The sequence below is a fragment of the Mesorhizobium sp. M9A.F.Ca.ET.002.03.1.2 genome (genome assembly GCF_003952365.1).
Taxonomy (GTDB): Bacteria; Pseudomonadota; Alphaproteobacteria; order Rhizobiales; family Rhizobiaceae; genus Mesorhizobium.
This window is the reverse complement of record NZ_CP034443.1, coordinates 3,681,647-3,796,159: the sequence shown is the minus strand read 5'-3', so window position 1 is coordinate 3,796,159 and position 114,513 is coordinate 3,681,647. Positions and strand designations below refer to the sequence as shown.

104 protein-coding genes, 5 pseudogenes and 1 riboswitch (2 of these 110 only partly in view) are annotated in these 114,513 nt (G+C 61.8%); of the genes and pseudogenes, 75 read left to right on the top strand and 34 right to left on the bottom strand.

The features are described 5' to 3' along the window. The 5 genes from ccoG to EJ066_RS18150 all read left to right on the top strand — a co-directional run. Positions 1-1,163 carry the 3' portion of a cytochrome c oxidase accessory protein CcoG gene (gene ccoG / locus EJ066_RS18170; RefSeq protein WP_189644301.1) on the top strand. The gene continues 397 nt to the left of window position 1, outside the view, so the window shows 1,163 of its 1,560 coding nt (coding positions 398-1,560); the start codon falls outside the window, past its left edge; its stop codon occupies positions 1,161-1,163. Further along, complete coding sequence (locus EJ066_RS18165; protein ID WP_126040269.1) at positions 1,160-1,657, top strand: FixH family protein; 498 nt, start codon at positions 1,160-1,162, stop codon at positions 1,655-1,657. The genes ccoG and EJ066_RS18165 overlap by 4 nt, the downstream gene beginning before the upstream one ends. Next, entirely contained in the window at positions 1,654-3,936 is a 2,283-nt protein-coding gene (locus EJ066_RS18160; protein ID WP_126040267.1) for a cation-translocating P-type ATPase, read from the top strand. Before EJ066_RS18165 ends, EJ066_RS18160 begins: the two co-directional genes overlap by 4 nt. Next, the gene (ccoS, locus tag EJ066_RS18155; RefSeq protein WP_126040265.1) at positions 3,933-4,085 is read left to right on the top strand and encodes a cbb3-type cytochrome oxidase assembly protein CcoS; all 153 of its coding nucleotides are present in this window, start codon (positions 3,933-3,935) and stop codon (positions 4,083-4,085) included. Before EJ066_RS18160 ends, ccoS begins: the two co-directional genes overlap by 4 nt. 134 nt (positions 4,086-4,219) lie before the next feature. Continuing rightward, a complete protein-coding gene (locus EJ066_RS18150; RefSeq protein ID WP_126043950.1) occupies positions 4,220-4,918 on the top strand; it encodes a CBS domain-containing protein in 699 nt (232 codons plus the stop codon). Positions 4,919-4,970: 52 nt separating this feature from the next. Here the strand turns inward: EJ066_RS18150 and EJ066_RS18145 are convergent, their stop codons facing one another. Together EJ066_RS18145 and EJ066_RS18140 are read right to left on the bottom strand one after the other, a co-directional pair. After that, positions 4,971-5,426, bottom strand: a complete 456-nt coding sequence (locus EJ066_RS18145; RefSeq protein ID WP_126040263.1) for an NUDIX domain-containing protein — start codon at positions 5,424-5,426, stop codon at positions 4,971-4,973. Between the two features lie 104 nt (positions 5,427-5,530). Beyond that, positions 5,531-6,343, bottom strand: coding sequence for a universal stress protein (locus EJ066_RS18140; RefSeq protein WP_126040261.1), 813 nt, complete (start codon positions 6,341-6,343; stop codon positions 5,531-5,533). 271 nt (positions 6,344-6,614) lie between these two features. Here EJ066_RS18140 and EJ066_RS18135 point away from each other — a divergent pair. Beyond that, positions 6,615-8,101, top strand: a pseudogene (locus tag EJ066_RS18135) (PAS domain S-box protein). Continuing rightward, positions 8,091-8,702, top strand: a complete 612-nt coding sequence (fixJ, locus tag EJ066_RS18130; RefSeq protein ID WP_126043949.1) for a response regulator FixJ — start codon at positions 8,091-8,093, stop codon at positions 8,700-8,702. Before EJ066_RS18135 ends, fixJ begins: the two are co-directional and overlap by 11 nt. Here the strand turns inward: fixJ and EJ066_RS18125 are convergent. Further along, entirely contained in the window at positions 8,699-8,971 is a 273-nt protein-coding gene (locus tag EJ066_RS18125; RefSeq protein ID WP_348629259.1) for a hypothetical protein, read from the bottom strand. The genes fixJ and EJ066_RS18125 overlap by 4 nt on opposite strands. Before the next feature lie 77 nt (positions 8,972-9,048). Here EJ066_RS18125 and EJ066_RS18120 point away from each other — a divergent pair, with 77 nt between their 5' ends. Together EJ066_RS18120 and EJ066_RS18115 are read left to right on the top strand one after the other, a co-directional pair. After that, positions 9,049-9,360: a lipoyl domain-containing protein gene (locus tag EJ066_RS18120; protein WP_245455218.1), complete on the top strand. Its 312-nt coding sequence runs from the start codon at positions 9,049-9,051 to the stop codon at positions 9,358-9,360. Positions 9,361-9,426: 66 nt separating this feature from the next. Continuing rightward, entirely contained in the window at positions 9,427-9,813 is a 387-nt protein-coding gene (locus EJ066_RS18115; RefSeq protein ID WP_126040259.1) for a translational machinery protein, read from the top strand. A 131-nt stretch (positions 9,814-9,944) separates the two neighbouring features. Here EJ066_RS18115 and EJ066_RS18110 read toward each other — a convergent pair whose 3' ends face one another. Next, on the bottom strand, positions 9,945-10,295 hold the full coding sequence (locus EJ066_RS18110) for a cytochrome c (RefSeq protein WP_126040257.1): 351 nt from the start codon (positions 10,293-10,295) through the stop codon (positions 9,945-9,947). Between the two features lie 46 nt (positions 10,296-10,341). After that, on the bottom strand, positions 10,342-10,776 hold the full coding sequence (locus tag EJ066_RS18105) for a phasin family protein (RefSeq protein WP_245454936.1): 435 nt from the start codon (positions 10,774-10,776) through the stop codon (positions 10,342-10,344). A 170-nt stretch (positions 10,777-10,946) separates the two neighbouring features. On the opposite strand from EJ066_RS18105, the gene EJ066_RS18100 reads away from it, so the two are divergent. Genes EJ066_RS18100 through EJ066_RS18090 form a run of 3 tightly spaced genes read left to right on the top strand, consistent with a single transcriptional unit; the run spans position 10,947 to position 12,367 of the window. Then, positions 10,947-11,132, top strand: a complete 186-nt coding sequence (locus tag EJ066_RS18100; RefSeq protein WP_126040255.1) for a hypothetical protein — start codon at positions 10,947-10,949, stop codon at positions 11,130-11,132. 54 nt (positions 11,133-11,186) lie between these two features. Next, entirely contained in the window at positions 11,187-11,927 is a 741-nt protein-coding gene (locus tag EJ066_RS18095; protein ID WP_126040253.1) for a phosphoribosyltransferase, read from the top strand. Then, positions 11,921-12,367 carry a pyridoxamine 5'-phosphate oxidase family protein gene (locus EJ066_RS18090; protein ID WP_126040251.1) on the top strand — a complete coding sequence of 149 codons (447 nt, stop codon included), beginning with the start codon at positions 11,921-11,923 and terminating at the stop codon, positions 12,365-12,367. Before EJ066_RS18095 ends, EJ066_RS18090 begins: the two co-directional genes overlap by 7 nt. Before the next feature lie 102 nt (positions 12,368-12,469). Here EJ066_RS18090 and EJ066_RS18085 read toward each other — a convergent pair whose 3' ends face one another. Beyond that, a complete protein-coding gene (locus EJ066_RS18085) occupies positions 12,470-13,309 on the bottom strand; it encodes a universal stress protein (RefSeq protein ID WP_126040249.1) in 840 nt (279 codons plus the stop codon). A gap of 174 nt (positions 13,310-13,483) precedes the next feature. Between EJ066_RS18085 and EJ066_RS18080 the strand changes: the two genes are divergently transcribed. Then, positions 13,484-13,882, top strand: coding sequence for a cytochrome c (locus EJ066_RS18080; RefSeq protein WP_126040247.1), 399 nt, complete (start codon positions 13,484-13,486; stop codon positions 13,880-13,882). 65 nt (positions 13,883-13,947) lie between these two features. Next, the gene (locus tag EJ066_RS18075; protein ID WP_126040245.1) at positions 13,948-15,516 is read left to right on the top strand and encodes a bifunctional aminoglycoside phosphotransferase/ATP-binding protein; all 1,569 of its coding nucleotides are present in this window, start codon (positions 13,948-13,950) and stop codon (positions 15,514-15,516) included. 82 nt (positions 15,517-15,598) lie between these two features. Here the strand turns inward: EJ066_RS18075 and EJ066_RS18070 are convergent, their stop codons facing one another. Next, a complete protein-coding gene (locus tag EJ066_RS18070) occupies positions 15,599-18,280 on the bottom strand; it encodes a bifunctional acetate--CoA ligase family protein/GNAT family N-acetyltransferase (RefSeq protein WP_126040244.1) in 2,682 nt (893 codons plus the stop codon). Between the two features lie 169 nt (positions 18,281-18,449). On the opposite strand from EJ066_RS18070, the gene EJ066_RS18065 reads away from it, so the two are divergent. The 5 genes and pseudogenes from EJ066_RS18065 to EJ066_RS18045 all read left to right on the top strand — a co-directional run bounded on the left by EJ066_RS18065 (position 18,450) and on the right by EJ066_RS18045 (position 23,134). Beyond that, entirely contained in the window at positions 18,450-20,303 is a 1,854-nt protein-coding gene (locus tag EJ066_RS18065; RefSeq protein ID WP_126043945.1) for a heavy metal translocating P-type ATPase, read from the top strand. A gap of 26 nt (positions 20,304-20,329) precedes the next feature. Beyond that, entirely contained in the window at positions 20,330-20,779 is a 450-nt protein-coding gene (trxC, locus tag EJ066_RS18060; protein WP_189644538.1) for a thioredoxin TrxC, read from the top strand. A 12-nt stretch (positions 20,780-20,791) separates the two neighbouring features. Next, a pseudogene (locus EJ066_RS18055) lies at positions 20,792-22,044 on the top strand (MgtC/SapB family protein). A gap of 82 nt (positions 22,045-22,126) precedes the next feature. Continuing rightward, a complete protein-coding gene (locus EJ066_RS18050; protein ID WP_126040242.1) occupies positions 22,127-22,513 on the top strand; it encodes a hypothetical protein in 387 nt (128 codons plus the stop codon). 30 nt (positions 22,514-22,543) lie between these two features. Next, positions 22,544-23,134 (top strand): NAD(P)H-dependent oxidoreductase, encoded by a 591-nt coding sequence (locus tag EJ066_RS18045; protein WP_126040240.1) that lies wholly within the window; start codon positions 22,544-22,546, stop codon positions 23,132-23,134. A 25-nt stretch (positions 23,135-23,159) separates the two neighbouring features. On the opposite strand, the pseudogene EJ066_RS32130 reads toward EJ066_RS18045, so the two are convergent. The 3 genes and pseudogenes from EJ066_RS32130 to EJ066_RS18030 all read right to left on the bottom strand — a co-directional run. Further along, positions 23,160-23,264 (bottom strand): annotated as a pseudogene (locus EJ066_RS32130) (alcohol dehydrogenase); the annotation flags it as partial. A gap of 43 nt (positions 23,265-23,307) precedes the next feature. After that, positions 23,308-23,664 (bottom strand): hypothetical protein, encoded by a 357-nt coding sequence (locus EJ066_RS18035; RefSeq protein ID WP_126040238.1) that lies wholly within the window; start codon positions 23,662-23,664, stop codon positions 23,308-23,310. Continuing rightward, positions 23,661-24,230 (bottom strand): hypothetical protein, encoded by a 570-nt coding sequence (locus EJ066_RS18030; RefSeq protein ID WP_126040236.1) that lies wholly within the window; start codon positions 24,228-24,230, stop codon positions 23,661-23,663. Before EJ066_RS18030 ends, EJ066_RS18035 begins: the two co-directional genes overlap by 4 nt. 185 nt (positions 24,231-24,415) lie before the next feature. On the opposite strand from EJ066_RS18030, the gene arcD reads away from it, so the two are divergent. The 4 genes from arcD to arcC are packed head-to-tail and all read left to right on the top strand — an operon-like array spanning position 24,416 to position 29,088. Then, positions 24,416-25,882 (top strand): arginine-ornithine antiporter, encoded by a 1,467-nt coding sequence (gene arcD / locus EJ066_RS18025; RefSeq protein ID WP_126040234.1) that lies wholly within the window; start codon positions 24,416-24,418, stop codon positions 25,880-25,882. Next, positions 25,879-27,111 (top strand): arginine deiminase, encoded by a 1,233-nt coding sequence (locus EJ066_RS18020; RefSeq protein WP_126040232.1) that lies wholly within the window; start codon positions 25,879-25,881, stop codon positions 27,109-27,111. The genes arcD and EJ066_RS18020 overlap by 4 nt, the downstream gene beginning before the upstream one ends. Positions 27,112-27,128: 17 nt before the next feature. Then, positions 27,129-28,130: an ornithine carbamoyltransferase gene (gene argF, locus EJ066_RS18015; RefSeq protein ID WP_126040230.1), complete on the top strand. Its 1,002-nt coding sequence runs from the start codon at positions 27,129-27,131 to the stop codon at positions 28,128-28,130. A gap of 1 nt (position 28,131) precedes the next feature. After that, positions 28,132-29,088 (top strand): carbamate kinase, encoded by a 957-nt coding sequence (arcC, locus tag EJ066_RS18010; protein WP_126040228.1) that lies wholly within the window; start codon positions 28,132-28,134, stop codon positions 29,086-29,088. Here the strand turns inward: arcC and EJ066_RS18005 are convergent. Further along, positions 29,043-29,555 carry an SRPBCC family protein gene (locus EJ066_RS18005; protein ID WP_126040226.1) on the bottom strand — a complete coding sequence of 171 codons (513 nt, stop codon included), beginning with the start codon at positions 29,553-29,555 and terminating at the stop codon, positions 29,043-29,045. The genes arcC and EJ066_RS18005 overlap by 46 nt on opposite strands. Positions 29,556-29,710: 155 nt before the next feature. On the opposite strand from EJ066_RS18005, the gene EJ066_RS18000 reads away from it, so the two are divergent. From EJ066_RS18000 to EJ066_RS17985, 4 genes are all read left to right on the top strand, one after another. Then, complete coding sequence (locus EJ066_RS18000) at positions 29,711-30,112, top strand: hypothetical protein (protein ID WP_126040224.1); 402 nt, start codon at positions 29,711-29,713, stop codon at positions 30,110-30,112. A 108-nt stretch (positions 30,113-30,220) separates the two neighbouring features. Continuing rightward, on the top strand, positions 30,221-30,574 hold the full coding sequence (locus EJ066_RS17995; protein WP_126040221.1) for a DUF2933 domain-containing protein: 354 nt from the start codon (positions 30,221-30,223) through the stop codon (positions 30,572-30,574). A gap of 2 nt (positions 30,575-30,576) precedes the next feature. Continuing rightward, a complete protein-coding gene (locus EJ066_RS17990; RefSeq protein WP_126040219.1) occupies positions 30,577-31,245 on the top strand; it encodes an isoprenylcysteine carboxylmethyltransferase family protein in 669 nt (222 codons plus the stop codon). A 36-nt stretch (positions 31,246-31,281) separates the two neighbouring features. After that, positions 31,282-33,699 carry a heavy metal translocating P-type ATPase gene (locus EJ066_RS17985; RefSeq protein ID WP_126040216.1) on the top strand — a complete coding sequence of 806 codons (2,418 nt, stop codon included), beginning with the start codon at positions 31,282-31,284 and terminating at the stop codon, positions 33,697-33,699. 215 nt (positions 33,700-33,914) lie between these two features. On the opposite strand, the gene EJ066_RS17980 is transcribed toward EJ066_RS17985, so the two are convergent. From EJ066_RS17980 to EJ066_RS17965, 4 genes are all read right to left on the bottom strand, one after another. After that, a complete protein-coding gene (locus EJ066_RS17980) occupies positions 33,915-37,112 on the bottom strand; it encodes an efflux RND transporter permease subunit (RefSeq protein ID WP_126040214.1) in 3,198 nt (1,065 codons plus the stop codon). After that, positions 37,109-38,071 carry an efflux RND transporter periplasmic adaptor subunit gene (locus EJ066_RS17975; protein ID WP_126040211.1) on the bottom strand — a complete coding sequence of 321 codons (963 nt, stop codon included), beginning with the start codon at positions 38,069-38,071 and terminating at the stop codon, positions 37,109-37,111. Before EJ066_RS17975 ends, EJ066_RS17980 begins: the two co-directional genes overlap by 4 nt. A gap of 10 nt (positions 38,072-38,081) precedes the next feature. Beyond that, positions 38,082-38,282: a DUF2892 domain-containing protein gene (locus EJ066_RS17970; RefSeq protein ID WP_126040209.1), complete on the bottom strand. Its 201-nt coding sequence runs from the start codon at positions 38,280-38,282 to the stop codon at positions 38,082-38,084. A 151-nt stretch (positions 38,283-38,433) separates the two neighbouring features. Then, positions 38,434-39,741, bottom strand: coding sequence for an FAD/NAD(P)-binding oxidoreductase (locus EJ066_RS17965; protein WP_126040207.1), 1,308 nt, complete (start codon positions 39,739-39,741; stop codon positions 38,434-38,436). Between the two features lie 234 nt (positions 39,742-39,975). Between EJ066_RS17965 and EJ066_RS17960 the strand changes: the two genes are divergently transcribed. After that, on the top strand, positions 39,976-40,311 hold the full coding sequence (locus tag EJ066_RS17960) for a metalloregulator ArsR/SmtB family transcription factor (protein WP_126040205.1): 336 nt from the start codon (positions 39,976-39,978) through the stop codon (positions 40,309-40,311). 42 nt (positions 40,312-40,353) lie between these two features. On the opposite strand, the gene EJ066_RS17955 is transcribed toward EJ066_RS17960, so the two are convergent. Beyond that, on the bottom strand, positions 40,354-41,349 hold the full coding sequence (locus EJ066_RS17955; protein ID WP_126040203.1) for a zinc-dependent alcohol dehydrogenase family protein: 996 nt from the start codon (positions 41,347-41,349) through the stop codon (positions 40,354-40,356). Between the two features lie 386 nt (positions 41,350-41,735). Between EJ066_RS17955 and EJ066_RS17950 the strand changes: the two genes are divergently transcribed. After that, positions 41,736-42,383, top strand: a complete 648-nt coding sequence (locus EJ066_RS17950; RefSeq protein WP_126040201.1) for a helix-turn-helix domain-containing protein — start codon at positions 41,736-41,738, stop codon at positions 42,381-42,383. Between the two features lie 301 nt (positions 42,384-42,684). Here EJ066_RS17950 and EJ066_RS17945 read toward each other — a convergent pair. Both EJ066_RS17945 and EJ066_RS17940 read right to left on the bottom strand, forming a co-directional pair. Further along, a pseudogene (locus tag EJ066_RS17945) lies at positions 42,685-42,959 on the bottom strand (ribonuclease activity regulator RraA); the annotation flags it as partial. A 177-nt stretch (positions 42,960-43,136) separates the two neighbouring features. Further along, positions 43,137-44,669, bottom strand: a complete 1,533-nt coding sequence (locus tag EJ066_RS17940) for an FAD-dependent oxidoreductase (protein WP_126040199.1) — start codon at positions 44,667-44,669, stop codon at positions 43,137-43,139. 415 nt (positions 44,670-45,084) lie between these two features. On the opposite strand from EJ066_RS17940, the gene EJ066_RS17935 reads away from it, so the two are divergent. The 4 genes from EJ066_RS17935 (at position 45,085) to EJ066_RS17920 (ending at position 48,534) form a co-directional block, all read left to right on the top strand. Beyond that, on the top strand, positions 45,085-46,056 hold the full coding sequence (locus EJ066_RS17935; protein ID WP_126040197.1) for an SDR family oxidoreductase: 972 nt from the start codon (positions 45,085-45,087) through the stop codon (positions 46,054-46,056). A gap of 76 nt (positions 46,057-46,132) precedes the next feature. Further along, positions 46,133-46,549, top strand: a complete 417-nt coding sequence (locus EJ066_RS17930) for an HD domain-containing protein (RefSeq protein WP_126040195.1) — start codon at positions 46,133-46,135, stop codon at positions 46,547-46,549. A 180-nt stretch (positions 46,550-46,729) separates the two neighbouring features. Further along, positions 46,730-47,167 carry a CBS domain-containing protein gene (locus EJ066_RS17925; RefSeq protein ID WP_126043943.1) on the top strand — a complete coding sequence of 146 codons (438 nt, stop codon included), beginning with the start codon at positions 46,730-46,732 and terminating at the stop codon, positions 47,165-47,167. A gap of 236 nt (positions 47,168-47,403) precedes the next feature. Continuing rightward, positions 47,404-48,534, top strand: a complete 1,131-nt coding sequence (locus tag EJ066_RS17920) for a site-2 protease family protein (protein WP_126040193.1) — start codon at positions 47,404-47,406, stop codon at positions 48,532-48,534. A gap of 92 nt (positions 48,535-48,626) precedes the next feature. Here EJ066_RS17920 and EJ066_RS17915 read toward each other — a convergent pair whose 3' ends face one another. Then, positions 48,627-49,283, bottom strand: a complete 657-nt coding sequence (locus EJ066_RS17915; protein ID WP_126040191.1) for a TerC family protein — start codon at positions 49,281-49,283, stop codon at positions 48,627-48,629. Positions 49,284-49,627: 344 nt separating this feature from the next. Beyond that, positions 49,628-49,744: riboswitch (TPP riboswitch) on the top strand. A 100-nt stretch (positions 49,745-49,844) separates the two neighbouring features. On the opposite strand from EJ066_RS17915, the gene thiC reads away from it, so the two are divergent. Genes thiC through EJ066_RS17885 form a run of 6 tightly spaced genes read left to right on the top strand, consistent with a single transcriptional unit; the run spans position 49,845 to position 54,970 of the window. Then, positions 49,845-51,674, top strand: a complete 1,830-nt coding sequence (gene thiC, locus EJ066_RS17910; protein ID WP_126040189.1) for a phosphomethylpyrimidine synthase ThiC — start codon at positions 49,845-49,847, stop codon at positions 51,672-51,674. After that, positions 51,671-52,672 (top strand): glycine oxidase ThiO, encoded by a 1,002-nt coding sequence (thiO, locus tag EJ066_RS17905; protein ID WP_126040187.1) that lies wholly within the window; start codon positions 51,671-51,673, stop codon positions 52,670-52,672. The genes thiC and thiO overlap by 4 nt, the downstream gene beginning before the upstream one ends. After that, positions 52,641-52,838, top strand: a complete 198-nt coding sequence (thiS, locus tag EJ066_RS17900; protein WP_126040185.1) for a sulfur carrier protein ThiS — start codon at positions 52,641-52,643, stop codon at positions 52,836-52,838. The genes thiO and thiS overlap by 32 nt, the downstream gene beginning before the upstream one ends. 4 nt (positions 52,839-52,842) lie before the next feature. After that, complete coding sequence (locus tag EJ066_RS17895; protein ID WP_126040183.1) at positions 52,843-53,616, top strand: thiazole synthase; 774 nt, start codon at positions 52,843-52,845, stop codon at positions 53,614-53,616. After that, a complete protein-coding gene (locus EJ066_RS17890) occupies positions 53,613-54,218 on the top strand; it encodes a thiamine phosphate synthase (RefSeq protein ID WP_126040180.1) in 606 nt (201 codons plus the stop codon). Before EJ066_RS17895 ends, EJ066_RS17890 begins: the two co-directional genes overlap by 4 nt. Then, the gene (locus tag EJ066_RS17885) at positions 54,209-54,970 is read left to right on the top strand and encodes a hydroxymethylpyrimidine/phosphomethylpyrimidine kinase (protein ID WP_126040177.1); all 762 of its coding nucleotides are present in this window, start codon (positions 54,209-54,211) and stop codon (positions 54,968-54,970) included. The genes EJ066_RS17890 and EJ066_RS17885 overlap by 10 nt, the downstream gene beginning before the upstream one ends. Before the next feature lie 77 nt (positions 54,971-55,047). Here EJ066_RS17885 and EJ066_RS17880 read toward each other — a convergent pair whose 3' ends face one another. Next, the gene (locus EJ066_RS17880; protein ID WP_126040175.1) at positions 55,048-55,476 is read right to left on the bottom strand and encodes a type II toxin-antitoxin system VapC family toxin; all 429 of its coding nucleotides are present in this window, start codon (positions 55,474-55,476) and stop codon (positions 55,048-55,050) included. After that, positions 55,476-55,721 carry a type II toxin-antitoxin system VapB family antitoxin gene (locus tag EJ066_RS17875; protein WP_126040173.1) on the bottom strand — a complete coding sequence of 82 codons (246 nt, stop codon included), beginning with the start codon at positions 55,719-55,721 and terminating at the stop codon, positions 55,476-55,478. The genes EJ066_RS17880 and EJ066_RS17875 overlap by 1 nt, the downstream gene beginning before the upstream one ends. Positions 55,722-56,020: 299 nt before the next feature. Here EJ066_RS17875 and EJ066_RS17870 point away from each other — a divergent pair, with 299 nt between their 5' ends. Then, the gene (locus EJ066_RS17870; RefSeq protein ID WP_126043942.1) at positions 56,021-56,695 is read left to right on the top strand and encodes a protein-L-isoaspartate(D-aspartate) O-methyltransferase; all 675 of its coding nucleotides are present in this window, start codon (positions 56,021-56,023) and stop codon (positions 56,693-56,695) included. Between the two features lie 184 nt (positions 56,696-56,879). Here EJ066_RS17870 and EJ066_RS17865 read toward each other — a convergent pair whose 3' ends face one another. The 5 genes from EJ066_RS17865 to EJ066_RS17845 all read right to left on the bottom strand — a co-directional run bounded on the left by EJ066_RS17865 (position 56,880) and on the right by EJ066_RS17845 (position 60,906). Continuing rightward, positions 56,880-58,028, bottom strand: a complete 1,149-nt coding sequence (locus EJ066_RS17865; protein ID WP_245454935.1) for a DUF1501 domain-containing protein — start codon at positions 58,026-58,028, stop codon at positions 56,880-56,882. 21 nt (positions 58,029-58,049) lie between these two features. Beyond that, entirely contained in the window at positions 58,050-59,420 is a 1,371-nt protein-coding gene (locus EJ066_RS17860; protein WP_245454934.1) for a DUF1800 domain-containing protein, read from the bottom strand. 72 nt (positions 59,421-59,492) lie between these two features. After that, positions 59,493-59,960 carry a periplasmic heavy metal sensor gene (locus tag EJ066_RS17855; RefSeq protein ID WP_126040167.1) on the bottom strand — a complete coding sequence of 156 codons (468 nt, stop codon included), beginning with the start codon at positions 59,958-59,960 and terminating at the stop codon, positions 59,493-59,495. Further along, the gene (locus EJ066_RS17850) at positions 59,957-60,361 is read right to left on the bottom strand and encodes a hypothetical protein (protein ID WP_126040165.1); all 405 of its coding nucleotides are present in this window, start codon (positions 60,359-60,361) and stop codon (positions 59,957-59,959) included. Before EJ066_RS17850 ends, EJ066_RS17855 begins: the two co-directional genes overlap by 4 nt. Further along, entirely contained in the window at positions 60,358-60,906 is a 549-nt protein-coding gene (locus EJ066_RS17845) for an RNA polymerase sigma factor (protein WP_126040163.1), read from the bottom strand. Before EJ066_RS17845 ends, EJ066_RS17850 begins: the two co-directional genes overlap by 4 nt. 290 nt (positions 60,907-61,196) lie before the next feature. On the opposite strand from EJ066_RS17845, the gene EJ066_RS17840 reads away from it, so the two are divergent. The 6 genes from EJ066_RS17840 to EJ066_RS17815 all read left to right on the top strand — a co-directional run bounded on the left by EJ066_RS17840 (position 61,197) and on the right by EJ066_RS17815 (position 65,280). Further along, complete coding sequence (locus tag EJ066_RS17840) at positions 61,197-61,967, top strand: TIGR01458 family HAD-type hydrolase (protein WP_126040161.1); 771 nt, start codon at positions 61,197-61,199, stop codon at positions 61,965-61,967. Between the two features lie 155 nt (positions 61,968-62,122). Next, the gene (locus EJ066_RS32125) at positions 62,123-62,575 is read left to right on the top strand and encodes a cupin domain-containing protein (protein ID WP_245454933.1); all 453 of its coding nucleotides are present in this window, start codon (positions 62,123-62,125) and stop codon (positions 62,573-62,575) included. Positions 62,576-62,587: 12 nt separating this feature from the next. Then, positions 62,588-63,016, top strand: a complete 429-nt coding sequence (locus EJ066_RS17830; protein WP_126040159.1) for an antitoxin Xre-like helix-turn-helix domain-containing protein — start codon at positions 62,588-62,590, stop codon at positions 63,014-63,016. Further along, on the top strand, positions 63,017-63,709 hold the full coding sequence (locus tag EJ066_RS17825) for an RES family NAD+ phosphorylase (RefSeq protein WP_126040157.1): 693 nt from the start codon (positions 63,017-63,019) through the stop codon (positions 63,707-63,709). 132 nt (positions 63,710-63,841) lie between these two features. Further along, entirely contained in the window at positions 63,842-63,961 is a 120-nt protein-coding gene (locus EJ066_RS32120; protein ID WP_245454932.1) for an aldehyde dehydrogenase family protein, read from the top strand. 299 nt (positions 63,962-64,260) lie between these two features. Continuing rightward, a complete protein-coding gene (locus tag EJ066_RS17815; RefSeq protein WP_126040155.1) occupies positions 64,261-65,280 on the top strand; it encodes an LLM class flavin-dependent oxidoreductase in 1,020 nt (339 codons plus the stop codon). A gap of 115 nt (positions 65,281-65,395) precedes the next feature. Here the strand turns inward: EJ066_RS17815 and EJ066_RS31445 are convergent, their stop codons facing one another. Continuing rightward, positions 65,396-65,821 (bottom strand): nuclear transport factor 2 family protein, encoded by a 426-nt coding sequence (locus EJ066_RS31445; protein ID WP_189644300.1) that lies wholly within the window; start codon positions 65,819-65,821, stop codon positions 65,396-65,398. A gap of 193 nt (positions 65,822-66,014) precedes the next feature. After that, positions 66,015-66,575, bottom strand: coding sequence for a GNAT family N-acetyltransferase (locus tag EJ066_RS17805; RefSeq protein WP_126040151.1), 561 nt, complete (start codon positions 66,573-66,575; stop codon positions 66,015-66,017). A 485-nt stretch (positions 66,576-67,060) separates the two neighbouring features. Here EJ066_RS17805 and EJ066_RS17800 point away from each other — a divergent pair, with 485 nt between their 5' ends. Together EJ066_RS17800 and EJ066_RS17795 are read left to right on the top strand one after the other, a co-directional pair. Then, the gene (locus EJ066_RS17800; RefSeq protein WP_126040149.1) at positions 67,061-68,350 is read left to right on the top strand and encodes an MFS transporter; all 1,290 of its coding nucleotides are present in this window, start codon (positions 67,061-67,063) and stop codon (positions 68,348-68,350) included. Between the two features lie 181 nt (positions 68,351-68,531). Further along, the gene (locus EJ066_RS17795) at positions 68,532-69,626 is read left to right on the top strand and encodes an acyltransferase (protein ID WP_126040147.1); all 1,095 of its coding nucleotides are present in this window, start codon (positions 68,532-68,534) and stop codon (positions 69,624-69,626) included. Between the two features lie 271 nt (positions 69,627-69,897). On the opposite strand, the gene EJ066_RS17790 is transcribed toward EJ066_RS17795, so the two are convergent. Both EJ066_RS17790 and EJ066_RS17785 read right to left on the bottom strand, forming a co-directional pair. Then, entirely contained in the window at positions 69,898-71,187 is a 1,290-nt protein-coding gene (locus EJ066_RS17790; RefSeq protein ID WP_126040145.1) for a glycosyltransferase family 4 protein, read from the bottom strand. A 23-nt stretch (positions 71,188-71,210) separates the two neighbouring features. Continuing rightward, a complete protein-coding gene (locus EJ066_RS17785) occupies positions 71,211-72,173 on the bottom strand; it encodes an NAD-dependent epimerase/dehydratase family protein (protein ID WP_189644299.1) in 963 nt (320 codons plus the stop codon). A 299-nt stretch (positions 72,174-72,472) separates the two neighbouring features. Here EJ066_RS17785 and EJ066_RS17780 point away from each other — a divergent pair, with 299 nt between their 5' ends. After that, positions 72,473-73,813, top strand: a complete 1,341-nt coding sequence (locus EJ066_RS17780) for a nucleotide sugar dehydrogenase (protein ID WP_126040143.1) — start codon at positions 72,473-72,475, stop codon at positions 73,811-73,813. Positions 73,814-74,009: 196 nt separating this feature from the next. Here the strand turns inward: EJ066_RS17780 and EJ066_RS17775 are convergent, their stop codons facing one another. Beyond that, positions 74,010-77,099 (bottom strand): FG-GAP-like repeat-containing protein, encoded by a 3,090-nt coding sequence (locus EJ066_RS17775; protein WP_245454931.1) that lies wholly within the window; start codon positions 77,097-77,099, stop codon positions 74,010-74,012. 1,058 nt (positions 77,100-78,157) lie between these two features. On the opposite strand from EJ066_RS17775, the gene EJ066_RS17760 reads away from it, so the two are divergent. Next, a complete protein-coding gene (locus tag EJ066_RS17760) occupies positions 78,158-79,603 on the top strand; it encodes a lipopolysaccharide biosynthesis protein (protein ID WP_126040141.1) in 1,446 nt (481 codons plus the stop codon). Positions 79,604-79,925: 322 nt separating this feature from the next. Here the strand turns inward: EJ066_RS17760 and tssH are convergent, their stop codons facing one another. Beyond that, a complete protein-coding gene (gene tssH / locus EJ066_RS17755) occupies positions 79,926-82,721 on the bottom strand; it encodes a type VI secretion system ATPase TssH (RefSeq protein ID WP_126040139.1) in 2,796 nt (931 codons plus the stop codon). A gap of 333 nt (positions 82,722-83,054) precedes the next feature. Between tssH and tssA the strand changes: the two genes are divergently transcribed. From tssA to EJ066_RS17650, 21 genes are all read left to right on the top strand, one after another. Continuing rightward, on the top strand, positions 83,055-84,224 hold the full coding sequence (tssA, locus tag EJ066_RS17750; RefSeq protein ID WP_126040136.1) for a type VI secretion system protein TssA: 1,170 nt from the start codon (positions 83,055-83,057) through the stop codon (positions 84,222-84,224). Positions 84,225-84,230: 6 nt separating this feature from the next. Then, positions 84,231-84,770: a type VI secretion system contractile sheath small subunit gene (gene tssB / locus EJ066_RS17745; RefSeq protein ID WP_123149512.1), complete on the top strand. Its 540-nt coding sequence runs from the start codon at positions 84,231-84,233 to the stop codon at positions 84,768-84,770. Between the two features lie 3 nt (positions 84,771-84,773). Next, positions 84,774-86,279: a type VI secretion system contractile sheath large subunit gene (gene tssC / locus EJ066_RS17740; protein ID WP_126040134.1), complete on the top strand. Its 1,506-nt coding sequence runs from the start codon at positions 84,774-84,776 to the stop codon at positions 86,277-86,279. A gap of 48 nt (positions 86,280-86,327) precedes the next feature. After that, positions 86,328-86,783, top strand: a complete 456-nt coding sequence (gene tssD, locus EJ066_RS17735) for a type VI secretion system tube protein TssD (RefSeq protein ID WP_126040132.1) — start codon at positions 86,328-86,330, stop codon at positions 86,781-86,783. Beyond that, positions 86,770-87,522 carry a type VI secretion system baseplate subunit TssE gene (gene tssE, locus EJ066_RS17730; protein WP_126043940.1) on the top strand — a complete coding sequence of 251 codons (753 nt, stop codon included), beginning with the start codon at positions 86,770-86,772 and terminating at the stop codon, positions 87,520-87,522. Before tssD ends, tssE begins: the two co-directional genes overlap by 14 nt. A gap of 1 nt (position 87,523) precedes the next feature. Further along, positions 87,524-89,398, top strand: coding sequence for a type VI secretion system baseplate subunit TssF (gene tssF, locus EJ066_RS17725; protein WP_126040130.1), 1,875 nt, complete (start codon positions 87,524-87,526; stop codon positions 89,396-89,398). Beyond that, entirely contained in the window at positions 89,362-90,447 is a 1,086-nt protein-coding gene (tssG, locus tag EJ066_RS17720) for a type VI secretion system baseplate subunit TssG (RefSeq protein WP_126040128.1), read from the top strand. The genes tssF and tssG overlap by 37 nt, the downstream gene beginning before the upstream one ends. Next, a complete protein-coding gene (tagH, locus tag EJ066_RS17715) occupies positions 90,444-91,904 on the top strand; it encodes a type VI secretion system-associated FHA domain protein TagH (RefSeq protein ID WP_126040126.1) in 1,461 nt (486 codons plus the stop codon). The genes tssG and tagH (EJ066_RS17715) overlap by 4 nt, the downstream gene beginning before the upstream one ends. A 3-nt stretch (positions 91,905-91,907) precedes the next feature. Next, positions 91,908-92,360 (top strand): type VI secretion system lipoprotein TssJ, encoded by a 453-nt coding sequence (gene tssJ / locus EJ066_RS17710; protein ID WP_126040124.1) that lies wholly within the window; start codon positions 91,908-91,910, stop codon positions 92,358-92,360. A gap of 39 nt (positions 92,361-92,399) precedes the next feature. Next, entirely contained in the window at positions 92,400-93,734 is a 1,335-nt protein-coding gene (gene tssK, locus EJ066_RS17705) for a type VI secretion system baseplate subunit TssK (RefSeq protein WP_126040122.1), read from the top strand. A 4-nt stretch (positions 93,735-93,738) separates the two neighbouring features. Beyond that, entirely contained in the window at positions 93,739-95,061 is a 1,323-nt protein-coding gene (icmH, locus tag EJ066_RS17700) for a type IVB secretion system protein IcmH/DotU (protein ID WP_126040120.1), read from the top strand. A 1-nt stretch (position 95,062) separates the two neighbouring features. After that, a complete protein-coding gene (gene tssM / locus EJ066_RS17695) occupies positions 95,063-98,599 on the top strand; it encodes a type VI secretion system membrane subunit TssM (protein WP_126040118.1) in 3,537 nt (1,178 codons plus the stop codon). Then, on the top strand, positions 98,596-99,123 hold the full coding sequence (gene tagF / locus EJ066_RS17690) for a type VI secretion system-associated protein TagF (protein WP_126040116.1): 528 nt from the start codon (positions 98,596-98,598) through the stop codon (positions 99,121-99,123). Before tssM (EJ066_RS17695) ends, tagF begins: the two co-directional genes overlap by 4 nt. Positions 99,124-99,158: 35 nt before the next feature. Beyond that, complete coding sequence (locus EJ066_RS17685; protein ID WP_189644298.1) at positions 99,159-100,142, top strand: DUF2169 domain-containing protein; 984 nt, start codon at positions 99,159-99,161, stop codon at positions 100,140-100,142. Between the two features lie 205 nt (positions 100,143-100,347). Continuing rightward, the gene (locus tag EJ066_RS17680; RefSeq protein ID WP_189644297.1) at positions 100,348-101,253 is read left to right on the top strand and encodes a beta-ketoacyl synthase N-terminal-like domain-containing protein; all 906 of its coding nucleotides are present in this window, start codon (positions 100,348-100,350) and stop codon (positions 101,251-101,253) included. After that, positions 101,250-101,642, top strand: a complete 393-nt coding sequence (locus tag EJ066_RS17675; protein ID WP_126040110.1) for a PAAR-like domain-containing protein — start codon at positions 101,250-101,252, stop codon at positions 101,640-101,642. The genes EJ066_RS17680 and EJ066_RS17675 overlap by 4 nt, the downstream gene beginning before the upstream one ends. A 247-nt stretch (positions 101,643-101,889) precedes the next feature. Next, the gene (locus tag EJ066_RS17670) at positions 101,890-102,144 is read left to right on the top strand and encodes a hypothetical protein (protein ID WP_126040108.1); all 255 of its coding nucleotides are present in this window, start codon (positions 101,890-101,892) and stop codon (positions 102,142-102,144) included. A gap of 29 nt (positions 102,145-102,173) precedes the next feature. After that, positions 102,174-102,608 (top strand): hypothetical protein, encoded by a 435-nt coding sequence (locus EJ066_RS17665; RefSeq protein WP_126040106.1) that lies wholly within the window; start codon positions 102,174-102,176, stop codon positions 102,606-102,608. 20 nt (positions 102,609-102,628) lie between these two features. After that, positions 102,629-103,603 (top strand): hypothetical protein, encoded by a 975-nt coding sequence (locus tag EJ066_RS17660; protein ID WP_126040104.1) that lies wholly within the window; start codon positions 102,629-102,631, stop codon positions 103,601-103,603. A gap of 74 nt (positions 103,604-103,677) precedes the next feature. Beyond that, the gene (locus EJ066_RS17655; protein WP_210211031.1) at positions 103,678-104,130 is read left to right on the top strand and encodes a DUF6484 domain-containing protein; all 453 of its coding nucleotides are present in this window, start codon (positions 103,678-103,680) and stop codon (positions 104,128-104,130) included. Positions 104,131-104,139: 9 nt separating this feature from the next. Next, on the top strand, positions 104,140-105,345 hold the full coding sequence (locus EJ066_RS17650; protein ID WP_126040102.1) for a TIGR02270 family protein: 1,206 nt from the start codon (positions 104,140-104,142) through the stop codon (positions 105,343-105,345). Between the two features lie 72 nt (positions 105,346-105,417). On the opposite strand, the gene EJ066_RS17645 is transcribed toward EJ066_RS17650, so the two are convergent. Next, positions 105,418-106,458 (bottom strand): HEAT repeat domain-containing protein, encoded by a 1,041-nt coding sequence (locus EJ066_RS17645; protein ID WP_126040100.1) that lies wholly within the window; start codon positions 106,456-106,458, stop codon positions 105,418-105,420. A gap of 59 nt (positions 106,459-106,517) precedes the next feature. Continuing rightward, a complete protein-coding gene (gene tssI, locus EJ066_RS17640) occupies positions 106,518-108,845 on the bottom strand; it encodes a type VI secretion system tip protein VgrG (RefSeq protein WP_126040098.1) in 2,328 nt (775 codons plus the stop codon). Between the two features lie 203 nt (positions 108,846-109,048). Between tssI and EJ066_RS32605 the strand changes: the two are divergent. The 4 genes and pseudogenes from EJ066_RS32605 to tssM (EJ066_RS17625) form a co-directional block, all read left to right on the top strand. After that, positions 109,049-109,270 (top strand): annotated as a pseudogene (locus EJ066_RS32605) (FHA domain-containing protein); the annotation flags it as partial. Positions 109,271-109,318: 48 nt separating this feature from the next. Then, the gene (gene tagH / locus EJ066_RS17635) at positions 109,319-110,104 is read left to right on the top strand and encodes a type VI secretion system-associated FHA domain protein TagH (RefSeq protein WP_348629328.1); all 786 of its coding nucleotides are present in this window, start codon (positions 109,319-109,321) and stop codon (positions 110,102-110,104) included. 409 nt (positions 110,105-110,513) lie between these two features. Next, positions 110,514-112,022 (top strand): type VI secretion system protein TssL, long form, encoded by a 1,509-nt coding sequence (tssL, locus tag EJ066_RS17630; protein WP_126043938.1) that lies wholly within the window; start codon positions 110,514-110,516, stop codon positions 112,020-112,022. A gap of 4 nt (positions 112,023-112,026) precedes the next feature. Beyond that, positions 112,027-114,513 carry the 5' portion of a type VI secretion system membrane subunit TssM gene (gene tssM / locus EJ066_RS17625; protein ID WP_126040093.1) on the top strand. It continues 1,077 nt past the right edge of the window, so only the first 2,487 of its 3,564 coding nucleotides appear in the window; the start codon lies at positions 112,027-112,029; its stop codon lies off the right edge, out of view.

Below are 114,513 nucleotides of genomic sequence, written 5' to 3'. Positions count from 1 at the left end.
TGTTTCTGGTTGTGGAGCGCGCGATCGAGGGGGATCGTAACGCCCGCATGAAGCTCGACGCCGGACCGTGGACCGCGCGCAAGCTTGCGCTGCGTGTATCGAAACACACCATCTGGCTGATCATAGCGGTAGCGACCGGTGGCGCCTGGATCTTCTATTTCGCCGATGCGCCAACGCTGATTGGCGAGGTCTTCACCGGCACCGCCGCGCCCGTGGCCTACTTCACCATCGCCGTGCTGACGGCGACCACCTACACATTCGGCGGACTGATGCGCGAGCAGGTCTGCACCTACATGTGCCCATGGCCGCGCATCCAGGCGGCCATGCTCGACGAAAATTCGCTTACTGTGACCTACAACGACTGGCGCGGCGAACCTCGGTCGCGTCACGCCAAGAAGGTCCAGGCCGCGGGGCAGTTGGTCGGAGACTGCGTCGATTGCAATGCCTGTGTCGCCGTCTGCCCGATGGGGATCGACATTCGCGACGGCCAGCAGCTCGAATGCATCACTTGCGCGCTCTGTATCGATGCCTGCGACGGCGTCATGGACAAACTCGGCAAGGAGCGCGGCCTGATCTCCTACGCAACGCTGTCCGATTACAATGCCAACATGGCGGTGGCGACCGCAGGCGGCTCTTGCTCGGTGAACCCGTCGCTCGTCCGGACCGATGGCGGCGCTTTCTCCGACAAACTAGCCCATTTCCATATCCGCAAGATATTTCGGCTGCGCACCTTCATCTACATGGGCGCATGGTCGGCGGTCGGCCTTGCGCTGCTCTATTCGCTGCTGACCCGCGACCGGCTCGAGGTCAACGTTCTGCACGACCGCAATCCGCAATTCGTTACGCTGTCAGACGGTTCGATCCGCAACGGCTATACCGTCAAGCTGCTCAACATGATCCCCGAGCCAAGGACGATCGTCGTCACGATGCAGGGCCTGCATGGAGCCGAAATGAGCGTCGTTGGTGTCGACCTTCCCGCAGACCGGTCCTTCGCCGTCGCGGTCGAACCCGACCGGCTGAAGACGCTGAAGGTTTTCGTGCGCCAGCCGGCGGACCAGGCCGGAAGCGCAACGCAAACGTTCAAATTCCGCGTCGAGGACAAGGCGAGTTTCGAAACGGACGAATACACAGCCACTTTCAACGCGCCGGAGACCGCCAGATGAGCGCCAACACGCAAAAATCCCGCGAATTCACCGGCAGGCACATGTTGGTCACCATTCTCGCTTTTTTCGGCGTGATCATCGCGGTCAATCTGACGATGGCGACACTCGCCAGCACGAGCTGGACCGGCCTGGTCGTCGAGAACACCTATGTGGCCAGCCAGCAATTCAACCGAAAGGCCGAGGAAGGGCGCGCGCAGGCGGCGCTCGGCTGGACCGGCAAATTGACGATCGCTTCGGGCGAGGTCCGCTACAGCTTGAGCGATGCCACCGGCAAGCCGGTTCCCTTGCATGGCGTGAAGATACTGTTTCGTCATCCCGCCTACGAGGCCGGGGACAGGGCCGTCACTCTCGCCCTCGCCTCGGACCAGGAATTTGCCGCGCAGCACTTGCCAAGGGATGGCGTCTGGATCGTCGAAGTCGACGCCGATGCCGGTCTGACGGAGCCCTATCGCGACGTTCGCCGGATCATGATTTCGCAAGGAGCGCTGCAATGAGCTGCTGTGCGCCGGGCGCTGAAATAGCGCTGGATCTGAACGGGATTACATCCGCCCTGCCGTCGAGCCAGGAGATCAGGCTGGCAAGCCGCTCGCTTGGCGGCGACCTTCGCCAGACCGATCTGTCAGTACCGACGGTTCACTGCGCAGCTTGCATCCAGACGATCGAGACGGCTCTCGGAAAGCTCGATCGCGTCGAGGGCGCTCGTGTCAACCTGTCGACGAAACGGGTATCGATCCGGTGGCGTGGAGATGAGGTTCCGCCATTCGTCGCCGCACTTGGACGGATGGGCTACCCGGCGCATCTGTTCGACCCCGAGATTGGCGAGAAGGATAAAACGCTTTCGGAGCTGATCCGGGCCGTGGCGGTCGCCGGCTTTGCGGCGGGCAACATCATGCTGCTTTCGGTCTCGGTCTGGTCCGGCGCCGAAGGCGCGACCCGAGACCTGTTCCATTGGGTCTCGGCGCTGATCGCCATCCCGGCGCTCGCCTTCGCCGGTGGCATCTATTTCCGCTCGGCTTGGAATGCGTTGCGTCACGGCCGCATGAACATGGACGTGCCGATTGCGGTTGGAGTCTCGCTTGCCTACGCGATGAGCCTCTACGAGACCATCAACCATGGCGACCACGCTTATTTCGACGCGTCGGTATCGCTGCTGTTCTTCCTGTTGATCGGCCGCACACTGGATCACGTGATGCGGGAGCGTGCGCGGACCGCGGTCAACGGCCTGTCACGGCTGGCAGCGCGTGGCGCCATGGTGCTGCGCGGCGACGGTTCGCGCGATTATCTGCCGGTTGACGAGATCGAACCAGGCATGCATCTGCTGATCGCGGCCGGCGAAAGGATTCCCGTCGACGGCAAGGTCATTCAAGGCACTTCGGACCTCGACTGTTCCCTGGTCTCCGGTGAGAGCACACCCAGAACCGTGACGTCGGGGGAAGCCGCGCAGGCCGGCACGCTCAATATCACCGGCCCGCTGACCATCGAGGCCACAGCCGCCGCGAAGGATTCCTTCCTGGCCGAAATGGTTCGGCTCATGGAAGCCGCCGAGGGCGGTCGCGCGCATTATCGCCGTATCGCCGACCGCGTTTCAGCGCTCTATGCTCCGGTCGTCCATCTGACCGCCTTCGTGACGTTCCTTGGCTGGATGGCGGCCACCGGCGACTGGCACCGGGCAATGACGATCGCCATCGCCGTTCTCATCATAACATGCCCATGTGCGCTCGGCCTCGCCGTGCCGATCGTGCAGGTGGTCGCGGCGCGGCGTCTGTTCGAAAGCGGCGTCATGGTCAAGGACGGTTCGGCCATGGAGCGCCTGGCGGCAATCGATACGGCGGTGTTCGACAAGACGGGAACGCTTACGCTCGGACAGCCCCGGCTCGTCAACGCGACGTCCATCGATCCGGCCATGCTGGCAATCGCGGCTGCGATGGCCGCGCATTCCCGCCACCCGTTTTCAAGGGCCATAGCCGGCACTGCGGGCTTTGCCGGTCAGCCGAACCTCGAATCCGTCAGCGAGCACCCCGGCTTTGGGGTCGAAGCCACCGCCGCGGGCAGCACCTGGCGGCTTGGCCGGCGCGGCTGGGCCGGGTGGAAGGCTCGAACCGGTGGCGAAAGCGGGCATGGCGGAACAGTCCTGGCGAAAGACGGGATCATTGTCGCGTCCTTCGTTTTCGAGGATGCGCTGCGTGCCGATGCCGGGGCCGCCCTAGCGCAGTTGAACGAAGCTCAAGTGTCGGTGGAAATGCTGTCGGGCGACACTGCGGCCGCCTGTGGCGAAGTCGCCGGAATGTTGGGTATCGACCGCTTTGTTCCAGCGCTGCTTCCCTCCGGCAAGGTCGAACGCATCGAAGCGCTGGCGCGAGCCGGCCACAAGGTTCTGATGGTTGGCGACGGGCTCAACGATACGCCCGCGCTGGGCGCAGCACATGTCTCGATCGCTCCAGCCACCGCCGCCGACATTGGCCGCAACGCCGCGGATTTCGTGTTCCTACGCGTAAGTCTCCTGGCAATACCCCTTGCCGTGGACGTCTCGCGCAAGGCCGGAGGGCTGATCCGCCAGAACATCGCCATCGCGATCGTCTACAACGCTGTTGCCGTGCCGATCGCCATTCTGGGGCATGTCACGCCGTTGATCGCCGCGATCGCGATGTCCGCCTCGTCGCTGCTGGTCATCGGAAATGCGCTGCGCCTGCAAGGCTTTGCGCCAAGCGCACCGGAAAGGATTGCGCCGCAGGACAGATATTCCAACGTCAGCTCATTGGCACAATCCTCATGACGACGCTCGTCTATCTCATACCGGTGGCTCTGTTTCTCGGCGCGCTTGGGCTGTTTGGCTTCCTGTGGGCCTTGAGGAGTGGTCAATACGAGGATCTCGACGGAGCCGCCGAGCGGATCCTCATCGATCCGGATGACAGGCCGAGCTAAGGAGCGAGGCTATCCTGCGAGAACGGCTTACGCTCGTCTGGTTGTGTCGTCGGCCGATCCCTGAAATGACTCAGATCAAGGCACGTAGCGCACAAGACCTCGATAAACAGGGAAAGGCATCTGTGGAGGTTGGCGTGCAAGCCGAAGCCATAATGACAACACCGGTTATCGGGATCAAACCGTCGGCGTCGGTCGCCGATGCGGCAGCGCTGATGCTCTCGAAAAAGATCAGCGGCCTTCCCGTCATTCGCGATGACGGCGCGCTGGTGGGGATTGTCAGCGAAGGCGATTTCCTGCGCCGGGGAGAACTCGACACGCAAGCCAAGCGCTCGCGCTGGCTGGAGTTTTTCGTCAGTCCGGGAAGAGCTGCCGATGAGTATGTCCACGCCAATGGGCGGCGAGTCGATGAGGTGATGTCAGACGACGTCGTCACCGCATCCCCCAGCGCGTCGCTCGGAGAGATCGTCGAGCTGATGACGCGCCATCACGTCAAACGCGTCCCGGTCGTCGACGGCGGGAAAGTTGTCGGCATTATTGCCCGCTCCGATCTTCTCCGTGCCTTGCTTCGCGCCCAACCGAGCACGGCCTCGACGGCCATGGGCGACGAACAGATCCGCCAGAACATCATTGCCGAACTGGCGGCTCACAAATGGGCCAGTACCGAGATGATCAGCGTCACTGTGGACAAAGGTGTCGTGGAGCTGAGCGGCGCCATCTTCGACGAACGCGAGCGCCATGCAGCCATTGTCGCGGCCGAAAACGTCGCCGGCGTCAAAGCCGTGAAAGACAATCTCTTCTGTGCCGGGCCGGTGTCCGTCATTTTGGTTTCTTAGGCATTGCGATCAAGCACGACCAAGCTGACGGGAGGAGTCGGCCTTGGGGCTTCTAGACGGACACCACAAGCCGGTCGAGAAAGGGCCGCTGGCCGACAAGCATCTTTTCCCGAGCCACATCGAGGCCGTACCACTCTGCGCGATCGATCTCCGGAAAGAACCGCATGCGGCCGCTGCGCGGCGGCCATTCCATCTCGAACATATTGCTTCGCAAAGTGCCGGTGTCGAAATCGTCTTCGACGCCGAAGGCCGTAATGAGCTTGCCTCCGCGCTGGCGCAGCTCTCCCAGGGGGAGCAGCGCTCCCTCGAGCTTCCAGCCGGTTTCCTCCACAAATTCGCGACGCGCCGCGGCTTCAGGCTGTTCGTCGTCGCCATACTCGCCCTTGGCAATGGACCAGGCCCCGAGATCGCGGTTTTGCCAGAACGGGCCGCCCGGGTGGACAAGCAAAACCTGCAACCCGTTCGTTGACTTGCGGTAAGGCAGGATGCCCGCACTTTTCTTCGCCATCGCCTCACGCCTCCGTCATGCAGCATATCATCGGAGGCAGGCTGAACGGGACATGTTCCGTCTGTCGATGCCCCGCCCTCTGTCGAGCGACCGGCTACACCCCATCAAAACGACATGAAGCGATTGATGCCGCTCTGTGCGATCAGCGTACGGGTTACGCCGCCGAACGCCCATTCCCGCAGACGGCTATGACCATAGGCACCGGAGACGATCAGGTCCGCCTGAATCGAGCGCGCGAGTGTCAACAGCCGGTCGCCATCGGCCTCGCCGGCAATCATTTCGGTTCGCGCCTTGATGCCGTGGCGTTCAAGAAAGACCGCGACATCGGCGAGGCTATCACGAATGCTTCCGTCGCGGTCGGTATCTATCGTGGCGACGACGACCTCGTTGGCCCTGGTCAGAAAAGGCAGTGCATCCGCCATCGCCCGTCGCGCCTCCCTGGTGTCTTTCCAGGCAACAAGCACGGTTCTTGCCGGAACGTGTTCGATGTTGTTCGCCGCGACCAAGACCGGCCGGCCGGCGCCGAGAGCAAGGCTGCCGATATCCACAGCGCGATAGACATTTTCTCCATCCCCGCTGCCGGTAACGATGAGGTCGGCTGCCCGGGCGGAAACGCTGAGGAGGCGGGTCGGGCTGCAGACGGCCTGCCTCCATTCGCTCGTGATCGAAGCCGGAACCAGCCTCTCGAATTCAGCACGCAGTTCGGCAAGCCGCTTTTCGATCTCGGTTCGCTGGATCTGCATGATCTCGCCTTCATAGACCATGCCGTCGCCGGTCGCGACCAGCGGTGGGACATCCGCTGCCGCCAGGCCCATAAGATGGGCTCCAAACCGTTCCGCAAGCTCGACCCCGACCTTCACCATGGCCGCGGGAGGTGCATCCACGGCGAGGTTCACGATGATCGACTTGTAGGACATTGCGGACACCTTTCGATGGAGCGGTTGAATGCAATGATGAAATGCATCGGCTGGCGCTCGGCGCCTTGATGCGTGTCAAAAAACTACCTGCTTACTCAATTGCGACTCCCTGCCTTGATCGGTTTTGCATTGCGGGAAGAGAGATCAGTGATAATTAGACGCGGGTTCCCCGATCAAAGGATTTCATTTGGACAACAAACGAACACCTGACTTGTCGACCGGCGTTCGCGACGAAGAGCGGGCCGCGGCCGAGCGCGACCGGCTGGCCCTGATGTTCGAGCGGGCCCCGGGTTTCATGACGCTGTTGCGTGAGCCGGGTCACGTCTTCGAGTTGACCAATGCTGCCTATCAGCGGCTGATCGGCCACCGGCAAGTAGTTGGAAAGTCGGTGCGCGAGGCCCTGCCCGAGCTTGAAGGCCAAGGCTTTTATGAGTTGCTCGACCAGGTGTACGAAACCGGCGAGCCCTACAGGGGTCAGGGTATCAAGATCGCCCTCCGCAACACGGACGAGGGACCGACCGAAGAGCGCATCCTCGATTTCGTCTATCAGCCCATCAAGGCCGACGATGGCCGCGTCACGGCTATTTTCGTCGAAGGCACTGATGTCAGCGAGCTTTCCTTTGCAAATGCTGCCCTTCAATTGCGCGAAGATCATCTGCGCTCGATCCTGGCGACGGTGCCCGATGCAATGGTCGTCATCGACGAACAAGGTTGCATTCAATCCTTCAGCACGGCTGCCGAAACGCTGTTCGGTTACCAGTCGGGCGAAGTCATCGGCCGCAATGTCAAAATGCTCATGCCGCCCCCTATCGCGACGAGCATGACGCCTATCTGCACCGCTATCTGACGACCGGGGAGCGCCGGATCATCGGGCTCGGCCGCACGGTCACCGGAATGCGTAAGGATGGCTCGACCTTTCCTATGGAGCTTTCCGTCGGCGAGATGCATCCTGGCACCGGCCGCTTCTTTACCGGCTTCTGCCGCGACTTGACCGAACGCCACAGGGCGGAAGCCAGAATACAGGAGCAGCAGTTGGAGCTTCTCCACATGGCGCGGTTTACCGCGCTCGGCGAAATGGCTTCGACATTGGCGCATGAGATCAACCAGCCGCTCACGGCCATTACGAATTACCTCAAAGGCAGCCGACGGCTTCTCGAAAAAAGCACGGATGATAATGCACCGATGCTGCGCGAGGCCGTTGAAAAGGCGGCCGACCAAGCCTTGCGGGCCGGAGACGTCATTCGCCACCTTCGGGACTTCGTCGCAAGAGGCGAGAGCGAGCGTCAGGTCGAACGCCTGCCGTCAGTGATCGAAGAGGCCGCGTCCCTGGCCCTGGTCGGGGCAAGAGAAATAGATGTGCGCGTCAGCTACAGGCTTGATCCCGCCGCCGAACTGGTCTTGACCGACCGCATCCAGATTCAGCAGGTTCTGCTCAACCTGATGCGCAACGCCGTGGAAGCCATGCACGAAGCGCCTCGCCGCGAGCTGCACGTCACGACTGTTGCCAGGGATGATGGCATGGCGGAGGTGAGTGTGATCGACACCGGCACCGGCCTCGCGCCTGAAGTCTCGGCCCAGCTGTTTCAACCATTTGTCACAACAAAGAAGCAGGGTATGGGTGTAGGCCTTTCCATTTGCCGTACTATCATCGAATCGCATGGCGGCCATATCTGGGCCGAAGCAATGCCGACAGGAGGAACCGCTTTCCGATTCACCTTGCGCATCGTTGAAAAAGAAGAGGTCGCCGATGGCCGATAATCTTGTGCACGTGGTCGACGACGACGTGGACGTTCGCAAGTCGCTTGGTTTTCTCCTGGCGACGGCTGATTTCGCTGTGCGCCTGTACGAATCGGCGACAGCTTTTCTGGCTACGGCGACAGGCAATCTCGATGGGTGCATCGTGACCGATGTGCGTATGCCCGGCATCGACGGCATCGAGTTCCTGCGGCAGCTCAGAACCCGTGGACATACGCTTCCGGTCATTGTCATGACGGGTCACGCCGATGTCGCGCTCGCCGTTCAGGCGATGAAGGAGGGTGCTGCCGATTTCATCGAAAAGCCGTTTGACGACGAGTTGCTGATCGATGCGATTCGCTCCGCATTGGACAACCGCAACCCGGTGCATGCGGTTCACCCTCAATCCGCGGAGATCAACGGCCGTCTGTCGACGCTGTCGGAGCGGGAGCGACAGGTGCTGGATGGCCTTGTGTCAGGCTTGGCTAACAAGACGATCGCCTATGACCTGGGCATCAGCCCGCGCACTGTCGAGATCCACCGCGCCAATGTGATGAGCAAAATGGGCGCGAGCAGCCTGTCGCATCTCGTGCGCATGGCATTGGTCGTGGAATCCAAATATTAGGGAAATTCGCCGAGGGACTTGTCGGCGTTTGCCGGCACCTTCTCCGACGTCCAGTCGCGCCAGTGGGTCGGGTGGATGTCTACCCGCGCGCCGGTCGCGGCGTTCTTCCAACCCTCCCGTCCCCTTATGCAGGGAAATACAAGCGCGTGTTCGCCGTCTTCATTGAGGACGGCGAGTTCGAGATCCCGATCGAACGGAGCGCTTAGAATTGGTTTCCACATTGTCGCATAATGCGTAGAGGCGGCAGGTCCCGCCTTGATTTGAATCATTTCCGAAATTGCTTAGCCGAGATCGACCTGCAGCTATGCGTGTCGCCGCCTGGGAATGCCGAACCGATACCTTGATCGTGATCAATGACCGCCTCGGCGGGTGGGATATGGTCCCGGTTCAAAGGAGAACCGCTATGCAGGATATCAAGATCGATGAAGCACTATGGGCATCAAGCATGCTGCCGGAGGGCATCGTGGAGCGGTGGTTCATCGCCAGCGGTGCTGCGATCAAGGCTGGCGAGCGCATAGCGGAAGTTCGAATTGAGGATGCGCTGCACGAGATCGTCGCGCCGGCAACCGGACGCGCGACGATCGTCGCCACCGTGAATGCCATTATCGAGCCTGGCTCGGTTCTGGCAACATTGGACGACAGGCCGCGGCCGGGCTGAGGGCGCTCGACGTCTGACAGCTCAGGACCATGCCTTATCTCAACAGCAATCCAAGGACGTATCAACATGCAGACTCGACATGCCGTCGCGTGGCTGGACCATCGCGAAGCCAAGGTATTCTTCTTCGATCGCGAGACCGCCGAAAGCCTGAGGCTTGCAACCACGCTGACGCATCACCAAACCCACAACAAGGCGGGAACCATCGATGGAAAGCGCGCGCCGGAAAACCAGTCTTTTTACCATGATATCGTCAGCGCCCTGCAACCGGCAAAGGAGTGGCTGATCGTAGGACCGGGATCGGCAAAGGACGAACTGGTCAAACATGTTCGCAGCCATCATCCACATATGAAGGGTCGCATTGTCGGCGTCGAAACGGCGGACCATCCCACGGAAGCGCAGATCGTGGCGCACGCACGGACATTCTTCCGGGCCGCCGACCGTATGTTGCCATAGCCCAACGCTTGCGGCTGTGCTGTTGGCGCCGCAAACAGCCGCAGGTCGATCACGCATCCCGGGGCGGGTGTTTCTGCAAAGTATCGACCAGAACGGCCCCGCCCTATCCGCTTGCTCTGCCTAGGCAGCGGTCACGGTTGCTGCAGGCTCCCGATATAGGCGACGATTGCCTCAATCTGATCGGGGCTAGCAACCCATTCGGGCATGTCGGGATGGCCGGTCGAAATGCCTTCGGCGAATGCCTCCTCCAGATCGGTGAGCGGATAGCGCTGCGAGAGCGTACGAAATGCCGGTGCGTCGGGATGGCTGCTCTTGTCTGTTTTTCCAATCGCATGGCATCGAGCGCAATTGACTTCAAGCAACGCTTTTCCGCGCGATATAGGATCGGCGTTCGCCCACGCGGTAAGCAGCCCAAACGCTGCAGTAAGGATTGCCGAACGCGCAGCGTACGCCGGAACAGAGGTCGGGAATCTAAGCTTCATCGAGAACGCCTGCCCGGCTGGCTATCGACGGCTTGATCTCCATCGGTCAGCCCACCGTGCTTGCGGCCAAATCCTCAATCGTGGTCTCTGCTCCCCTACGAACGTGCCTGGCTGTTTCCGAGGCAAGTTTGGAGCCGATTGAGGCGACCTTGCCGGCCTCGATCACATAGTCCGAGGTGGCGTTCTGAAAGAAGGCGCTGAGCACATCAAAGGCGTCGTTGAATTCGTTGCCAGCGACGAGATCGTCCGCCAGTTTGACGTTCTGCTCGCAGCGATGTTTCAAGAAGGAATGCGTCTCGATCTGGTAGCGCATCACTGCCTTGAAAGCCTGAGCCTGAAGATCCACTGCGGCAAGAAGGAACCGGTGGCCATTGCTCGTCGGCGAGGGCTGCAGGGCGAATTGCGACCGCTCGGGTTGAGTCTGCATGATTGTCGCTCCGTTGTGGTCCGTGGCTACGGGACGTGGCTGTTTGCCCGACAACACTAACGCCAGCCCGCGACGCGTCGTTGATCAAGGTCAACATGCACCGACCTTTGCCAAAGGCACTGAACAATCAGCACCACCCTGATCTCTTGCCCTTTTGACACGCATCAAGGCCGTTGATCCTTTTTCGTGGCGTTCTCGTGCCAGATGCAGAAGGGGCCAGGGCGATGTCTTTCAAGACGATTATGGTTCAGCTGGATGTGGACGCCATCGCCGCACCGTGTATCTCGTTCGCTTGGGATCTGGCCCAAAGGCATGAGGCCGACGAAGTCGATTTCAACGTCGCGAGCAACGACGCGGTGTTCAAGCGCCTGGGCCGCCATATATCTGTATCCCGTGGCGAGATCGTGTAGGTAAAACACGCTATGAAGACGTCGTTTCGTCAACTCTGGCCGGCGGACTGATCGATGTTCCGCGACAGGCAGGAAGCCGGGGATAAGCTCGGCACCGAACTGGGCAAGCTTCAACTGCGCCAGCCCGTGGTGCTGGCGCTGCCGCGAGGCGGCGTTCCTGTCGCCGTGGAAGTGGCCAAAGCCCTGGGGGCGCCTCTCGACCTGCTCATCGTCCGCAAGGTTGGCGCACCGGGCAATCCGGAACTGGCTGTCGCAGCGATCGTGGACGGCGATCCACCCGACATAGTGCTCAACCGGGAGATTGTTGAGGCCTACTCGCTGGACAATGCCGATCTTGATGCACTGATCGCCGTTGAACGCCCTGAACTCGAACGCCGTCGCACTGCATATCGGGGCAAATGCAGACGCTTGTCGGTCGCCGGAAAGACCGCGATCATCGTGGATGACGGGGCCGCGACCGGCACGACGATGAAGGTCGCGATCCGCGCGCTCAAGCGCCGGTCACCTCGGGAAATCATCGTAGCGGTTCCTGTTTCGCCGCGGGACACGGTGGCTGAGCTCGCTCGGGAGGCCGACCGTGTTGTTTGCCTCAGTCAGCCTGGGCAGTTCCGCGCGCTTGGCTACCATTATCTGTATTTCCCTCAGCTTTCCGACGACGAGGTCATCGCCGCGGTGGACGAGGCCGTCCAGTCGCGAAAAGCCGGCCAGCACCGAAATCAGAAGCGCGCCTCAGGCACGGTCAGAGAAACAACGACACGGATAGCCGAGAAAAATAGGAGATCGCAACGATGCTGATCCGCACACTTTCTGCCTTGGAATGCACGAAATTGCTGGCGGCCAATCGTGTCGGCCACTTGGCATGCGCGAAGGACGGGCAACCCTACGTCGTGTGCGTCAACTACGCCCACGCGGACAATCATCTCTATGCGTTTTCCATGCCGGGCAAGAAGGTCGACTGGATGCGGGCCAATCCGTTGGTATGCGTCCAGGTCGAGGAGCACGGCCAAGGGCGCGGCTGGAGAAGCGTGGTTGTCGATGGCCGGTACGAAGAGCTGCCGGATCGGATCGGCCATAAGGTTCAGTGCGATCATGCATGGTCGGTGTTGAGCAAGCACGCGGACTGGTGGGAGCCTGGCGCCCTCAAGCCGGTTACACCCCCGGTTTCGGACAGCATGCCGCCCGTTTTCTACCGGATCCACATCGAGCAGGTGTCGGGCCGGGAAGCAATCGAGTAGCTGTTTTCCAGTTCGAGGCCGCAGAACAGCACGTGACGAATCCTCCAAAAACAAGGGCCGGCAGCAGATCGCGCCAGCCCAGCCGTTTTCAGTCCTCGATCGTCACCGCGCCATAAGGATCGGCATCGACGGATCTTCAAGCATCGAGTTGGTGACGCCGCCGAAGATGCGCTGGCGCAACCGGGAATGACCATAGGCGCCCATGACCATCAGGTCGGCGGCGATGTCGACGGCGTGCCGACGAAGCACGTCGGCTACTGAATGATTCAAGCTCGGCAGCCGGTCGACAATGACTTTCACGCCATGCCGCGCGAGATAGGCAGCGGCATCGGCTCCGGGTTCCGCCCCATGGTGGTATTGGTCCTCCACCGGATCGACCATGACCAGGTGCACCTCATCGGCGCCTATCAGCACGTCGAGAGATTCGCGGACGGCACGCGATGACTCCAGACGGGCGTCCCAGGCGATCAGCACGCGTTTCGGCTTCAGCGTCGGGCGCGCGCCCTGCGGGATGAGCAGCAAAGGCTTTCCCGAAGAAAACAATGCGCCTTCGATCGTTTTGCTTTTCAGCGTTTCGCCGGCAAGCAACTCCGGCCCAACCACCGTAACGTCGGCGTAGCGAGCACGGCGGCCGATTGTTTCGTCGGCCCAGCCGGCTTCCGGATATTCGCTGGAGACATCGGCCGAAAGCCCCCGGCCGGCGAGAAGAGCCGACACGGCAGCGGCTCGCTTCTTCAACAGATCCTCGTCGGCCTGACGCTCCTCGAGCCAAGCTTGCGAAACGACCGCGGCATACTCTCCGACTGGTGGCGGCGCAGCAATGGCAACGACGAGAACAGCAAGATGGGCGCCGATTTCGTTGCACAGATCGGCGGCGAGTTTGAGATCACCGTCACCCTGGCTCGGTCCCGTAACCGCAAGTATCGTTTTTTTGAAAGCCATGGTGGCTGCTCCCGTTTTCGCATCAAGATCCAATCGCAATTGCAACAGTAACGAGACGGCTCGGTGGGGTCATTGCGCTGAGTCAAAGAACGTCGCAGCGCATCATTTGATCCGTATCAACGTGACCAGGTGCCGACACTATAGGCTTCAGCCCATCAACCGGTGGACACGCAGATGAAACTCCTGATCGCGGCAGCTCTCGCAACCTTGGCTTGCCAGGCGTCCACGGCACAGGAAATGAGCTATGGCGAGGCGGAGTATCTGAACTCCTGCGCGGTCTGCCACGGTCCCGAGGGCAAAGGCGACGGCCCCTTGGGCGATGAGTTGCTGAAGCGTCCAGCCGACCTGACACAGCTCTCCAAACAAAATCGCGGCGAATTCCCCTATTGGCGCGTTTTTGCGGTGATCGATGGCCGTTACGTCCTACCTGAGCATGGCCAGCGCGACATGCCGGTTTGGGGCCGCCAATTTCTCCCCGGGGACGCCAAGAAATATGGGCCAAACGCCGGAGAAATCGTCACCACGGAACGGATCCACGAACTGGCCGGTTATGTCCAGAGACTGCAGCGATAGGCACAGGCGGAGCTTCTTCCGATATCGCCTTTGGCCGGCGGCCGCACGCCAACAGGAGACAGACAATGATCGTTGACGACCAAAAGGCCACGATCGCGTTTCTGCTCGATCCCGCCGCATATGGCGAGACCGGGCCTGTCGAGACGATCGAAACCCATATTTCGCGTATCTTCCTGATTGGCCGGCGCGCCTACAAGATCAAGCGAGCCGTCGAGCTTCCCTATGTCGACTTCTCGACCCCGGCCCTGCGGCTCGCCGCTTGCGAGAAGGAGGTGGAGCTCAACGCCAAGACCGCGCCCGGCCTCTATCTGGGTGTGCGGCGCGTCACGCGAGAGGCCGGCGGCAAGCTCGCCTTCGACGGAAGCGGCGAAGTGGTCGATGCGGCGATCGAAATGGTTCGCTTCGATCAGTCGAAGCTCCTCGACCGAATGGCAGCCGGCGGCGAACTGACGCCTGCGCTGATGACGGCGGTCGCGCGCATGATCGTGCGCTATCATCGCGGTGCGCCGGTGATCCACAGCGGCAGCGGATCCTCGAACCTGGCAGGCGTGCTCGACATCAACGAAGCTGGCTTTGCCACCAGCCATGTTTTCGATAGAGCCGAAATCAAGGCTTTCACAGGGGCCTTCCGTACTGCCCTCGCCCGTCATTCCGAGCTGCTCGACCGGCGGGAGGCAGCAGGCAAGATCCGGCGATGTCACGGCGATCTGCATCTGCGCAACATCTGCCTCTTCGATGGAGAACCCCGCCTCTTCGATTGCATCGAATTCAATGACCAGATCGCCAGCATCGACATGCTTTACGATCTGGCCTTCCTGCTGATGGACCTTTGGCATCGCGGCTTTCCGGAACTCGCCAACCTGGTGATGAACCGCTACCTCGACGAAGCAGACGACGAGGACGGCTTCATCCTGCTGCCCTTTTTCATGGCAGTGCGGGCCGCGGTGCGCGCGCACGTCATCGCAACCCAGATAGAGGAAGGCAGTGCTGTTTCCGGCGGGCTGACTGCCGAGGCCAGATCCTATTTCGAGCTCGCCCGAACGCTTCTCCAGGCAAAGTCACCCCGGGTGATCGCCATCGGAGGCTTGAGCGGCTCCGGCAAGACGAGCGTCGCCGAGGCACTCGCCGCACATATCGGCTCGCCGCCCGGTGCGCGCATTGTCGAGAGCGACCGCATCCGCAAAGCCATGCATGGGGTCCCTGCAGAAACGAAACTGCCGGACAGGGCTTACCGACCGGAGGTGTCCGATCGCGTCTACGGCGAAATGGCATGGCGCGCCGGCCTGATCCTTTCCGAGGGTGGTTCGGTGGTCGCCGACGCCGTATTCGACAGGCCGGCAGATCGTAACCGAATCGAGAAGGCGGCCAGCGACAGGGCCGTCGCTTTCGCCGGATTCTGGCTGGAGGCCGATCCGCTCGTTCTTTGGCGACGGGTCAGCGAGCGCAGTGGCGGTCCTTCCGACGCAACCGTCGATATCCTGTCGCGGCAATTGCAACGAAATGCGGCCCCATCCGCCTGGCGCAAGGTCGACGCCGATCGAAAACTCGCCGACATCGCGGCGGAGTTGGCGGACTTTTCGGACGCGGCCGCTTCTGCTTCCGCACGGGGCGATCCAATCAAGACAGCATCCTGACGGCGATAATGCGTGCCGCCCAAAAGCCTGCCCTCGGGCCTGACCCCGAGGGTGCGCAACGGTCCGCTATGCACTTCAGGCTTCAACCGATGTCCAGCGTCGCCAGCGACAGGCCTGACTGGCTGGCATGATGCGCGATCGAAAACCCGAATTCGCGGCACATGGCCAGCATCCTGATGTTTTCGCTGAGCACCATGCCTTCGATCCGACCGATCCCGTCCGCCTTTGCATAATCGACGATCTGGCTGAGCAACTCCCAGCCAAGACCATGGCCTTGCAGGTCCGTGCGCACGAGCAGGGCGTATTCGGCGACGGTGCGGTCCGGATTGCAGGAGAGGCGACTGACACCCGCCAGCGCGCCGCTGCTCGCTTCCAGCGCGACGAACGCCATGTCGCGATCATAGTCGAGTTGGGTGAGCCGTTTCAGCATCTGGTCCGAAAAATTCTTGCGCGGCGACAGGAAACGCAGGCGCAGATCGTTCGGCGATATGCTGGCGAGGAATTGCGGATAGAGCGCAATATCGGCCGGCTTGATCGGCCGGATGTAATAGTGGCCACCGTCCGCCGAAAACGCCCTTTCCCAACCTGACGGGTAGGGCCTGATCGCGAGCGCGGGGTTAGGCCCCTGCTCCTCCACGCGCTCCGGCTCGATCTCGATGCGGGCATCGAGCGCGATGACGCCGTCGGCGTCGGCCAGCAATGGATTGATGTCCAACGAGACGACGCACGGAAAGTCGACAATCATCTGCGACACCCCATTGAGCGCCGTGACGATTGCCCCACGATCCGCCGGCTTGCGATCGCGGAACCCGGCAAGCAAGCGGCCGATCCGCGTCTGCTCGATCAAGTCGCCCGCAAGCACATCGTCGAGTGGCGGCAACGCCATCGTCGTATCGTCCATCACCTCGACCGCGACGCCGCCTGCACCGAACAGGATGGCCGGACCGAAGATCGGATCGTGACTCACGCCCAGGATGAGCTCCTGCGCCTGTTTTCGCGCGATCATGGGTTGGACGGCATAGCCTTCGATAGTGGCTTGCGGAGCTTGCTTGCGCACGCGCGCCTCGATCGATCGGGCGGCCTCGCCGACTGCGGCGGCGGTCGCGAGGTTGAGCACCACGCCGCCGATGTCGGACTTGTGCGAGATCGCCTTCGACAGCAGCTTGACGACGACCTGATCCGACTCCTTCAAAAGCCGGCCTGCAGCCTTTTCCGCTTCGTCAGCGGTTTTGACGACAACGGTCTCGGGAACCGGAATGCCATAGGCGGAGATCACCGCCTTGGCTTCGGGCTCGGTCAGCATTCGTCGGCCCTCCGTGGCAACCTGCCTGAATATGGCAAGCACGGCTTTACGATCGCTGATCGTGTCCTCGCTGCGGCTCGACGGCGTGCGCATCAGCGACCGCTGGGCCCGCGACCAATCGCTCAGGTAGGAGATCGCGGTTGACGCGTCGGCAGGCGTCTCGAAACTGGCCACGCCGGCATCCTGCAGGATTCGTCGTCCGTCGCGTGCCGTGCTTTCCCCAAGCCAGCAGGTCATGACCGGTTTCCCGCCGATTTTGCCCTCCCCGGTGAGTTCGGCGACCGCCCTCGCCGCGGCCAGCGGTGAGCCGAGCCCCGTTGGGCAGTTCATCACGAGAACGACGTCGGTTCCCGGATCGGCCGCGACGGCTTCAACCGCGGCCTTGTAGCGCTCGGGCGGGGCATCGCCAATGATGTCAGCCGGATTGGCATGCGACCAGGTCGGCGGCAGCACGGCGTCCAGACATGCCATCGTTCCCGGTGAAAACGCGGCCAGTTCGCCCTTGCAGTCGATGAGCCGATCGACGGCGAGCACGCCGGCACCGCCGCCATTGGTCACAATGCCGACGCGGGCTCGTTCGAGCGGAGCAAAACGGGCGGTCGTTTCAGCGGCATCGAACAACTCGGCCAGTCCCTTGACGCGCAAGATGCCGGCGCGCTGCAGTGCTGCCTCGATGACCCGGTCGGCGCCCGACAGCGCGCCTGTGTGGGTCGCCGCGGCTTTCGCGGACTGCTCGTGCCGGCCCGACTTGATCGCGATGACCGGCTTGATGCGCGCCGCCGCCCGTGCCGCTGACATAAATTTGCGCGGATTGGTTATGGTTTCGAGATACATTACGATGGCCCGCGTCCGCGCATCACCCGCCAGCATGTCGAGGCAGTCTCCCACATCGACATCGGCCATGTCGCCCAGCGAGACGATCTGGGAGAAGCCGACATTGTTGTCCGCCGCCCAATCGATCAGCGATGTGGCGATGGCGCCGGATTGCGACAGCAGCGCGATGTTGCCGGGCCTGGCTGCCATGTGCGCGAACCCGGCGTTGAGCTTTACAGGCGGGATCATCAGTCCGAGCGTATTGGGACCGATGACGCGCAAAAGAGTGGGCTTGGCAGCGTCGAGCATCGCCTGGCGCAATCCGTTCTCGCGCGTCAGGCCGGCGGTGATGACGACCGCCGCCCGTGTGCCCTTTTCACCGAGTTCGCGCACGATGCCGGGAACCGTCTCCGGCGGCGTCACGATGACGCCGAGGTCGGGAATTCCTGGCAGGTCGGCGGCCGTCGCGTAGCAGGGCCGACCAGCCACTTGCGAGTATTTCGGATTGACCGGCCAGATCTCGCCTTCGAAGCCGCCATTGACGATGTTGTCGAAAACGACACGGCCAACGGAACCGTCACGCACGGACGCGCCAAAGACGGCAACCGACTTCGGGCCGACCGCATATTCGAGATTTCGGATGGTCACCCTCTGGTCTCCCGTTCATGGTAATAATCGCCAAACGATCTTGCCCGTTCATTGCGTTGGATCAAAGCCTCTTCCGGCGATCTCGACTAGCGGTTGCGCAAGCTCGAGGCCACGTGCGCTCGCAAATTCGGATCTCAGGCAGGCACCGATCAGAATCGAAAGGTATCGTATGAACGAGTCGGCCCTGCGGCGCGCGTTGCTGGCCATCGCCTTGCTGGGCCTGGCCATTGGAATCGGCGTCTGGCGAACCGGCTATGGCTCCATTCAGGCCAGCACTATCTGGACGACGGCTACCTTGCCCGTGGTGGTGGCGCTCGCCATTTCCATATTGCGCGACTTCTGGATCGGGCGCTTCGGCGTCGATGCGATTGCGCTGGTGTCGATGTCCGCGGCACTGCTGCTCGACCAGCCGCTGGCCGCGGTCGTGGTGGCGATCATGTATGCCGGCGGCACGGTGCTCGAGGATTTTGCCCGTGGCCGGGCGGAGCGGAATCTCAAGGCATTGACCGACCGGTCGCCGCGTGTCGCGCACCGCAAATCGACACAGGGAACAGACACGATTTCCGTGGACCAGGTTGCTGTCGGCGACGAACTTCTGGTGCGCGCCGGCGAACTGCTGCCTGTCGATGGGATCCTGCTCGATGCTTTGGCCTCTCTCGACGAGTCAGCGGTAACTGGCGAGCCGCTGACGGAACGGCGGCGCGCGGGCGATATGCTGCGCAGCGGCACCCTCAATGCCGGAGAATCCTTCAGCATGCGCGCTTCGGCCTTGGCCGAACAAAGCACCTATGCTGCGATCGTGCGCATGGTCGCTGCGGCGCAGACCGCGAAAGCACCGTTCATCCGCATGGCCGACCGCTTTGCCTTGTTCCTGCTGCCAGCCACTTTGTTGGTTGCCGGCACCGCCTGGTACGTCTCCGGCGATCCGATCCGAGCGCTGGCCGTGCTGGTGGTCGCGACACCCTGCCCGCTTATCCTCGCGGCTCCCGTTGCCTTCATCGGCGGGGTGTCGCGCGCCGCGCGGGCCGGCATCCTGATGAAAGGCAGCGCGGCTCTGGAGGCCCTCGCGCAAGTTCGGACCGCGATTTTCGACAAGACGGGCACCTTGACCGTTGGCGGCGCCGAGCTCATCGAAATCGATGCTGCACCGGGCGGTGACGCCAACACCCTATTGCAGCTTTTGGCATCGCTGGAACAGGCCTCGCACCATGTGCTCGCCGACTCGATCATTCGGGCGGCCCGTGGCCGAAATCTGGTGTTGTCGCATCCATGCAGTGTTCACGAGTATCGCGGTGCCGGCCTGAAAGGCCGGGTCGACAAGGTATCGATCGCGGTGGGATCGAGAGCACTCGTGCTGGCCGACAAACCGCTGCCTCGTTGGGCGGAAAGCGGTGAAAAGCGATACCGGGACGAGCCAGTGCTCAGGGTTTTTGTAGCGCTCGATGGGCAACTTGCCAGTATATTCACTTTCGGGGACGCTCTACGCGTGGATGCCCATGATGCACTCCGCAACCTGCGCTCGGCCGGCATCACACGTATGGTCATGCTTACAGGCGACGATAGCGTGGCGGCGAAGCGCGTTTCCGCCCTGCTCGCCCTCGATACCATCGTCGCAGATGCGATGCCTGCCGAGAAAGTGGCGGCGGTCGAGGCCGAGAAAGCGTTGGCACCAACGATGATGGTCGGCGACGGCATAAACGACGCCCCCGCGCTAGCGGCCGCAACGGTCGGTGTCGCCATGGGGGCGCGCGGTGCCAGCGCATCCTCGGAGGCCGCGGACGTCATCGTACTGACCGACAGGCTGCAGCCGGTCGCCGATGCGGTCCGGATTGCGCAGCGCACCCGTATGATCGCCCTGCAGAGCATCATAGCCGGGCTGGCACTCTCAGCCGCGGCCATGGCCGCGGCAGCCATGGGGCAGATCACGCCTGTGGCGGGAGCATTGCTTCAGGAGGGCATCGACATAGCGGTGATCCTCAACGCGTTGCGCGCTCTTGGCGATGGGCGTCCCGAACGCGCATAATTGATGATACGAATGGGTGAATGGCCATGGTGCAGGAAAATCTGGTGGTTTGCAGCAAATGCGGCGGGGTTAATCGCCTGCCGCCAGCGCGCAATGCCGGGGACGCGAAATGCGGAAAGTGCGGCGTCAAGCTGTTCTCGGGTCAGCCCGAAGACGTCGACGCACAGACCTTCGATCGCCAGGTCAAGCGAAGCAGCCTCCCCGTTGTCGTCGACGTCTGGGCACCGTGGTGCGGCCCTTGCAAGATGATGGCGCCGGCATATGAGGCGGCAGCAAACGAACTGGAGCCGCATGTCCGCCTGATCAAGCTCAATTCCGACAACGAGCAGGCTATAGCATCCAGGCTCGGCATTCGCGGCATCCCGACCATGATCCTCTTCCATGGCGGACGCGAGCTTGCGCGCACATCCGGCGCAATGACGGCGGGGCAGATCGTCAGGTGGATTCGCGATCACATGCCGACAGCCGCGACCTGAAGGCCCAATACCATGGATTCGCTTATCGCTCGGCTCGGACTGGCGCTGGCAATAGGCCTCCTCGTCGGGTTGGAGCGCGGCTGGCGCGAGCGGGACGAACCCGCTCACAGCCGGACGGCCGGAATTCGAACGTTCGGCATATCCGGCCTGCTCGGCGGCATCCTCGCAGCGCTGGCCGAGGCGCTTGACTCAGTTTCCGTGCTGGTCGGCGGCTTCATCGCCTTCGCGGCGATCTTTGCCTGGTACAAGGCGCGCGAGGCTGCTCATGACGAGGATTTCAGCGTTACGGCCGTGATAGCGGGCCTTGGCGTGTTCGCGCTCGGTGCGCTCTCCGTCGCCGGCGATTACCGAGCCGCGGCTGCCGGAGGGGCAGCACTCGCCGCAGTGCTTGCCAGTCGAGAGATCCTGCACGGCCTCTTGAAGCGACTGACCTGGATCGAACTTCGTTCGGCGCTGATCCTGGCAGTGATGACCGCGATCGTTTTGCCCTTGCTGCCAAACCGGACGATGGATCCGTGGGGCGGTTTCAATCCGCGGGAGGTCTGGTTCCTCACGGTGCTGATGGCGTCGATATCGTTCGCGGGCTACGTTGCGGTTCGCGTCCTGGGAACCACGCGCGGTCTGCTCGTCAGCTCGCTTGCAGGTGCCATTGTCTCGTCCACCGCCGTGACCATGGCGCTTGCCCGCAACGCCACCTCCGCGAGCAATCCACTGCCGCTTGCCGGCGCTGCTTCGCTGGCTGCCATGGTCTCGGTGCTGCGCGTTTGCGCTGTCGTGCTGATCGTCGAGCCAAGCGTGTTCGCTGGGGTCGGCATTCCAGCGATTGCTGCGTCGCTTGTCTTCGCAGCCTGCGGAGCATTCCTGTTGGCCCGCACCGGCGGGGATCCCAAAGGTGGCGCACTGCACGCAATCCGTTCGAATTGGGCCCGTTGCTGCTGTTTGCCCTGCTCTTTGCGATTGTCGCCACCGCGAGCGCTGCATTGGCAGTTCAGTTCGGCGGGCGAGGCCTGCTGGCGAGTTCGATGCTTGCAGGCACGTTCGATGTCGATGTCTCGGTGCTCAGCGCGTTGCGCCTGGTCAAGCAATCGATCCCGATCGAGACCGTCGGCCAGGCGGTGCTCGCGGCGCTGGCGGCAAACGCGATCGGCCGCCTGTCGCTGGCGGTATTTGTCGGCCCGGTCAGATTTTGGTTGCCGCTGGCCGGCGCAACCCTGATCGCCGCAGTGGCCGGCTACGGCGCGATGTTGCTGCCGTCGATCCTCTGACAACGCCATCGCAGCCTCCTTTGATGCGGATCAAGGCCAAGTCTGGTCGCCGCGCTAAGAAGCTCCGTAAAAGGAGTTCGCCATGACCAATCTGAACGATCTTACCCCGAAATTCCGGCATGTCCGGCTGCTGCTTGCCCGCGAGAAGGACCACCCGGGCGGGGATCGCGAAGAGGGCTATGACGTGCTCGCTCCGTTGAAGAGCGACGGACGGATCGATGCGGAAGAATGGAAATCGCACCGGGCTTCCTGCCGCGTTCGCCGTTTTCGCACTGGAGAAGAAGACCTGGTGGGCCGGCTGCGGCGCAAGCCCGGCGGACAGTGGTACTTCGACTATGCCGAAGGCGACCGCGACGACGAAATCGGTTTCCATTTCGGCGACGAACGCTTCGTGACCGGTGAATACGTCTCGATCGAACGCAACGGCGCCATGCACACCTATCAGGTGGCACGGGTCGAACGGCCTTAGCGCCTCGAGTCGAACGCCTCGGGAGCGCCCATGCCGCGACGCATCCTAATTGTGGTTGGGCATCCCGACCCTTCTGCGGACCGGCTCTGCCGCGGCCTTGCGAAGGCCTATGCCGAGGGCGCGGAACAGGCTGGGCATGCCGTCCACCAAATCGATCTGGCAGCGCTCGATTTTCCGATGCTGCGCACGATGCAGGAGTTCGAGCACGGCGCGATCCCCGACAGCTTGAAGGACGCCGCCGAAGCGATCGTTTGGGCGGAGCATATCGTCTTTGTCTTCCCGCTCTGGCAGGGAACCATGCCGGCCTTGCTCAAGGCTTTTCTGGAACAGGTCATGCGGCCGGGAACTGCCTTCGCCTATCCAGATAAGGGTGGCGGCTTCCCCAAGGCACTGCTTCGCGGCCGCTCCGCCCGTTTGGTGGTAACGATGGGCATGCCCTCCGTTTTTTACCGGCTTTGGTTCCTCAGCCACGGCATTGCTGGCATGCGGCGGAGCATTCTGCGCTTTGCCGGCATCAGTCCGGTGCGCGAGACCTTGTTCGGCATGGTCGCGGATGCCAGCAATGCGACGCGCGCGAAATGGCTAGGACAAATGCGTGGGCTGGGTGAACGAGCCCGATAGTCCGGTTGAGTCGATTACGGCACCACGCGGCACCGCCCAGCCTCCCGGCGCGCAGATCGTCCAACGCCTGGTTTGCCCGTTCCAGCTGATGGACCTTTGTACGCGTGCGAACCTGCGCCCTCATCGCAATGACGGGCAAGCTCAGTGATGGATTCGGCGCCAAACCTCTTGGCTTAGACGAAAAGGTACCAGAACGGCGGGAAGGTTAGTAGGAATCCTAGCCCGAGCAAGACGAGCGCTGCGATGTTGACGGCGCGCATATTCACCGTTTCGTTTCGCCAAATCCGTGACAGCCCGTACCAGGCAACCAGCCAAACGATGATCGTTACGGTCGTCTTACCGGAGAGCGGGCCGACAGGATTGTAGAAATTCAATAGACCCCGCAGTCCGGGGGACAGCTCGGACGCGAAGCCTAGAACGCCGATGGCAGCACAACCGACGCCCGCAGCCAAGATGGCCGCAGCTCCGGGGCCATTCGGGATCGTCTCAGACGTTTTTCCAATCTCGACCGTATTTCGCAACGTGTTCATGGCCCTTCCCCCTGCATCAGAATGATCACATCGCCACCCCGAATCGGAGCGTATTTGTTCAGGAATGCACCGAACGCTCCGGCGATTCCCGTGGCAACGAAGGCAGCCACGGCGAAGGCCAGTACGGAGATTCGCATATTCCGGTGTTGAATGATTGCTCGTCCGTATTTCATGGTGACGTAGGCCACCATGGTCATGGCGATCGGCGCCAGCCAGGCTGCATGCTCTTTCCATTCCATGCCGACATTATGCCACTCGGACGTCTTCCCGCTCGACAGCAGCAATCGCCGCGGATAGTCCGCGAGATCGGTCACGCCTTCTGCCGGGACGGCTCGATACCAAGGATAGATGACGTAGGTGCCAGAGAACACAGTAAGCCACGCAAGTATCACCATCACCACGAGGTAAAGACCAAGCAGTGTTTGGCCCGCGCTCGTCGCCGACGATGTCCCGGGCGCGGAAATTCGGTAAAGTTCGACCAGTGCGCCGGAGAACGCCAGCATGAATAGGGCTCCAAACCCCATTCCGTGCAGCACAGTCATGAAGTCGTGCGTTGTAATTTCCATAACACACCCCTTTCATGCCTAGCTAATTTAGTGATTATGCATGCAATGCCTTTGATCTATATCAAAATCTCCTACTTACGGGCGTTACAATCCGAGTGCGCAACTGTTTGACCCGCGTCAAAGTTGCCCGCCGCTTTTTCCTGTTCATTGCCTCCCATCGAGATCTTCAAACTCAGGAGAGCATCATGACGACGGCCGGGGTAAATATCCCTATCGGGAAAGTGACGACCGCAGCTGCGACGAAGCTTCGATTAGGTTCCCTCACGGCACTGGTGATCGGCTCGATGGTCGGCTCCGGCGTGTTCAGCCTGCCGCAGAATATGGCGGCCGGCGCCGGTCCCCTTGCCATCCTGATCGGCTGGGCCATCACCGCGGTCGGCATGCTGGCGCTCGTCTTCGTCTATCAGTCGCTTGCAACCCGCAAGCCCGAACTCGACGCGGGTCCCTACGCCTACGCCAAGGCCGGCTTCGGTCCCTTCATCGGCTTCAACAGCGCCTGGGGCTACTGGATCAGCGCATGGGTCGGCAACGTTTCCTACGCGGTGATCGTGTTCAGCGCCCTGTCCTATTTCTTCCCGGCCTTCGGCGACGGAAACACCTGGCAGGCCGTGCTCGATGCATCGATCCTGCTGTGGCTGATCCACGCCCTGATTCTCGCAGGCATCCGGCAGGCTGCGGTAGTGAACCTGATCGTCACCGTGGCAAAGATCGCTCCGATCGTCTTGTTCGTCGGGATCGTCGCAGTCGCTTTCAAGCTGGATGTCTGGTCCCTTGACTTCAACGGGCTTGGCAACGCCGATCTCGGCTCGATCACCGCACAGGTGAAGAGCACGATGATGGTGACCCTTTGGGTGTTTATCGGCATTGAGGGCGCCAGCGTATTCTCCGGCCGCGCCGAGCGCCGCAAGGACATCGCCATGGCGACTGTCCTAGGCTTCTTCACTTGCCTTGCGCTCTACGCTCTTGTCTCGCTGCTGTCGCTCGGCATCCTGAGCCAGCCTGAGCTCGCCGCGCTGAAGAACCCCTCCATGGCCGGCGTCCTGGAAGCGGTTGTCGGCCCCTGGGGCGCCATCCTCATCAACACCGCGCTTGTCGTGTCGGTGATCGGCGCCTTCCTGAGCTGGACGCTGCTTGCCGCGGAAATTCCGCATGTCGCCGCCAAGGACGGGACGATGCCGAAATTCTTCGGCCAAGAGAGCGAGCGCGGCGTGCCGTCGACCTCGCTGTTGATCACCAACCTGCTCGTCCAGGCGTTCCTGGTGATCACGCTCTTCGCGCAAAGCACCTACCAGGCGTTGTTCTACATCGCATCGGCGGCGATCCTGGTGCCTTACATCTTTTCCGGAGCCTATGCGGCCAAGCTCGCGCTGACCGGAGAGAGTTATAAGGGCGGCGAGCAGCGTACCGGTCCTCTTTTCGCCGGGCTGCTGGCGACGGTCTACGGACTGTGGCTGGTCTACGCGGCGGGGCCCGCCTACCTGTTCATGTGCGCGATCCTGTATGCGCCGGGCATCATCTTCTACGTCTGGGCACGTCGCGAAAACAACCAGCGCATCTTCCACCCTGCAGAAGCAGCGGTCGCCGCAGCACTTGTCGCCGCCGGTGTCGCCGCCGCCTATCTCATCTGGAACGGGAGCATCAGCCCGCTATGAACGCCCCTATCACCACGACCCGGCTCGGCACCTTTTCTGAAGTCGGCCGTCTGCGCGAGGTGCTGGTGCACCGCCCCGATCTCAGCCTGCAAAGGCTGACACCGGACAATTGCAAGGCGTTGCTGTTCGATGACGTGCTCTGGGTGAAGAAGGCACGTCAAGAGCATGACGTCTTCGTCGACGCACTGCGCGAACGCGGGGTGCTGGTGCATTCGTTCGGGGAACTTCTGGCCGAGACCATGGGTCTCACCAAGGCCCGCGACTGGCTTCTCGACCGCCGGATTCATTCCGGCGTCGTCGGGCTCGACATGGTCGACGAGATGCGGGGATCGCTCAACGAGATGTCCTCGCAGCAGCTGGCGGCCTATCTTATCGGCGGAATTGCTCGCGCGGAGCTGCCCTTCGAACCCCGGGGACTGACCGGAAGGACGCTTGCGCCTGAGGATTTCGTGCTTCCGCCGCTGCCGAACCAGCTTTTCACCCGCGACAGTTCCTGCTGGATCTACAGCTCGGTCTCGGTCAACGCCATGTACTGGCCAGCGAGGCGCCCGGAAGCGGCCAATGTCGAAGCCGTGTACCGTTTCCATCCCCGTTTTCGCGACAGCGGCGTCCCCTTCGTTTCGCCGGACCCGGGAACAGGCATCAGCCTGGAAGGCGGAGACGTCATGCCGATCGGCGGCGGGACGGTTCTTGTCGGCATGGGAGAACGCACCACGCCGCAAGCCGTGGGCGGCCTAGCCCGCAGCCTGTTCGCGGCCGGTGAGGCGACCCGCGTGATCGCGGCGCTGATGCCGCGGGACCGCAGTTTCATGCATCTCGACACCGTCTTCACCTTCTGCGACCGCGACCTGGTCACCCTATACCCGCCGGTGGTCGACCGCCTGCGGACCTTCTCGCTGCGGCCAGGTGATGGAGCGGCATCCGTCGAGATAACGGAGGAGACGGAGCCGTTTACGGCAGTGGTTGCCACAGCGCTCGGATTGAAATCGCTGCGGATCATCGCCACTGGCGGCGACCGTTACGAGGCGGAGCGCGAGCAATGGGATGACGGCAACAACGTCGTTGCGGTCGAGCCCGGCGTGGTCATCGGCTACGACCGCAATGTCTACACCAACACGCTTCTACGCCGTGCCGGTGTTGAAGTGATCACGGTCGAGGGCGCCGAACTCAGCCGCGGCCGCGGCGGCGGGCATTGCATGACCTGCCCGATTGCCCGCGACCCGATTTGACCTGAAAGGAAATCCCCATGTCGATCAATCTTCACGGCCGCTCCGTCCTGACCCTGGACGATCTCACGGCCAACGAAATCCGATTTCTTCTGAAGCTGGCCGCCGACCTCAAGGCCGCCAAGCTCGCCGGGCACGAGATACCGCGTCTCGCCCGGAAAAATATCGCGCTGATCTTCGAGAAGGATTCGACCCGCACACGGACAGGATTCGAGGTGGCGGCCTATGACCAAGGCGCCCATGTCACCTATTTCGGCCCCAGCGGCAGCCATATCGGCCACAAGGAATCCATGAAGGACACCGCCCGCGTGCTCGGCCGGATGTACGACGCGATCGAGTATCGCGGCTTTGCCCAGCATCAGGCCGAACTGCTTGCCGCGCATGCCGGCGTGCCCGTTTACAACGGTCTCACCGACGAGGCGCATCCGACGCAGATCCTCGCCGATTTCATGACCATGCGCGAGTATACGCACAAGCATCTTTCCGACATGACCGTCACCTTCGTCGGCGAGGGTCGCGACAATGTCGCGCTGTCGCTGGCGCTCGGGGCGGCCAAGGTCGGCATCGACATGCGCATCGCCTCACCCAAGGAACTTTGGCCGGATGAGGAGTTCTGTGCCCATATCAGGGAACTGGCGGAACACAGCGGCGGCCGCTTCAGGCTGGACGAAGACGTTAAGGGCTGCGTCCAGGACGCCGACTTCGTCTACACCGACGTCTGGATGTCGATGGGCGAGGATAAATCCGGCTGGGCCGAGCGCATTCGCCTGTTGACGCCCTACCGGGTCACCAGCGAAGTGATGGCTGCCGCCGGCAACCCTCACGTCAAGTTCATGCATTGCCTGCCGGCGTTCCACGATACCGATACAGAGGTCGGCGCCTTCGTCGCGCGGGAATACGGCATCGACTGCATGGAGGTCACCGACGAGGTATTCGAATCGGATGCCTCGATCGTCTTCGACCAGGCCGAAAACCGCATGCATACGATCAAGGCCCTGCTCGTCGCCACGATCGGCAACTGAGATGCGTATCATCGTTGCGCTCGGCGGAAACGCGTTGCTGCGTCGTGGAGAACCGATGACGGCCGAGAACCAGCGCGCCAACATCGTGCGTGCCGCGGCTGTATTGGCGGATCTGGTTGGCGAAGGGCACTCGATCGTGATCACGCACGGCAACGGCCCGCAGGTTGGCCTGCTCGCGCTGCAGGCGGCCTCGGACGGTGGAGCGTTTCCACTCGACGTGCTCGGCGCCGAAAGCGCCGGCATGATCGGTTATGTGATCGAGCAGGAGCTCAACAATCTCCTCAAGCAGAGGCTGTTTGCCACTTTGCTGACGCAAGTGAAGGTGGACCCTCGCGATCCGGCTTTCGCCCATCCGACGAAGCCGATCGGCCCGGTCTACGACGAGGCAACCGCCCGCCGGCTTGCCGTGGAACGCGGCTGGCACATCGCGCCCGACGGCGACAAATGGCGCCGCGTCGTGCCGTCACCCAGGCCGCTGGAGATCATGGAAGCATCTGTCATCTCGTTCCTTGTCGAACGTGGCGTCATCGTCATTTGCACGGGCGGCGGCGGGGTCCCGGTGATCGCGCGGGATGACGGCAGTCTTTGCGGTGTGGAGGCCGTCATCGACAAGGACCTGGCAAGTTCGCTTCTGGCGCGCCAATTGAAGGCCGACATGCTGCTGATGCTGACCGACGTCGACGCAGTCTATGTCGACTACGGAACCGCCGCCGCCCGCCCACTCCGGCGGGTCACCTCGACGGAGATATCAGGGCGGAATTTTCCGGCCGGCTCCATGGGGCCAAAGGTAGGCGCCGCAATCGAGTTCGCTGAAGCGACAGGCAAGCCTGCCGCGATCGGCAAGCTCGATCACGCCGTCGAAATTGTCAGAGGCGAAAGCGGCACATGGTTGGAAGCAGAGGCTCGCGTCGATCAGCCTGTCGACGGGATTGCCTGCGCCCCGGTCTTCCCGAAATAACCGGCTGCGTCTTTCGCCATCCGGCCAGTGCACCAGCGCGCGTATACGTCGGCAGAGATCAGGCCGAGCCAACGGGCCGGCGCCGTCTCCGGAAGGTCGTAGTCGATGAATACCCGAAGCTGGTAGGATCCCACCTCAGGGACGATCTCGAAACCCATACGATAGCGGCCGATCACCCACAGGTTTGGCGCGCCGATGGTTTGCCAAACCTTCAATCTGGGCGGCACCCGGATTACGATCGCCTGTTCCGCAGACAGCGCAATGCCGAGTATCTTGCCATGGAATCCGAACTTGGAGCCGACCGAACGCGCTTCGCCTGCATCGAACTCGTAGTCCATTTTCGAGCCGAGCATCATCCATGACGAGGCACTCATATGAGCCCCCAGATGCCTGTGGTCGTCGAGGTAGGCGAACACAGTTTCGGCCGCGGATTCTATCTTGACGGCAGTCTCGGTGGAACGCGGCATTGCCGGCATCACCTCATCTCCGGTTCATCCAGGTTTCGGGCCTGGGAAACCATCCGATCCGTGTCGGATGAGACCCGGCAATCTAAGCGCTCCCCAGGAGCCGTGGCTTTGATTTGCGTCAAAGTGGCGATGCGCGGCTATGTCACACTAGGAAAATGGAAATTGGACTGACCCAGCTTCGCGCTTTGCTTTCCATGCTCGTTCTGATCGCGGGCAGCGTCATCATGGGCGCTGGTCTTACCGGCCAGAGTACGGGTCTGGGCGCCGATATCGGCGCCATTGCCGAGTTTGCAGGTCTCCCCATAAGCGGCTTGAGCCAGGTGACAGACGATGTCACGGCAACGGGCCAGAATCACAACTATGGCTGTTGCGAGCACAGCGCCGACTGCGCGTACACGGCTGCGTCGGGCTGTTGTGCTGCAAGCATTTCCGCCTCAGGCGAATGTGGGGTCGTCAATTGCCCGCCACGTTCCGTCCGCTTCATCGCGGGCAAGGCGTTCCTGGCAACGGGCATCGACCCCGAGGCCCTCCTGCAACCTCCCCAGATCCCAGCCTGATATCGCGCCGTCTGGGCGCTCAGCATCGCCCTTTACTGCTTCGAAAGCCGCGCCTCGAACGCCGTGGCCGGCAATGACAATCGCTGACAATCAAAAGGAATCCAACCCATGAACTCCAATACGCACCGCTTGTCCGATCCCCCGACCGGCTCCAAACCAGAACAGGAGACCGAGGCGGGTGCGCGCGGATTCTGGACGTCGAAGACCGGCCTGGTCACGATCGCCTTCCTGCTGATCGCCGCGTTCTTCCTGCTTTCCGAGCACCGGGCACATACCCTCGGTGCCCTTCCCTTTCTGCTGCTGCTCGCCTGTCCTCTGCTTCACATGGTCATGCATGGTGGCCACCACGATCACGGCGGGCATTCCAGGCACACGGAACAGGCCGGGCGCGAGGAACAGGCCGGGCACAGGGAAACCGAGCCGGGCGCGCAAGACGGCCCCACACACCACAAAGGAGCATGACCATGGTCGAGCAATCTTCCGCCTACGGGCTCTGGGGCCTGGCTATAATCAACTCGGCGATTTTCATCCTGTTCGCCTTCAGCTTCTTCAAGCCGCGAACCGGCCGTGACTGGCGCTCCTTCGGTGCATTCAGCGCCTTCCTGGTGGCGCTGTTTGCCGAGATGTACGGGTTCCCGCTGACGATCTACCTGTTCTCGGGGTGGCTGCAGAGCCAATACCCCGGCATCGACTGGCTCTCGCATGATGCCGGTCATCTCCTGGAGATGATGTTCGGCTGGCGGCTCAATCCGCATTTCGGCCCCTTCCACGTTCTCAGCTTCTTCCTGATCGGCGGCGGCTTCGTGCTGATCGCAACCGCGTGGCGCGTGCTTTACGAAGCGCAGCGCCACAACCGCCTCGCAACAGGCGGCCCATATGCCTGCGTCCGGCATCCGCAATATGTCGGCTTCATTCTCGTCATGGCGGGCTTCTTCGTGCAGTGGCCGACGCTGCTGACGCTGGCGATGTTCCCCATTCTGGTCGGCATGTATGTGCGGCTTTCCTTCATTGAGGAGCGTGAAGCGAGACAGGAGTTCGGCGACGCCTATGATCGCTACGCCGCCCGCGTACCCGCCTTTTTTCCGCATGTGGCCAGGCTGTTCGGTTCCGCCGGCGCGCGCCGTGCGCCCTGAGAGCGAGTGGCGTTTGTGCGTCGATGGAGAATGATGATGAAGAAGATCAATCTGGAAGTGCGCGACCTTGTCGGCATGATGGATTTCGCGGCGGTCGAAAAACGTCTGGCGGCTTTGCCGGGCGTTGCCAGTGTTACCATGAACGCGGCATCGACCACCGCAACCATCGAATTCGACGAGAAGCGGACGAGCCCGCAGGCCCTTGCCCGGGAAATCGAGGCTTGCGGCTTCCATTGCCGCGGCGAGGTCGTGCCGCGGCATCTGTGCACTCCCGACGGAACGACGATTTCGCCGGGCCATCCGCGCGCGACCTCCGGACACGCCGGGCATGGTCACGCCGCCATCATCGAGCCGGCTCCAGCGGGCCAGGGCAAGGTTGCCGCCAAGCCGCAGCACGACGCCATGGCTCATGAGATGGGGCACGGCGCCGGCATGGACATGCAAGGCATGGTCAAGGACATGCGCAACCGGTTCCTTGTGAGCCTGGTCTTCACGCTGCCGGTCTTTGCCATGGAGCCGATGGGACTGGGCGAGCCCTGGCTGCGCCCGCCTTTCGGACTGAGCGAAGATGTCGCGATGTTTTTCCTCGCCAGCGCCGCGATCCTCTATCCGGTCTGGCCGTTCCTGGTCGCCGCCTGGCGGGCCTTGCACAACGGCGTCCTCAACATGGCGGTGCTGGTGGTGCTGAGTGTCGGAACCGGCTACCTGTTCAGCGTCGGCGCGACCTTCTTTTTCGAAGGACAGCAGTTCTACGAGGCGGCGAGCGTGCTGCTCGTCTTCATCCTGCTCGGCCATTGGCTGGAGATGCGCGCCCGCGCCGGGGCTTCGGCCGCGATCAGGGCCCTGCTCGACCTCGCCCCACCCAGGGCCACCGTCTTGCGCGATGGCAAGGAGGTCGAGGTTGCGACTGCGGACGTCGTGCTCGGCGACATCGTGGTCCTGCGGCCCGGCAACAAGCTTCCTGTCGATGGCGAGGTGATCGAAGGCACGTCGACCATCGATGAATCGATGCTGACCGGCGAGTCGATGCCAGTGACCAAGAAGGTTGGCGACAGGGTCATCGGGGCGACGATCAACAAGAGCGGGACGCTGCGCTATCGTTCCACTAAAGTGGGCGCCGACACGGCTCTTGCCCAGATCGTCAAGCTGGTCCAGGAAGCCCAGAATTCGAAGGCGCCGGCGCAGCTGCTCGCCGATCGTGCCTCGCAATGGCTGGTGCTCGCTGCGATCGTCATCGGGCTTGCGACCTTCGCCGTCTGGTTCTGGTGGCTCGGCCAGCCCCTGCTGTTCGCGATGACCCTGACCATCACGGTCTTCGTCATCGCCTGTCCCGATGCGCTCGGCCTCGCCACGCCGATGGCCGTCATGGTCGGCACCGGCCTTGGCGCCGCAAACGGGATCCTGTTCAAGAATGCCGCCGCTCTCGAGGAGGCGACCAGGCTCAATGTGATCGTCTTCGACAAGACCGGCACGCTGACCATGGGGCAGCCCAAGGTCGTCGAAATCGTCCCGGCTGTCGGCGTCTCACCCGACGAGGTTCTACAGGTCGCGGCCGCCGTGGATCAGGGTTCGGACCACCCGCTGGCCGTCGCCATCGTCGAGCGGGCCAAGGACCTGAAGCTTCCCAAGGTTTCGGGTTTTCTGAACATCGAAGGCAAGGGCGCCAGCGCCGCCATCGGCGGAAGTCCGGTTTTCCTCGGCAACCGGCGCCTCATGGACGAGCAGAAGATCGATCTTCTGGCGCTCGGTGAGAGGGCCGAGACGCTCAAGGGCGAAGGCCGCACCGTCATCCATGTCGCACGCTCCGGCAAGCTGCTCGGGCTGATCGCGATTGCCGACACGCCGCGCCCGACGGCCATCGCGACGATTGCCAAACTGCACGAGCAAGGTGTGCGCGTGGCCATGCTGACGGGCGACAATGCCGGCACCGCCAAGCGCATCGCGGACATGCTCGGCATCGACATCGTCCTGGCCGACGTGCTGCCGGGACAGAAGGCCGAAAAGATCAAGGAACTGCAGGGACAGGGGCTGAAGGTCGGCATGGTCGGCGACGGCGTCAACGACGCGCCGGCCCTGACGCAAGCCGATGTCGGGTTCGCCATCGGTGCGGGCACCGATGTCGCCATTGAAAGCGCCGACATCGTGCTGATGAAGAGCGATCCCTACGACGTGGTCGGTGCGATGATGCTCTCGCGCGCCACGCTGCGCAAGATGCACCAGAACCTGTGGTGGGCGGTCGGATACAATGTCATCGCCTTCCCGATCGCGGCCGGCGTGTTCTACCCGCTCCTGCTGAGCCCCGAGATTGCGGCGCTGGCAATGTCGGGCAGCTCGGCCCTCGTGGCCGTCAATGCGCTTTTGCTCAAGCGAACCAGGTTCGAGGGCATCCGTCCTGCCGCCGGGCCGGCGGCCGGAAGCCCGGCGCACAGGCACCCGCGCGATGCCCACGCATGAGCGTATCGCACACGCGTGCCTCGCGGTTGGACCTGGACGGACATGGAGACCGTCGTCGCGAATCCAGGGCTCCATCGGTGGGCCATACGCGACGCTTTCTCTTCCTTCTGGCTATCCCGCTTTATGAAGCGGTCGAGTGGCTCTTTACTCGCCTTGACCTGGCATCGAATTTCAACGGCAACTCAAGGGGTCGCTTCCGGCAGACGCGCTCGCCGTCACGTCCTCAGAACCCGATAGATGGCCGGGATGACCAGCACCGTCAGCAAGGTCGAGGACGCGAGGCCGAACAGCAGCGAGATCGCCAGGCCCTGGAAGATCGGATCGGTCAGGATCACCGCCGCGCCGATCATGGCGGCAAGTGCTGTCAGCAGGATCGGCTTGAACCTTATGGCACCGGCCTCGATCAGAACCTCGCCCAGCGGCCTGTCCGGCGAGGCGGCATGCCGGATGAAATCGACCAGCAGGATCGAATTGCGCACGATGATGCCCGCCAGCGCGATAAACCCTATCATCGAGGTGGCAGAGAACGGCGCGCCGAACAGCCAATGTCCGCCGAGGATGCCGATGAAGGTCAGCGGGATCGGCGTCAGGATCACCAGCGGCACCTTGAACGAACCGAACTGGGCGACGACCAGGATATAGATGCCGAGCAGCGCGACGCCGAATGCCGCGCCCATGTCGCGGAAAGTCACCCAGGTGACTTCCCATTCGCCATCCCACAGCAGCGTCGGCTTGCTTTCGTCCTCCGGCTGGCCATGCAGCGCGATCGAAGGTTTTTGCAGCCCCGTCCAGTCCTGTGCGTCGATTGCCTGGCTGACGGCGAGCATCCCGTAGAGCGGCGCCTCGAAGCTGCCGGCAAGTTCGGCCGTCACCATTTCGGCGGCGCGGCCATTGTGCCGGAACACCAGAAAGGAGGCGCGTTCGTCAGCGACCCGCACGACGTCCCCCAGTTCGACCACGCCGCGATCGCCGGGGAGCACATTTGCCGGAATGGGCGTGGTCAGGAAACGCTCGTCCAGCGTCCTCTCGCCCTTCGGTCGCTCGATGCGGATCGGTATCGGCTGGCGGCCGCCGCCGCGATGCGAATAGCCGACGGTCTCGCCGCCGTTGAGGATGGCGATCGTGTCGAACACGTCGCTTTCCTCGACATGGAAGAACTCGGCATCGTCGGTGGAGATCGTGGTGCGCAGCCGGCGTGCCGGCTGTCCGTAGGAATTGTCGACATCGACGATGAACGGAACGGAGCGGAACGCCGCTTCGACCTTTGCGGCAACCTTGCGTCGCGTCTCGCCATCGGGTCCATAGATCTCGGCCAGCAGTGTCGCCATCACGGGCGGGCCGGGAGGCGGCTCGACGACCTTCAGGCTGGTGCCGGCGGGAACGGCGATTGATGCGATGCGCCGGCGAATGTCCAGCGCGATATCGTGGCTCGAACGGATGCGCTCCGATTTCGGCGAAAGATTGAGCGCAACATCGCCCTGCTGCGGCTCGCTGCGCAGAAAGGAGTGTCGCACAAGCCCATTGAAGTTGAAGGGCGCCGCGGTTCCGGCATGCGTCTGGGCCGATCGCACCTCGGTCAGTTCGAGAACCTTGCTGGCGACCGCCTGCGCCACCGCGTCAGTCGCCTCGACGGAGGATCCTTCCGGCAGGTCGATCGTCACCGCGAGTTCGGACTTGTTGTCGAAGGGCAGCAGTTTGACCGTGACATCCTTGGTATAGAACAGGGCCAGAGAGCCAAGCGTGAGCACGCCGATCGCCAGCAGAAATGCCCAGCTCGCCGTCTTCGACGACAGTATGGGCCGGGCGACGGCAGTGTAGATGCGGCCCAACATGCCGCCGCCGGCCTGGTCCGTATGGGCATGCACGGGCGCCCGTCCGGCAAACTTCAGCATCAGCCACGGCGTCACCATCACCGCGACGAAGAAGGAGAAGATCATCGCCGCCGACGCATTGGCGGGGATCGGGCTCATATAGGGGCCCATCATTCCCGAGACGAACAGCATCGGCAGCAGCGCGGCGACCACGGTCAAGGTGGCGACGATCGTCGGGTTGCCGACTTCCGCCACCGCCTCGATCGCCGCTTGCCGCCGATCGCGTCCGCCGCCCATTGCCCAGTGCCGGGAGATGTTCTCGATCACCACGATCGCATCGTCGACGAGGATGCCGATGGAAAAGATCAGCGCAAACAGCGAAACGCGGTTCAACGTATAGCCCATGACGCGCGAGGCAAACAGCGTGAGCAGGATGGTGACGGGAATGACGATGGCCACCACCATGGCCTCGCGCCGGCCGATGGCGATCCAGACCAGCACAATGATCGAGATCGTCGCCAGCCCGAGATGATAGAGAAGCTCGTTGGCCTTCTCGTTCGCCGTCTCGCCGTAGTCGCGCGTGACCTCGACCGACAGGTCGGCGGGGATCAGGCTGCCTTTCAGCATCTCGACCCGGTGCAGGATCGCCTCGGCGACCGACACCGCGTTGGAACCGGCGCGCTTGGCGACGGCGACGGTCACTGACGGCACGCGCGTCACGCCCGTCGCGGATCCTGTGAGCGTCGAGACAAGCACGTCGCCGGTATCGGTCGCGAAGGCGACATCGGCCACGTCGCGGACATAGACGGGGCGGTTGTCGCGCGAGGTCAGCAGCAGGTTGCCGATCTGGTCCGGCGAACCCAATGTCTCGCCCGCCACGATGTCGATCTGCTCGCCCGTATTGCGCACGCGTCCCGTCGGAAAGGCCTTGTTCGCACCGGAGACCTTTGCTGCAAGCTGTTGCAGCGTCACGCCGTGGAGAGCGAGCTTTTCCGGGTCCGGCGCGACGCGGATGATCTCTCCGGTGTCGCCAACCAGATAGGTCAGCCCGACATTGTCGATCTTGGCGATCTCGGTGCGCAACTCGCGCGCGATACGGGTCAGATCGTTTGCCGTCAGGCGGTCAGCTGTCTCCGGTTTTGGCGACAGCGTCAGCGTGACAATCGCGACATCGTCGATGCCGCGTCCGACGATGAGCGGCTCGGGCACGCCGACGGGAATGCGGTCCATATTGGCGCGGACCTTGTCGTGGACGCGCAGCACTGCGGCGTCCGACGACGTGCCGACGACGAAGCGCGCGGTGACCATCACCTGGTCGTCGCGGCTTTGCGAATAGACGTGCTCGACACCGTCTATGCCCTTGACGATCGTCTCCAGCGGTTCGGTGACCAGCTTGACGGCATCCTCGGCCCTCAGGCCGTCGGCTCGGACGAAGATGTCGACCATCGGCACCGATATCTGCGGCTCTTCCTCGCGCGGCAGCGTGAGCAGGGCCACCAGCCCGAAGGCGAAGGCGGCAAGCAGAAACAGCGGCGTGAGCGGCGAAGCGATGAACGCCCGGGTCAGCCCGCCCGCAATACCGAAACCAGCAGGACCTTTCATGGCGTGACCACGACATCGCCGGGCGCAAGACCGGTCATGATCTCGATATAGTCGCCGTCGGCGCGCGCCATCCGCTCGCCAGTGACCACTGCCCGTTCGACTTCAACGCCGGCGGCAGCAACGCGCACGAAATCGATCCCCGAACGGGTCTCGATCGCCGCTGCAGGCACCAGCAGTGCCGAACGTTCACCCACCGGCAATTGGACCAGCACCCGGGCGTCGATGAAATCTGTTTCGAGATCGTCGACCTCGACGTCGGCGATGACGCGGCCATTGTCGATCTGCGGATAGATCTTGGCGAGGCGGCCGGCAGACACCTTGCCGCTTGCATTGATGCGGATGGCGGCGCCCTGCTTCAGTGTCGCCGCATACCGCTCCGGGACGGCCAGCCGCAGGAACACGCCGCCACCGCCGATGGTCGCCACCACCTCACCGGCCATGACCACGGCGCCGCGCGTGACCGGCACGGTCAGCACGCGTCCGCCGCCGGGCGCGAACACATCTCCTTCGGCTCCTTGCTGCACGATCACCGAACGCTGCGCCTCGGTCGCGGCAAGCTGGTTGCGTGCGACGTCGACTTCGGTCCTGAGCTGATCGAGCCGCTGCACGGTCACGACTCCCCTGCCGACCAGGGTCTGGCCGCGGGCCAGTTCGGACTGCGCCGTTGCCAGTTGCGCCTGCAGGGCGCGAAGCTGAGCGTCCAGCGCCGCGACCTGAAAGGCGATCTTGTCGTCCTGGACGGTCGCGACCTTCTCGCCCGCTTTGACCAGATCGCCTTCGGTGACGGCCAGATCAACGATGAGGCCGCCGATCCGCGCGCGCGCCGGAATGGTGTTGCGCGCCTCGACCCGGCCATAGACCGCCTTCCATTCGGTCACCGTCGTCGGTGCGAGCGTGAGCGTGCCGGCCAAGGCCGGTGAGCACGCCAGCAGCGCGCCGAGGAAAAGGAACGTGCGCATTCTGCTGCTCCTAGAATGCGCATCCCGGCTTGATGCCGAGCTTGCGGAAGATCATCGCCGCCGGGCAGAAGCCGGTAAACGCCGACTGCAGCATGTTGAGCCCGACGAAGACCGTCAACCAGACAAACAGCGGCGAAACCCAGACGGTGAGCACGACGGATAGCAGCACCATGAAGCCTGCGAACGCAAGAACGGAACGGTCAAGTGACATTGTCATCTCCATTTGTATATGATCATATCTAAATATAATAATGCTTCCGCTCGCCGCAAGAGGCAATGTCGATTTTGTCGTTCGCGCTGCAGGCCGTTATGCCCCGCCCGTCGCCGTTAAGCGAAAAGCTGGCTGCGCTTGCTGGGTTCGATCAGGCGCCGGGTACGCCCACATCCGCCTCGATCTTGATTTCCTTGAGCTTGTCGATGCCGAGCACCTGCAGCGCCAGGCGCTCATAGAAGGGCTCGGACTTTCCTGACCTGATCTTGTGGAGGAAATACTTCTCGAAACCGACCTTGGCGGTGTGCACCCATTTGCCGGAGGATGACCAGTTGACGTTGCGCGGCGGAATTTGCGGCTGCGCCACGAAGGCGACGCCGGAATCGCCGAAATCGGCGAGGCAGACCGCGTTCCATGTACCCTGCGCGTCGGGTTCCATCCCCTTCGCCAGCCGGCCAATGTTGCGGGCCGTCGCGGTGACCATGGATTCGATCATGAAGCCGGTCTTCGGGACGCCCACCGGAACCGGCGTCTTGCCGACCGGCGGAATGGCGACACAGACGCCAACCGCGAATATCTCGGGGAAGGCAGGATTGCGCTGATGCTTGTCGACGAGGATGAAGCCGCGCGGATTGGTGAGGCCTTCGATGCCGCGCACCGCCTCCACGCCGCGAAATGCCGGCAGCATCATCGCATAGACTTGCGGCAGCTCGTGCGCCTGCTTGATGGAACCGTCTTCGGCGATCTCCGATACGAACATCTTGCCCGGCTCGACCTTGTCGACCTTGGCGTTGCAGATCCACTTGATGTGGTGCTGGCGCATCTCGCTCTCGAGCAGGCCCTTGGTATCGCCGACCCCATCGAGGCCGAGATGCCCGATATAGGGTTCCGAGGTGACGAAGGTCATGGGAACGCGATCGCGCACCTTGGCGTCACGCAGCGCCTTGTCGAGGATGAAGGTGAATTCATAGGCCGGTCCGAAGCAGGATGCGCCCTGGACCGCGCCGATGACGACCGGACCCGGCTTGGCAACGAGTGCGTCGAAGGCCGCCCTCGCCTTGAGGGCGTGATCGATATGGCAGACCGATTGCGTGTTGTGCTCCGGGCCGAGGCCGTCGATCTCGTCGAAGGCGAGTTCGGGGCCTGTCGCGATCACCAGATAGTCGTATGACACCCTGCCCCCGTCATTGAGTTCGATGGCGCGCTCGCCTGGATGAATGCGCCTTGCCCCTTGCGGATGAAACGCAATGCCGCGGCGTGCCAAGACGGGAGCGAGGTCGACTTCGACTGCCTTCTTGTCGCGCCAACCGACGGCAACCCAGGGATTGGACGGCACGAACGAGTAGTGGCTGCCGTTGTTGACGACGGAAACCTCATGTTCCTTCGCCAACTCGTCGCGAAGCTCATAGGCCATTATGGTGCCTCCCAGTCCGGCACCCAAGACGACTACATGCGCCATGCTCTTTCCTCCTTGTGCGGTGTGCTCGAAGCCCCACGCCAGCGGTCACCTGTTCTCAACGGCAGCGGGCGAAGTTGTTTAGTCTTGAGCCGTCCTTGCCGACCGCGTCTTGATGCGGGTCAATCAACCAGCCGGAATACGGCCTCGATTTGCAGCGGTATCGATGCGTCGGCTTGACAACCTCCGGCGATGGGCCAATATTATTTGCAGCTATTAATATGATAATGTGTTCATATGCGCAATAAGAAAATCATCGAACTGGACAAGATGGCGCGCGAAGCGTCCGAACTGCTTGCGGCGATGGCCAACGAGAAGCGCCTGATGATCCTGTGTCATCTGCTGGAAGGCGAGACGAGCGTCAATGAACTGGCGGAACTGGTCGCGATGAACCAGTCGGCGCTCTCGCAGCAATTGGCGAAGCTGCGGGCGCTGAAGCTGGTCGATACCCGTCGCGACGCCCAGCAGGTTTACTATCGGCTGGCTTCGATCGAGGTGGAGCGCATCCTGCAAACGCTCTACGGCATCTATTGCGATCCGCAGACGAAGACGGCGAAGATCAGGTCACTGTAGCTTCGCGCTTTCGCCGATGAGCCCGGTGGGGTCGATGCCGAATTAGATGCCCAATGACGGGACCAGGACCGCGGCGCCTTTGAGTCTGCCGGCGCGCAGATCGTCCAGCGCCTGATTGGCCTGTTCCAGCGGATAGGCCTTTGTGTGCGTGCGAACCTGCGCACGCTTGGCAATGGGAAAGAATTCTTCCGCGTCGCGGCGTGTAAGGTTTGCAACCGACACCAATTCCCGTTCCCCCCAAAGCAATCCATAGGGCATCGCCGGAATGTCGCTCATGTGAATGCCACCGCACACCACCCGGCCGCCTTTGCGCACGGCACGCAGGGCAGTCGGCACCAGATTGCCGACAGGAGCGAAGATGATCGCAGCATCGAGCAGCTCGGCTGGACGTTCGTCCGAGCCGCCGGCCCACTTCGCGCCGAGCGAGCGTGCAAATTCCTGAGCTTCTCTATCGCCGGGACGCGTGAACGCGAAAATCTCACGACCTTGCCCGTTCGCGACCTGGGCGACGATATGCGCGGCAGCGCCGAAGCCGTAGATTCCGAGCAGCTTGCCGTTGCCTGCTTTCTTCAGGCACCGCCAGCCGATGAGGCCGGCGCAAAGCAGCGGCGCCAGCGATATGGGATCGGCGTCCGCATCCAGATCGAAGGCGAAATGTTCGTCGGCGACAACATGGCTGGCGAAGCCGCCATCGCGTGTATAGCCGGTGAACAGTGGCTCATCGCAGAGGTTTTCAGTGCCTGCGGCGCAATAGCGACAGCAGCCGCAAGTGTGCCCGAGCCAAGGCACCCCTACTCTTCGACCGAGCCGGGACCGCGCGACGCCTTCACCAACCAAATCAATGATGCCAACAATTTCATGACCTGGGACGAGCGGCAGTTTTGGATGAGGCAGATCACCGTCAACGACATGCAGATCGGTCCGGCAGACCGCGCAGGCCTCGACCTTCAGCCTGATCTCACCAGGCCCGGGTATGGGATCAGGCCTGTCGACCGGCTTCAAAGGGGTGCCGACGCTTTCGAGCACCATCGCCTTCATGACGCTTCCCACCACTGCAAACGGAAGCGGTTCACGATCCTCCTCCCTTTGGTGTCCAATACATTACCAGGCGATTGTCATGCGGTCTTCGACCATGCGCATACATGGCATGTGAGCCAGTCGCCAGGCACTCGTTGAAAAGTCGATGTCTCGCCCGAAATTCGATTGCCTTCCTTGTTTTGAGTCAAACCCTTTTCGCATGATCCTGAAGCGCTGGACCCACCGCGCGTATATTTGCCGAAGGCCCCGGATATCACCCCGCCGATATCAGCGGCCGCGGGGCCGCCCGGTCGAGGTCTAGGTAGTTTCCCGTAGGGAGATAACCGAATTTCGCGACCCGCCGATTCACGCGATTGCTGTGTCACGGATCAACCGGGAAAACAGCCATGCACGCCTACACGACCTCAAGGATTGCCCTGCCCTCGCACGCCACCCAGCCGAGCCAGCCGGCGGCGTTCGACACCGCACCGCTGCAACCGGTCAGCTTCTTTCCCGCCGGCGCCGAAATCTATGCCCAGGGCGAAAAGGCCGGCGCCTTCTACCAGGTCGAGTTCGGCGCCGTCCGCGTCTACCGCCTGCTTGCCGACGGCCGCCGGCAGATAAGCGCTTTCCACCTGGCTGGAGAGACCTTCGGCTTCGAAGCCGACACCACGCATCATTTCTTCGCCGAAGCGATCAACGCCACCGGCGTGCGCGTCTTCCGCTTCGCTGCCGGGGCTGACATGTCCCATCAGTTGCTGCCCTTGGCGCTCAAGGGACTGACAAGGGCTCAGGAACACCTCCTGGTGCTCGGCCGCCAGAACGCCATCGAACGCATCGCCGCGTTCCTGGTCGACATGGCGGAGCGGCAGGGCGGATTGCGGCAGGTCGAACTGCCGATGTCGCGCATGGATATCGGCGACTATCTCGGCCTCACCATCGAGACCGTATCGCGGGTCTTCACCAAGCTGAAGGACAAGGGCGTCATCCGCCTGCTCAACCTGCGCAGCATCGAAATCGTCAAGCACGACGCGCTTCGCTATATGAGCGAATGATCTGCGGCCTCGACAGCATCGGCGGAGAGAAGCGCGCGAAGCGCTTCGGGAGGCCTTGCGATTTCCAAAGCCTCCCGGTGTGGTTTGTCATTCGCCCCGCATGGTCGCCTGGAACGCCGGCAAATGCTTCTTCTGCGCCTCGAGCATCCGCTCGCGATAGACGCCGTAGATGACGTCCGTGTCGTGCAGCGTGACGCCCGCAATCGTCGGCGAGGCGAAGACCGGCGCCTCGATGCCGCGCTTCTATTTATTTTAGGCGCATTTCTGCGACGCCAAGTGATTCCACTTAGCTGCAAAATGTCTAGCGACCCTGTTGTGCGCGCCACGCCTTGAAGGCTTCGGCGTGCTCGTCTCGCGTACAGGGATAGAGCCCGATGATTGGAGCCCGTCCTTCACCCGTTCGACCACGAAATCCTCGTAGGCTGTCATCTCCACCGCCTCGTTCGCTATCTCGCCGGCAATTCCCTGAGGAATCACTATGACGCAGTCGTCATCCCCGACGACGATGTCGCCGGGGAAGACTGCGACGTCGCCGCAGCCGATCGGCATGTTGAGGTCGAGCGCCTCGTGCAGGGTCGCGCAGCCAATTCAACCGGATTGGAATGCCATCTCGCCGTTGGCGCGACATGAAGCTGGCGTCCGGCGCTGGCGCTTGCGTCCTCACTATCATTAAGGTGATCGATGAGTGGCTCCAGTCAGGAAGCGCAATTGAAAGCTTATCGCCACGGAAGGCGGATAACAGCGTGCGCTTCGCTAGGTCATCTGGCGCTCCATTTCCACCTCGGCCCCTAGACTTTCGATGTCACGGAAGATCGAAGCGACAGCCAGCGTGCGCCCTTCGCGCTTGAAGCGGAGCAGGCAATCCTTGGCAATGATGTCTCCATCGACCGCGATCTCGTCCCATTGCCCGGCATGGCCGACATAGTTGATGGGAACATCGTAATGCTGACTCCAAAAGAACGGCACGGCGACGAATTTCTCGCGATGGCCGAGCATGTTGAGGGCCGCGGTTCGCCCCTGCCTCTCTGCGACCACCCAATGCTCGACCCGAATGTTCTCGCCACTGTGAGGATCTGGCCACCGCGCAATGTCGCCGGCCGCGAAGATCCCTGGTGCGCTCGTCTCCAAAAAGGCGTTCACGACGACACCGCGGTCAAGGATGAGCCCCGCCGTTTCGGCAAGCCCTGTCCGCGGTCGCACGCCGATGCCAGCGACGACGAAATCCGCCGCCAACGTATCGCCACTGCTGAGTTTCACCTTGCTGTCGTCGATGCTACTTGCGGTGTCCTCGAGATGGAATACGACACCATTCTCCTCATGGAGGACGCGGATGAAGTCGCCCATTTGCGGGCCCAGGACGCGTTCCATAGGCCGTTTTTCCGGCGCCACGACATGAACTTCGATATCGCGCGAGCGCAGGGCCGCGGCAACTTCCAGACCAATGAAACTGGCGCCAAGCACGACGGCGCGACGCGCGGTCGTGGCTCGCTTGATGATCGCCTTGCAATCTGCGAACGAGCGCAGCGTGTGAACGTATGGCAGGTTGGCGCCGGGTATGGTCAGGCGAACCGGTTCGGCTCCGGTCGCAAGGAGTAGCCTGTCGTAAGGAGTCCGGGCCCCGTCTGCGAGTACAACCTCGCCAGAACGTGCATCGATGCTGGCGACGTTGGCATTGAGGCGCAGGTCGATATCGTTCTTTGAGTAGAAGCTTTCTCCGCGGAGCGGAATCCAATCCTCCGGTGCTTTGCCGGCGAGGTAGTCCTTGGAAAGATTGGGTCGATCAACCGGCGGCGCTTCATCGTTGCTAAGCATCACGATGCTGCCTTGATAGTGTTCGCGCCGCAGTCTTTCGGCCGCTGCAAAACCGGCCGCGCCGCCGCCGACAATGACGATCTTCTCCGGAACCTGGCCGGAGCCTCCATCGCGCTGCTTCGGTGCCGTCCGTTTGCGCTTCTCGCCCACGAATATCCGATCATCCCGTTGTTCCACCGGCCAGCAAGCGAGTGGATTAAAAGCAGGCGCGCGCAAGGCTTCGCCTGTACGCAAATCGAAGCACGCGTGATGCCAGGGACACCGGACGGTGTCTTCCACCACGAGACCGTCGACGAGCGGCCCGCCATAATGTGTGCATGTCGCCCCGATCGCGAAGACCTCGGCCCCGCGGCGCACCAGCAGCACCTGCTCGTCGCCGCAATGGCCGAGGAGCTTTCCTCCATCGGGAAGGTCGGATAACGCGATGCCCTCGACCAGATCCGGCCCGTTTAGTTTGGTATGACCTTCAGCCATTTTCCTCTCCTTGGCGCGATCCAGTGTCAAAATCGCCTGTACGGCCGAGAAACGGGAAATCTTCAGGTCACCGGCCTCGGAATACCTTCTGCCTGGCTAGCGCGCCTTCAGGTTCTCAACACCGCTTGTGCCCAAACGTCCGGCCGCGTCATTCGTTGCCAGTTGGGCAGTACGCGCCGTCGATTTCCTGGCGTCTTGGGTTCGCTGCGATCAAGAACATTCAGCGCATGCTGCCAATTGGAGGCGCGATTCTCATCGGCGCTTTGTCGAAGACTGGATGGCGCTCGTCACTCGTTGTCGCAGCTGCAACGGTCGCTTGTCGAATGCATCGCGGGACTGAGGGAAGGAATGATGCCGTGGCGTAAACTTTTTCGCCTGACATGCGTTGTTCATTCTCCAAGCCCAGGAGGCAGCCATGCAGATGAAATCCGAGATTGCCGGCGAAGCTGCAAAGCAACGCCATATCCAGCGTCGGATCGATGCCAAGGACAAATCGAAATCCACCGCCAAGCAGCAAGGCGCCATGCAGGCCGGAGCACGCAAATATCCCGAGCCGCCCTTTCCCGAACAGCACCAGCCGAAGCCGGGGCACGAATGGGCGATTGAGCCGGCGCCCCTTTACGATGCGCCGTTCTATATCGGGTCGAGAAAGCTCGACGGCAAAGTGGCACTGATTACCGGGGGCGATTCAGGCATTGGCCGGGCAGTGGCCGTGCTCTACGCGCGCGAAGGCGCGGACGTGGCGATTGTCTATCTGGCCGAGGACAAGGATGCCGAAAAGACAAAGGCGGCAGTGGAAGCCGAAGGCCGGCGCTGCATGCTGGTCAAGGCCGACGTCAGCGAGCGCGACCACTGCCGCAATGCGGTGGCTGAGGTGGTGAAGGAATTCGGCCGGATCGACGTACTGGTCAACAACGCCGCTTTCCAGATTCATTCCAGCGAATTCGGCGACCTGACCGAAGAGCATTTCGACACCACGCTGAAGACCAACCTCTACGGCTATTTCCACATGGCGCAGGAGGCCGTGCCACATATGAAGCCCGGTTCGGCGATCATTAACAGCGGCTCCGTAACCGGAATCGAGGGTTCGAAGCAACTTGTCGATTATTCAATGACCAAAGGCGGCATTCATGCCTTTACGCGCGCGCTTTCGGGCAACCTGATCAGCAAGGGCATAAGGGTGAACGCCGTGGCGCCGGGTCCAGTGTGGACGCCACTCAACCCGTCGGACAAGGAAGCCGGCGACGTTTCGAAATTTGGCGCAGACACGCCGATGAAACGGCCGGCGCAACCGGAGGAGATCGCACCCGCCTATGTGTTCCTCGCGTCGCCGCACTGCTCGAGTTACATCACCGGCGAGATATTGCCGATTATCGGAGGCTATTGACGGCAGAAATACCGCTCACCCGGGTGGCGGGCCTGAAATCAAGTATCTCGTCGGAGACAACGCAAGGATCGACATGATGAGCATGTTTTACCGCGCGGCAAAAATCGCCGAACAGGCTCATGCCGGGCAGACCGACAAGACCGGACGGCCCTATATCGAACATTGCCGCCGGGTCGTTGACGCCGTCGAAACGCTCGACCAGAAGGCCGTTGCCTATCTTCACGACGTTCTTGAGAAGGGAGACGACTGGGACCGCGATCGGCTCGAGGCGGCTGGGTTTGGACCATCCATCGTGTCGGCAGTCGATGCCATGACACGCAGGCCAGACGAGGACGACCTCGCTTTCGTGCGCAGGGCAGCAGCCAACCCATTGGCGCTGCCGGTCAAGCGCGCGGATCTCGCCGACAATCTGTGGCAGGCACGGCAGATTGGCACCTCGACATCGAAATATGAAGACGGCCTGCGGATCCTCGACGAAGAATTCGCCGACTGACGGAAGATCGCCGCCCGCGGCGTGACCGGCCGATGTGGGAATTCAAGCGCCTCTACCCGCTGACGCGGGGCGTATGTCGCTTGTCCTACGCAGATTCGAGGGAACGTTACCGCCGAAGAGTTCGTTCCTTCGATGAACACCGAATCGGCGACGGGGCTTCGCAAACAAAGGGAGATTGCCATGAAAGTCGGCAACTGCATGACGAGGAATGTCCAGATCGCGAACCCCGAACAGTCCATTGGCGAAATAGCGCAGATGATGGGCAGGCTCGACGCTGGGGCGATGCCCGTGGGCGACAACGACCGGCTGATCGGGATGATCACCGATCGTGATATCGCGATCCGCGGCGTAGCATCGGGTAAGGGGCCTGACACCAAGGTGCGTGATGTCATGAGCTCGGAGGTCAAATACTGCTTCGAAGACGAAGACGTCGAGCATGTGCTCGAGAACATGGGCGACCTGCGGGTGCGTCGGCTACCGGTTTTGAACCGCGACAAGAGGCTCGTAGGCATCATCTCGCTTGGTGATCTCGCGACGAATGGCGAAGCGGCAGAAGCGGGAGAGGCTTTAAGCGGCATCTCGAAGCCGGGCGGCGAGCATTCGCAAACCGCTCACTGACTGACGCCGTGATGCATTAGCGCCAGGTCGACATATTTTGTCCGGCGGAGCGTCGGCCAACACTGGCGCTCCGCCGGAAAAGCTCGTCACCCGGGCGCGCCATGCGTGCCCCAGCGGCATCTCGCAGCCGGGGTGGCCCGCGGTTGCAGACGATAAGCATGAGCTCAGATGTTCTCCGACGATTGCAAGCGTCCCGCCAAGGCCTATGATAAAGGCGGCCTTTCGGAGTGGATAGATTGGGTTGGTCGCTGAACCTCGGGACGATCGCAGGCACGACCGTGCGCGTTCACTTCACCTTCCTGCTTCTGCTCGTCTGGATTTGGCTAATGCACTATCGGATCGGCGGCGCGCCAGCGGCCTGGGAAGGCGTTGCCTTCATCATTGCCGTCTTTGCCTGCGTGGTCCTGCATGAGTTCGGCCACATCGCCGCGGCGCGGTACTTCGGCATCAGCACACCGGACATTACTCTTTTGCCGATCGGCGGCGTGGCCAGGCTCGAACGCATGCCGGAAGAGCCGGGGCAGGAGTTCGTGATCGCGGTCGCGGGGCCGCTGGTCAATGTCGCGATCGCCGCGCTGATCTTCGCCTTGCTCGGCGGGTCGGCGGGTGTCGAACAGATGGCCGGGATCGAGGATCCGCGTACGAATTTTCTCGCCAGGCTTGCAGGGGTCAATGTCTTCTTGGTGCTTTTCAACATGATCCCGGCCTTCCCAATGGATGGCGGCCGTATCCTGCGCGCCGCCCTCGCCGCCCGCCTTTCCTGGTCGCGCGCGACCCAGATCGCCGCCACGATCGGGCAAGGAATGGCCTTCGTCTTCGGTTTCCTTGGGCTGTTCTACAACCCGCTGCTCATCTTCATCGGCATCTTCGTCTATCTCGCCGCGGCAGCGGAAGCGCAGAACGCCCAGATCCGGGACGTAGCCACAAGCGTCCTGGTCGGGGACGTGATGATCACCGAGTTCGCCCGGCTGGAACGGTCGGCGACGCTCGACGAGGCGATCGAGATGCTGCTCGCCACCACGCAGCACGAATTCCCTGTCATCGACTCCGCTGGCCACCTCCAGGGATTGGTGACACGCGACGACATGATCCGGACATTGAAGGAAAAGGGACCCGCTGCACCGGTTACGAGCGCAATGCGCAACGATATCCCGAGGATACATTACCGCAAAAGCCTCGAGGAGAGCCTGCGGCTCATGCAGCAGTCAGACGTGCCTGCTGTTGCCGTCGTGGACAATTCCGAACGGCTGGTCGGGCTCATGACACACGAAACCATAGGCGAGATGCTTATGGTCCGTTCAGCCGTTTCAGATGCCTTCCGTTTTGGCCGTTTGCGTGGAGGCAAGCCGCGACTCACACGGATCTGAGCACGAGGGCGATGCGCCCTGTCGTCGGCACAGAGCTGGAAGTCGAGCACAGGCCGGAACGACGCTGTTCCGGCCTGCCTGCCTTTTGCGTCTTAAGAACCTGCGACGTGAGGCAGAAGTTCAAGCACACCGCGATAGATCATCTCGCCAGCTACGTAGAGGATGATCACCAGCCCGACATAGGCAATCCAACGGTACTTCTGAAGCAGGTTGGCAATGAAGCTTGCGGCAACGCCCATCAGCGCGACGGAGAGGACAAGGCCGAAGATCAACACGTTCGGGTGCTCGCGCGCGGCACCAGCTACCGCCAGAACATTGTCGAGCGACATGGAGACGTCGGCGATGACGATCTGCCAGGTTGCTTGCGCGAGAGTCTTGCGTGGAGCTTTGCCGGCCACCATGCCGTCGTAGTCGACGTCACTTTCCGAAAGCGCTTCGATCGCTTGTGCTTCCTGCCCATGGTTCTGCCGGAGTTCGCGCCACATCTTCCAGCACACCCACAACAGCAACACGCCGCCGGCCAGCAGTAGGCCGACGATCTGCAGGAGCTGGGTTGTCGCAGCCGCAAAGCCGATACGCAGAACGGCCGCCGCGACTATACCAACGAAGATCGCCTTTCTGCGCTGCTCCTTGGGGAGCCCGGCCGCGGCAAGGCCGATAACGATGGCGTTGTCGCCGGCCAGCACCAGGTCGATCATGATGACCTGCAAGAGAGCGGTCATTGCTTCGGGACTGAAAAATTCTGTCATAGGGCACCCTTGCGTTCAGCTAGGGGTGACCCGGCTTGCGAGCATGACCGTAGAGCAACGCGGACACCGCGTATGACAAGAGAAATGCCGCTACAGCTGAAGAAATCTCAAAGCCAGGCCACCCGGATTGGAATTCCAGTCCGACATCACAGTCCTGTTGGACTGCCAGAGGGGCCCGGCCTGGTAGCATTTAGCTAATTGCAGGAAGCGAAAAACTCAAGGCTGAATCGTGGTCCCGGCCTATGCGAGAATCAGGCCTCACGCTCGTGGCTGCACGAGACGGCTATCCCGCCGGTGGCAGGCCGAATGCCCTTGACAAGATGGCGATTGCCCGCTCAACTTGGTGCATTCACCAGGGGAGTCCCGGCAAGGGGCTGAGATACTGCTGGCTTTTGCGGCGCAGTGACCCGTTGAACCTGATCCAGTTCATACTGGCGTAGGGACGGTGCAAGCGCTTTGCGGGAGTTCATGCCCGAAAACCTGTAAGCAGGCAGGCCAAAGCGTCTTTTCATCCTTCCGGCACAGAACTGGGTCTCCAATGCATGAGCAAAGGAGCCTCAAATGAATGCCATTACCCCTGCGGTGTCGACAGGACCGCTGCCTGCCTCCAGCAAGATCCACAAACCCGGCACGATCCATCCGCAGATCAGGGTGCCGATGCGGGAAATCGCCGTCCATCCGACGGCCGGCGAACCGCCTGTCACCGTCTACGATCCGTCAGGCCCCTATACAGATCCAAGCGTCGAGACGCGTATCGAGAACGGGCTTGCCCGGCTTCGGCACGCGTGGATCAAGGCGCGCGGCGACGTCGAATTCCAGGAAGGTCGCAATGTCAGGCCGGAGGATAATGGGTTCGTGTCAGGCGAACGGCTGACGCCGGAATTTCCTGTCCGCCACCGACCGCTCAAGGCCAAGCAAGGCAAGGCTGTAACCCAGCTTGCCTATGCCCGCGCCGGCATCATCACGCCCGAAATGGAATTCGTTGCCATTCGCGAAAATCTCGGCCGCGAGAGCTTACGTAGCGGGATGCAGCGCGACGGCGAGTCTTTCGGCGCGGCGGTCCCGGACTTCATCACGCCGGAATTCGTGCGCGACGAGGTGGCGCGCGGACGGGCGATCATTCCCGCCAACATCAACCACCCAGAGAGCGAACCGATGATCATCGGCCGCAATTTCCTGGTGAAGATCAACGCCAATATCGGCAATTCGGCGGTCACCTCGTCGATGGCCGAAGAGGTCGAAAAAATGGTCTGGGCTACCCGCTGGGGCGCCGACACCGTGATGGATCTGTCGACCGGCCGCAACATCCACAACATCCGCGAATGGATCATCCGCAATGCCCCGGTGCCGATCGGTACTGTCCCACTCTACCAGGCGCTCGAAAAGGTCGGCGGCATCGCCGAGGATCTGACCTGGGACGTCTACCGCGATACGCTGATCGAACAGGCCGAACAGGGGGTCGACTATTTCACGATCCATGCCGGTGTGCGCCTGCACTACATCCCGCTGACGGTCGACCGGGTCACCGGCATCGTGTCGCGCGGCGGTTCCATCATGGCCAAGTGGTGTCTGCATCATCACCGCGAAAGCTTCCTCTACGAGCATTTCGAGGACATCTGCGACATTGCCAGAGCCTATGACGTGTCCTTCTCGCTCGGCGACGGCCTTCGTCCCGGCTCGATCGCCGATGCCAACGACGCGGCGCAATTCGCCGAACTGGAAACGCTTGGCGAGCTGACAAAAATCGCCTGGGCCAAGGATTGCCAGGTGATGATCGAGGGGCCGGGCCATGTTCCGATGCACAAGATCAAAGAGAACATGGACAAGCAACTCGAAGTCTGCGGCGAGGCGCCCTTCTACACGCTTGGACCGCTGACGACGGACATCGCGCCGGGCTACGACCACATCACCTCCGGCATCGGCGCGGCGATGATCGGCTGGTACGGCACGGCCATGCTCTGCTACGTCACGCCCAAGGAGCATCTCGGCCTGCCTGACCGCAACGACGTCAAGACCGGTGTCATCACCTACAGAATAGCCGCGCACGCCGCCGACCTCGCCAAGGGTCATCCGGCAGCGAAGCTCCGTGACGATGCGCTGTCGCGGGCGCGGTTCGAGTTTCGCTGGGAAGACCAGTTCAACCTGTCGCTCGACCCTGAAACGGCGCGCTCCTTCCACGACGAGACCTTGCCGAAGGAGGCGCACAAGCTGGCGCATTTCTGCTCCATGTGCGGGCCGAAATTCTGCTCGATGCGCATCTCCCATGACATTCGGGCTGAGGCCCAGAAAGAGGGCATGGCTGCGATGGCGGCGAAATACCGCGAGGGCGGCGATCTTTATATGGCGGTGGATGGCGAACCGCCTGGGCCGAAGGTGTCGGAGCCGTCATGAGGGTTCTGGTCAAAGGGGCCGGCGTCGCCGGCCTCGCCGCCGCCTTCGAACTCACCGTCCGCGGTGCTGCGGTAACCATTGCCGAGATCCGGCATGGCCTTGGCGGCAACGCATCATGGATGGCCGGCGGCATGCTGGCGCCCTGGTGCGAGCGCGAAAGCGCCGAGCGGCCGGTGCTGGATCTCGGCCGCGACGCCTCCGACTGGTGGGATGCGGTGCTGCCGGGTCATGTCACGCGGGCCGGAACGCTCGTTGTGGCGATGCCGCGGGATGCGGGCGAGCTTGACCGGTTCGCAAGTCGCACGTTGGGGCATCGGCGTGTCGATGAAGACGAAATCGCGCTCCTGGAGCCCGATCTCGCCGGCCGTTTCCGTCGCGGGTTGTTCTTCCCGGGCGAAGCCCATCTCGATCCACGCCGTGCCATGGCGGCGCTGCATGAAAAGCTCGCCGGAAGCGGCGTCGAGTTCCGCTTCGGAGTGGCTGCCCAGCACATGACGGGATTCGACCGCGCGATCGACTGCACGGGAATGGCGTCTCGCGATGACAGGCTTCGCGGCGTTCGCGGCGAGATGCTGATCCTGCATGCGCCTGATATTTCGCTGTCGCGCCCGGTCAGGCTGCTGCACCCGCGCTTCCCGCTCTACCTAGTGCCGCGCGCCGACCACCATTTCATGGCGGGCGCAACGATGATCGAGAATCTGGTCGCGGGACCGGTCACGGCGCGCTCGATGATGGAACTTCTGAATGCCGCCTATTCGGTTCATCCCGCCTTCGGCGAGGCCGCGATCGTTGAGACGGCCGCCGGCATTCGCCCGGCCTTTCCCGACAATCTGCCGCGCGTCCAAACGAGCGGGAAGACCATCGCGATCAACGGGCTCTACCGTCATGGTTTCCTTCTGGCTCCCGCCATGGCGCGCCGGGCGGCCGAGCTTGTTTTCGATTCAGACAAACCAGTGGAGCTTGCCGATGAAACTAACGGTCAACGGCGAAGCGCATGAGATCGCCGCCGCCACCCTGGCGGAACTTCTCGCCGCGCTCGACTACGAGGGCAATTGGCTTGCAACGGCCGTGAACAGCGACCTGGTGCATGCGATGGAGCGAGCACGGTTCCAGTTGAAGGACGGCGACCGGATCGAAATTCTCTCACCCATGCAAGGGGGCTAGTAACGTGCTCGAGCTTTATGGAACCAAGCTTGCGTCTCGCCTGCTTCTCGGCACCGCACAGTATCCCTCGCCCGCCATTCTTGCCGATGCGATCAAGGCATCCCGCGCATCCGCGGTGACCGTGTCGTTGCGCCGCGAAATGGCAGGCGGCAGGGGTGGAGAGAAATTCTGGTCGCTCATCCAATCGCTGCGGCTGCACGTCTTGCCCAACACCGCCGGTTGTCACTCCGTCAAGGAAGCCGTCACCACCGCGAAGATGGCGCGCGAGATCTTCGGCACGAGCTGGATCAAGCTCGAGGTGATCGGCAATCATGACACGCTGCAGCCTGACGTCTTCGGCTTGGTCGAGGCCGCGCGAATCCTGTGCGAAGACGGTTTTGCCGTATTCCCGTATACCACGGATGATCTCGTCGTCGCCGAGCGGCTGCTGGAAGCCGGATGCAGGGTGCTCATGCCCTGGTGCGCGCCGATCGGTTCTGCGCTCGGACCGGTAAATATCACCGCGCTCCGCTCGATGCGCGGCCATTTCCCGAATGTTCCGCTGATCGTGGATGCGGGCCTCGGCCGCCCATCTCACGCGGCACTCGTAATGGAGCTCGGCTTCGACGCGGTGCTCCTCAACACGGCGGTGGCCAAGGCCGCCGATCCGGTCGGCATGGCGCGCGCGTTCGGCAAAGCAGTCGATGCCGGCCGTGAGGCCTATTGCTCGGGCCTGCTCGAGCCGCGCGACGTCGCCGTCCCATCGACGCCGACAATTGGCCGCGCTGTCTTTCAATGAAACTCGATCCTTTTTATCTGATCGTCGACAGCGCCGCCTGGATTGAAAGGCTGGCGCCGCTCGGCGTCAGGCTGGTGCAGCTTCGCGTCAAGAACCTGGACGAGACTGCGCTGCGCGCCGAGATCCGCAAGGCGAAGGCCTTGTGCGCCCGTTACAAATGCCAGCTCATCATCAATGACTTCTGGCGGCTGGCGATCGAGGAGCGCTGCGATTTCATTCATCTCGGGCAGGAAGATCTGCAAGCGGCGGACCTCACCCGGATAAGGGCTGCGGGCCTCCGTCTCGGCCTCAGCACGCACGACCATCGCGAACTCGAGACAGCCCTAGCCGCCAGACCTGACTATATCGCGCTCGGCCCAATCTATCCGACCATCCTGAAGCAGATGAACTGGGCGCCGCAGGGGCTCGAACGGATTGGCGAATGGAAGCGCCGGATCGCGCCGACGCCTCTGGTCGCGATTGGCGGTCTCAACCCCGACCGGCTCGAGGGTGTCTTCGGTGCCGGTGCGGACAGCGCCGCGGTCGTGACCGACATTACATTGAATGCCGACCCGGAAGCGCGAACGCGCGAGTGGACCGAAAAAACGGACCGATGGCGATGAGGCGCGAACCGCATGTGCTTGTCGTCGGCGGATCGGACTCCAGCGGCGGCGCCGGCATAGCCCGCGACATCGAGACGATCTCGGCCCTCGGCATGCGCACGTGCCTTGCCGTTACCGCCGTGACGGTGCAGACGCATGACGCCGTCGCGGAAATCCACAATTTGCAACCCGATCTGGTGGTCGATCAGATGCGCGCCGCGCTGCAAGCCAACGAGGTAGGGGCGATCAAAATCGGCATGCTCGCAACGGAGCAAATCATCGTCGCCGTCGCGGATGTGCTGCGCGAAAACCCGCGGATACCGGCAGTCGTCGACCCGGTGCTGGCCTCTTCTTCGGGCAGTCCGCTTCTGGAAACGGGCGCCATCGGCGTCCTGAAGCATGAACTCATCCCGCTTTGTCGCCTCGTCACACCCAACCTCATCGAACTGGCCATCCTTGCCGGCTCGGAACTGGCCATGGACGAGGACGGCGCATTGCAACAAGGTCGAAAATTGCTCGCCGGGTTACAGGCCCTGCTGATCAAGGGCGGCCACGCCGCGGGACGTCGATCCCCGGACATCTTGCTGCGCTCAGGTCAACAGCCCATCCGCTTCGATGCGCCGCGTCTTGCCGGATCGATGCGTGGGACGGGTTGCGCGCTGGCCAGCGCCATTGCCGCGCATCTGGCAAACGGAAGCCTGCTTGAAGAAGGCGTGCGCAGAGGCAAGCTGTTGGTTTTCGAGAAGCTTCGGAAATCGGTTCCTCGGGATTGAGGACTCCTGGAGATTGGAATGGCCCCAATAACGCCGTTCAGTCTCAACATTTAGCAGCAGGTCGTCGGTTAGCCACGCTATGCGAGATCGGTGTGGGCGAAATCATTACCCTTGTAGAGAAGTGTCACGCCCAGCACCTTGGCACACGCGTAGGCGAAACAGTCGCCGAAGTTGAGATCAGCGACATGCCCAACGGCTTTTCCATAGGCCACACTGGCGTTGATCGCTCGCTTCCCGATCTCCGGCGAGATCGGAACCTCTTGAACACTGAGGTCATCAACGAACGCCTCCACCGCAAGTTCTGCTTGCTGCAACAGGGCCGGCGACGGCTTGGTGTTCGGTGCGGCCACGGATGCCTTTTGCCGCGCCAGGGCCACCGATGCCTCGAACTTCACCAGAGGCGAAACGAAAAACGCAACGTCGGACACTGACAACCGCTTTTCTATTTCCTCGAATCCGGGCTCACGGCCGAGGATCGCGACGATAACGGATGCATCGAGGAACATCAGGCCTCGCCCCACATCTCGTCGGTATAGGCCTTCATATCGAAGGCGGGATTGCTCAGGCCCATGGCATCGGCCAGCGCCTTGGAACGGGCCAGGCGCTCGTTAACGGGGAGCATCCGCCGCGCTTGCGCGAGCTGCGTTCGCAGCGCCTGCCGCACCGCTTCGGTCTTGGTTTTCGCTTTGGTGAGCTTTCGGACCTCTTCCGCCAGCGCATCGACTTCGGCATCCCGAATGAAAAGAGCCATATGGATATCTCCTTTGGATATCAATATAGCTAATCATGGATATACGCGCTAGGCTTTTTCGAGCTCCCACGCAGCCGCAAGAGCAAAAAGCGCAGTGACCGCCGACATATGGCCGCCCCTTGAAAGCTTGTGCGGGCGACCGGCTGGTCGATGTCGGGATCGGCAATAGCTACAAAGACGCAACGCCCAAATCACCTCCGCTCGCCGTTGGGCACCCGCCACTGGAAACGATGGCGGGCGTTGCTGTGACGAACAGGAAGCCTATCTTGGCAGCAAGTCTGGTTGAGGAAAGCCCGATGGTGAAGCCAATGAACGAAGAGCATCTCGCGGTGCTGCGCAGGCACATGGTCGAGATGATTGCAATCCACACCGATCTTGCAAGCGAAGAACTTGGCAAGACTACGCTCGATAAGCGGGTCATGGCGGCGATGAGCCGGATACCCCGGCATCTCTTCGTGCCAGCGTCGGTTGCGCCTTATGCCTATCAGGACATGCCGCTGCCGATCGGCTTCGATAAAACCATCTCGCAGCCCTTCATCGTTGCTCTCATGACCGATCTCCTTGCCCCGCAACCGCACGAGGCAGTGCTCGAGATCGGCACCGGCCTGGGCTACCAAACCGCAATTCTCGCGGAACTCGCCGGGCAAGTTTGGAGCGTCGAAATCATCGAGGAATTCGCAAACCATGCGGAGGCTCTCCTGCGGGGCCTCGGCCTGTCCAATGTCGGCATTCGTGTTGGAGACGGGTCTCGCGGCTGGTCCGAGCATGCCCCATTCGACAAGATCCTGGTCACGGTGGCGGCTGAGCGGACACCGCCGGCCTTATTGAAGCAACTCAAGCCGGGGGGACGCCTGGTTCTGCCTTTGGGGTCTGAACAAGCACAATTCCTGACTGTCATCGGCAAGGATGCGGCAGGGCAACTCGAGACCAAGCAGTTTATCCCAGTTCGGTTCAGCCGGCTCGAAACGGCCTAATGGTAGGTGCAGCGACGGGGTTTCCCGTCACCACGCCAGATGCCGGGGATTCGGTCCCGTCTTCACGCTGTCGTCTAGGGGAGCCTGCGTCTGCATGATGCGGAGCGACCGCCGGCTCAAGGTTTACGGCAAGCAGTGCTCGCATCTCTTCAGGACGCTTTCCGAGCTGCTCGGAAACGAGCTTTCAGCCCGCCTGCTTGTGCACGATATCGGAGATTGCCACGTTGGATCGACCTCCGGCAAAGAGCGTGCGCATCGTCTCTTGCGGATCGAGGCCAAACGTTTCGGCGGCCGTCACCGCAATCAGCGCGTCGAGGTCGAGCGTCGGCGCAAGATCGCGTCCTTGGTGGAGCGCACCGGTGGATAGCCCCGGCCAGTCGGCCAGCACGCGCCCGCCATTCACCGCTCCTCCAGCGAGCAGCGCGGCCGATGCCGTTCCGTGGTCGGTACCGCCCGTACCGTTGGCGGCGGCTGTACGGCCGAACTCGGTGGCGACCAGCACGGTCGTGTCCCTCCAAACGTCACCGAGCCCAGCGCGTAACGCATCGATGAGCGCGTCGAGCGCTCTGAGCTGGTTGGCCAACCGGCCCTGCTGGCCGCTATGCGTGTCCCAGCCGCTGGTTTCGATCATGGCAACGCGCGGTCCGTCGGCCTTGGAGAGGAAGCCCGCGGCGGTGCGGCCGACGTTCGCCGCGTCCTTGCGCTGCGCGCTCACCGCGCCCAGCGCCCGTGTCTCCATCGCGCTGCTCCACAGCGCATGCAGCTGTTCGTCGGCGTCATAGAGCTTGCCGACGCGCATCATCAGGTCGTCCGGCGCCTCTGGCAGAGCGGATGGCGCATAGGAGGTGACGTCCGCCCGGCCTCGCAGCGCCAGCGGGATGGTCGGCGCGAAAGCGATCGCTTCGCCACGGGACTTCGGCAGCATACCGACCAGCCGGTTCAGCCAGCCGTCCTTGCGTTCATAGGGCGAGGCGCCGCCGCTTTCGAGCACGTTCTGACCATCGAAATGCGAGCGCTCGCGGTAGGGTGAAGCGACCGCGTGGACGAACAATGCCTGCTTGTCCCGATGCAGCTTGCGGAGCCCGGTGAGCGAGGGGTGCAGGCCAAACGTACCATCGAGCTTTATCGGGTTGTCGATGGTCAATGAGCCGCGCAGTGCGCGGTAAGCCGAGTCGGCATAGGGAACGATCGTGTTCAGCCCATCCGCGGCGCCGCGCTGGATGATGAAAACGAAGCGGCGGTCGGTCTCCACATTGGCAAAGACGATGCGCGGCGCGATCAGCATCGAGCCGAGGCCGACGCCGGCGAAGGTAAGGAATTGGCGGCGTTTCACCTTGGTCATCTCCTCTGGAAGTCATCTCCTCTGGAAGTCGGGCGACACCAACAGCAACGCGATGCCGGTGCGCCGGCTCTCGGCGCGGTCGACCTCGGCCACTGTCAGCTCGTTAAGTGAACCGGCAAAGAGCTTTCGCGCGAGGTCGCGCGGATCGACGTCGTCGCTCTGCGCCGCCAGCCGCTGCGCCGCCTCGACCCGGCGGACCAGTGCGTCGGGCGCGGCCCAGCTCCCGGCAACGTCGTCATAGCCCGCCGGCGAACGCGGCCGCCACACCGGTTGGCCGAGCTGGTTGAGCAGTGGCGCCAGGCGTGGCTTGCCGATGTCGCTGCGGCCCAGGCCACGCAGCGCCGAGATCGTCCATTCCCACGGCGTCTTGAACTTCGCCGCCGCCGGCTGCCAGGCTTCCGGGCTGTCGATGAGCGCGTGGTAGACGGCGACGAGATCGCCCTTTGACCGGCGAAAGGCTTCGGCGAGCCGCGTCACGACCGCTGCCGGCGGCTCGTCGGCGATGAAGTGGCGCGCCAGCTTGGCGGCGATGTGTGTTGCGGTCGCCTCGGCCGCCGCGAGGTCGCCGAGCACGGCGAGCGCCTGTCTCTTCCCGCTCTGATCGTAGGTCTTGCCCATGATCGTGCGTTCGCCGGGCTCGTGCAACCCGGGTCGAAAGGTGAAGGCGCCGGCTTGGTCTCGCTCTCGAGCGCGGCCGGTGCTGAAACCGGTCAGCGCCAGCGCGAATTCGGTCACATCGGCCTGGCTGTAGCCAGAGCGCACGCCGAGCGTGTGCAGTTCCATGATTTCGCGGGCCAGATTCTCGTTGATGCCGGGCTTGCGCTTGCCGCCACGTTTTGCGGCACGGTTGGCAAATCTTGAGTTGGGACCGATCGAGCGCACCTGGTCGAGATAGAGCAGCATCGCCGGGTGGCGCACGGCGGCGAGCAGCATATCCTCGAAGCGGCCGAGCACATGCGGGCGGATCGCCTCGCGTTCGAAGGCGCCGGCGATCAGGGTCAGCTGCGGTTTCTCCGCCGAGATGGCGAAATGGTTCGACCAGAAATGCACGAGCCGCTCGACGAAGGGGGTCGATGTTGCGAGCGCCGCGCGTGCTCGCATGTCGACCTCGTCGCGATAAAGCGCTTGAGCCTCCTGGCGCGCCGTCTTGCGGGCGGCCATCTTTGCGTCCGCGTCGGCGCCCTTGGCCTCGAGCATCGTCTCGGCGTAACCGTCACCGAGTGTGGCCGAGTCCGGCGCGCCGGAAAAGACGGCCGGGTTTGCGTCGTAGCTTTCGAACTGCGCCAGCAACCAGGATTTTGGGTCGGCCGGCGCCTCGTCTTCGGGCCGGGCGCCCAGGCCGAAGCGGTTGAGCGCAACCGCGACCTCGCTCGGACGTGCCAATCGTGCCTCCGTCAGCATTGCTTTCAAAGGCTTCAACGCGGCGGTGACAGGAATCCGTCGCTGTTTCCAGCTCTATTTTTCGCGTGCTCGGCGCAGCATGTTGGTGCGGCCGCGCAGGCCGTCGACAAGCCGAGCCCTGTCGGCTGGCGTCAGTTCCGTCGCGAAGGTCACGATCGCCTGTTCGAGCCGGCCGCGCAGCGCCATATCGGCTTGCCGGACCGAGGCGAGCGTCTCGTTGACCGCCGCTGCGTCGATCGGCTCGGCCTCGATCAGGCGCGCGACCTCCTCGCGGCCGGTCCGAGCCGCTTCGATGTCGGCAGCCGACTGGCGCCGCGCCTCAGCGAGCGCCTGGCGGAACGCCTTGCGCTGCTCGGGCGACAGGCCGGCTGCGGCGAAGCGCAGGCCGCGCTGGTCGCCCGCTCCGGCGCGCTGCCCGTCCTGTGTGCGCCACATGTAGCCAGCGCCGGCGGCGGCGCCGAGCACGAAGATGTTGAGCGCCAGCGAGACGGCAAGCAGGACCTTGATGCTGCGTTCGCTCATTGCACGTCCCCCTGCATGTCGCCGAATACGGTCAGCGCATAGGCGTCGCCATCGTCAGGGGCGTTGTCGAGCGGCAACAGCACGGCGACTGTCAGCACACCGGCCAGCGCGCCCGCCAGTCCGATGCCTGCCAACCCGGCGCACCGCCAGACGAGCCGCGTGCGGCGCCACAGCGCCTGCGGCGCCGTGGCGATGATCCTTCGCGCGAGCGCGCCGTCCGGAGCTGCAACGCGATGGCGCGACAACAGATCGTCGAGTTCCGCCGCCGGTGCAAGCGCGACTTCGGCTTGAGCCGGGTTGGCGGCGATGAAGCCCAGCGCCGCCGCCCGCTCGTTCTCGGGCCAGCGCCGCGGCGACCCGCCATAGGCGGCAACGATCTCGGAAAATCTTTCTGGAGTCATGTCATTTCGTTCCTGTCCCGTCCGAGCCTGGAGCGCAGCTGCCGCCGCGCCCGCGACAACAGGCTTTCCAATGCCTCGATGCTGATCCCCATGATTTCTGCCGCATCGCCGTTCGAAAGCTCCTGATAATATTGCAGCATGATCGCCTCACGCTGGCGCTCCGGCAGTTCGGCCAGAGCGCGCCGCACCTGGCGCTGATCGTCGGCCGCAAGCATGTCCGCTTCCGCGCCCGGGCGTTCGTCGGGGCGGTCGGGAAGTTCCGCCACCGGTGTTTCGCGCCGCCTGCGCAGCCGGTCGTAGCAGAGATTGAGTGCGACCCGATGCAGCCATGTGTCGAACTTCGCCTCGCCGGCGCGCCACCCCGGCGCCGCCCGCCAGATGCGCAAGAAGGTTTCCTGCGCGACGTCCTCCGCCTCTCCGCGGTCGCCCAGCATTCGCGTGGCGAGACGGATCAACCGCGGCAGCTTGCGCTCGACCATGGCCTCCACCGCTTCCGCATTGTTTTGCGCGATCAGCGCCAGCAGCCGCTCGTCGGTTTCGCCCACGCTCTGCCTTCTCGTTCCACCACGCCAGACCCGACACGACCGTCATCCTGCACCCGCTATATGGCTTCAACGAGTGTCGATGGGAAAACCCGTCGCCCGCCCGTGCATTTCTGGTCGATGGAATTGACCATGGTTTGGCGGCTCGTGTGTTTAGGCTTCCGTTCGACGTTGCCGACGAGCCGGCGCCGCGGATGCGGATCATCGCTATGTCGCCTGTCCGCCCCGATCCAAAGAAACCATAGCCTTGTTGCGGATTTGACGCATGGCGGACTCGTGGTCATGCTGGATCGATGACAAGGGGTGTGCTGCTGGACCTTGCAGGCGTCATCTATGATGGCGAGACCGCCATACCAGGCGGGGTCGACGCCGTCGCGCGTTTGCGCCAGGCCGGTTTGGCCGTACGCTTCGTAAGCAATACCACGCGCTCGTCGAAACAGAGGGTTCTCGAACGTCTGGAGGCGATGGGGTTAGCCGTTACCAAAGCAGATGTTTTCACGCCGGCGCAGGCCGCGCGTGAATGGCTGCTTCGGGATGGCCGTGCGCCATGTTTGCTGATTCATCCCGGCCTTGCGCCGGATTTTGACGAACTGCCGGATCACGACAGGCGCGCCGTCATCGTCGGCGATGCCGGAGACGCCTTCACCTACGCGGCGTTGAATGACGCGTTCCGCGAGCTGAACGCGGGGGCCGAATTGCTGGCCCTTGCCACCAACCGGACGTTTCGTGATGGCGACGGCGGGCTCAGCCTCGATGCAGGGCCATTCGTCGCGGCATTGGAATTTGCCTCCCTGAAACGCGCGACCGTTCTCGGCAAGCCCTCGTCGGCATTCTTTCTGTCGGCGCTGGCAAGCATGGACTGTCCGCCGGATCAGGCGATCATGGTCGGCGACGACGCCGAGGCCGATATAGCCGGCGCCCTGCGCGCCGGACTTTCGGGCGCATTGCTGGTGCGGACAGGTAAATACCGGCAGGGCGATGAGAAACGGTTTGATCCGCGCCCGACCGCAACCGTCGCCGATCTCGCGGCGGCAGCCGACTGGATCATTGCGCGCCGAGACTGATTGCGCCGGCTGAACCGGCCGTTCACTGCGCCGACAGCGCCCGCGAAAAAACTCATCGACCTGTTGCGATGCGTCGATCGCCTTAGGTATCCCAAACTCGCTGAATGGAGACCCCGCCACCTTCACCTGCACGATCCCTTGGAAAGGAAACGACGATGAGTGATATCGACAGCAAAACGTTCGTTCTTGCAGGCATCGTCATGAAACGCCTGCTGTCCGGAGAACAGACCGCGGGGCAGTTCTGCCTCTTCGAGAACAAAAGCGACGGAAACACGAGGACGCCGATCCATGTCCACGCCAAGGACGACGAGACGGTTTACATCATCGAAGGCGAGCTGACTGCGGTGATCGACGGCCAGCCTCGACGCCTGACCGCAGGCGAGAGCATCTTCCTGCCGCGCGGCATCACTTGCTCTCGGATTGGCCAAAGGCGGCGCTGGGCTCGCAAATGCGACCGTGACCTACCTCAACGCCGACGTTCTGATGCAGGTGAGCGATCACAACCCAGTTGCTCTTGGTTGCGCCAGAGGGAGAACCCCTCCTTCGAAAAGGGCCTTGCATTCTGGACAGTGTGCCATCATCTGATGTATAGATTGACTATCAAGTGATGGAGAAAGCCAATGCTCACCGCCGCGCGCGCACTTCCCATCCTGCCGGAACGACAGGACTTCTCTGCCGAAGCCGATCGCACCAGACTGTCGAAGGTGGCGCTCAAGGCCTACAAGCGTCTCGTCGAGCATTGGGGGCTTACGGGGCAACAGGCCGCGGCACTGCTCGACGTTTCGACAAGCACCTGGGAGCGGCTGAAGCAAGGGGGAAAGGACAAGTCCCTCAGCCAGGACCAGTTGACCCGTATCTCGGCCTTGGTCGGGATCTACAAGGGCCTCCACCTGCTGTTCGCTGACGATATGGCCGATCGCTGGCCCAAGCTCGACAACAAGGGTCCCCTCTTCGCCCGCATGAATCCCATCGAGTCGATGATGAAGGGCGGCATTCCACAGATGCTCGAGGTGCGCAGATATGTCGATGCAGTCCGTGGAGGACTGTGATTGTCGATCGACAGCGTGCCGGTCGTCACCGAGGCGTTCCGGAAGACTGTCCGCTTGGTGACGACGGCGCGCCTGCGTGCGGCGGTGCTTGTCCCATTGGTGGACGGCGATGAAGAACTCGATCTCCTCGCGGAAATTGAAGGGGCAACGAGCAGCCGGCTTATCGCCCAGGACCGAGGCATTTCAGGTCTTGCCGCCAACGAACTCGTCTACGACGTGCCCCATGCGCACTTCATCAATGCATCCTTTGCCTACGCCAAGCCGCAGCAACCCAACCGGTTCAATGGCGCCGACCGCGGTGCCTGGTACGCCGCCTTCGACGTCGCCACCTGCCTGAGTGAAGTAGGCTATCACCTGACGAACGCGCTGGCGGACGCGGGCGACTTCAACGCCACCGTCGAATATGCGGAAATGTTCTGCAGCCTCGCTGGCGATTTCCTCGATCTGCGACAGGTCCCTAGTCACCCATCGCTCGATCCGGATAAGGCGAAGGCTTATCCGGTTGGCAACGCGTTGGCCGACAGCGCCCGGGCCGCGGGTCTCAACGGTATTATCTATCCCTCCGTGAGACACAAGGGCGGCACCTGCCTCGTTGCGTTGAGGCCTGCTGCGGTACAGTCGGTTCGGCAGGGGGCCATCTATCGGATGACTTGGCGAGGTGATCCAACGCCAACGGTCCAAGGGCCGCTCTGACCGTTGGACCCAACGCTGCACGTTGGAAGGCAGTGTAGCGACCTTCCGCGCTCCGCAGCCACCCACCCGCAATCTCAGCCTCGCCCAGAAGACCGAGGCGGCACTGGAAGCCGGCATGTCGGCGTCAACCATATGATGGTGTCGACACCGGAAACACCGTTCGGCGGCGTCAATGAATCCGGCTATGGCTCAGAGAGCGGCATCGAAGGGCTTGACGCCTATCTGCGGACAAAATTTGTGACGGAGATGTAGGGTGAGGCGCGAAGTTGCTTCGGTAGCGGTGCCCACCTCCACTGCCAAGCAGTGGTGCGCTTGAACCGGCTAATCGCTGGAAGATGGCACGACCATACCGATTTCCTTGTCCCCAAGCGTGGGGCTCATCATTAGGCTGATTGTCCGTTAGGAAATCCGTATCAATCTCACCAAGGAGAGCGGGCTGCAGCAGAAACCCCTCCTGCCCTTCTTCGTATCTCTCAGGCCGGAATTCGGTGTGGCGCGCCAACGGTTTCGTAACTAGATAACGCGAACCTCTTACCTGACGCGGTGCCCTCATGAAGAATATCGGTTTTCTGTCGTTCGGACACTGGGCGCCCTCGCCCCAGTCACAGACGCGGTCGGCATCCGACGCATTCCTGCAGTCCATTGAGCTTGCCGTCGCTGCCGAAGAGCTGGGCGCCGACGGGGCGTATTTTCGCGTGCATCACTTTGCCCGTCAGCTCGGCTCGCCGTTTCCGCTGCTGGCGGCCGTCGGCGCCAAGACCCGTAGGATCGAGATCGGCACGGCCGTCATCGACATGCGCTACGAAAACCCGCTCTACATGGCCGAGGACGCGGGCGCTGCCGACCTGATCGCCGGCGGGCGTTTGCAGCTAGGCATCAGCCGCGGCTCGCCCGAGCAGGTGATCGACGGATGGCGCTACTTCGGCTACGCGCCGCAAGAGGGCGAGAGCGATGCCGACATGGCCCGGCGACACACGCAGGTGTTGCTCGAAGTCTTGCGCGGCAAAGGCTTTGCCCAGCCCAATCCGCGGCCGATGTTTCCCAATCCTCCCGGCCTGCTTCGCGTCGAGCCGCACTCGGAGGGTCTGCGCGACAGGATCTGGTGGGGCGCCGCCACCAACGCCACCGCGGAATGGGCGGCGAAATCAGGAATGAACCTGCAGAGCTCCACGCTCAAGTTCGACGAAAGCGGAAAACCCTTTCACATCCAGCAGGCCGACCAGATCCGGGCCTTTCGTGCGGCCTGGAAGGAGGCCGGTCACGACCGCAAGCCGCGGGTGTCTGTGAGCCGTAGCATCTTCGCGCTGGTCGACGATCGCGACCGCGCCTATTTCGGCAGCAGTGAGAGCGAGGATCATTTCGGTTACATCGAAGCGGACACGCGCGCCGTGTTCGGCCGCACCTATGCCGCCGAGCCGGACGTCCTCATCGAGGAACTGAAGAAGGACGATGCCATCATGGAGGCAGACACGCTGCTGCTCACCGTCCCCAACCAGCTCGGCGTCGATTACAATGCGCATGTGATCGAGGCGATCCTGACCCATATCGCCCCGGCCCTGGGTTGGCGCTGACACCTGCGGCCGAAAACGCCCCTGCCCTTGCGCGAATGCTTCATCGCCATGACAGCTGGCCGGGGTTAGGCGGCGCCCAGCCAAACAACGGCCTTCTCCTCCCCACCGGGCTTGCTCAATTGGTCACAGGCGGAGCTTCGACTGCCCAGGAAGGATCGGCGCCGAAAGGATGGTCAATGAAGAAGGCCCAAGTGCCGTCTGGCAGCTTCCGATGCACCTCCATCCCGTGATGATGCACTTCGATCGGTCTGCCCTGGTCGTCCTCACCCCTGATGAGCCACTGCGAACGGGTCATGGCGAAGCCGCCTGACACAGTGGTGTGATGCGTGACAACGTCCATCTGAGGCTTCATGCCGATATAAGCGGCCATCGTCTCGCGGATGCCGTCGCGCCCACGCGCTATCCTGGTGCCGCCATGGACTTGATCGACCTGAACGATCGACGCCTCGGGATGATACATCGCAGCGGCAGCCTCCACGTCCTGGGCATTGAAAGCTCGCGCAAGCCAAAGATTGCAAAGTTCAGGAGAAGGTGCACCCATTTCAGGCTCCTTATTGCTGACAATGTTAGACCCGACCAACTCCGTCGGGCTCGTCGGCAATCGCCCATCGGTTGGAAGTTGGCTCTCACAGCTCAAGATAGGATCCACGGGCATCGGGACAACCGATGGAAGCTGCGAGACAGCATCTCGGAAAGCGAGAGGGTCCATTCCGTTCCAACAGTGGGTCGGATCTTTATCGATCGGAGCTGTCGATATGCTGAAGCGGCAATAGGTAAGCGATGACCTTTTGATCGCCGAGAGCCGGGTCAAAGCCGATAATATCAGATGCGAACAGGTCATGGGAGGGGCGCCTCTGGAAGCCGAGGTTCTCATACAGCGTGCATGCCGACGTCATGAACGAGGCAGTGTGGAGCGCAAGGGCGCCTGCGCCCTGGTGGCGGGCCCGCATCACGCACCATTCGCAAAGCGCGCGGCCATGGCCGTGTCCCTGCGCCGAGGGAGCAACCGCGAGGGTCCTGAGGCCCGCCAGCCCAGGAGGCCAGCCCATGCCTTCGTGGGCGGCCTCCGCGTAGTAGCTGACTGTCCCGACGAGCCGTCCTTGGTGTTCGAGCACCGCCAGGTTCGCATCCTCCCATCGCCCCGCAAGATCGCAGGCATCGTTTACGTAAGGTTCAAAGATGTGCCGGGGCAGAGCGTGCTGGAACGATGCGAAGGCATCGGAGACCAGCGCGCTGATTTCATCCAGTTCCTCATGCCTTGCCAGGCGGATGCCTTGTTTCGAGACGATCGGCATTAAATCTCCTCACGATCGAGCGGCACGTAAGCATCGACATGTGCACCCGTGGCGTGGCCGTGATCGCAGCCGTAGGACCACAGGTATCTTGCAGACGGATCGACGTCCACGTCGCGCAGCAGCTCATCGGGGCGACGCCGCCCCAGACGCGCGGCTCCTGGCCGCTGACTTCCGTCGAATTCGTATTCTGATGCTGGTGCTGTCGTCTTCAAGTCGAGGTCGGAACATACCTGCTCCAAGTGTTAGAGCGCAAAGTGCGATCGAGATGCAATGCCGCAGCGCTTAGTCAATTGATTTTACAATGTTTTCCAAAGTTCTTCGCGCCGTCTGCAGGCGTTCGGCGATCGTTCATTCGCCGATGTCGCGAAGTGTCAGGTGCACCATGTCGTTGATCTGAATGGACACGACCGGCACGGGTTCGCTACGTTGAACACGGCTTGGAAAGACGGCGATCGCGGCAGTATCGAACCGCTGAGGGCGGGAGCATGAAACAGTTCGAAACATCGGAAGATACCCTCGCCTCCCTTCGCACCATCCCCACCGGAATCTGGGCGCTTGGTTTCGTCTCGCTGCTGATGGATGTCTCGTCGGAGATGATCCACGCTTTGCTGCCGATTTACCTCGTGACCGTCATGGGGGCATCGATGGTGACGGTTGGCATCATCGAAGGCATCGCCGAAGCGGCGGCCGCCATCACCAAGGTCTTCTCCGGAGCGCTGTCCGATTGGCTGGGAAAACGCAAGCTGCTGGCGGTCATCGGTTACGGTCTCGCCGCGCTCACCAAGCCGGTCTTCCCATTGGCCGCCTCGGTCGATTGGCTGGTGGCGGCACGTTTTGTCGACCGCATCGGCAAGGGCATCCGCGGTGCGCCCCGCGATGCGCTGATTGCGGACATCGCCCCGGCTCACGCGCGCGGCGCCAGTTTCGGGCTTCGGCAGTCGCTTGACACGGTCGGCGCATTTGTCGGGCCACTCCTGGCGATCGGCCTCATGTGGCTCACCGCCAATCAGTTTGTGACCGTGTTCTGGGCCGCTGTCGTTCCCGGCCTTCTGGCGGTTGCGGTGCTGGTCATTGCCGTCCGCGAGCCGGCTCGACCTGCAGACCTGCGCAAGGTGCGCGCGCCTTTGAGTCTGCCCGAGCTGCGGCGCCTGGGCTTGCCCTTCTGGCTCGTCGTCAGCGTCGCCACGGTGTTCACGTTGGCAAGGTTCAGCGAGGCCTTTCTCATACTGCGCGCGCAAGACACGGGTCTGCCGATCGTTTTCGCTCCCCTGGTGCTCGTGGTGATGAATGTGGTCTACTCGCTCGCCGCCTATCCGGCCGGCGCGCTCTCCGACCGCGTCAATCGCCTGACCATGCTCATTTTCGGCTTCTTGATCCTGATTGCTGCGGACCTTGTGCTGGCACTTCCTGAGAGTCTTGCCGGTGTCGCGCTCGGTGTGGCTCTCTGGGGTTTGCATTTGGGGCTTACGCAAGGGCTTCTGGCAACGCTCGTCGCCGATACCGCGCCACCGGAGCTGAGAGGCACCGCCTTCGGGATGTTCAACCTGTCAGGCGGACTCGCGCTGCTGGCCGCCAGCTTGCTTGCAGGCATGCTCTGGGACGCTTTTGGACCGCAGATGACCTTTCTGGCGGGCGCGGGCTTCACTGCGCTGGCCCTCCTTGGTCTTGGCCTGGTCCGCTGGCGTGTGCCGACACTAGGGCACAATCGGAAGGTGGAGACCAAAGAAATCGTGACGTCCAGTCATCCGAAACGCGGTCTCCGATCGCAGCGATGATGAAAGTAACATTGTTCCGCTTGCTTCAGAAACGTTGGAATCAATCCACTCCGTCGTGAGGCACATACCTTCGAAAGGATGTATTCGGTAATCAAAGGACGAACTTATAATACCCGCCGGCGGCATCTAAGCTTACTTTGACGCGCTCCGCCCAAAAACGGCTCTCCTTGCTGAGATCGCAATGGCGCAACGCAAGAGTTCACATCTCGAAGGCGACCAAATGAGTGATTTCGACTTACGAAGGCCCAACGCTCTAAGCTTTTTCCGACTATTATTTGCGTCACTTGTTATTATATCCCACTCGCCGGAACTTATAGATGGGAACTCGAATCGTGAGGTGCTGAAGAACATCTTCGGTACGTTGACCTCCGGCCAGGTGGCCGTTTACGGCTTCTTCTTCATTAGTGGCTTCCTCGTGCTCGACAGCGCTATGCGAAGCAGCTTCTACACCTTCATGTCCAGACGTGTACTTCGTATAGTTCCGGGATTCGTTGTGGCATACTTGATCAGCATCAGTCTGGTATTTTGGCTGGGAGGTGGTGACTTTGATGAATTATCTCCGAGCCGGTGGGCGGCTAAGCTTTCCAAAATGGCGCTCTTGCTGAACCCGGCGCAGGTAGGATCGGCGTTTGCCGGGTCCCATGCACCAGATGTTAATGGATCACTATGGACTATTGCATACGAGTTTCGCTGTTATGTGCTTGTGGCAATCGTGGTATTCTGTCTCGGTCGCGCCACGCTTGTCTTTTCGATCATGTCAGTTTCACTGGCAATAATCCTCGTTAGTTCCATTTCGCAAGGTGTTTACTTTCGCTACGATCTTGGAAATTTTGAGCCCATCGGTAACGTGGACGATGCCGTACGTTTTACGATGATATTTTCCATTGGGGCGTTGTTTCAGCTGCTCAAGGAGCATGTGAGGAGGAGCAATCGGGTAGCGCTTTTGTGCTGTATCCTTCTCATAGGCGGGATGTTCTCGGAGCGGCTAGCGCCCCTCGCAGTGGGCGTGTTTGGAGGTTATCTGCTCCTGTATTTGGCGTTTCTAAACGAGAACAGCGTCTTAAATTCGATTAACCGAAAGAATGATATATCGTACGGCGTGTATCTCTACGCATGGCCGATTCAGAAGCTAATGATCATGTATGTTCCGGCAATCACGCCTATACAGCTAACGATCTTGACCGTGCCTATAGCAGTCTGCGCGGGCTTTCTCAGCTGGCATCTTGTTGAGAAACGGGCGATCCATATGCGGCTGCCGATCCTCCGCACTGCATAAACGGCGCGATCGCCCGGGCCTTGCGCTGAAGCCCTCGCGCCTGGCGTCGTTACAGCCAGGTTCACTCGGCCTCCTTCACTCCGCCCTTTGGGCTGGGCGCACCTGACGGCCGTTAGTGAAGAGAGCGGCGGGCCTGACGGGCCTATTCCAATCCGACATGGGTTGGGCGTAGACCGATACCGGGTTGAGCGCTACACTGAGGATCGCCGCATGCGCATCACATCGGCCTACAAGCTGCGAGGCACTTGCGATCGCCGCCCACCGCTAAGGCTCAATGGCTGACGATCTTTGTGGAAACATGGACCCGCTTGCCTGGGCGCAGTTTCTGATAGACGGACTTGAGCCGTTCTGCGCGCGCCTCCCACGAATACAGCTCGACGGCACGCTTGCGCCCTTCGCTTCCCATTTCGCTTGCCCGGACCGTATCCTCCAGCATCGTCATCAATGCCTGGGCGAGCTCGCCAGGAGCATCGACTTCGACCAGCATCCCGGTCCTGCCAGCTAGAATGGATTCACACATCCCGCCCACGCTCGTTCCCACCACCGGTATCCCGCATGCCATGCCCTCCACGACCGATATTCCGAAGCTCTCGCTGAGGGACGGATTCACAACAATGTCGGCCTCATGGTACGTCGCTACGAGGTCCTTGTGGGGCACGTTACCCACGAAGTGAACTCGATCACGTAACCCGTGGCGCTCGATGAGTTCCTCTAAGTGTTCCCGATATTGGCAATTGCCCCAGCGATCGTAGAAACGGCTCAACGCGGTTACCCGCGGATCCGACGAGAGGCTGGTCAGGAAGTCCACCGGAAGCGGAGAATGCGGCCCTGCGATCCGAAGTTCCACGTCCGCAAACCTGGCCGCAACCTCACTGAAGGCCTCGATCAGTGTGTGAAGCCCCTTCTCTGGCGACACCCGCCCAACGAACAGAATGACACGTCGGGTTCTGGTGGATGCGGAAGCCCGCTGCCCGCTCGGCCGAAAGTAAGAAACGTCCACGCCGTTACCGACAGTGGCAACGACGCCAGGATAGTCCGGGAATGCAGAACGAAAGGTTGTTGCGATGTGGTCGCTGACGGCGACGACCGCATCCACCACTTTGAGCTGACGGGCCACCTGAGCGTGGTCACGCTGTGACAGCCACTCACACTGCATCTCAAGCACGAGCCGATGAGATGAGTTGGCTGCCTTCAGTTCCCGGCACCATGCCCAGTAATTCATCACATGGACGATATCTGGTTGATCGACGGCGAGGTAGCGACGAACCTTGCTACGATATTGCGAGTGGTCATCGGCCTTCCGATCCAGCCGCAACCAGCGCGCCAGACGCGGAAACTGGTGGATGACCCGCTGCAGCGCGCGGTCACGCCGCGCCGGAGCCCGCCGCACCGCGAACGGCAGGTCCGCGGGCACCGTGTCGTCTCGATAATGCTTGCCATAGAGCGTAATCTGCAGGCCTTCGCCGAGCCGCAGCGCCGTATTGTAGACGATCAGACCGATTGAGTTTTGAACAGGCGGAAAAAGTCTATCGTACGGCTGACCGACATATACGAGCTTCATGTCACTCCCCACCGCCAGCTCGTTCAGGCGACTCTTCTAAGTGCAGGGCGGTCTTCCGGTCGGGAGAGGTGATCGGCGAGGCGGCGAATGCCCTCTTCGAGCGGCACCAGGGGACGGTTCAATATAGCCTTCATCTTGTTCGTGTCAGGACAGCGGCGCGTCATGTCGCCCTCCGCAAGGGGCGGTCGGAATTCCAACTTCGATGACGAGCCCAGCACTTCGATGACAAAGTCGGCCAGCTGTCGAATGCTCATTTCCACGTCGCTGCCAACGTTGATCACTTCGTTCTCGTGCGCGCGCGTTCGATGAACCGCGATGCAAGCGTCAACCGTGTCGTCGACATAGCAGAAGGTGCGGGTCTGAGAACCGTCCCCGTAAATCGTCAGGGGCTCGCCGCGCAGGGCTGCACGCACAAATCGCGGCAGAACGAAATCCTCGCTCTGACGTGGCCCGTAGGTGTTGAAGAAGCGAAAAATGGTAAATGGCAGTCCAAACTCACGCTCAAAAGTGCGCAGATAGACCTCTCCAAGATTCTTCACCACTGCATACGGCAGACGTGAGTTAAGTGGCGTGGTGCTCTCGTTTTGAGGAATCTCGAAAGGTTCGCCATATACCTCCGATGACGAAGCGAAGTAGATACGCTCGGCGCCGGTGTTCTTGCATAGCCTCAGCACGTTCTCGATACCGGTGATGTCGCGCAGCACGAGCAACGGATTTGCCAAAGTCCGCTGCACACCGACCACGGCTGCGAAATGGAAGACGTGGGTGAAATGGAAGCGGTAGAACAACGATGAGATGTCGTCGAAATCGTTCGCATCCGCCTTTACTACGGTCAGATTGCCCGCGTCTATTTGTACCTTGTCTCGACTTCCGGTCGACAGGTTGTCAGCGACGACCACCTGGGTCTGAGGTAGCTTGACCAACGCGCGAGTGAGGGCACTGCCGATATTGCCCGCTCCACCAGTTACCAGGATCGATTGCGTCATAATCCACCTCAACCGAACAGTTTAATCGCTGATGCAATGTGCGTCCCTTCGCCAAACGCGGCGTGGCTCCGAGATCCTTAGGACGTCGCTTGAAAATCAAATGTGGCAGCGCAAGATTTATTTGACAACGTGGCTTGGGGTAAGCACTTCGGCTGTTCTCCCAATGGTGCAACCCATGCTATTTTCAGCTCTGGGGCTGGCTAAGCGCATACATTTTGCTGATTGCTGTGAACTGCTTCCCCGCGGTAATTGAGGCAATCCTTTATTGTCGACATTGAAGCGAAAGTTGCCAGCATCTCATGCAGACTGCTCCAGACCTTCAGGAACTGGTTAACCGCATCCGAACGCGGGACTACACCATTGGCATCATGGGCCTCGGCTACGTTGGTTTGCCGCTCGCCATGATCTCGCTGGACGCCGGGTTCAAAGTCATCGGTTTCGACATCGACGCGTCTCGGGTTGCACTTCTTAACCGCGGAGAAACCGGCATAGATCATTTGCCTGGTGCTGCCATCAAAGTGGCTGTCGACAGCAAGCGGTTTCGCGCCACCAGCGATTTCGCCGACCTAGGCGAACCCGACGCGATCTTGATAGCGGTGCCAACGCCGCTTACCAAAAACCGGGAGCCGAACCTGTCGTTCGTCGAAAACAGCGCACGTGCGATCGCGGAGCGGCTGCGCCCTGGTCAACTTGTCGTTCTGGAGTCGACGACCTGGCCAGGAACGACGCGAGAGGTCGTGCAGCCGCTGCTCGAGGCGACGAATCTTTCTTTAGGAAAGGACTTTTTTCTCGCCTTTTCGCCCGAACGGGTGGACCCAGGCAACGATGTCCACACCACCGCCACGGTTGCAAAGGTGATAGGCGCCGACGACCCATCGTCCCTACAGGTTGCCAAGGAACTGTACGACCAGATCATCGTGCAAACCGTTCCCGTTGCCTCCACCGCAACGGCAGAGGCTGTGAAGCTGACCGAGAACATATTTCGCTCTGTGAACATTGCGTTGGTCAATGAGCTAAAGGTGATTTTTGACAGGATGGGCATCGACGTCTGGGAGGTGATCGAAGCTGCCAAGACCAAGCCGTTCGGATATATGGCGTTTTATCCAGGCCCAGGCCTCGGCGGGCACTGCATCCCGATCGACCCATTCTACCTGACCTGGAAGGCAAGAGAGTACGAAATAACAACGCGCTTCATCGAACTTGCCGGTGAAATCAACACGAACATGCCGCATTATGTGGTTGCCCGCCTTGCGGAGGCCTTGGACCAACGAGCCAGCCGCGGCCTGAGCGGTTCGCGGATCCTGGTGATCGGGATGTCCTACAAGAAAAACGTGGGTGACACACGAGAAAGCCCATCGTTGAAGCTGATCGACATCATGGAGCGACGCGGGGCAGTCGTTGATTACCACGACCCCTATGTACCGGAAATACCCGGAACAAGAGAGTACGCCACCCTGGCAGGTCGCCGCTCTGTGGATATCTGCGCTAGCAGTTTGGCATCGTATGATGCCGTTGTCATCTCGACAGACCATGATGCGATTGATTGGCAGAACATCACCAAGCACGCAAAGCTGGTACTCGATACGAGAAATGCTTGTGCGCGTAGTCAGTCACGCACCGACAACGTCATAAAGGCATGAGCGGCCCGGCTTGCGCACTGGCTTGGTCAACCTGCCATCGACAATGTCGAATGGTTTAATACGTCGAGCGGTTGAATTCGTTCAGCGCAGCGAATTTTCCCGGACTTGAGCGTCGATGCACGAGCGCCCGCGCAGCGGTGTAAACAGGTGGTGCCGGACGAGGTCGCTACAGTTCATGCGGCGCGCCGGCCGATGCTCAGCCCTCCCCGTCAGCGGACCTTTTGGTCGCCATCAGCATCCTCGCCGACCGCGTCATTGCGCCAGACATGGATGGCTTCGAATGCGTCCCATGCGATCGACACGATGTCGAGATCCCCGTCACCGTCAAGGTCGACCGTCCTTGCTCCCAGATGGCTTTCCATCCCTTCGCCGACCAGCTGCTCGATGAACCGTCCCCACCCAGATTATGCCAGCTTGAGAGGCGAAGTGTGCCGCGATGCTCGCCGATGATAAGATCCGCCCTGCCGTCCCCAGTCATATCGGACACTGAAAGGCTATTAAGGGAACCGCGCGAGGTGATTTCGTGTTGCTCCCAGTCGGAGGAGCTGTCGCCGGGGTTGTGCCACCAATACGCCTTAGCGCTGTCGGCTTTGCCATTTTCCTCGGTCACGACGATGTCCGCACGTCCATCGCCATCAAGATCGGCGGCAGCCACGCGGTCGGGATAGACCATTTCAGGAACTTTTCCAACATGCCGAAGCTCCCAGTCTGGCGAGCCGTCACCTGGATTGCGCCACCATGCGGCCGTCTTTGCATCGCCGGTCGTGGCGACAAGGTCAAGTAGACCGTCGCCATCGATATCGGCGAATGCGATCCCTTCATCAGACGCTTCGACGCAGATGCGGGTGCGCGGCCATGGCTCGACTGTTGGATCGTCAGGAATCTTGAAATAGAAAACCCCACCGCCGCTCGAGACCGCCAGCTCCGGCTTCCCACCTTTTACGATCTGGGCTAGCGCATGGCCCTGAGAGCCGAGCTCATGACTGGCGGCGGGAACCTCTCCGATCCCGTGCACTTCAAAGCGGTGCGCCTCGATGTCCTCGGCATGGAGCCACACCAGGTGCAGCGCCCTGCCTCCGCCTCGCTGTGCTATGACCTCCCCGCGCCCATCGCCATCGAGATCCAGGGCTGCGACCGCGTCCACACCCTCAGCAAGCCGGGTCCGTTGCCATTGTGTGCTCCAGGCTTCGGACGGTTGACGGTACCAGAACGGACCCGAGATGATGTCTGTGCGACCATCACCATCCATGTCGGAAAAAGCGAGCCCAAAGGAGCGGACATGCCCGTTCGTTATGCGATGATAGGTCCAGCGGTCGATTCGGACCGATGCAGGCGGATCCAGCCGATTGATCCAAACTCTGACGGGCGGGTTGCCCACCCAGTTCGCCCCATAGATGTCGAAATCGCCGTCCCTGTCGACATCGGCGACGACGCCGTTGTGGAGACCCACATCGTCGATCACTTGACGGGCCCAGCGCGTTCCTTGCCCGTCGATATTGTAATGGATCGCGAGTTTGCGCTCCTCGGTCGTATGCATCTGCCCAACCACGACATCGTTGTCTCCGTCTCCGTCCATGTCGGCTGCCTGCAGCGTATGGGCGCCCGCGACAGATGGCTGAATGACATGGCGGATCCAGCGGCCCGTCGGTCCGGCGAGGGGCTGGAACCAGGCGACGTCGTCAGTGTGCTCGGAACTTGAAGTCAGAATGTCGGCGCGGCCGTCCTGGTCAAGGTCGGTGACGAGCGCCTTGAATGCAGGATTGAACGGACCAAGCTCGTAGCTGCGCCATAGTGCTGGATCGCGTGCTGCCGCTGCGCCTGGATTCGACGCCCATACTCCGTGCAGGACGAGATCGACATCAGCATCGCCGTCAATATCCCCGATTGCCATTCCCTCTTCGCCTAAGTTGAAGGAGAACAAGCCCACGCGGGTCCAGGAGCTGGGGCTTTCTTGGAAGAAAATCATCACTTCGCCAGGCGCCCGAACGACGATATCAACGAGGCCGTCCCCGTCGAAATCGGCCGCCTTGATGTCTTTGCCCCAGCCGCCGACTGCACCGATTTCCCGACGCTTCCAGCTGGTACCGTGGGTCGGGTTATCATTCGGCCGCGGGTTCTCGAACCAGACGAGATTGACAGCATCGGGCCCATCGGCCGTGACGATGTCGGGATCACCGTCCCCATCGATGTCGGCAAGCACGCCGTCGGTGGTGAACTCGACGTGGGGCCTCGCGATTACGGTGCGGACCAGATCGGGCCACCGCCACCAAGACATCGCATCCTCGGGGAAGCCGCCAAGAACGAAATCCAGTCGATTATCGCCGTCTATATCGCCAACAAGCTTTACGTCTCCTGAATAGGGGGCAATTTCTTTGCGTTCAAAAACAAGACCCGACTCTAGAATTTCTTCGGGAGGTCCCTGTCCCTGAGCGGCGTCGCAGCTTGCGAGGGTGCACCCGATCATAACGACCGCGATCAGGCGGCCACACATGCTAAATATTGATTTCGTAGCGTGTGAACATTTCGTAGTCGGCCAGCAACCGCCCGACGAAATCTCCCCCGACAAGTCCGACAGCGTCCGCCATTCATCTTGGTTCTCCAGGCGCTGCATCTGCGACGCATGCGCCGCCAGCGCTTCACGCTTTACGTCGATAACATCGCCAACATAGGCGAGGCTATTGAGCGTGAACGGCGCCCGCAGCCCTGCCGCCGTCTTGATCGTCTGCCGCAAAGTAACACGCCACATATTCGGCAAATCGCCCCACAGACTTGTCCATGGCCAATGGTACCAATACCAGACTGGATACTCGAATACCGTGACAGGGCGACGATAGGCACGAAGCGCCGCGCGAACTGCTGCATTGACGGCGACATGATCGGAAGTCGGATCCTTTGCATGGTTCACGAAAACGCTCTGCGGCCGCCATGAGTTGAGCCTCGACACGACCGCATCTGTTATCTCATGAAGGTGATGATTGGCCGCCCCGTCTGGAAGGCGTAAGAATGTAACACTTTCGGATGATGCGCCCAGACGACGAACTGCTTCTATGGCTTCGGCCTCGCGTGTCGCCCGCAAGGTTTCAGGATGCATAAGGTGGCGATGAGACGCGGCGCCATCGGTGACGAAAACAAAACGGACCTGGGCGCCCGAGGCAATCTTTTTGGCCGCAACGCCACCGCAACCCAGCGTCTCGTCATCCGGATGGGGCGCAACAATGACAGCAGACGCCGACCAGTCGCCTGCCTCAAACGGCCTAAGTCGCAGCCGCAATTGATTGTCAAGCATGGTGCTGAAGGTCCGTCTAAAGGTCCACATCGGTGCGCTTCCATCATCCGTTCGCTCGCGTCGTTGAACGCCGATCGCCCATGGTAACAGAACTCACGGGCGTTCGAGACCCGTGTTTGCTGGTGGGAAAGGCTTATGAACGTGGGTATCCTCGCGCAGGATTTGGGCCGCGGCTGGCCGACGAAACAGAGAGCTGTCCCAAGCCGATGGTCGAGATCGGTCTTCGATGCCGATCCTGTGGCACATCATGATGCACTACGACCGCTACAGGCCATCGCGCTCGGATCAGAGGGCGAGTACATCAAGCGCTGGTTCAGGGATTACATTCCTTGAACGGCAGCTTGACGGTCCACGGCGCAGCCCGGGGATGTGAAACGCCACGCTGCGTGACTGGCGTGCGCTCAAAGAGAGGGTCGAGCGGGAATATAGCTGGAAGGTCACCGCCAAGCGGACCGAGCAGCTTGTTGTTAGGCCAGCACGGCAAGAGACAGCTGCCAAGCCCGCTTCTTGATCGCCCGCGCGGATGGGCGTGCGGAACGCGGGATGGTCAATCGGTAATCAGGCTGCACCAAACAGACATACGCCGTTTGGGGACGTTTACGTTCCCACGCTCCGGCGTAAGGTCTGGCACGATGCACTCGAACGAATTCCAACCCCAGCAACGCGCCTGCGGCGATGACATCGGGATATCAGCCGTAACACCGCCTCATTTGATTGCGCTAGAAAGAGGATCTCCAGAGGAGCTGCCTATGACCAATAAGAACTGGATGCAGCCACCCTTCCTCTCCAACCACAGTATCCTCAGCCATGGGTGCTTGTGGGTGGTGGAATAGAATGACGAGCAAGCACGCTAAACGCTGTCCGTGGCCCGCGACTGCTCTGCGTTCGCGAGGTTCCAACTCGACAGACGATAGCTGGAGAGAGGTCGACGGCTCTCCTTTTTATTCACGTAGACCAAGCCAGATCGCTAGCGGCGCAGCCGTGGGACGAAGGCGGAAAGCCTTGGCTGCGCGATCGAAAGTCGCAGGCCTGTATGCCAACGGGCAAAGAGACGTGCGATGACATCGATCGGCGCGAAGATTGTCAGCGGCGCAGCCTGGGCAGCAGTCGAAACATGGGGTCGGCAAGCAGCCATGTTTGCCGTTTTTGTCGTATTAGCCAGGCATCTCGGACCTGAAGCATTCGGCCTCGCCGCCCTCTCCATGGTTGTACCCGTCATTTTTGCTGTTCCGGTGACGATCGGAATACCGGAGGCACTCATCCAGCATCCTAAAATCGAGTCCTCACACTTTGACTCGGCCTTCTGGCTTCTCGCCGCCACCGGCGCTGTGATTAGCGGGCTCATCTGGACGTCTGCCGGTTTGATTGCTGCAGCGTTCGGACAGCCCATTCTCGAAGATCTCATTCGCTGGAGCAGCGTGGTCGTCGTAATTCAGGCCCTCTCGTCGGTACCTGCGGCTGTGTTGAAGCGCCAACTCGAGTTCCGCTTGTTCGCGTTGCGTACAATTGCCGGCACCCTCGTCGGCGGCACACTCGGCATCGTCTTGGCAATAGCCGGTTTCGGCGTGTGGAGCATGATTTGGATGCACCTTGCAAAAGCGGTTGTGGAAACCGCTGTTCTTCTCCTTGGCAGTTCTTGGCGACCCGGTCTTACCTTCTCCTATGCAAAGGTTCGTGACCTATTAGGATTTGGCGGCCCGCTTATCGTCCAGACTTTTTGGAATTTCTTGAACGAGGAAATTCCAAAGGTTTTGCTCGGTACGTTCCTCGGCCCCCATGCGGTCGGAATCTATGCTCTCGCCCGTCGTCCGCTCGACCTTCTTGTGCAAGTATTCCTCAGTCCGCTGATGGCTGTCACTATGCCCACCGTGGCACGGATTCAAGATCAACCCGAAAAGATCGACCGTTTCTTCAACACGACCGTCCGCATGGCCGGGATAGCGGGATTTCCTGCATTCATCGGATTTGCCGCGATCGCACCGATCGCGGTTCCCTTTATCTTCGGCCCGCAATGGGCCAGCGGGGTCGTCGCTGTCCAGATTCTCATGCTGCTGGGCCTGCAACGCACTATTGACAGCCTCTGCGCGTTTACAATCCTTGCAATGGGTCACTCCAGGTTGATCCTGATGTTGAACATAGCTTACTCTGTTGTCGCAACGATGCTGTTGTCCGTCACTGCGCAGATCAGCCTTGAGATGACGATGGTGGCGCTCGTAGCCTGCAGCCTGGTCCTCCTACCAATCTTCCTCTTCTACGCCCAGCGCATCGCGCGTATCGACGTGCTGAGACCCCTTGAGATCTTCCCACGACTGGCTCTCGCCGCCCTCCTGATGTTCGGCGCCGTCAGCGCGTGGCTACGCAGCGCGCCTGAGCACGCCGCCCAGGAGACACTCCTTATTAGCGCAATTGTCCTTGGAGCCTCTGTCTATGGCACGGCCCTCTTCGTGCTGGTGCGTTCTGACCTGTTCAATGCGCGAGACTTGTTCCTCAGGCTTCGCGGCTAGTTTGGTGTTCGGGCGCGGCCTGTAAATCCGAGTGTAGGAGCCACAACGTAAATCCATAGCGTTCAGAATCTGAACGTCTGAGGCGTCCTGCCGGGACGTGAGCCGAGCCATTCCGCTGATGGGTTGCACCGCTGTCTCAGCAAAGTGCGTCGTCCACATTGAAGGCTCGCCCCGCGAAGCTCCATCATGCGGCGACCGATGTCGACCGCGAAGACAACCATGCACCCGGCAGCGTCGTTTCAATGCAACAAATGCTTGACGTCCCAACTGCGAAGACAACTCCATCAGATTTGACCACTGGAGCTATAGAATTGCTCCTGGGCTATTCGAAGGAATAGGTGAATCCTCCTTCGGAGGCTCCGACAGTCACCTTCGTCATCTTTTCGCCCTCGAGCGACCGGTTCAGCACGCCGCGGCTCAATTCGGGCAGAAGCGTGTTTGTCAAAATGGCGTCGATCATCCGCCCGCCGGATTCGATCTCGGTGCAGCGGGCCTTGACCAGATCCATGACACCGTCACCGATCACCAACTCGGCATCGTTGCTTAAGCGCAGCCGGCGGGCGATCTTGGCGAACTGGTGGCGGGTAATGGCTTCGATCATCGAATCCGATAGCGGATAGTAGGGAATGGTCACCACCCGGCCAAGGAAAGCCGCGGGGAAAACCTTCAACAGCGGTGGCCGCAAGGCGGTATCCAGATCGTCGAGCCCGGCTCGTACCGTGCCGTTCCCGGTCCGGTCCATGATGACCTCGGAGCCGACATTCGAGGTGAGCAGGATCAGCGTGTTCTTGAAATCGATCCGCCGGCCCTCGCTGTCGTCCATCATCCCCTTGTCGAAAACCTGGAAGAAGATCTCGTGCACGTCCGGATGCGCCTTTTCGACCTCGTCGAGCAGGATCACCGAATAGGGCTTTCGCCGGACCGCCTCGGTCAGGATGCCGCCCTTGCCGTAGCCGACATATCCGGGCGGCGCGCCCTTCAAGGTAGAGACCGTATGCGCCTCCTGGAACTCGGACATGTTGATGGAGATGAGGTTCTGCTCGCCGCCGTAGAGCGTCTCGGCCAAGGCCAGCGCGGTTTCGGTCTTACCAACGCCCGAAGGACCGCAGAGCAGAAAAACCCCCACTGGTTTTTCGGGCGCGCCGAGCCCGGCGCGGCTGGTCTGCACGCGCTTGGCGATCATCTCCATGGCATGATCCTGGCCGACCACGCGTTCGGACAGAGTGGCGGCGAGCCGCAGCGCCTTTTCGGTCTGGCTCGACAGCATCCGTCCTGTCGGGATGCCGGTCCAATCCTGTACCACGGCAGCCACGGCGTTGCGGTCGACTGACGGCAGGATCAGCGGCGTCTCACCCTGCGCTTCGGCCAGTTCGGCCATCAACTCCCGCAACCGCACGAGATCGGCAGCCGGGTCGGGTGGAGAGGGACCGGCAGTGGCCGTTGCATCCGCATCGGTGTCAGGCGTTTCGATCTCAGGCGTTTCGATCCCAGGTGTTTCGATCGCAGACGTTTCGATCTCAGGCGCATCGGCGCCTGCTGTTTCGGCGACCGCTTCCGGGGTCTCCACAGCATCGAGCGACACACCCTCGCCGCGCAGTCTGGCGCGCAATTCGAGTATCTCGCCAACCAGCGCCTTTTCCCGATCCCAACGTTCCTGCGCGGTGGTAAGCGTGAGTTCGGTCTCGGCGAGCCCTGTTTCGACCCGAGCCTGCCGGTCGGCCACGTCGATGCCGATCGCTGCCTCGCGGCCGATGATGCCGCGCTCGACCTCCAGCGCCTGGCGGCGGCGCATGATATCCTCCACCTCGGCCGGGGTGGCATGCTGCGAAATGGCGACACGGGCACAGGCGGTGTCGAGAAGGCTCACGGCCTTGTCCGGCAGTTGCCGCGCCGGGATGTAGCGATGGGACAGGCTGACCGCCGCCTCGATCGCCTCATCGAGTATCTGCACCTTGTGATGCTGCTCGAGGATACCGGCCACACCACGCAGCATGAGAACGGCGACCGCTTCCGACGGCTCGTCTATCTTGACCACCTGGAAACGGCGAGTCAGCGCAGGGTCTTTCTCGATGTGCTGCTTGTATTCGGCCCAGGTCGTTGCGGCGATCGTGCGAAGCTCGCCGCGCGCCAGCGCCGGCTTCAGCAGATTGGCCGCGTCACCGGTGCCAGCCGCGCCGCCGGCGCCGATCAAGGTGTGAGCTTCGTCAATGAAGAGGATGACCGGCGTTTCGGAGGATTGAACCTCATCGATGACCGCCTTCAGCCTTTTCTCGAATTCACCCTTCACGCTTGCGCCTGCCTGCATCAAACCGACATCGAGCATGCGCACGCTGACGCCCTGCAGCGTGGGCGGCACGTCGCCCTCGGCGATGCGCAAGGCAAAGCCCTCGACGACGGCGGTCTTGCCGACCCCCGCCTCGCCGGTCAGGATCGGGTTGTTTTGCCGGCGTCGCATCAGGATATCGACGATCTGCCTGATCTCCGGATCGCGCCCGACGACCGGATCGATCTTGCCGTCGCGGGCGCGTTGGGTCAGGTCGGTCGCATACTTGGCCAGCGCCGAATCCCCGCCCGGAGCCCGCCGCGACGGTTCGGCGGAGGGAACCGCAGTCGAGGCACCAGCTTCGAGTGAGCCCTCCACCACATCAGCGAACCGCGCGATAACCGCGTCCGCATCGATCTTGTCGAATTCGCCGCTGATCTTTGACAGCAGGCCTTCCAGCACCGGCGTCTTCAGGCATGCGAGCAGAATATGCGCACTGCGGACTTCCTCGACGCTGAATTCCAGCCCCGCCAGGCTCCAGGCCTCCTGGATGGCGTGAAAGATGTGATCGGAAAATTCCTCGATCGAAGTGGCGCCATAAGGCAGCTTGTCGACGGCGCGGGTCATATCGGCCGTCAGCCTGCTCGCATCCACCCCGGCGTCTGCCAGTATCAGTTGAACATCAGAGCGCTCGGAAAGCACCAGTTGTTCGACGAAATGAACGAGCTCGACGTAGGGATTGCCGCGCAGTTTGGCGGTGTCGGCCGCAGCCTTGAAGGCGCGCAAACAGACGGGATTCAGCTTGCCGACCAGTTCCTTGCGTTTGAAGCTCTGCGACGACCGGCGCTGTTCCATCGAACTTGCTCCTGCGATCTGCCAGTCAATAAACTGCCACATAAGCAGCGACTTGACAAAGCGTGTGATGGATCAGGCGTCTGAGTGCCCGATTAGGCCGACTTCGCACGTCCCGGCAAAAGCCCACGCCATCGGCCGAAACAGCCATGGAATGCCCATCTCTTTGCGATGCATTCACATTCAGGGTTCGACAATTTGTGCCGCCGATTTCGGACTCAGGGCCGGGTTTGCAAGCTTCCATTAAGATTGAGCGGCAACTAAATTGTGGTAAAGTGTCGCAGTGTGCTAACGTTGGGTCACGCACGGCACAGGGGCCGCTTGCTGGGGGTTGGTGTGATTGATCTCGCACTCTGGCTGAATCCGCTGGACGGTGAAAATCCGTCAGGGGAGGATTTGCGCAATGATCCAGCCTTTCATGAGCTGGAGCGCCTGACAGAACAGCAGAAAAAGGTCGAGTTTCAAGGAAACAAGAACACAGAAGTTGATGTTCCGATCGACTGGCCTACCGTGCTCGCCAAGGCCGAAGAGCTGCGCCCACACGGCCGGGACCTGCGCCTCCTCGTCATAGTTACGCGTGCTCTGGCCAACGAGTATCGGCTGGCCGGGCTGGCTGAGGGTCTGACCCTCATTGCGCAGAACTTCGATCAGCATTGGGCAACCATGCACCCGGCCCTGCGATCCGGTGCTACCCCGCGCGACGCCGCCCTGCGCCGCATCAATGCGCTGACTGACCTCCAGAATAGCCAGAATGGCCTGCTCAAGGATTTGCGGAAAATGACGTTTTTCGCGCCGCGTGCAATCGGCCCGATCCTCGGCGAGGATCTGGAGAAGGGCGCGCTCGACGAGCGTGTCATGCTTCAGGAAGCAGCCTCGGGACTGAACGCGACCGAAAAGGCGGCTCTGGCGAGCGCGCACAGCCAGTTGGTGAACCGGGTGCGTAGCGCATGCGTCGCACAGATCGATCAGGCCAGCGCGGAGATGACGTCGCTCGTCGCCGATGCGCGCGGCGCGATCGCGGCCCTCGAGGTGGTGGAGACCGCCCTCAATGCCCGCATCGAGGGCAGCGGCGCCACCGTCCCGGAATTAAAACGGTTTCTGCAGCGTTTGCTGACAACCCTCGAACGAAACTCGGCCGCCGGCGCCACCGCGAATGGCGCCGCAAAGCCTGTTTCCGCGCCTGCAGAACCGGCAACGCCTGTTCGAAACGGTCACGGAGCCGATCCTATGGCAAGCATGGCAAGTTACGCGGAACCGAGCACGGGGCTCCCTGATCGGATTTCCTCGCGCGACGACGTCGTGAAATGCCTCGACCTCGTCGTGGCCTTCTATGACCGCACCGAACCGTCGAGCCCGATCCCGCACCTCGCGCGGCGTGTGCGCCGGATGGTGCATATGGATTTTGTTGAACTGATGGAAGATCTCGCCCCCTCGGGGCTGAAGGAATTCCGGCTTCTTGCCGGCGTTCCCGATGCCAAGAAGACGGCCCAGAAGGATGAAAGGTAACAAGCCATGGCAGCCGAAAGCAAAGCGAAGGTCATCGAACGAAATCGCGCGCCGCGCGTGCAGATCGCCTATGACGTGGAGACCTACGGCAGCCCGACAACGATCGAACTGCCGTTTGTCATGGGCGTGATGGCCGACCTTTCCGGCGCTTCACAGACCAGGGAAGCGTCGAAATCGGTGCTGGACCGCGCCTTTGTCGAGACCGACGCCAACCGCTTCCCCAAGTTCATGGAGGCACTCGGGCCACGCGTGAAAGCCCGCGTGAAGAATACGCTACCCCAGGCTGAAGGCGCCGAACGGGACGAGGAACTGGCGCTTGACCTCACCTTCACCAAAATGGGTGATTTCGCGCCGGACAAGATCGCCGAGCAAGTTCCGCAATTGGCCGAAATCCTCAAGATGCGTCGTCAGCTCGAGGAACTGCTCGGCTTCATGGACGGCCGTGTCGACGCCGAAAAGCGCATAGCGCAACTTCTGAACAACGAGCCGCTTCTCGGCAAGATCGCCAACCAGGCATTATCCGACGACGACAAGGTTCAGGAGTAAATCATGGCCGAACAACAAAAAACCGCAGCCGTCGCCGCTGAGGCGGAAGCCATCGACCTCGGAGAATTCAGCGGGCTCCTCGAGAAGGATTTCAAGGTCAAGAAGGACGACAGCGAGAAGCTGCAGCAACTCGTGCGCAATCTTGCGCTCGCGGCGCAGTCCCGTTCCGAGACCACGACCATCTCGTCCAACGCGATCAAGTCAATCAAGTCGCTGATCGCGGGCATAGACAAGATGCTGTCGGAGCAGGTGAACGAGATCCTGCATGCGCCGGAAGTGCGCGAAATGGAAGGCACATGGCGCGGCCTCTGGTATCTCGTCAACAACACCGAGACGGATCAGAAGCTGAAGATCCGGGTGATGAATATTTCCAAGGAGCAGCTCGCCGACACGCTTGAAGACTATGAAGGCCAGATGTGGGATCAAAGCCCGATCTTCAAGAAAGTCTATACGGACGAGTATTCGATGCTGGGTGGCGAGCCGATTGGCTGCCTGGTCGGCGCCTACGAATTCTCTAACCATCCGCGTGACGTCGGCCTGTTGCGCAACATCTCGGGCATCTGCGCCTCCGCCCACACGCCGTTCATCGCGGCCGCCTCGCCACGCCTGTTCCGCATGGACAGCTGGCAGGAACTGCCGAACCCGCAGGACCTGCAGATGATCGTCTCGAACCCGGCCTATGCCTCGTGGCAATCGCTGCGCGAGAGCGAGGACGCGCGTTACATCGGCCTGACCATGCCACGTGTTCTGGCGCGACTGCCGTATGGCTCGGAAACCGTTCCGGTGAAGGGCTTCACTTTCGAGGAAGAGGTGCAGGCCGATCACAACAAATATGTCTGGATGAACGCGGCCTTCCCGATGGGCGTCAACATAAATCGCAGTCACAAGCTCTACGGCTGGGGGACGCAGATCCGCGGCGTCGAGAACGGCGGCACAGTTATCAACCTGCCGGTGCACTCCTTCCCCACCGACGACGGATCGATCGCGATGAAATGCCCGACGGAAGTTGCCATCGACGACCGGCGCGAGGCGGAACTGGCCAAGCTCGGCCTGATGCCCATCCTGCACCGCAAGAACACCGATCTCGCGGCCTTTATCGGTGCGCATTCGCTGCAGGACGACGAAACGCGCGCCGGGCGGCTGGTCGATCCCGACGCCCAGTCAAATGAACGGCTGAGCGCCAACCTGCCCTATCTTTTCCCGGTTTCGCGCTTTGCGCACTACCTCAAGGCCATTGCGCGCGACAAGATCGGGTCGTTCAAGGAACGCTCCGACATGCAGATCTGGTTGACCGAGTGGATCAACCGCTATGTGCTGGCCAACCCGGCCTTCGCCGACGACAAGGCGCGCGCCAAGCGCCCGCTTGCCGCGGCCGAGGTCCAGGTCGACAGCGTGGAGGGGCGGCCGGGCTATTACAATGCCCGCTTCTATCTGCGTCCGCACTACCAGCTGGAAGGCATCAACGCCTCGCTCAGGCTGGTGTCGGAACTACCGTCCGTGAAGACTTGATTCGCAGCAACCACACCTTGTTCTGTTTAAAAGCGGTGGAGAAAGACAATGGCAGTGAAAATTGATGGTTTTCTAAAGGTTCCGGATATCAAAGGTCCAAGCGTTCGAGACGGCCACGAGGATGAAATCGAAGTCCATGGGGTCGATTACAAGATAATCGCGCCGTACGATCCGAATTCGCTTTCACGCCGCGGTCGTGTGTCCTTGGGGATGATCAAGTTCACCAAGCACTATGACAAGTCCTCGCCCTATCTGAAAAAGGCGCTGTTCGACAACAAGGCGCTGGACGAAGTCGTGTTCTCCGCCCGCCGGACCATCGATGGCGAGACCAGCGACTATCTGGTCGTTACCCTGACCGACGCCTCGATCATGGAATACGACATGTCGCAGGCCGAGGACGAGGAAGACCTGATCGAGGAGGAGGTCAGCTTCGCCTACAAGAAGATCAAGTTCGTCTATGACAAGGATGACGAAATCGAAATGGATGTCTATGTCGGCAAGTGAGGCGCGGCGGCCCGGCGCCGACAAGCTACAGGTCACCGGCAGTTCGCGAGCGAAGCGCGAGGCGGTCCAGCCCTCTCTTTGGGACCGCCTCGTCAATGACCTGCCGGGCGTGACTTCCGAGATCGACGGGCTGCGTCAGACCTTACAGGACGAACTTGGCGCGGACCGGCTGGACACCCTCCTTGCGGGCAGCACGCGGCTTATCGATGCCGACGTGGAGCTGACGTCCGATCAGAAGCGGCGTCTGCACCGCCTGGTCTTTCAGACCCGACACCGCGCGGAGATCGAAAGCCGCGGCGTGGTCGTATCGGCTCGCGTCCTCAGAGAGGCCGTGCGGCGCGATATCGAGGCCTTATTCAACACCGAGCGTTTCGAAGCTGTTCCGCTTCTTTCCGATTTCGAAAATGAACAGGCCGCAGACAATCCGCCATCGCTGGCCGACTTCCCGGAGGTGCGCCGAAGCGTCGTCAACTACGGCGTGCCTTCCTTCTCGGGCCGTTCGTCCCGCGACTTTGATCGCGAGGCCCTGGCGCGCGAGATCCGCTCGGTCCTTGCCACGTTCGAGCCACGTCTCAAGGAGAGCGCAACAAAGGTAACGGTGACCCTTGGTGACAAGGTGGGCCTGAAGATCGAGATAGACGCTGTGCTGATCATGACGCCGACGCCGGAACGCATGCGCCTGCGCACCACAATCAATCTCGATAACGGCTTGGCGCGGACCGAATTTAGGGAAAGCTGAGATGGATCGGGTCTTCGTAGAATATTACGAGGAGGAACTGACCCATATCCGCGGACTCGCGGCGGAATTTGCCGACATGCATCCGGCGGTGGCACGCAATCTTTCGCTGGATACGGTCCCCTGCCCGGATCCGTATGTCGAGCGGCTGCTTGACGGCGTGGCTTTCCTCGCTGCGCGCACCCGGTTGAAAGTCGATGCCGAGCGTTCGCGGTTTTCACGCAGCATCCTGGATGTCCTCTATCCCGATCTGGTTACGCCGGCGCCGGCAACGGCGATGGCAGTGCTGAAACCCGGCCAGCAGGTCCAGTCGATGGTTGCCGGCCATGTCGTCAAGCGGAACACGCGGCTGGTGTCCAGCCTGCAACCCGGCCTGTCGACGCGCTGCACATTCACCACCGCGCAGGACATGACGCTGTGGCCGATAACGATCACGTCAGTCAGCTACTTCCAGGATCGCAGCGGGTTGGCGGCGGCCGGCATAACACCGATCGGCGGCGTGAGCGGCGAGGCGGCGCTGCGTATCACGCTGGCTCGGACCGGAAAAGGCAAGCTCGACGAACTGGCGCTCGACCGACTTGACCTCCATTTTGCCGGGCGCACCAAGGCGCCGTTGCTGTTTGACGCGATTTTCGGCGCATGCTCGGCCGTTGGTGCACGGGCTGAGGGCAAGGCCAATCCGCTATCGCCTTTGCCGGAACCCGAAATGGTCGGCATCAGCGACGACGAGGCATTGATGCCTCGTACCCGTCCGACATTCGAAGGGTACCGTCTGCTGCGCGAATATTTCATGATGCCCGAGCGCTTTCACTACGTGCGGGTCTCAGGACTGCAATCGGTCGTGCGCAGATGCGAGGCCGGGATCGAGATCATCTTCATGTTCCGGCGTCCGGTGCCCGAACTCGCCGATGTGACACCGGCGGATTTCGAACTTTTTGCGACGCCGATCATCAACCTCTTCGAGCGTGACTGCAACGTCATCGAGCTTGATCCGCGCAGAACGCGGAACGTGCTGCATGCCGACCGCACGCGGGCGCGGGACTTCGAGATCTATCGGGTGACCCGCGTCGAGGACGCCGACACGGAGGGCACCGACGCCGAAATTCCGGAGCTCTTCAGCCTGGGGCAAAACCGCAGCAGCGGCTGGGTCTATTCCACCGAACGGCGCCCTCGCCGGGCCGCCGAAGATGAGCGGCGCGACGGCTTGACCCGCACCTCATACACCGGAGACGACGTTTTCCTATCGATTTCACGGCCGGTTGGAAGCCCGGCGAACCGGCCGCTAAAGCGGCTCGACATCATGGCGCTTTGCACCAACCGCGATCTGCCGATCCTCGACGATACTCCTACCTTGACGCTGGAGACAGGTGACCCGGTCGAAACGGTCCGGCTCCTCGGTGCGTTGCGCCCGCCCCAGCCGGCCATCCCGGCTGCCCTGCCCGCGGGCGCAGAAGGCGAATCCCGAGCCGACAATCTCGCCTGGCGGCTGGTGGCGCAGCTGGCGCTCAACTTTCTCAGCCTTGCCAAGGAAGGTCGCGGTGTCGATCCGCTGCATGCGCTGCTTGATCTTTATGCCGACCGGGGAGATCCGAGCCTCGCCCGCAACGTGCACTCGATCGTTCGCGTCGACTCGCGGTCTGTCATCGAACGGCTGCAGATCGATGGGCCGATGTGCTTCGGACGGGGCACGGAAGTGACATTGCATGTGGACCAGTCGGTCCTGGCAGGGCAAAGCACATTGCTGCTTTCAGCCTTGCTTGCACGGCTGTTTGCCCGTCACGCCGGAATAAACGGCTTTGTGCGGACCCGTACGCGGCTGCTGCAGAAGCAGGAGGATGTGCCATGGCCGATGACGCCCGGCAATCGCTACCTGATCTAGAAAAATTCGACCTGGACCGGGTCGAAGGGCTGTCTGATACATTCGACTTCTTCGAACTGTTGCGCCGACTCGAACGGAGGGGCGGGCTGTTCGGCTATTCCGGCCACGCGGATCGCGAGCCGGCGAGGCTCGGACAGCATGTGCGCCTTAGCTTTTCCGCCAAGGACGTGGTTGAGTTCCGCGAAGCCACGGACAAGACGCCGGGGAAGGACAGGGCGCCGGCCCGGGTCACGGTTGCAAATCTCGGGCTGATGGGACCGGAAGGCCCCATGCCGCTTCATTTGACACGCTGGGTGCTCGATCGTCTGTCGCAGCGCTGGTTCACCGGCGCTGACGCACAGCAGACCAGCGACACGACGTTCGTGGACTTCGTCAATATTCTTCAGCACCGCATGATCGCCCTGTACTATAGGGCCTGGGCGGATGCGCATCCGGCGGTACAGGTCGAACGTGCGGTCGGCGGCCGCGTAAGGGCCATGCTTGAAGCCATGGCGGGAATCGGACTTCCTGGCACCCACAATCCCGATCTCGACGCTGTGAAGCTTCGCCAGGCCGCATCGCTCGCCAGCCAGGTCGACGGTCCGGAGCGGCTGACGCTATTCCTGGCGGAAGCGTTCAAAGTGCCGGTCCAGATCAAAGAGTTCGTTGCCACCTGGATGACCATACCGGCGACGCTCCAGACCCGCCTTGCCCAGGCGTTCGCAGTGCTGGGCCGCGGGGCGACGATCGGCCCGCGCGTCTTCAGCCGCCAAAGCAGGATCGAACTGCGCGTCGGCCCGCTGGGGTATGAGGAGTTCAAGGCGTTCCTGCCAGGCGGTCAACGTCTGAAAATGTTCAAACAGGCCGTTCGCGACATGGTGGGGGAATCGCTCGACGTCGATCTGCGGATCGTGCTCGCGCGAGAAGCAGTGCCGCAGCCCCGTATCGGGGCGGTACAGCTCGGCCGAACCACCTGGCTTGCGCGGCCCGCTGAAAGGGGCGATGCTGACGATATGCGGCTGCGGACAATTGTCGGATGGCGGCCGGAAATGACGGGGGTCGCGGCATGAGTCTGCTGCTGACGCTGGAGCAAGGGCCACGCACCCAGGCGGTACGGCAGACCCGGCTGGACGAGGGTGAGCTGGTGATCGGCCGCAGCGCGGACGCAGGCTGGCAGATCGACGATCCCGACATGTTCGTTTCACGCGCCCATTGCAGGATCACCGGCGGGCGGGATGGATATTTCGTCACCGACACATCAAGCAGCGGATTGTTCATAGACGACTCCGACAGCCCGCTCGGCGCTGGCACATCGGTCCGTCTTCAAAGCGGCATGCGGCTGAGACTGGGGGACTACATCGTATGCGTCGATCTGCAGACGCCGGTCGCTCAAGCTCCGGCAGCCAGCCAATCGATCCCGGAACGGTCGGCGTCGGCATCACGAGCGCCGGTAAGCATCGGCCGCGATGACTTCTTTTCAGCCACGGTCGAAGAAGAGCCACTGCGACCGCGTCCCGCCGATCTGCCGAACCCGTTCGAGCAGCCAGTTCCAGGGGCGTTTGAGCGGGCCAACCAGCGCAGTTCGCCCGCCTTCGACGACCCGTTCAGCCTCGACCCGGTATCAACGCCCGCGCCGAAAGGCGCCGCCTACCCCGAACCACGTGGTGCGCCAGGCCCCGCAGACCCCTTCAGCCTCGATCCGGTGCCTTCCCGCAACGGTGAAACCGAGGCTGGTCCAGGAAAGTCATCCGAATTCGATGACTTCGGTTTCGGGCCGGCTGCATCGCCCGATTTGAGAAACGGCGCCGGCTCGACCGATCAGCGCAAACACATCGCCGGAAGACCGCAGCCGGCCAATCCCTGGGATTTGCCTGGCCACGCGGCAGATATCCCCTCCCCGCCGCGTGCGGGCGCTGCTCCCAAACCCGCCGCCTCCCCGGCAGCGGCGCAACAGGCGAACACCGCACTTCGCACCGCGTTCTTGCGTGGCATGGGCATTGAGGAGGCCGATTTTCCCGGACGCGACAGCGTCGCGGAGATGGAGAAGTTCGGTCGCGAGTATCGGCTCATGATGGAAGGCCTGATGCAGCTGCTGCGCAAGCGAGCCGAGGAAAAGGGAAACGCTCGCGTCGCGCAGACGGTGGTTGGGGCCTCTGAAGTCAATCCGCTCAAGTTTCTGCCAACGGTCGACGACGCCATCGTGACCATTATCGCGGAGCGCAGCCCCGGATTTCTGGCCGGCGACGCGGCAATCGCGGACGCGATCCGCGATCTCGCGCAACATCACGTGCGCGCCTGGCGAGGCGTGCAGTCCGCCTTGCGGCGGATGATTGACCGTTTTGACCCGTCAGCGATCGAGGAAGAGCTGAAATCGAGCTCTGCGATCGGCACCCTGCTTTCGGGCGGGCGCAGCGCCAAGCTGTGGGAGCTATACCAGAAACGCCATCGTGAAATCGCCCAGAGCGCGGAATCGAGCTTCCTTGGCGAAATCGGCGCTGATTTTCGGGACGCATATGAGGAGGAGTGAAAAATGATCGATCGGCGCGAATTTATCGTTGCCCTGGGCGCAACGGGGCTGCTTGCGGCTTGCCAAAGCGGTCCGCCAAAACCATCGGCGATCACGGTCAACCTGACCGGCGCTGCCGGTATGAACCCGGGGCCAGGTGGCGGCGACCGGCCCGTGACGGTCCTTGTGATGCGGCTGCGCAGCACCGGTAAATTCAATTCGGCCGATTATTTCGCGCTGCAGGGGGACGCCGGCTCCGCACTCGCAGGCGATCTCATTGGATCCGACCAGATATCCGTCGGGCCGGGAAAGACCGCATCCAAAACCATCACGGTCGAGCCGGACGCGGCTGCGCTGGGCTTCGTCGCCCTCATCCGCGAGCCTGGCGGCCGGAACTGGCGGACAACCAAGTCGGTGTCGCCGGGATCGAAGTTTACCGTCAACGCCACGCTTGGCAGTGGCGGCATTTCCGCCTAGCGGCCAAGGTAAGAGGTGCTCAATGCAGAGAGTAGCGGCATGAGCGAAGCAAACAGGGTGCTGTGGTCCGAAGGCCTGTTTCTCCGGACCCAGCATTTTCAGCAGCAGGATCGTTTTTTCGAGGCGACCGTGCGCGGCGCGTTGCAGGCCGGGCAACTGCATACGTTCGGCTTTCAGCAACTGACGCTGGACCAGGCAATGCTCGATGCCGGCCAGGTCTCCATCCTGTCCGCACGGGGCATCTTTCCGGATGGAACCCCCTTCTCCATCCCAGACATGATGGACGCGCCACGACCGCTGCCTGTCACCGCCGATACGGGCGCCGGACCGGTGCTGGTCGCACTGCCGCTCGAGCCTGCTGGCGGTGTCGGCTTCGACCCAGCGCATGCCGCATCCACCGGCGCACGCTATCATGGGCGGATCGTTTCGGTCCGCGACGCCGTCCAGGGCGGTTCAGATCCTGAAGAAATCGAAATCGCCCGTCCGCAGGCGCTGCTGCTTGCACCCGGAAAATCGGTTGGCGGCTACACCGCCCTGCCAATAGCCGACATCAAAGGGGTCCGAGCCGATGGCGGCGTCTCCCTGGATGAGACGTTCCTGCCGCCGACCCTGGTTACCGGAGCGGTAGCCTGGTACCGGCAGTTGCTTTTGGAGGTTGTTACCGGCCTCGACCAGATCGCCGAGGCGCATGGCAAAATGGTCATGGGCGGGCCAGGACGCAGCGTCGAAGACCTGTTGATGCTCAATCTCGCCAATGCGGCGCGTCCGCGACTGGCCCACATGCTGGCACAAGACGTTTTCCATCCGGCCGAGCTTTACCTGGAGCTTGCCGGCCTTGCGGGTTCAATGGCGACCTATGGCTCGAGCGCGCGACGGCTGAGCGAGTTGCCCGCCTACGACCACATGGCGCCCGGCCCCGCATATTCGGCGCTGGCGGACGCGTTGCGCTCACTCATCCTGAGCCTGCGTTATATCGAGCCCAAATCACGCGCGCTGCCCGTCATGCGGCATTCGACCAATGTCTGGAAAATCCGCATCGACAACCCGAAGCTGCTGGTGGCCAGCCGGATCGTCATCCGGGTCGGCTCCGAGCTGTCGGAAGACGCCTTGCGCAAGATTTTCGTCAACCAGGCGACTGTCGGTTCGGCCGATCAGTTCGAGGGCCTGTGGAAATCCCGTCTACCCGGCATTCCGCTGAAACCGCTTCATTCCCAGCCCCGCGAAATCCCCTACGATGGCGATCGGCTATGCCTTGAGCTGGATCAGAAGAGCGAGCACTGGGCCTCGCTGCTTGATGCCCCAGGCTTCGTCATTGGCGTGTCGGGCGTACTGCCGAGCGAGCCGCAGGTGGACTGCTATTCGGTAAACAGGTGAGACCATGAGCCGGGATGATCCTTTCGGACTGTCGGAGGATCGTGAACGTACCCGCATCCGGCTGACCGGCGCGCCGATGCCGCGACCGATGACGCCACTCTTGTCGGGCGCACCGGTGAAACGGTCGCGTACGCATCCCAACACACTTGTCAACGCATTCGCGCCCCTGCTCGAGTTCGCACCCGAGCTGGAAAGCGCGCTGCCACCGGAAAACCCGGAAGCTCTGCGCACCCGGTTGCTCGATGAGCTGGTTCGGGCACGCGACGCGGCAATGTCGGCGGGATCCTCGCTGGAGCGCGCCGACCAAGCAGCCTGGGTGGTGGCGGCGTTGCTCGACGACCTGGCCTTGAACACGCCATGGGGCGGCGCCAGCGCATGGCCGCGCCAGCCGCTTGTGGTCATGCTTCGAGGCGATGTCGATGCCGGCACGCAGTTCTTCACGCGTCTCGACGAACTGGAGCGCCACCCGAATCGGGATCGCGAACTGCTCGAGCTGCAGTATCACTGCCTGGCGCTCGGCTTTCGCGGCAAATATCGTGTGCCCGGCCGGTCGGGCGACCGCTCGCTCAATGCCGTTCGCGTTGCTGCGGCGCGCTTCTTGCGCGATGCCGATGCCGACGGCGCGCCGCTGTCGCCGAACTGGAAAGGCGTGATCGCATCCGACGAGCCGCAGCGCTTCATCGTTCCGATCTGGGTGATGGCGCTCGGTGCGGCGGTTATCGCCACTGCCATCCATCTCGGGCTTTCGATGGGACTGAGCAGTCAGGCGGTCGAGCTTTCCGCGCTCGTTCGTGCCTTGCCGCCGCCCACGCGCGGCGATATCAGCCGCACGTCGCCACAGGTCGACGCGCCGCCCCCAGAGGCGGTGGATTTCGCGCTGTTGCCGGAATTTCAGGCCGGAGCGCCGGCGAATCTCAGAGCCGCGCTCAGCGGCACCGAGAGCGTTTCGCTGGCCAAGCTGATCATTCAGGCCTCCAACCCCGAACTGTTCCAGTCGTCGCGGCCGAAACTGACGGAAGGCTTCGAACCGCTGATCGGTTCAATCGCGAAAGTGATCCTGGCCAATCAGGAGCTGATCGGAAACATCACGGTGGTCGGCCATACGGACAGTGTTCCTTTGCAAAGGTCCAATCCACTTTCCACCAACCAGCGGCTGTCGGAAGCGCGCGCAGCGACGATTGCCGACATGCTGGTTCAGAACGGTGTGCCGCAGGACCGCATTCATTTCGAAGGACGTGCAGCTACCGATCCAGTGGCCGACGACAGCACGCGCGCGGGGCGGGCCTTGAACCGTCGCGTCGAGGTGCTGGTCGAAAAGAGGCTGTGAGATGTTCATCCTGCGCTTCCTCTGGGCGGTTCTGACATCGCGCTGGCTCTGGACGCTGATCGGCATCGCGCTGCTCTCGCTGGTTATCTGGGTGTTCGGCCCGATCGTCAGGGTCGGTGCTTACGAACCCTTCGCCTCGGAAAATGTGCGCATCGTCATCATTGCGCTGCTGGTCATCTTCTGGCTGATCTGGCTGATCGTCGCCCAGCGCCGGGCGATCCGAGCCAATCGCATGTTCGTCGCCGAAATCGCAGCGCCGGCGGTTGAGAAACCGCTGAGCCCCGGCGAAGAGAACGTCGCCGCCGTTGGTGCCAAGTTCGCCGAGGTGATGGCCGAATTGAAGCGCCGCAAACTGGGCGGACGCAAGTTCCTGCGCGAGATGCCCTGGTACGTGATCGTTGGGCCGCCGGCCACAGGCAAGACCACGGCTTTGCGCCAGTCCGGCCTGAACTTTCCGATCGATCTCACCGACGACCTGCAGGGAGTTGGCGGCACGCGCAACTGCGACTGGTTCTTTTCTGAGAACGCGGTTCTGATCGACACGGCGGGCCGCTATGTGCAGCAGGAGAGCCAGCCCGACGTCGATGCGGCGGAATGGCTGGGCTTCCTCGACCTTTTGAAAAAGCACCGCGGCCGCCGGGCGCTGAACGGCGTGATCGTCGCGTTGTCGATCGACGTACTTTCCGAGGGCGACGAAGCCATCAAAGCTCATGGCCGCAAGATCCGTCGTCGGCTGGCAGAGCTCAACGACCGGCTTGAAATCCGCCTTCCGGTCTATCTGATGCTGACCAAGGCCGATCTGATCAAGGGTTTCGAGGCTTTCTTCGGTGGCCTGTCGACGGCCTCGCGCGAGCAGGTATGGGGGACGACCTTCGCGCTGGATGCGCGTGTGGACGCAAAGACCATAGAGCGGGAAATCGCCACCCTTGCGACGGAACTCGAGCGGCGGCTGGTGCCGCGCCTGGAGGACGAGGACAAACTCGCCGCCCGCGCCGAGATTTTCAGATTCCCCGCCCAACTCGCAAGCCTGTCCGAGCCAATCCAGGTGCTGATCGAGGCGATGTTCGGCGAAAGCCGGTACGAAGAAGCTGCCTGGCTGCGCGGCCTCTATCTGACGTCGGCGACCCAAGAAGGCGCGCCTATCGACCGGCTGACCGCGGCGCTGTCTTCATCCTTCGGTCTTCCGCCGCGGCGGGCCATGCCGGCGCCGCGCGTCGAAAAACGCAGTTTTTTCCTGAAGAATCTGCTGACCGAGGTCATATTTAGGGAAGCAGGCCTGGGGACGTTCGATCCGCTGGCGCAGCGCCGCCGCGCCTGGATCTGGCGTGGCGCCGCCGCCGCCTGTGCCGCCGTGGCCTTGTTGGCCGGTGCTGTGTTCACCTGGTCCTACTTTGACAACCGCAATGCGATCACAGCGCAGGCGAGCCAATTCGAAGCGCTGCAGGCGCCACTGACCGCGGCAGCCGCAAGTCCGGCATCGGTAGAGCAGCCCGCCATCGATGGCGCGCTCAATGCGATGGCCGAGGTCGTAAATGCCCGAACGGCGCCGCCGAGCAGTGCCCAGGATGTGCTGGGGCCATCGGCCTCGGCGGAGCTGCTGCGGGCGCAGGCCGACACTTACGACCACGCTCTGCGCAACATTCTCGAGCCGCACATGGTGGCTCTGCTCGAGGCGACGATGTGGCGGCAGATCCGCGATCCGGATTTCATGCTGGGGGCGCTGAAGACTTATCGCATGATGACGGGCCTGTCGCAGATGGATGCCGATTTTGTCCAGAACTGGTGGGTCAATGACTTGCCGGAATTCGCACCGGCGGCGCCCTTTCCGACCAGCGACGCGGAAGAGCACCAACTTGCCGCGATCCGTCGCATGGCGGTCGACGACAGCTACACCGCCCCGGATCAGGCGCTGGTTGCTGAGGCGCTGAAAACCGTTTGCACGATATCGTTGCCGGCACGTGCCTACAGGCAGTTACTGGCCGACCCGGCGGTGGCCGGGCTCAAGGAATGGGTCCCCGCGAATTTCGCCGGTCCCAACGGCGCCAAGGTTTTTGCACGGCGTTCCGACAAGACGCTGCGCGTCGGCATTTCGGGCGCGTTCACCTATTCCGGCTTCCACGATGCGATTCTCGACCGGGTCGAGGACGTCGCCGCCCAGGCGGCGCTGGACCGGGCGGTCTTCGCCGGAGGCTGCTCGGAGAATGCCGAAACCTCCGTATCGGCGCTGTCCGAGGATATTCTGAAGCTCTACTACGAGGACTATATCGCGCAATGGGACAGTTTCCTGCGCGATATGAGGCTCGCGCCATTGTCCGACCTCAACGTCGCCGGCGAGAACCTCAAGGATCTTTCGAGCGCCGATTCCGCGCTGAAACGCCTGCTTACGGCGATCGTTCAGGAGACCGAGCTTACCCGATCCGATGAAGCACCAGCCGATAACAAGGCAGCGGCCAAGGGCGGCTCGAAACTGCTCGGCAAGCTGGGGAAGCTGGGAAAAATCGTGAAGACAGGGGCAAAACTGCTGCCACGCGCAGGCTCCGCCGACGAGGTGGACCTTACCGGCAGTCTGGTGGCCGAACACTTCAAGCCGCTCAAGGGCGCAATCGCCGAAGTTGACGGCCAGCCGCCGGCACTCGACGCCGCGGTGGTGGCGCTGACGGCACTTTCGAACGTGCTGCAGACGGTCACGGCCAATCCCGATCCTCAGGACGCCATCAAGAAGCAGGGCGGCCTCGCCGAGCTGACGGGAGCGGTGGCCAGGCAAGCGCAGATCCTGCCCGATCCAATCGACGACTGGCTCGGCGGCATCGCCGGCGACACCAGCGGCCTGACACAGAAGGCGGTCACCTCGGAGCTCAACGCCATCTGGCGCGCCGACATCCTGCCGTTCTGCCAGGCGGCGCTGAACGACCGCTATCCGTTCAGCCCCGAAAGCGCCGTGGACGTCAATGTCCGCGATTTCGCCCGCCTGTTCGGGCCGGCCGGAATGATCGACGCCTTCATCAACGACCACCTGATCAGCTATGTCGACACCGCCAGCCAGCCGTGGAAATGGCGCGCCGACTTCGGCCTGGACCCGGCGGCCCTGGCGGCGTTCGAACAGGCGAGGCGCATCCGCGACGATCTCTTTCCAGGCGGCACCGGCCCGGTGATGAGCTTCACGCTCGAACCGAAGGACCTGTCTCCCAACGTCACACGTGTGACGCTCAATCTCGATGGTCAGAACCTCGTCTACTATAACAACGCGACCCGGCCGCAGCCGATGACCTGGCCCGGCAAGGACGGCACCGGCGTCATCTCGCTCGCCTTCCAGCCGATCGACGGCTCGCCTGAAGTCATGCTGAACGAGACCGGCAGTTGGGCGTGGCTGAGGATGCTGCGCAGCGGCCGTTTCACCGGCACTTCGCTGTCCGATGTCTACAGCCTGCGACTGGGCACGGAAGGCATGTACGCCGATTTCCAGCTCAAGGCGGCAAGCGTCGAGAACCCCTACAATCTGGAGATGTTCAAGAAATTCTCATGTCCACCGCAGATATGATCCTGCCCGGCTTTTACGGCAAAATGCCCGCCACCGGCGATTTCGTCACGCGGCGGCTGCCGGGAGACTTTGTGCGCGTCTGGGACCGCTGGCTGGCACAGCATATTGTCCCGCTGATGGGCTCGGCAGCCTGGCCGCAGAGTACGGCGCTGCGCTTTCTAACGGGCCCGGCTTCTTTCGGTGCCTCGGCAGGCATCATCGTGCAAAGCGCCGACAGGGTCGGCCGGCAATTCCCCTTGAGCATCGTCGCGCGGCTTTCCCAGGTGCCGCTGAAGCTCGCTTACGCCGATGCCTGGTTCGAAGGCATAGAAGAAGCGGCCTTCGCCGCGCAACGAGGCGAACTGACGCCCGACGCGCTCGATACGGCGTTGGCCACCCTGCCCGCGCCAACCGTCGACCAGGACGATGATTTCATTGACGACCTAGTGATGTGGACGGCGCATTCGGACATTTTCGACGTCGATCCGCAGGCGCCGGACAAGACGGTGGAGCAGATCTTCACAACGAGTTGGGCGACCAGCTGATGTGGGAAATATCCAACAGTACAGGATTCCCTGCCATGGGAAGCTGGGTTCAGGATAAAGCTGCGAACAAGATTTGGCTGGTCAGCGTCAAGGCCACCTTCGACATATTGGCCGGTGGCGGTACACGACCCTCGGAGAAGCAAGTGCCCCCTTTCATCCAAGGCCAGCCTCTGGACGACGACTACGAGAAAAGCCTGATTTATGAGAGCGACTTCACCGGCGTGAAGCCATGCACGGACGTGTTGGTCAATGGCACCGCGTGGTCACCAGAGGGGAGGCCGACTACCGAGCTCGACGTTGGATTTCAGGTTGGTCCGGTGCAAAAGCGCTTGAGGGTGTTCGGCAATCGCTGGTGGACGGTGAACCTTGCCGGCCAACGCGTCATTGCGAGTCCTGACCCGTTCGTTAAAATGCCGATCCGGTACGAATACGCATTCGGTGGCTGGGATCGCACGGCCAGCAATCCGAAGGATCATCGACTAGAGGCGCGGAATCCGGTTGGGCAGGGCTTCATTTCCAACCCTAATGGGTGCCTTGGGCGACCGCTTCCCAATGTCGAAGACCCGACAAACCTGGTTTCTTCCGTCGCCAGCCGCCCAGCACCGGCCGGCTTCAACGCCGTGGCTTGTCATTGGTCTCCACGCCGAGAACTTGCTGGCACCTATGACGAGACCTGGCAAAAAACGCGCTTCCCGCTCTGGGCGGAAGATCTCGATCCCTACTACTATTGTTGCGCACCGCGTGATCAGCAGGTAGCCGGCTACCTACGCGGCGGTGAGCCGGTACAACTCGTCAATCTCTCGTCCAGCGGCCCAATACGCTTCCATCTGCCGCGAATGGTTTTCGGCTTCACCACGCACATCAAGCGTGAGGCGATTCACACCCGAGGCACGCTGGTGAGTGTTATCTTAGAGCCGGATACTTCGCGCGTGATCATGGGTTGGCAAAGCTCGCTCGTGTGCAACAAGGACATCGACTATCTCGATCAAACTTCTGTCCGCCTGAAAAATCTGATGTGATGGAATGACGATGCCTACACCAAGCGTCGCAACATATTTCCCTCAGACACCGATCTGGCTGGCTGGACTTGCAGCGCGGACTCCGGTTGGCCTGCGCCCCGAAAGCGCTGCGGCAGCAGTGCGAGCGGGGATATCAGCAATTTCCGAGCATCCGGTCTTCGTCGACCGCAATGGGGAGCCCATGCGCCTAGCGCAGGACGCGGTCATGCGCCCTGATATGCTGCTAACAGAGCGTATGAAGGAATTGCTGTTTTCGACACTGCTACAACTGCCTCAGGCCGCTGCGCTGTCTGCCAACGGCATGAGAACGCTCCTGATCATCTGCGCGCCCGAGCCACGGCCGGGGTTGCCGGATGACGTCGCCGAAATGCTCGGCCGTGCCGTGATGGGAAGATTCGGCTCGGCGAGCCTGCGCGTGCAATACCTAGCCCATGGACACGCTGCCGGAATGCTTGCGTTTGGTGTAGCCGCCAAAGCGATCGATGAGGATATGACGGACCTAGCGGTGGTAGCAGGCGTGGATTCCTATCACGAGTACCAAACACTGGAATGGATGGATGAAACAGGGCAACTAAAATCCGAGGTGAACCGAGACGGCTTCTTCCCGGGAGAAGCAGCGGGCGCCTGCCTACTGGCACGCAGAAATCTGATTTCAGAATTGGGCCTGGAATTCTTAGGTCGGCTGACCGCGGTCAGCACCGCGCTCGAGCGGATCACCATCAAGCGGCACGGCGAGGAAGAGGTTTGCGTCGGAGAGGGGCTGAGTTCCGCTTTCCTTGGACTTAGCCCCGCCATCGACAGGGACCGACGCAAAATCACTGATACCTATTGCGATCTCAATGGACAGCGTTACCGCAGCGAGGAGTTGGTCTACACAATCTTGCGAGTTCAGCATCTTTCAGATGAGGCAACTCACTATTTGCATCCGGCCGACTGCTGGGGCGATGTCGGCGCGGCGTCGGGACCGCTATTCGCGGCGCTGGCCCACGCCGCCTCCAGCAAGGGTTACAGTCACGGTTCGCGGGCGGCGCTCTGGGCCGGTTCCGAAGGCGGCCAGCGCGCAGTGACGTTGCTGGACTTCCCTGACAATCGGCTAAGAAAGGCGGCATGATGGTTTCCGTTGGGGTCAATCCGCCCAAAACGCCGGTGACCGAGGGCAGCATAGACATGGCGCCGGCGGACGTGCCCAATGTATGCAAGATGCCGGGACCGCCGGCTCCGTTCGTGCCTGTTCCGCTGCCGAATTTTGGACGCTCCGCTGATCGGCTGTCGGATGCCACTTCGACGGTCAAGATCGAAGGGAAGAAGATAGCCATTAAAGGCAGCTACTACATGAGCGCGCCGTCGCCCGATGTGGCGAGCCAGGGCACTGGCGGCGGCGTAGTATCATCGGCCACGCAAGGAAAGACCGAGTTCGTTGCGCCCGGCTCGATGGACGTGAAGGCAGAAGGCAAGAACATCCAACTTCTCGGCGATCAGATGACGAACAATGGGAGCTAAGAACTCCGCCACCTCGACCGGAAACAAGCAGGCTCCGGACAACAAGCCGATGCACAAATGCGGCGAGGTTGGAAGCTATGGAAGTCTTTGTAACAGTGGAAAGGCGAGTCGAGCAGATGGGTCGCGAGTATGGGAACGCGACCACGTACCGGCGAAGGGAACTCTATATGCACGCGCCGTGAAACGCTTTGGGCCGTTCGACCCAGAAGTAGCAAAGTGCGTAAAGGGCAGAACAGAAAGCAGGGGTATGGCTATCGTCATCCCACGCAAAGTTCACCGGTCGGATAGCAAGACGTGCGGAAATTTGAACAAACCGTTGATGAAGCCGGACGCGGAAACCAAGAAGAGCATGGATGCTGCCATAAAGCGAGATACAGACGCACTACAGGAAGCGCTGGACGACACCGAGTGCGAAGCAGCTTATGCAGCGGCGGTCAAGGAACTAAAAGAGTTTGACTACGAAGGAATGATCAAAGAAGTGGTCAAGGAGTGCGAGGGTTGATCGTTGATCGAGCTAGTACGGAGGCAGTAATGGACTACCGAAAATGGATCGACCTTTTTGGAAGGAAGAATGACGATCCGCAGGTTAAGGAACAATTGAAACGGGCAGGTGTCATAAAACGTGTGGTAATGCCAAGGGACGAGATCTACCTGACCGTTGATGCAGATGGGATGACTCTTCAATTCGAAGATGTCGAACTCTTCAAGGATGTTCCTGGGGGGGCCGGCACATGTGTGCTCACTAGTGTGACCATGCATGTAAAAAGGGAACCTTGGCCGGCTCCTTATGATATTTCGAAAGATGCAACCCGGCCGAGCCTGAGGAAAAAGTTTGGAACTCCGGTCGAGCAAGAGGAAGCTTGGGACCAATGGAGAATGTCCGACAATCTCCTTCTAAGGGCTCGCTACAAAATCGGCGGTGACGCGCTGATGAAGGTTACCTTAAGCATGGAAGAACCGAAATAGTAGACGGATGCGGCCCAGGTATGGACTTCAGCGGAAGCGTGAGCCTTCTTGGAAGGCCGTCAACGGACACCGAGGTTCAGGCCTTGATGTCGCGGCTGGCTATTTTGCGGCAGCCGGAAGTCGCGCTCGACGAGAATGACGGGTCAGTGCTGAGTGCTCAGGATTGGCTTCTCAACAAGAAGCTTGGTGTGGAATTGGGGTTCGAGGCAAGAGCGCACCTGCTCGGCCAGGAAATAGAGGACCCTAAGAACGAACCGATGCTGCTCATTCAAATCTACTTTTACTGCGAGCACCATGATGTCGGCCCGTACCGGGGGTCCTTGCCTGCTGGCCTTGTGGCTTCGGACAGCAGGATTGCGACGCGAGACAGGCTGGTCGAGCACGAAAATACCCGGCGTTCCTACGTCAGGGACACATGGGAGCTTCCGCAGTTTCAGCTTATTGTAGGTTATGCAAATGGCGGAACGAATATAGGTTTCGTTTCGTGTCAACTTCGACCGCCGCCAATGCCTGCTGACTACGACGATATCGCTCTGATACCATCAACCCCAAACATCATATCCGCTCTTGGCAAGAAGTTATCCGACCCTCAACTCCGCCTTATGTTTTCGCCTCTGCGATTGGAGCAAAATCTGGAGGGCGATGAAGGCGGCTTGGTTGCAAGGTTCGGTACACACCTGGGTCTTTTCCTTCACTTCCGGTATTTGGATCGAGGCCGCGATCTGGTCCTAACTCATGTTCTGTTCTTTCGAGAATACGAAGCCGACGGAGCGCGTTGGCCCGGCGCGCTCCCGAATGGCTTGCATTTCGACGATTCGCCCGAAGTTGTATTCCGAAAGATTTCAGCAGAGCCGGTCAAGCACCACGACGAGGATTTCACGGGAGACGCAATCTGGATATTCCCAGAGTACACGTTGCAAGTTTTGTATAGCACCATGTCGAATTGTATCCTCCGGGTGCAGGTCGTTGCTCCTGGAGTTCTCCCCATAGCATAGCGACGAATTGCGCCGCATGCCGATCACGGCTATCATGCGCTAAAGACATCAAGGTAATCACAAGGTAAGCACCTGTGAACGATCGCCCCGACTTCGCGCGCATAGGCAGCGGTCTCAGCGATGGCCTTGTCATCGGCACCTTCATAGGACGCAACAAGTCAGGCGAGCCGATCGTCTCCCTACTGGACGGAATCGAGAGCAGGATGGTTGCTGCGCGCGCGGCAACCATGCTCGAGGCGTCGGATTTCGGGACCGACGTGGTGGTGATGTTCGATGGTGGCGACCCAGACCGCCCGATCATTCTGGGCCGCCTGCTGAATCCGAAGCCGGTTCCCGTCGAGGACGTCGCCGTGACCCTTGACGGCGAGCGCCTGGAGCTTTCCGCTGAACGCGAGATCGTGCTGCGCTGCGGCAAGGCCAGCATCACGCTCACCCGCACTGGAAAGATCATCCTGCGCGGCACCTATATTCTCAGCCGCTCGTCCGGCCCCAACAAGATCAAAGGGGGCTCGATCCAGCTAAACTAGAGCCCCTGGATGTCGCGCCGCGTTATCGAGCATATCGTCGAGCAACATGCCGAAGACGCGGCGTTCCTTTGGCTGCAGCGTGATAGGGCGGTCGATGCTCCAGATCAGTACCTCAAGAACTTGGGCCGGCTGGACGACCGCTTGGAGGCACATATCGACGGTCTTCGTATTGCGGGCGAGTGGGGTTGGCAGGTAGCCGAGAGGGCCTTCGACCAGTATCAAGAGCCGGGCGAAGCTTTCGTGGCTGCCGTCCTTGCCTTCGAAAGCTTGTCGGAAAACAGGGTCGGTTACGTCCTGAACGTCACCGAAGCATTGCCGGAATTGTTCCGAGCCACGGTATCGGCCTTGGGTTGGGTCGAACTGTATCGGGTTCAAGAATGGGTACGCTCCCTTTTGGACGATGCGCGCCCCACTCGGCGCCTGCTTGGTTTGGCCGCGTGCTCGGTTCGGCGAATTGACCCCGCGAGGCGCCTTTTGGAGTTGCTGAACGATACCCCAGCGGTGCGCGCCAGAGCCTTGCGGCTAGCGGGGGAAGTCGGACGCGTCGATCTCCTCCGCCACGTCAAGGCGGCTCTAAATGACTCGGATCAAACCTGCCGATTCTGGGCCGCATGGTCTTGCGTATTACTTGGTGATAGGCACGAGGCACTGGAGATCTTGCGGATGCACGCCAGCGTCGACGGGATTGGTTGGAAGGGCGTGCAACTATTGTTGCGGGCCGAGAACCACCAAAGCGCAGTGCAATGGCTGCTTGATGTGCGCGGTGATCGTTCGAAGGAGCGTCTGATCGCCGCCGGCGCAGGCATCCTGGGGGACCCCATCTTCGTGGCGTGGCTGACCACACGCATGCGCGACCCGAAGCTCGCACGACTGGCCGGCGAGAGTTTCGAAACCATAACGGGAATGTCACTTGATCGCGAAGCGATGCACGTCAAGCCATTAGCGGATATGGGTTCCGAAGATGAACCAGCCGGCCCATCCCCTCGTGACGAGGATCTTTTCTGGCCCGATGTCCGCAAGATCCGCGAATGGTGGAGGTACAACCAAGCAGATTTCAGTCAGGGCAGACGGTATCTGCAGGGCCAGCCCCTGACAGCAGCGAGTCTCGCGGAGATCTTTGCAAACGGGACGCTGCGACAGAGGCGAGGCGCCGCCCTGGACCTGGCGCTAAGTGCACCGGATGTCCCACTGGCCAACAACTCAGCACGATCTTAAAATGCGCATCGCGCTAGGAGTTTAGGAATCGTGATCCAAGCAGGCAGTGGGCACCCTGCCCGTTCTTGCGGACTACTCGAAGTGCCCTTGGCGCCGCCCCCACTCCAGGATCTTGCCGGCCAACGGGACCCTTTCGGCCCGGTCGCCAAAAAACTGCTCGAAGCGAGGTCCTGCCTCGCCAGGGTCATTCGTGAAGAGATCGCTCTCCTGCCGCGCCTCGGGAAACAATTCCAGAAATGACGCTCCAGCGGTTACCGCAAGGGCGGGATTGTCCATCTGGTCAATCAACCACGGCAGGATCGATCTATCGCCCAGCATGCCCGCCGCTCTTACCCCGAGGAAGGCGGTCTGTGGCAAGCTATATAGCGAACCTATCCAGCTTCGCGCCTCTTTGACGGGTGTCGCCTTCACGGCGGCCCGAAGCGCGTTCAGTGTGTTGTCGTCGCCTTGCATTGCTGCCCTCCTCAGTTCAGGAAGAGCGAGGTCGCCCGAGCCAAGTTCGCTCAAAGCCCAAGCGGCCCAAAAACGCACCTGCGGGTCCTCATCGGCACCCGCGTTCCTGACTTCGGCTGCCAGATCAGCACGACCAAGCTTCGCGACCAAGCGCAGGCTCGCCGCGCGCACCGACGCGTCGGGATCGCGTAATCGCAACGGTAGCAACAGTTTTGGATCGACACTGTGTTCGATGCAGGCCGACACGCCCAGGAATCGCTTGAATGGGTCACGCGCGTCGATCCACGCTCGCACCCATGGAGCAATCTGGCGAGGCGTGTGCCACGCCAGCGCGCCGAGCAGGCCACCCGGACCTTCGATCGCGTTACGACCGATTTCCACAGCTTGCGCGACATAATCAGTGTTCTCGAATTCGATAGCCGTCCAAGACACGACGAAAAGTTCGCCCTTGCCGGGAAACGCCTCATAGAGAGCGATAACACACGGCCAAGCCCCTGTGCCGGCGACCCTTAGGCCATCGAGGCTTATTTCCAATCTATGGTCTATGGCCGCTCCGGCTTCCAGATCAGGAGGATCGTCGAGGACTAGACTATCCCTTTGTGCCCACAAGGAAGCCGCCTGCTCAGCATGCTGCCCGATAATATTCTCGATGATGATCATTTGGGCAGAGCAGCCAGTCTCTCACGGCGCGCGATGATGGTAAGCGTCATTGGGTTCCCCTAGTTTTCGTGGATTTTGGAACCCTTCATGGTAATGTCACTTGACGCTTTGATATTGATCTTGCCGGACCCGTTGACGGTAATGTCTTTGCCCTTGATGATGATGTTCCCGTCCTTCTTCATTGTGATCGAGGCACTGCCGCACGTAAGTGAAATCGAATCCCCGGCGTCGATCGCAAAATTCTTGCCGATCTTGAAACTGCCGTCCGCGGCAACATCCACGGCACTGGCCTTGCCGACCTTGAGCGTGTGCCCACCGCCGACATCGGTGGCGTCATCAGCGCCTATTTTTGCCGATCTGGCCTTGCCGATCTGCGATGCCTGCGCACCGCCAACGTCGAATTTCTGATCCGCGCTAATCTTTACGAGTTGGCTGGCTCCGACTTTCCAGGTGTCCGAAGCCCCAATGTCATGACTCTGCCCCGCCCCCACAGTCATGCTCCGCGACGCCCCGATAGTGTTGGTCTGCACCGCGCCGACGCTTCTCGTCTCGGCAGCCCCCACCGTATCGATGCGCGCCGCGCCCACCGTAATGGTCTGCACGATCGCCACCGTCTGAGAATGGTTGGCGTCGATGTTCTCCGTCGAGTTCGACACGACGTGAATCGTCTCGTTTGCCATCACCGTCAGCGAACGGTTCGCCCCCACCGTCTCGGTATCGTTCGAGCCGATATCCGTGGTCTGGTCGACGCCGACCTTCACCGTCTTGTTGTTGCCGACGTCCTCGTCGAGGTTGTGGCCGACGGAGTGCTTGGCGTCATGGTCGATGCGGTCCGACTGGTCGTGCTGGACCAGCTTGGTGCGGTCGTTCTTGATCAGAAGGTTATGATCCTTCTGCGCCTGGAAATTGACCAGTTCGGAGCCGGCCTTGTCCTCGAACATCAACTCGTTGTAGCCGCCACCGCCCTTGGATGAGTCGGATTTCCAGCCCGATTGCGTGGCGCTGCCCGGCAGCCCGTAGGGCGGCATCTGGGAGGCGTTGTAGACCCGGCCGGTGATGATCGGCAGATCCGGGTCGCCCTCGATGAAATCGACGATCACCTCCTGGCCGATGCGCGGTATCTGGATGAAACCCCAGCCGCTGCCGGCCCAGGTCTGCGAGACCCGCACGAAGCATGAGCTGTTCTGGTCCTTCTTGCCCAGACGGTCCCAGTGGAACTGCACCTTCACCCTTGCATACTTGTCGGTGAATATCTCCTCGCCGGAAGGGCCGACCACCGTCGCCGTCTGGGGGCCGCGCATGATCGGCCGTGGCGTGATCCGCGGCGGGCGATAGGCCAAGGCGGTCGGCGCCACCCCCAGGATCACCTTGAAGTTCTCGCTGTCGACGTCGGCAAGGGCCCTGTAACCCGGATCGAACAGCCGGTATTCGGCGCTGACCACCAGATACTCCTGGTTCTGGTCCTCTCTTGGGAAGCCATCCAGCTTGAACGTGCAGCCCGAATACAGGCCGCGCACGGTTCCGACGGCGGCGATGCGCTGGTGCACCGCCTGGATTTCCTCGCGCCGGATCGCCGCCAGGCTGTCGCCGCGCCCGACTTCGAGATGCGCGCCGGGCTGGCGGTAATTCTCGCCCGCGGCCAGCTTGTGACTGAACGGCTGGGCGGATTTGGCCATCAGGTCGGCGCCCGGCTTCTCGAAATCATAGTCAGTATGGACATAGGCACCCGGCCGCACCGAACTGCCCGGAATCCATTCCGTGATATATTCGACATCGCGCCGGGAGCCCTGCCCTTCGAAGTGATAAGGCACTTTCTCATAGCCCGGCGCCGGCTTGAGCTTGCTCATGGCATCGGCGAGCACGAGCGTATGCTTGCCCTCGTCATGCTCGAAGAAATACAGGATGCCTTCGTGCTCGAGCAGCCGCTGCACGAAATCGAGGTCGGTCTCGTCATACTGCACGCAGTACTCGCGTGGCGGATAAGATCCTTGCAGGCGTTTCTCGAATTTGGCCGTGCTGTATTTCGAGAAGACCTCCTCGACGATTTCGATGACGCTCATGTTCTGGAAAATGCGGCAGTCGGTCGTATTGCCGAGAAACCAGAGCCAGGGCCTGACGACTGCTTCGTAATATGCCAGACGGTCCTCGATCCGGGTCAGCCGAAACTCGGACACCAGGCCACTGAACCAACGTTTCGGATCGGATTCACCTTCGATCGAAACAGCACCGCCCAGCATCTTCAGCGGATCGACATCGGGGCTGCTGCTCACGAAGCCGACCGTATAGGCCAGGCAACGGCTGATCTCATCACGCCCGACAAGATGCGTGAAGGTCAACAGTTCAGCGCCAACCGGCGTCTGCACAACCGTGGCACGTTCGTTCGGCATGGGTCGTGCCCCTCCCGCCGCTCGTTTCTGCCTGAGCCTAGCACATGTCTTCCAACGACCAAAGGGGACCACTTGGTGGGCTGCAGCGTGGTTAACTTTAGAATCATCGGCTTGAATGCCTCTGTGCCGCCGCGCTCGCGAATTGCTGGTATAATGGGGTATCTTGGGCGAGGTTGCCCGACAGGCGATCGACGGCGATTTGAATGTTCATCAGGCTGCAGATCAACAATGTCGACTCCGTGTCCGCCGGTATGTCGACCGGCTACTCAGCTCGTGATCGCAGCTTCGAAATCGGCCGCGAGGCCTGTGACTGGACCTTGCCCGACCCGGACAAGTTCATATCCGGCCGACACTGCGACGTTCGCTACGAGGCAGGCGCGTTCTGGCTGCACGATGTCTCCCGCAATGGGACCTTCATCAATGGATCGATCCATCGCATGGCCAGCCCGCACCGGCTCGGCCATGGCGACCGGTTGCTGATCGGCCGCTACGTCATCCTGGTATCGATTGACGACGAGCGCGCCACGACAGGTCCTCAAAGCAGGCACGGTTCGACGCAACGAGAAATGCCGGTCACGACAGGCCGCCCGCTGGACTTCGGAGACGAGCCTTTCTTCAATCCGGTGGAGCAGCGGCCCGGGCAGCGAACACCGGTATCAGCGTCTTCGCCGCCCACGCCCCTCCCCTCGACGAGGGACGAGGTGCTGCGGGAAATCGCGATCGGAGCCGGCATCCCGCCGGACATGCTTCAATCGCGTGATCCGCATGAAGTCGCTGCCGAAATCGGCGCGGTGCTGCGGACGGTGGTCGAGGAACTGGCCTTGCTGCTGAAGGCACGTGCGGCTGCGAAAATACTGGCCAAGAGCACGCACCGAACGATGATCAGTGCTGCGGATAACAATCCCCTGAAGTTCGTCCCAGGAACCGACGACATCCTTGAAATCATGTTTGCACGGCGCAGGGCCGGCTATCTCGACGCCAGGCACAGTATCGAAGACGCCTTCCACGACCTCAAGACGCACGAATTCGCCACCTATGCAGCCATGCAGGCTGCGCTCTCCCGGCTGCTTGACGACCTGTCTCCCGAGGCGATCGGCAGAAAACTCCCACCCACGTCATTCACTTCGAAGAAGAGCTTGGCTTGGGACGCCTTTGTCGCCAAATGGCGAACCATGGAGGAAGCGCACGAAAACGGAATGCTGGACATATTCCTGGCCTATTTCAGCGAAGCCTATGCCAAAGCCGACAAGCAAAAATAGGCCGGGAAGACTGAACCTGGCACATGCCCTGAAATCGGGCCGGTTTGCTGGGCTGACCTTGGGGTGCGGAACGGATCATTTACCAAGTGGAAAGTATTAGTGCGCCCTTTGCGAGCCCAAGGGACGCAGCGCTGTAATTTGCGAAGAAAAATCCTTTCGCAGCCCTGCATCTGGTTCCAATCGACCGTTTCTGAGCTTACGATCACATACGACAGTTCGCCAGCGGGTAAGGCTGATTGACCTGGGGTCTGCGGCACATGTCATGTTACGGCGGGATGATTTTTTGTAGCCGACCTTCCTCCAGACTCTGCCCTCGTCAGCAGCGCCTGCGTTTCGTGCACCCGACCCGGGACCGTTCTGCTCCCCTGTGGCGCAAACGCAGGAACCGGGCGTGGACGGACGTTTGGCGATGAGCTCGAAGGACGATCCTTTCGGTCCGGCGGGCAAGACCGTCATTCGCGCACCGCGCCGCGCGGAAAAATCAGCGCCAGCTCCTCAGGCGCCTGTTCCTGACGGCGGACAGCCCGGTCCCTCGCGGGTCAAGGATTCAACGGTTTTCGATCCGGGTGTCGGTCAGCATACGCCGCCGGGCTGGACGTCCGGAACCGTGATTTATCACGGTGCCGATCCCGGCGCAGTGACGGAAACCGGCTCCTTCGCGGCGACGCCAGCCATTCAGCAGGAGATCCTGCTCACTGCCGCGGACAGCGTCAGATATTCCGCAGCAAACCCGATCCTCGCCGCAGCCGCACCTTTCCTGATGCTGTTTGGCCAGCTCAGGCTCATGCCTGTCGAAAGACAAGCGGCACAGCTGTCGGAGCATGTCGCCGAGGCGATCGAAAAACTAGACCGGACAATGGAGAAAGCCGGCGTTCCCGAGGAAGATGCGCGGATCGCAAAATTTGCCCTTTGCGAAACCGCTGACGATCTCATCGGAAACCTGCCTTGGCCCAAGAGAGACGCCTGGGCGCAGCACAGCATGCTGTCGCAGTTCTTTCACGTCGCGCCCACCGGAACGGGCTTCTACGAAGCGTTAAACAAGATACTGGCCAGCCCGGAAAAACACTACGATTTGCTCGAACTGATGCATGCCTGCCTGTCTCTGGGGTTCGAAGGCCAATATCGAGGCCTGGCGCGCGAAGACAACAATCTCGAACGCGTTCGGCGTGACGTCTACGAGACGCTTCGCTACTTCAGGGAGCGCGCCGACGAAGACATATCGCCCCACTGGCAAAGCCTGGCGGTGTCAAGCGCACAGTCGCCGGCCCGGCTGCCGCTCTGGGTCGTTGCGGCTGCAGCGTCAGCACTGCTGACGGCGGTATTCTTCGCTTTGCGGGTCGTCATCACCAACGAGGGCGACGCCCTTGCCGGCGGGTTGCTGGCGCTCGATCCATCGACGCCGATCGCTATCGAACGCGCCAGCGTGGTGCCGCTGGCTGAGCCGATGAAAGTTACCCCGCCCACCGCCACCACCCAGATCGATCGCATCCGTGCCGCACTGGCAAAGGACATCGCGCGCGGTGGGCTGGCCGTCGGCACGCAGGGCAGGTTCATCGTGGTGGAGATCAACAACGTCCTGTTGTTCCAGTCCGGCAGGGCCGAGGTAAACCCGGAATTTCAGCCGATTGCCGCAGACATCGCCGCCGCGTTGGAGCCCGAGCCCGGACCGATCTCGATCGTCGGCCATACGGATAATGTGAAGCCGCGAAAATCGAGCGCATTCAAATCCAACTTCGACCTTTCCGTCGCCCGGGCGAAAGCGGTCGAAGCAATGATGGCACCGCGATTCAGCGACCCCTCGCGAATCACGGTCGATGGCAAGGGCGAAGACGAACCGATCGCCGATAATGCGACGCCGGAAGGCCGCGCCCAGAATCGCCGTGTCGACGTGATGATCCCCAAGGAGGAGACATTGTGAGCCTATGACGCGTTGGCTGCTGCGGATATTCAGCGTGATCGCGTTGGCCGGGTTCGCGGCAGCCGTCTGGTTTGCCGGCCCACTGATCCGTTTTGCCGACAGCCGCCCGCTCGGCCCCGTCTGGCTGCGCGCGACGATCATCGGTGTGATCGTGGCGATCGTGGCGCTGTTTTACGGCCTGCGTTTCTGGCAAACACGAACAGCGCAAAAGGCGCTCGAAAGGGCGCTCGCCCGCAGTGACGAGAACGGTGGCGACTCGCAGGTGCTCGAGGTTCGTATGAGTGAAGCCATCGCGGCGCTCAAGCGATCGAGCGGCAGGCGCAACTTCCTTTATGAGATTCCCTGGTACATCGTCATCGGCCCGCCTGGTGCCGGCAAAACGACGGCGCTGGTCAATTCGGGCCTGAAATTTCCGCTTGCCGGTTCGGGCAGCGCGCAGCCGGTGGCCGGCGTTGGCGGCACACGCTCCTGCGACTGGTGGTTCACCGACGAAGCCGTGCTGATCGACACCGCCGGGCGTTACACGACGCAGGATTCCCATGCGAAGAGCGACGCCGAGAGCTGGCTTGCCTTCTTGTCGCTGCTCAAGAAATACCGCACCAGGCAACCGATAAACGGCGTTATTCTGGCCATCAGCCTTGCCGATCTCATGAGCCTCGATGATCGGCAGCTTGACGCCCATGTCGTTGAAATACGCAGCCGTCTGCGCGAAATTCACGAAACGCTGAAAATCCAGTTCCCGGTGTACCTGCTCTTCACCAAGGCCGACCTTGTCTCCGGTTTCATGGATTATTTTGGCGGTTTCGACGAGCAGCGCCGCCGCAAAGTGTGGGGCGCGACATTCCAGACCGCCGATCGCAGCAAGAACATGGTCGGTGAGGCACCGGCCGAATTCGACGCATTGGCAAAACGCCTGGCGGAGGAGATGGCCGACCGCCTGCAGGAAGAGACCGATCCGCTCGTGCGCATATCCATCTTTGGCTTTCCAGCCCAGTTTGGCGCGCTGAAGGGCCGTATCGCCAGTTTCGTCGCCAGCATATTCGATCCGGCCCGCAGCCAGGTGAACGTCAGCTTGCGTGGACTCTATTTTTCGTCAGGCACGCAGGAAGGCACGCCGATTGACCAGGTGCTGGGCGCAATCGGCCGCAGCTTCGGCAGCGCTTCCCGCGGCCATCTTTCCGGCACGGGCAAAAGCTTCTTTTTGCATGATCTTCTGACCGGCGTCATTTTCGCGGAATCCGGGTGGGTGTCGTACGACAGATCCGCTGAAACGCGTGCAGCGATCGCCAGATATGGCGGCCTTGGCATCATTGCATTGATCGCTGCCGCAGCTCTGGGCACCTTGGCCCTGAGCTTTACAGCCAACAGATCGCTGATCGCTTCTACAACGCAAGCTGCGAGCCAGTATCGCGAGACGGCAGATCCGCTGCTCAAAAGCACGACGGTCGCCGATGTCGACCTCGAAAACGTTATTGGCGCGCTCGACCAGTTGCGCAACCTGCCGGCCGGGTTCGAGACCAGTGACTTACCGACACCGATCGAGGAGACGTTCGGCCTCAGTCAGCGGGAAAGGCTACTTTCGGCATCCAAAACGGCTTACCGGCAAGCGCTGGAGCGAACATTCCGCTCGCGCCTGCTGCTTCAAGCCGAACGGACGATCCAGGCCAAGATGGCGGATCCCGCCGCCCTCTACGAACCGCTGAAAATCTACCTGATGCTCGGCGGCAAGGCGCCGAAGGTCTATGACGAGTTAATCGTTTCCTGGATGAGGCAGGATTGGGAGCAGAACCGGTATCCGGGCGAAAACAACCGCGCGGGACGGGCGCAACTCGAAAAGCATCTGCGGGCCATGCTTGCGTTGGACGACGCCTACGACCCGGTTTTCGAACTCAACCAGCCACTTGTCGAATCCGCTCAACGCTCGCTCGGACGCATGAGCCTTGCCGATCGTGCCTCCGCCTTGATCAAGTCGGCGGTATACGCGGCAGCGCTGGGCGATTTTTCCGTGTCCGTGAAAGGCGGCCCGGAAGCGCAGCTGTTGTTCGAGCGTGTCGATGGTGGCGATCTATCAGGCCTTCGCGTTCCCGGTATCTACACCTATAGCGGTTTCAACGACTTCTATCTCGGACAACTCTCGCGCATTGCGCAGATGCTTGTCGATGACCATTGGGTTCTCGGCGGCGGCGGCGAGCAAGGTGGCACCGATCAGGAGTTGCTCAAGCTCGGTCCCGAGCTTGTCGAGCGCTATGGGAGGGAATTCGCGGCGGCGTGGAACGGCGTTCTCGACAAGTTGAAGTTCAAGGCGATGCTGAAGGACAAGCCGCACTATATCGCGCTCTCCGCCGCCGCGTCACCGACCTCGCCAATCGACCAGCTTTTTACGGCGATCGCCGACGAAACAGCCCTGACGCGAGAAGCTGGTTCCGGCAAAGGCTATGGCTCCGAGGCCGATTCCGGCACGCTTCAAAACCAGCCACAGAAGGCTGAAGAT

What these genes read in the sequence shown, in the direction of transcription:
- EJ066_RS18165 (WP_126040269.1), top strand. Translation starts at nt 1,160, where the DNA reads ATGAGCGCCAACACGCAAAAATCCCGCGAATTCACCGGCAGGCACATG.
- EJ066_RS18160 (WP_126040267.1), top strand. Translation starts at nt 1,654, where the DNA reads ATGAGCTGCTGTGCGCCGGGCGCTGAAATAGCGCTGGATCTGAACGGG.
- ccoS (WP_126040265.1), top strand. Translation starts at nt 3,933, where the DNA reads ATGACGACGCTCGTCTATCTCATACCGGTGGCTCTGTTTCTCGGCGCG.
- EJ066_RS18145 (WP_126040263.1), bottom strand. Translation starts at nt 5,426, where the DNA reads ATGGCGAAGAAAAGTGCGGGCATCCTGCCTTACCGCAAGTCAACGAAC.
- EJ066_RS18140 (WP_126040261.1), bottom strand. Translation starts at nt 6,343, where the DNA reads ATGTCCTACAAGTCGATCATCGTGAACCTCGCCGTGGATGCACCTCCC.
- fixJ (WP_126043949.1), top strand. Translation starts at nt 8,091, where the DNA reads ATGGCCGATAATCTTGTGCACGTGGTCGACGACGACGTGGACGTTCGC.
- EJ066_RS18125 (WP_348629259.1), bottom strand. Translation starts at nt 8,971, where the DNA reads ATGATTCAAATCAAGGCGGGACCTGCCGCCTCTACGCATTATGCGACA.
- EJ066_RS18115 (WP_126040259.1), top strand. Translation starts at nt 9,427, where the DNA reads ATGCAGACTCGACATGCCGTCGCGTGGCTGGACCATCGCGAAGCCAAG.
- EJ066_RS18110 (WP_126040257.1), bottom strand. Translation starts at nt 10,295, where the DNA reads ATGAAGCTTAGATTCCCGACCTCTGTTCCGGCGTACGCTGCGCGTTCG.
- EJ066_RS18100 (WP_126040255.1), top strand. Translation starts at nt 10,947, where the DNA reads ATGTCTTTCAAGACGATTATGGTTCAGCTGGATGTGGACGCCATCGCC.
- EJ066_RS18095 (WP_126040253.1), top strand. Translation starts at nt 11,187, where the DNA reads ATGTTCCGCGACAGGCAGGAAGCCGGGGATAAGCTCGGCACCGAACTG.
- EJ066_RS18090 (WP_126040251.1), top strand. Translation starts at nt 11,921, where the DNA reads ATGCTGATCCGCACACTTTCTGCCTTGGAATGCACGAAATTGCTGGCG.
- EJ066_RS18085 (WP_126040249.1), bottom strand. Translation starts at nt 13,309, where the DNA reads ATGGCTTTCAAAAAAACGATACTTGCGGTTACGGGACCGAGCCAGGGT.
- EJ066_RS18080 (WP_126040247.1), top strand. Translation starts at nt 13,484, where the DNA reads ATGAAACTCCTGATCGCGGCAGCTCTCGCAACCTTGGCTTGCCAGGCG.
- EJ066_RS18075 (WP_126040245.1), top strand. Translation starts at nt 13,948, where the DNA reads ATGATCGTTGACGACCAAAAGGCCACGATCGCGTTTCTGCTCGATCCC.
- EJ066_RS18065 (WP_126043945.1), top strand. Translation starts at nt 18,450, where the DNA reads ATGAACGAGTCGGCCCTGCGGCGCGCGTTGCTGGCCATCGCCTTGCTG.
- trxC (WP_189644538.1), top strand. Translation starts at nt 20,330, where the DNA reads ATGGTGCAGGAAAATCTGGTGGTTTGCAGCAAATGCGGCGGGGTTAAT.
- EJ066_RS18050 (WP_126040242.1), top strand. Translation starts at nt 22,127, where the DNA reads ATGACCAATCTGAACGATCTTACCCCGAAATTCCGGCATGTCCGGCTG.
- EJ066_RS18045 (WP_126040240.1), top strand. Translation starts at nt 22,544, where the DNA reads ATGCCGCGACGCATCCTAATTGTGGTTGGGCATCCCGACCCTTCTGCG.
- EJ066_RS18035 (WP_126040238.1), bottom strand. Translation starts at nt 23,664, where the DNA reads ATGAACACGTTGCGAAATACGGTCGAGATTGGAAAAACGTCTGAGACG.
- EJ066_RS18030 (WP_126040236.1), bottom strand. Translation starts at nt 24,230, where the DNA reads ATGGAAATTACAACGCACGACTTCATGACTGTGCTGCACGGAATGGGG.
- arcD (WP_126040234.1), top strand. Translation starts at nt 24,416, where the DNA reads ATGACGACGGCCGGGGTAAATATCCCTATCGGGAAAGTGACGACCGCA.
- EJ066_RS18020 (WP_126040232.1), top strand. Translation starts at nt 25,879, where the DNA reads ATGAACGCCCCTATCACCACGACCCGGCTCGGCACCTTTTCTGAAGTC.
- argF (WP_126040230.1), top strand. Translation starts at nt 27,129, where the DNA reads ATGTCGATCAATCTTCACGGCCGCTCCGTCCTGACCCTGGACGATCTC.
- arcC (WP_126040228.1), top strand. Translation starts at nt 28,132, where the DNA reads ATGCGTATCATCGTTGCGCTCGGCGGAAACGCGTTGCTGCGTCGTGGA.
- EJ066_RS18005 (WP_126040226.1), bottom strand. Translation starts at nt 29,555, where the DNA reads ATGCCGCGTTCCACCGAGACTGCCGTCAAGATAGAATCCGCGGCCGAA.
- EJ066_RS18000 (WP_126040224.1), top strand. Translation starts at nt 29,711, where the DNA reads ATGGAAATTGGACTGACCCAGCTTCGCGCTTTGCTTTCCATGCTCGTT.
- EJ066_RS17995 (WP_126040221.1), top strand. Translation starts at nt 30,221, where the DNA reads ATGAACTCCAATACGCACCGCTTGTCCGATCCCCCGACCGGCTCCAAA.
- EJ066_RS17990 (WP_126040219.1), top strand. Translation starts at nt 30,577, where the DNA reads ATGGTCGAGCAATCTTCCGCCTACGGGCTCTGGGGCCTGGCTATAATC.
- EJ066_RS17985 (WP_126040216.1), top strand. Translation starts at nt 31,282, where the DNA reads ATGAAGAAGATCAATCTGGAAGTGCGCGACCTTGTCGGCATGATGGAT.
- EJ066_RS17980 (WP_126040214.1), bottom strand. Translation starts at nt 37,112, where the DNA reads ATGAAAGGTCCTGCTGGTTTCGGTATTGCGGGCGGGCTGACCCGGGCG.
- EJ066_RS17975 (WP_126040211.1), bottom strand. Translation starts at nt 38,071, where the DNA reads ATGCGCACGTTCCTTTTCCTCGGCGCGCTGCTGGCGTGCTCACCGGCC.
- EJ066_RS17970 (WP_126040209.1), bottom strand. Translation starts at nt 38,282, where the DNA reads ATGTCACTTGACCGTTCCGTTCTTGCGTTCGCAGGCTTCATGGTGCTG.
- EJ066_RS17965 (WP_126040207.1), bottom strand. Translation starts at nt 39,741, where the DNA reads ATGGCGCATGTAGTCGTCTTGGGTGCCGGACTGGGAGGCACCATAATG.
- EJ066_RS17960 (WP_126040205.1), top strand. Translation starts at nt 39,976, where the DNA reads ATGCGCAATAAGAAAATCATCGAACTGGACAAGATGGCGCGCGAAGCG.
- EJ066_RS17955 (WP_126040203.1), bottom strand. Translation starts at nt 41,349, where the DNA reads ATGAAGGCGATGGTGCTCGAAAGCGTCGGCACCCCTTTGAAGCCGGTC.
- EJ066_RS17950 (WP_126040201.1), top strand. Translation starts at nt 41,736, where the DNA reads ATGCACGCCTACACGACCTCAAGGATTGCCCTGCCCTCGCACGCCACC.
- EJ066_RS17940 (WP_126040199.1), bottom strand. Translation starts at nt 44,669, where the DNA reads ATGGCTGAAGGTCATACCAAACTAAACGGGCCGGATCTGGTCGAGGGC.
- EJ066_RS17935 (WP_126040197.1), top strand. Translation starts at nt 45,085, where the DNA reads ATGCAGATGAAATCCGAGATTGCCGGCGAAGCTGCAAAGCAACGCCAT.
- EJ066_RS17930 (WP_126040195.1), top strand. Translation starts at nt 46,133, where the DNA reads ATGAGCATGTTTTACCGCGCGGCAAAAATCGCCGAACAGGCTCATGCC.
- EJ066_RS17925 (WP_126043943.1), top strand. Translation starts at nt 46,730, where the DNA reads ATGAAAGTCGGCAACTGCATGACGAGGAATGTCCAGATCGCGAACCCC.
- EJ066_RS17915 (WP_126040191.1), bottom strand. Translation starts at nt 49,283, where the DNA reads ATGACAGAATTTTTCAGTCCCGAAGCAATGACCGCTCTCTTGCAGGTC.
- thiC (WP_126040189.1), top strand. Translation starts at nt 49,845, where the DNA reads ATGAATGCCATTACCCCTGCGGTGTCGACAGGACCGCTGCCTGCCTCC.
- thiO (WP_126040187.1), top strand. Translation starts at nt 51,671, where the DNA reads ATGAGGGTTCTGGTCAAAGGGGCCGGCGTCGCCGGCCTCGCCGCCGCC.
- thiS (WP_126040185.1), top strand. Translation starts at nt 52,641, where the DNA reads ATGAAACTAACGGTCAACGGCGAAGCGCATGAGATCGCCGCCGCCACC.
- EJ066_RS17890 (WP_126040180.1), top strand. Translation starts at nt 53,613, where the DNA reads ATGAAACTCGATCCTTTTTATCTGATCGTCGACAGCGCCGCCTGGATT.
- EJ066_RS17885 (WP_126040177.1), top strand. Translation starts at nt 54,209, where the DNA reads ATGGCGATGAGGCGCGAACCGCATGTGCTTGTCGTCGGCGGATCGGAC.
- EJ066_RS17880 (WP_126040175.1), bottom strand. Translation starts at nt 55,476, where the DNA reads ATGTTCCTCGATGCATCCGTTATCGTCGCGATCCTCGGCCGTGAGCCC.
- EJ066_RS17875 (WP_126040173.1), bottom strand. Translation starts at nt 55,721, where the DNA reads ATGGCTCTTTTCATTCGGGATGCCGAAGTCGATGCGCTGGCGGAAGAG.
- EJ066_RS17855 (WP_126040167.1), bottom strand. Translation starts at nt 59,960, where the DNA reads ATGAGCGAACGCAGCATCAAGGTCCTGCTTGCCGTCTCGCTGGCGCTC.
- EJ066_RS17850 (WP_126040165.1), bottom strand. Translation starts at nt 60,361, where the DNA reads ATGACTCCAGAAAGATTTTCCGAGATCGTTGCCGCCTATGGCGGGTCG.
- EJ066_RS17840 (WP_126040161.1), top strand. Translation starts at nt 61,197, where the DNA reads ATGACAAGGGGTGTGCTGCTGGACCTTGCAGGCGTCATCTATGATGGC.
- EJ066_RS32125 (WP_245454933.1), top strand. Translation starts at nt 62,123, where the DNA reads ATGAGTGATATCGACAGCAAAACGTTCGTTCTTGCAGGCATCGTCATG.
- EJ066_RS17830 (WP_126040159.1), top strand. Translation starts at nt 62,588, where the DNA reads ATGCTCACCGCCGCGCGCGCACTTCCCATCCTGCCGGAACGACAGGAC.
- EJ066_RS32120 (WP_245454932.1), top strand. Translation starts at nt 63,842, where the DNA reads ATGATGGTGTCGACACCGGAAACACCGTTCGGCGGCGTCAATGAATCC.
- EJ066_RS17815 (WP_126040155.1), top strand. Translation starts at nt 64,261, where the DNA reads ATGAAGAATATCGGTTTTCTGTCGTTCGGACACTGGGCGCCCTCGCCC.
- EJ066_RS31445 (WP_189644300.1), bottom strand. Translation starts at nt 65,821, where the DNA reads ATGGGTGCACCTTCTCCTGAACTTTGCAATCTTTGGCTTGCGCGAGCT.
- EJ066_RS17805 (WP_126040151.1), bottom strand. Translation starts at nt 66,575, where the DNA reads ATGCCGATCGTCTCGAAACAAGGCATCCGCCTGGCAAGGCATGAGGAA.
- EJ066_RS17800 (WP_126040149.1), top strand. Translation starts at nt 67,061, where the DNA reads ATGAAACAGTTCGAAACATCGGAAGATACCCTCGCCTCCCTTCGCACC.
- EJ066_RS17795 (WP_126040147.1), top strand. Translation starts at nt 68,532, where the DNA reads ATGGCGCAACGCAAGAGTTCACATCTCGAAGGCGACCAAATGAGTGAT.
- EJ066_RS17790 (WP_126040145.1), bottom strand. Translation starts at nt 71,187, where the DNA reads ATGAAGCTCGTATATGTCGGTCAGCCGTACGATAGACTTTTTCCGCCT.
- EJ066_RS17785 (WP_189644299.1), bottom strand. Translation starts at nt 72,173, where the DNA reads ATGACGCAATCGATCCTGGTAACTGGTGGAGCGGGCAATATCGGCAGT.
- EJ066_RS17780 (WP_126040143.1), top strand. Translation starts at nt 72,473, where the DNA reads ATGCAGACTGCTCCAGACCTTCAGGAACTGGTTAACCGCATCCGAACG.
- EJ066_RS17775 (WP_245454931.1), bottom strand. Translation starts at nt 77,099, where the DNA reads ATGCTTGACAATCAATTGCGGCTGCGACTTAGGCCGTTTGAGGCAGGC.
- EJ066_RS17760 (WP_126040141.1), top strand. Translation starts at nt 78,158, where the DNA reads ATGACATCGATCGGCGCGAAGATTGTCAGCGGCGCAGCCTGGGCAGCA.
- tssH (WP_126040139.1), bottom strand. Translation starts at nt 82,721, where the DNA reads ATGGAACAGCGCCGGTCGTCGCAGAGCTTCAAACGCAAGGAACTGGTC.
- tssB (WP_123149512.1), top strand. Translation starts at nt 84,231, where the DNA reads ATGGCAGCCGAAAGCAAAGCGAAGGTCATCGAACGAAATCGCGCGCCG.
- tssC (WP_126040134.1), top strand. Translation starts at nt 84,774, where the DNA reads ATGGCCGAACAACAAAAAACCGCAGCCGTCGCCGCTGAGGCGGAAGCC.
- tssD (WP_126040132.1), top strand. Translation starts at nt 86,328, where the DNA reads ATGGCAGTGAAAATTGATGGTTTTCTAAAGGTTCCGGATATCAAAGGT.
- tssE (WP_126043940.1), top strand. Translation starts at nt 86,770, where the DNA reads ATGTCGGCAAGTGAGGCGCGGCGGCCCGGCGCCGACAAGCTACAGGTC.
- tssF (WP_126040130.1), top strand. Translation starts at nt 87,524, where the DNA reads ATGGATCGGGTCTTCGTAGAATATTACGAGGAGGAACTGACCCATATC.
- tssG (WP_126040128.1), top strand. Translation starts at nt 89,362, where the DNA reads ATGGCCGATGACGCCCGGCAATCGCTACCTGATCTAGAAAAATTCGAC.
- tagH (WP_126040126.1), top strand. Translation starts at nt 90,444, where the DNA reads ATGAGTCTGCTGCTGACGCTGGAGCAAGGGCCACGCACCCAGGCGGTA.
- tssJ (WP_126040124.1), top strand. Translation starts at nt 91,908, where the DNA reads ATGATCGATCGGCGCGAATTTATCGTTGCCCTGGGCGCAACGGGGCTG.
- tssK (WP_126040122.1), top strand. Translation starts at nt 92,400, where the DNA reads ATGAGCGAAGCAAACAGGGTGCTGTGGTCCGAAGGCCTGTTTCTCCGG.
- icmH (WP_126040120.1), top strand. Translation starts at nt 93,739, where the DNA reads ATGAGCCGGGATGATCCTTTCGGACTGTCGGAGGATCGTGAACGTACC.
- tssM (WP_126040118.1), top strand. Translation starts at nt 95,063, where the DNA reads ATGTTCATCCTGCGCTTCCTCTGGGCGGTTCTGACATCGCGCTGGCTC.
- tagF (WP_126040116.1), top strand. Translation starts at nt 98,596, where the DNA reads ATGATCCTGCCCGGCTTTTACGGCAAAATGCCCGCCACCGGCGATTTC.
- EJ066_RS17685 (WP_189644298.1), top strand. Translation starts at nt 99,159, where the DNA reads ATGGGAAGCTGGGTTCAGGATAAAGCTGCGAACAAGATTTGGCTGGTC.
- EJ066_RS17680 (WP_189644297.1), top strand. Translation starts at nt 100,348, where the DNA reads ATGCGCCCTGATATGCTGCTAACAGAGCGTATGAAGGAATTGCTGTTT.
- EJ066_RS17675 (WP_126040110.1), top strand. Translation starts at nt 101,250, where the DNA reads ATGATGGTTTCCGTTGGGGTCAATCCGCCCAAAACGCCGGTGACCGAG.
- EJ066_RS17670 (WP_126040108.1), top strand. Translation starts at nt 101,890, where the DNA reads ATGGCTATCGTCATCCCACGCAAAGTTCACCGGTCGGATAGCAAGACG.
- EJ066_RS17665 (WP_126040106.1), top strand. Translation starts at nt 102,174, where the DNA reads ATGGACTACCGAAAATGGATCGACCTTTTTGGAAGGAAGAATGACGAT.
- EJ066_RS17660 (WP_126040104.1), top strand. Translation starts at nt 102,629, where the DNA reads ATGGACTTCAGCGGAAGCGTGAGCCTTCTTGGAAGGCCGTCAACGGAC.
- EJ066_RS17650 (WP_126040102.1), top strand. Translation starts at nt 104,140, where the DNA reads ATGTCGCGCCGCGTTATCGAGCATATCGTCGAGCAACATGCCGAAGAC.
- EJ066_RS17645 (WP_126040100.1), bottom strand. Translation starts at nt 106,458, where the DNA reads ATGATCATCATCGAGAATATTATCGGGCAGCATGCTGAGCAGGCGGCT.
- tssI (WP_126040098.1), bottom strand. Translation starts at nt 108,845, where the DNA reads ATGCCGAACGAACGTGCCACGGTTGTGCAGACGCCGGTTGGCGCTGAA.
- tssL (WP_126043938.1), top strand. Translation starts at nt 110,514, where the DNA reads ATGAGCTCGAAGGACGATCCTTTCGGTCCGGCGGGCAAGACCGTCATT.